This is a genomic window from Mycolicibacterium novocastrense (assembly GCF_001499835.1).
GTDB lineage: Bacteria > Actinomycetota > Actinomycetes > Mycobacteriales > Mycobacteriaceae > Mycobacterium > Mycobacterium novocastrense.
Genome location: NZ_LQIH01000007.1, coordinates 56,008 through 162,444, shown reverse-complemented (window position 1 = coordinate 162,444; position 106,437 = coordinate 56,008). Strand labels below are relative to the sequence as shown.

Genomic DNA, 106,437 nt, shown 5'->3' with positions numbered 1-106,437 from the left:
GTGGTCGTCGTGTCGGTCACCTTGCTGGTGTCACTGTCCATCTACGGTTCCAACGGCAACTTCAACCTGTCGGGATAGGTGGAACGTTGACCAGCAACCACGAGCCACCGACACAGCCGCGTGAATACGCAAGGCCGATAGCGGGTTTCGTTGCCATCGCCGCAATCGCAGCGGTCGTCGCCATCGCCGTCGCGCTCTTCCGGGGGGATTTCACCAGCACCGAGCCGGTCACCGTCATCACCGACCGCGCCGGTCTCGTGATGAATCCCGATGCCAGGGTCAAACTGCACGGCGCTCAAGTCGGCACCGTCTCCGCCATCGAACCGCTCCCTGGCGGGAAGGCCGCTATCCACCTCGCCATGGATCCCTCCGCGATGGAGTTGATTCCGGCCAACGTACGTGTCGACATCGCGTCCTCGACGGTGTTCGGCGCGAAATCCGTTGCCCTGGTGCCGCCGTCGGATCCGTCTGCGCAGTCGCTGCGGGCCGGCCAGGTTCTCGACGCCGATCACGTGTCGGTCGAGATCAACACCATATTCGAACAACTCGTCTCCGTGCTGAACAAGATCGAGCCGGCGAAACTCAACGAGACACTGGGGGCGTTGGCCTCCGGGCTCAGCGGCCGTGGCGAGAAGTTCGGGCAGGCGCTGTCCGACCTGGACACGATGCTCGCAAAGCTCGACCCCAGTCTGGACAATCTCAGCCACGACATCGCGGTCCTACCAGAAGTTCTCGACGCGTACGCCGACGCGAGCCCGGATCTCCTGGCAATCGTGGACAGTGCGTCGGCCATAAGCGACACGATCGTCGAGAAGCAGCACGATCTCGACGCCCTGCTGCTCAGCGCGATCGGGTTCGCCGAGGTCGGTAACGAAGTACTGTCCGGCAACCGGCAGGCGATCACTGAAGTCCTCGACCTGCTCGTACCCACGACCGACCTGACCAGCCAGTACCACCCAGCCCTGAATTGTGTGCTGGCAGGCATGGTTCCGTTGGCCACGGCGGCGCCCTCACCAGTTCCCGGGGTTCTACTGCTGGATTCCTTCGTGCTGGGCTCCGAACGGTACCGTTACCCCGGGAACCTGCCGAAGGTGGCGGCCAAGGGCGGCCCCCAGTGCGCGGGCCTGCCTGACGTGGGATACGAAACGCGGGCGCCCTACGTCGTCAGCGACATCGACGCCAGCCGTGCGCAGTACGGCAATCAGGGCATCCTGTTGAACTCCGATGCGCTCAAGCAGGCGCTGTTCGGCCCGATCGACGGTCCGCCGCGAAACACCTCACAGATCGGGATGCCGGGATGAGCGGGGTCGGCACAGCGATCAAGCTCGGCGTCTTCTGCGCGGTGATGCTGCTGTTGACCGGCGCGCTGTTCGCGATCTTCGGCCAGTACCGCACGGGGTCGTCGAACGACTACTCGGCGGTGTTCACCGATGTCTCGAGTCTGAAAACCGGTGATTCGGTGCGGGTTTCGGGAATCCGAGTCGGCACAGTCCACGATGTCTCACTGCGACCGGACAACACCGTCGTGGTCAGCTTCGACGCCAGTACCGACATCGTGCTCACCACCGGCACCAAGGCCGCGGTGCGGTACCTCAACCTCGTGGGGGATCGCTACCTCGAACTCCTCGACGGCCCCGGCTCCACCAGGGTCGCCGGACCGGGGTCTGAGATCCCCGCCGAGCGCACCGAGCCGGCATTGGACCTCGACCTTCTCCTCGGCGGATTGAAACCGGTTATCCGCGGCCTGAATCCCGACGATGTGAATGCCCTGACCAACTCGCTGATCCAGATCCTGCAGGGCCAGAGCGGCAACGTGGAGTCGTTGTTCGCCAAAACCGCCTCATTCACGACCGCGATCGCCGACAACGGCCAGATCGTCCGGGAGCTGATCGACAACCTGAACGCGGTGATGGCGACCGTGGCCAAGGACGGGGACAAGTTCTCCGGCGCCGTCGACCGCCTCGAGAAGCTCATCACCGGTCTGGCCACCGACCGCGACCCGATCGGGGAGGCCATCACCGCGCTCGACAGCGGGACCGCCTCGCTGGCCGAGCTGATGACTCAGGCACGTCCGCCGCTCGCCGGCAGTATCGACCAACTCAACCGGGTGGCTCCGTTGCTCGAGAAGGACAAACCGCTGCTGGACATCTCACTGCAGAAGCTGCCGCAGAACTACAAGAAACTGGTTCGTCTCGGCGCGTACGGAAGCTTCTTGAACCAGTACCTTTGCGGCATCTCGGTGCGGGTCACCGACCTGCAGGGCCGCACCGCCCACTTCCCCTGGATCCTCCAGCAGAACGGAAGGTGCGGGGAACCCTGATGCTGAAATACCGTGGTGCCTCGTTGATCCGGGCCGGATTCATCGGCGTGACGCTCGTCATCCTCGTCATCGCCATCGGGCTACAGCCGGAACGGTTGTGGTCGTGGGCCACCGCCATCAGGTATCAGGCCTTGTTCACCGAGGCTGCAGGCCTGGCTCCGGGAAACGACGTCAAGGTCTCGGGTATGACGATCGGATCGGTATCCGATGTCACGCTGAGCAAGGGCAAGGCGTTGGTGACGTTCACCGTCGACGGAAAGGTCGGCCTCGGATCGCAGACCACGGCGCACATCCGCACCGGCACACTGCTGGGGGAGCGGATGATGACGCTCGACCCTGCGGGCGACGAGCGCATGAAACCGTTGGATGTGATTCCGCTGTCGCGGACCTCCTCGCCATACTCGTTGACCGAGGCGGTCAGTGAGTTCACCGCGAACACGGCGGCGACCGACACCGCATCCGTGAACCGGGCCCTGGACACGCTCTCCGAGACGATCGACCGGATCGCGCCTCAGCTCGGTCCGACCTTCGACGGCCTGAGCCGGCTGTCTTCGTCACTGAACGGCCGCGATGAGTCACTTGGTGAGCTGCTCGCCAGCGCCGCCGACGTGACCGGCGTGCTGTCGGAGCGCAGCCAGCAGCTCAACACCCTGCTCCTCAACGCCAATGACCTGATGGGTGTTCTCGAACAGCGTCGACACGCGATCGTCAACCTGCTGGCCAACACCTCGGCCGTGGCTCAACAACTGAAGGGTCTCGTGCACGACAACGAACAGGAGATGGCCCCAACGCTGCAGAAGCTGAACTCGGTCTACGACATGCTCCAGCGCAATCGCGACAACATCGCCAAGGCGCTCACCGGTTTGTCGAAGTACCAAGTGACACAGGGTGAGGCGGTCAACAACGGCTTCTACTACAACGCCTTCGTCGGCAACCTCCTGCCCGCCCAGTCGCTGCAACCGTTCCTCGACTACGCGCTCGGCTACCGCCGCGGCGTGAACGCCGGTCAGCCGCCCGACAACGCGGGGCCACGGGCCGAATTCCCGTTCCCGTACAACGGTATTCCGGGAGGGTCGCGATGAGGCAGCGCAAACCTCTGACGGCCGCACTACTGATCGCACTGACGGGCCTGCTCGTCGCCGGGGTCGCCGTCGTCGTGCGACAAGGATTCTTCGGCCCCAGAACCATCACGGCGTACTTCAGCTCGGCAACCGCGATCTACCCCGGCGACGAGGTCCGCGTCGCGGGGGTGCGGGTCGGCACCATCGAATCGATCGAGCCCGACGGGGCGCACGCGCGCATGCGGCTGTCCGTCGACCGCGACGTGCCGATCCCCGCCGACGCCAAAGCCGTGATCGTCGCGCAGAACCTGGTCTCAGCGCGCTACGTCCAGCTCGCCCCCGCCTACGAGACGAGCGGACCCACCCTGCCGGACGACGCTGTCATCGGCGTCGACCGAACGGCGGTGCCCGTCGAATGGGATGAGGTGAAGACCCAATTGACCCGGCTGGCGACCGATCTCGGCCCGCAAGGCGATATTTCGACGACATCTGTGAGCCGCTTCATCGACAGCGCGGCGAACGCCATGGACGGCAACGGTGACAAGCTGCGCGAAACCATCACCCAGCTCTCTCAGGTCGGCCGGATCCTCGCCGACGGCAGCGGCAACATCGCCGACGTCATCAAAAACCTCCAGACCTTCGTCACCGCACTGCGCGACAGCAACGCCCAGATCGTGCAATTCCAGGACCGCCTGGCCACCGTCAGCAGTGTGGTCGACGCGAGTAGGTCGGATCTCGACGCGGCACTCACCCACCTGTCCGAAGCCGTCGGCGAGGTGCAGCGGTTCATCGCCGGCAGCAGGGATCAGACTGCCGAGCAGATTCAGCGACTCGCCGACGTCACACAGAACCTCTCCGACAACCGGCTTGCGTTGGAGAACGTGCTGCATGTCGCGCCCAACGCCATCGGCAACGGGTACAACATCTACAACCCCGACACCGGGACCATGATCGGCGGCTTCGCACTGGCCAACTTCGCCAACCCAGTGCAACTGGTGTGCTCAGCGATCGGAGCGGTGAAGAACGCGACGGCGCCGGAAGCGTCCAAAGCCTGTGCCGAATACCTCGGCCCCGCACTGCGCCTGCTCAACTTCAACTATCTGCCGATGCCGTTCAACGCCTATCTGCAGAAGTCGCCCAGCCCCGGCAACCTGATCTACTCGGATCCGGCGCTCGCTCCGGGCGGAGCGGGTGAAAGCCCGCTGCCGCCCGAAATCGCGCCGGCTGTATCGGCGTACACCGGCGCGGGTGACACGCCGCCGCCACCGGGTTGGAGCACCCCGGCCGGTCCGCCCGGCGCCTACGCGCCCACGGGTCTGCCCGCCGCTCCGCAACCAGCGCTGTTCCCGGGCGCACCGGTTCCGCCGGGCCCACCGGCGGCCGCGCCCCAACCGACCTCTCTCGAGGACATGCTGTTGCCAGCGGAGGCCGCGGCCACACCGTCGTCGGCGGTCCCTCCCACGGGAGGTGGTCCAACGCCATGACCCTCGCCAGATCGATCCGACGCCTCGTCACCACGGTGTGCTGCGCGGCCTTCGTGGTAACCGGGTGTGAGTTCGACGGAGTCAACTCGTTGCCGCTGCCCGGCACGGTCGGCCGTGGGGAACACGCCGACGTATACCGCGTCCAGATCCGCAACGTCGGTTCGCTGGAACCGAATTCACCCGTGCTCATCGGTGATGTCGTGGTGGGCAGCATCGGCAAGATGAAGGTGACGAACTGGACCGCCGACATCGAGGTCTCGGTGCGACCCGACGTCGTCGTCCCGGCGAACGCGGTGGCTACGGTGGGACAGACCAGCCTTCTCGGATCCATGCATCTCGCACTCGACCCGCCGCTTGGCCAAGCGCCCAGTGGAGAACTCGAACCCGGTTCGACCATCGGAGTGGACAGGTCGTCGACGTACCCGTCCACCGAACAGACGCTGTCGTCACTGTCGGTCGTGCTCAACGGCGGTGGCCTCGGCCAGATGGGGGACATCGTCCGCGAGTTCAACGCCGCGCTGAACGGACGGGAAGGCCAGATCAGGGACTTGCTGGTGCGGCTCAACGATTTCGTCGGAATGCTCGACACCCAACGTGACGACATCACCGCATCGATCGCGGCCATGAACCGGATGTCCGGAACTTTCGCATCGGAGCGCGACGTGATCAGCGGTGCACTGCAACGCATTCCGCCAGCGCTCGACGTCCTGGTCAAGGAACGGCCTCGGATCACCGAAGCGTTGGACCGGCTCGGTCGGTTCAGCGACACCGCCACCGGACTGATCAACGACACGCAGGACGACCTCGTCCGCAACCTCGCCAACCTCGAACCGACGCTGCGCGCGCTCGCCGACGTCGGACCGGACCTGGGTACCGTCCTGGCCTACGCGCCGACATTCCCCTACACGCAGAGCTTCATCGACCGTGCCATACGCGGGGACTACATGAACCAGTTCATCATCTTCGACTTCACCATCCCGCGGCTCAAGAGAGGGCTCTTCCTGGGCACCCGCTGGGGGCAGGAAGGAGCGCCGATGGTGCCCGCTCCTGGCGACCCCTGGTACCTCACCTACACTCTCGATCCGTTGAAGGCGCCGATCACCGCGACGCCCACCGAGGTGGCAGGTTTGCCGCCACTGGTGGAAGCTGGTCAGCAACAGGCGGATTCACAGCCTGCGGTGGACCACGCGTCAGGGACAGCACCCGGACCGGAGCCTGAAGCTCCAGCCGCGACCACCGGCGCGGTGGGCGCCGGGGGAGCGGAGGGCAACTGATGCTGACTCGATTCATCCGCAATCAGCTGATCGTCTTCACCATCGCTTCGGTGGTCGGCATCACGTTGATGTTCTTCACCTATATGCAAGTACCGACACTGCTGGGCATTGGTCGCATATCGGTGCAGTTGGAATTGCCGGGCACCGGAGGCCTTTATCGGTTCTCCAACGTGACGTACCGCGGGGTGCAGGTGGGCAAGGTCCTCGACGTGCGGCCCACTCGCGACGGTGCCGTCGCGACGCTGTCGCTGAACACGTCGCCGAAAATCCCGGCCGATGCCAAGGCGAACGTGCGCAGCGTGTCGGCGGTCGGGGAACAGTACGTGGATCTGATCCCCGAGAACGCGAACGGCCCTTTCCTGCAGAACGGTTCGGTGATCCCACGGCAGAACACATCGGTGCCGCAAGCCGTCGGCCCGATGCTCGATCAGGTGAGCGCACTGGTCGACAGCATCCCGAAGGACAAGATCAGCGGGCTGCTCGACGAATCGTTCAGGGGCCTTGACGGAACCGGTTACGACTTCGGTTCGCTGCTCGACTCCTCGGCGACGATTCTCGGCGATGGCAATGCGGTCGCCGACCGCACCCGCGCGCTGATCGACGACAGCGGTCCGCTGCTGGACGGCCAAGCGCAGTCGGCCGACGCCATCCGCACCTGGGCGCGCAGCGTCGCGGGGATCACCGGACAACTCGAGGCCGACGACGCCCAGATGCGTACGCTCCTCGATGTCGGTCCCCGCGCGGCCGACGAGGCGTCGCAGCTGTTCAACCAGGTCAAAGCGACCTTGCCGGTGTTGCTGGCCAACCTCGTCACCGTCGGCCAGGTAGGGGTGACGTATCACGCCGCGCTGGAACAACTTCTGGTGCTGTTCCCGCCGTACGTGGCGGCCACGCAGACAGTCGGCGTGGCGCGAAACAATCCCACCGGCATGGCGCTCGGCGATTTCACGTTGGTGATCAGCGATCCGCCCGCGTGCACGGTCGGATTCCTGCCGCCCAACATGTGGCGATCACCCGAGGACGAGACGATCGTCGACACACCCGACGGCCTCTATTGCAAACTACCGCAGGACTCACCCATCGGCGTGCGCGGTGCGCGGAACTACCCGTGTCTCGGACAGCCCGGCAAGCGCGCCCCGACCGTCGAAATGTGCCGCAGCGACAAGCCGTTCGAGCCGTTGGCGATGCGCCAGCACCCGCTGGGTCCCTACCCGATCGATCCCAGCCTGATCGCCCAGGGCGTCGCACCCGACGACCGCGTCGACTTCAGCGAGCGGATCCACGCCCCGCTGGAGGGCACGCCGATGCCACCAGCGGAAGCGCCTCGAGAAACACCGCCCGCGACGGCGCCTGCCGGCGGCGCTCCGGTCGTCGCACCGAGCTCGTCGCGGTCCGGTGGTGGACCGTCCATCGCCTTCGCGCCCTACGATCCCCAGACCGGCCAATACGCCACGCCCGACGGCAAGGTCTTCCGACAGGCCGACCTGACCTCGCCCGCCGGCACGCAGTCGTGGCAGGACCTACTCGTCCCGAACGGATGAATCGATCAGCCCGTCACCTTGACGAGCTTGAACGGCATGTTGATGAAGACCGGCTTGCTGACCCCGCATGCGCCACTCGGGCCGGTGGTCTGGTCTTCACCCGCCAAGGTCGTCGACGCGGGGTCGGTCATGCTGCCGTCCTCATTGACGGGGACGAACCGGAACACCTGCAGCCCCGGGGCTGCCGTGCCGTCCGGACACGGGATCCAGTTCTCGACCGTGTGCTTGACGTACCAGACGCCACCCGTCTTGTAAATCGGTGCGGTCCAACCGAAGTCGCTGACCACCGTGCCCGTGCACTCGGTCGGATAGCTGCATGTCGTCTCGATGGTCCAGGTGCTGCGCAGGCTGGCCTCATCGCGAAACACCTCGTTGGTCTTGGCGTATTCGCCGTTGGAGGTGGCGGTGTAGCGGCCGTTGAGGCCCCAGTCGTGCTCGGTGGCGTGGGCGACCCCGGCCAACCCGATACCCGCCGCGACGGCAGCGACGCCGCACCCCGCAAGTCCGGGCATCCGCATCGTCGCCTCCTTAGCGATCGTGATGAAGCATCAACCTAGGCGCTGGTCTCGGGTCGAGTGTGACCGTCGTCCGCTCAGCGGAACGGCCGAATCCCGCTGAGCGGCATCATCGCCGTGGGCAGGCGCGCACCTGCGGTATCAAGGATCTTTGCCGCGCCCGCCGTCCGGAGGTCAACATGAAAGCCGCGCTCGTGGGCTTGGCACTCGCTTTGGTATCCGCGTTTGTCCCTGCCATCGCCCACGCCGACACTCCGTATGGCAACTTTCATCTGGTGATCGACGGGCGATACGACTTCCACACCTGGCTGTGGGCGGTGTCGCGCTGCCCCGGCGAATGCGTGCACGTACAAGCCATCCCGCAGCCCAATGCGAAGGCGTTCCCCTACAGCGGCGACGCGCGGTTGGTCGACGGACGCTACACGTTGACGGTCGACGTTCCCGACGGTCTGCGGTGCGGCAACGTCTACTACGGGCCGGTGGTCCCGACCCGCGACGTCTACTCGTGGGATGCAGCGACGCGATCGGGCACGCTCGAGTCGTCGTTCGCGACCGGGTGTGACGGCGCGCCGGGAGGAACCTTCACCTACCCGTTCAGCCTCGCACGCCTGTAGACGTCGCCGCATCTCGGGAAATGGCGTGGACGTGAACGCCCGACGTCCCGTTGAATGCCAGCATGGTGAGCCAGGCCCGCAGCGGGGTGCTGATGGCGGTCGCGGCGATGCTGTCCGTGCAGACCGGCGCCGCGGTCGCGGTGACGCTGATCGACCGCATCGGCGCCGAAGGCGCGGCGTGGCTGCGCCTGGCGTGGGCGGGCGTCCTGATGCTCCTCATCGTCCGGCCGCGGCCAAGGGCCTTCACCTGGGCGAGCTTTCGCATGTGCGTGGTGCTCGGCGTGGTCACCGCGGGCATCACCCTGCTGTTCATGGCCGCGTTGGCCCGCATCCCGTTGGGCACCGCCAGCGCGATTGAATTCCTCGGCCCGCTGGGCGTTGCCGTTGCGCACGGCACCGGGCGCAATCGCCTGGTGTGGCCGGGTTTGGCCGCGGTCGGAGTCCTTCTGCTCACCCAACCGTGGGCGGGCCAGGTCGACCCGGTCGGCGTCCTGTACGCGCTGGCTTCAGCTGCCTGCTGGGCGGCCTACATCCTGTTGACCCAGCGGGTCGGTGACGAAGTGGTGGGGATGTCGGGACTGGCGGTGTCGATGCCCGTCGCAGGCATCGTGGCCACCCTGGCCGTCGGCCACCTGGTGCTACCGCGGCTTTCGGTGGACATCCTGTTGATCGGGATCGGCTTGGCGATCCTGCTGCCCGTCGTGCCGTTCGCGCTGGAACTGCTGGCATTGCGCCGACTGACCACCGCCGCGTTCGGAACGCTGATGGCGCTCGAACCGGGCTTCGCGATGGTCATCGGCCTGCTGATCCTGCACCAGGTGCCCGAACCGCTCGGCGTGCTCGGCATGTGCTTCGTGGTGGCCGCCGGTATGGGCGCCGCGCGCACCGGGGCCCGCACACCGCCAGTCCCCGTCGAAGTGGCGTGAAGCGCCCACGAGCGTGCGTAAACTGCCGAGGAATCGAGGCGTGTCGTGGGCAGACTCGCACGCTCGCGGTGAGGGGAGGCGAGGTAGCGTCGCTAGACGTCGATCCGCTTGCGTCGGTACAGGGTTCCCGCCGCCAGCAGGACGAGGCTGATCACCAGGATCGCCGTGGCGAGGACGTTGATCTGTGGCGGTACCGCGGCCTTCACCGCGGCATTGACGTACAGCGGATAGGTCACCGTCGAACCGCTGACGAAGTAGGTGATGATGAAGTCGTCGAGCGACAACGCGAACGACAGCATGGCGGCCGCGACGATGCCGGGAACGATCAACGGAAGCGTCACCCGGAAGAACGTGCGGGTGGGGCTGGCGCCGAGGTCCATCGACGCGTCTTCCAGAGTCCAGTCGAATCCGCGCACCCGCGCACGCACCGTCATCGCGATGAAGCTGACCTCGAATGCGATGTGGGCCAACACGATCGTCACATAGCCGGTCGCCCAGCCGAGGTCGAGAAACAGCACCAGCAGCGCGGCACCCATGACCACCTCGGGCGCCGTCAGCGGCAGGACGAGAAACGTGTCGACCGCGCGCTGTCCCCGCCACCGTTGGCGCACAAGGGCTATGGCCACCAATGTACCCAGTACCAACGCCACCGCGGTGGAGACTGCGGCGACGTTGATGCTCAGCTTCAGCGCCTCGGTCAGCGCGGGATACTTGAACGGATCGGCCCAGTTGTCCAGGGTGAAACCCTGCCAGCTGTAGTTGAACTTGCCCTTCGGATCGTTGAACGAGAACAGCACGATCACGAAAATGGGCAGGAACAAATACAGCAGCACGAGCCCCGCGACGATCCGCAGCAGCCAGTCGCCCCACCGCGGCGATCCCTTGACTCTTTTGGCCGGCGTGAGGCTGGTCGCCGCTTCCAGGGCCTGGACGGTCATACGAGTTCCTCCGTGCCCAATGCCCGGGTGTAGAGCAGGACACCCACCAGGATGATGCCCATCAGCACCATGCTCAGCGCCGCCGCGGCCGGATAGTCCTTGACGACCAGGAACTGCTGCTGAATCACGTTGCCGATCATCGTCGTTTGGGTGCTGCCCAGATACTCGGCATTGATGAAGTCACCCGCGGCCGGGATGAAGACCAGCAGGCTGCCGGCCAGCAGGCCGGGAAGCGACAGCGGCAGGATGACCTTGGTGAAGCTGCGGGTATTCGACGAGTACAGGTCCTTGGAGGCTTCGATCAGCCGCGGATCGATCTTCTCCAGGCTGACGTACAGCGGCAGGATCATGAAGATGATCCAGTTGTAGGTGAGGCCACCGATGACCGCCCAGCTGGTGGACAACAGCCGCCCGTCGGCCGGCAACAGCCCGATCGCGCCCAACGCCTCGACCACCCAACCGTTGTCGGCCAGAATGGTTTTCCACGCGATCGTGCGGATCAGGAACGTCACGAAGAACGGCAGGATCACCAGACCGAGGATGAGGTTCTTGAAACGCCCGGCCTTGAACGCGATCACATACGCCAGGGGAAACGACAGCAGCACGCACAGCACCGTCGCGGTGGCGGCGTAACCGAACGACCGCAGTATCTGCTCCTGATACTTGCTGAACGCCTCGGCGTAGTTTCCGAAGTCCCAGGAGAACGTCAGTGTCGGAAGGAAAATGGAGCCGCTGGTCGTCGACAGCGACATCCGCGCCAGGGAGATGAACGGGACGACGAAGAACACCGCGAGGTACACCATCGCGGGCAGGATCATCAGATACGGGGCGATCCTGCTGCGCTGTCGGCCGCTACTGGCGACTCCTGCCATGCATCAACCGCCGGTGACTTCGGCGTACATCGAGGCGTACTGCTGCTTCTGCTCGTCCTCGAGCGGAGCCCAGGCCGTGATCCGGTCGAGGGTGGATTGTGGAGGATTGATCAGCTCGTTCTTGCCCAGATTCGGGTCGATCTGGTCGAGTTCTGCCGTCATGTCCGAGAGGACCGGAACGAACTGTGTGAAGGCGATGAGCTTGGCATAGTTGGCCCGGTCGTAGACGAAGTCGATCCACGCCTCGGCGGCCTTCTGGTTCTGCGTGGTGTAGGGGATCACCATGACGTCGAGGAAGTCGGTGCCGCCGGATTCGGGAACCACGAACTGCAAGTCGGGGTTGTCGGCCTGTAACTGCACGACGTCACCCGAATACGCCTGCGCAATAACGACATTGCCCGCCGCCAGGTCGTCGGCGTAGTCGTTGCCGGTGAACCGGCGGATCTGACCGCGGTCGTTCTGTTCGCGGACGAGGTCCACCGCCTTGCGCACCGATTCGGTGCTTGGCGAGGCAGGGTCCCCGCCCTGGGACTGCATGACCATGCCCAGGCCGTCCTGGAAGTCCGAGAGCATACTGACGCGGCCCTTGAACGCCGGGTCCCACAGGTCGTCGATCTTGGTGATGTCGCGGCCGGTGGCGGCGCGGTTGTAGGCGAGGCCGACCATGCCGGTCATGTAGGGCGCGCTCCACTTGCGGCCCGGGTCCATCTGCGCGTCGAGCAGGTCGGGTCGCAGGTTCTTCTTGTTGGGAATGCCGTCCTCGCTGAAGTCGTTGACCCAGTTCAGCTTTCGGATCTGCGAGGCCATGAACGCGGTCGGCACCACGAGGTCGGTGCCGATGTCCTGTTTGCGCGACAACGGTTCCTTGACCTTGGCGAACCACTCCTCGTTGTCGTTGAAGTCCTCCTTGTAGTCGACGGTGATACCCGATGCCTGCTGGAAGGCGGCGATGAACCCCTCGGCCATGTAGAGCGGCCAGTTCGAGATCCGCAGTGTGCCGCTCGCCGGCCCGCCTTCCTGAGTCGTGGTACCGGAGGTGCCGCTGTCTGATCCGCATGCCGCCAGGAACGACGGGCCGAGGACCACTGCGGCGGCCGCAGCGGCGCCTCCGCCGATGAAGCGGCGGCGCGACGTGCGGTTGGCTGCGAAGCGGGCGAGGCGGGGATCCATCTCATGGGGCATGGCGGGCTGTGCCTTTCGTCGGAGGGAGGGGAGGGGCCGACAACTTCCGAGTCGCCACTCGGGGCGGTGCCGGATCGTCAGGGGTGACGATTCAGGAATCGTCGAGCATCTCCTCGAGATCCTCGGCGGTCGGAATGTCGGCCGCGGGCAACACCAGTGACGCGTCCGGGCTCCAGCAGACGTGCACCTGGTCGCCGGGGCGCAGCATCGGCAGATCCTCCTCGGGACCGATGTGGGCGATCATCGCCGAGTCGTCCGGTGCCGCCAGCGACAGCCGCACCACCGGACCCTGGAAGGTCAGATCCGTGACCGTCGCGCGCACACCGACGAGCTCACCGGTGGGCGCATCCATGCACACGCGGATCCGCTCGGGCCGCACCATCAACGTCGCGTGCCCTCCGGGTTCGATCGTGGTCTCGCCCGGCCGCGCTTTCAGCGTCGAGCCCAGCACCTCGATCTCGACGTAATCCCGGTTGGCCCTGCCGGTCTGGCGGCCGGCCCACAGGTTGGCCTGTCCGATGAAGCTGGCGACGAACACCGTGGCGGGCCGGTCGTAAATCTCGGTCGGCGTACCGATCTGGTCGACGTTGCCGGCGTTCATGACCGCGATGCGGTCGCTCATCGTCAGCGCTTCCTCCTGGTCGTGGGTCACGTAGATGAATGTGATCCCCACTTCGCGCTGGATGCGCTTGAGTTCGAACTGCATCACCTGACGCAGCTTGAGGTCCAGGGCGCCGAGCGGTTCGTCGAGCAGCAGTGCGCTCGGGTAGTTCACCAATGCGCGCGCCAGCGCGACGCGCTGTTGCTGGCCGCCCGAGAGCTGGCCGGGGCGGCGATCGGCGAAATCCGTCAACCGGACGATCTCGAGGAGTTCGTCGACCCGCTTGCGGATCTCATTTTTGGCCAGCTTCTTGCTCCGGGGACCGTAGGCGACGTTGTCCCAGACAGACATGTGCGGGAACAGCGCATAGTGCTGAAAGACCGTGTTGACGTTGCGTTTGTGGGGCGGGACCTTCGAGACGTCGACGCCTTCGAGGCGGATCGCGCCGACGGTGGGGCTCTCGAACCCGGCGATCATGCGCAGGGTGGTCGTCTTGCCGCAGCCGGATGGTCCGAGCAACGAGAAGAATTCGCCCGCGGCGATGGAGAAGTCCGCTTCGGCCACGGCGACGTAGTCGCCGAAGCGCTTGGCGACGTGGTCGATCTCGATGACCGGGGCGCCTGTCCGGCGGGGCGCCTCGTTGTGTCCCGATGATTGGTCGACGGCGGTGGTGTGTGTGCCGGTCAGTGCGGGTCCTCCTCCGGACAGCCCCCCGAGCTGTGGGTAAACAATCGCGGATCGAGCGGTCGTTCGCAAGCGATTCCGCAGGGAATTTACATATTCACAATGGAATCCTTCGTCTGGCGTGGCCACGGACACCAAATTCGCTGCCGCCGGGACAGTCGTCGACCTGGCGCGTGGACCGCAGCCGGCGCCGACACTGAACCGGTGTCTGGATCAGTTTCGCAGCCCGCCCCGCCATGATCGGGCGAAACGCCGTTTACCTGCCCCGCTTCGTGGGGTACGGCACTAGTCATGGCAGCAGTGGACGTTTCGGTGTCGTCGGACCTGAGCCCGCACAAGGCGTGGGAGCTGGCCTCGGACCTGAGCCGGTTCGACGAGTGGCTGACGATCTTCGGTGGGTGGCGCAGTGAGGTGCCCTCCGAGATCGAGGTCGGGACATGTGTGTCGTCGCTGATCAAGGTCAAGGGATTCCGCAACACCATCCACTGGCAGGTCACGCGCTACGACGAGCCCAAGGTCGTCGAGATGGTCGGCCGCGGCCGCCCGGGCATCCGAATCGGGTTGACGCTGTGCGTCCGCGCGGACAACCCCGGCTCGACGTTCCAGGTGGTCGCCGACCTCTCCGGCGGGCTGTTGAACACGCGCATCGGCAATCTGGTGGCCAAGGTGATCGAATCCGACGTGCGCAAGTCGGTCAGCAATCTGGCCGCGCTGCACTGACCAACGGCATCGCCGGCTGGCGGGGTCACCCCCACTCGTGGTTCATGGCACGCGTTTCGTAGCGCGCCTCCACGGAATCCATCGGCGGTGACGACGGACGCGACACGGCGATCAGCACCAGCGCGAGCGTCGACGTGATCGCCCCGCCCAGAAATATCGCGACGAAGCTGTTCTCCATCGGCACGCCCGTTCCGGGCACCGACCGGCTGAGCAGCATGGCGACCACCGCTGCCGCGATCGAACTGCCGATGGTGCGTGCTATCGCGTTCATGCCCGTTGCCACGCCGGTTTCGCCGGCGTCCACCTCGCTGACGACCAGCGCGGGCAGCGCGCCGTAGCCCAGGCTGATGTAGGCGTTGGCGAGGATGCTCGCGACGATGATCTGCCAGGTGTGCGAGTGCACCAACGCGACGAACAGGAATCCGGCGATGCCGGCGATCGCCGCCACGAGGAGCACCGGTCGAGCGCCGAAGCGCTCGATGAACCTGCCGCTGACCAACGCGACGACGAAGCCGGTGAACGCGCCGGGAAGCAGATAGACCACGCTGGCTTCCAGCACGGTCGCGCCGAAGCCGTAACCCGCTGCCTCGCGCGGTATTTGAACGAAGAGCGTCAACCCGAGGAACGCGAAGTACAGCCCCATGCCGACGAAGATCGTCGCGACGTTGGTGAGCAGGATCGGTCGCCGGGTGAGCATCGACGTCGATACCAGCGGTCGGCTGATGTGACGCTCCCACCACCACCAGCCGGCCAGCACCGCCACTGCACCCAGAACGCAGCCCAGGGTGGCAGGCGATGCCCAGCCCCACGTCTGGCCCTGGCTGATCGCCAACAGCAGCGCCGACAGTCCCACCGCCAAGCCCACCGCTCCCAGCCAGTCGATCGATCCGGCAACGTGGCGCGGCCGTCGTGGCACCACCAGAAGCACGATCGCGATCACGGCCACGGTGAACGCGGTCGTCAACCAGAACACCCGGTGATAGCCGGCGTCGCCGGTCATCAACAGTCCGACCACGACGAGTCCGGTTCCGCCGCCGAATCCCAGCGTGCCGGACAGCACCGCCATCGCCGACATCAGACGATCGGGGGGCAGCTCCTCGCGCAGAATCGCGATGCTGATCGGGTAGAGCGCGAACGAGGCGGCCTGAAGCACCCGGGCGACGATGAGCAGTTGCAAAGACGACGTGACGGCCGCCAGCAGTGATCCGGCCAGCACGACGACGAGCACGCCGAGCAGGACCCGGTGCTTGCTGTGGAGGTCGGCGAGCCGGCCCAGTAGCGGTGTGGCCGCGACGGCGGCCAGCAGGTTGGCGGTGACCGCCCAGCTCACGCCGACGATGGACGCGTCGAGTTGGTCGGCGATGATGCCGAGCACCGGGACGACGGCGGTCTGCAGCACCGCGACGGTGAGCACCACGATGGACAACCCGGCGACCAGTAGGCGAGGGGAGCGTGCGCGACCGATCGTGGGCGATTGCGCCGCGCCGGTCCCGACCACAACCGCTCCGATCCTTAGATGACCTTCCGTTTCGTCGATTATGTCTGCGCGTTCCTCGGGCACCCGTCGGGGGCGGCTACGGTTCGCTGTGGACGACGGGTTGGGCGGTGGTGCTGATGAAATCGTCGAGCAGATCCACCACGGCGTTCGGCCGCTCGACGTGGGCGAAATGCCCGACACCCTCGAGCACTTCCACCCGGCATTCGGGCCGCGCTTCGTGCGCCGCGTAGGCATGGGCGACGGGGATGATCCGGTCCTCGTCGCCCCAGATGGCCATGATGGGCAACTCGTTGGCCACGTGCAGACGGTTCAACGCGCTCACCGCTTGGCCGCGATAGTCGACGACCGAGCGCAGGGTGCGAAGGAAGGCATGGCGCGTCTGGGCGTCCGCCAGCGAGGAATAGGCACTCCACATCTCCGCACCGCGTGGCGACTGAATGCCGGCCGTGCGGAACCAGCCGCGCAGCTTGTTGCCGACCGTGAGAACCGGTGGGGGTGCGATGGCGGGCAGGATGAACTCGGCTCCCGGCGCGGACAGCAGGCGAAGCGTCCAGCCGACGTCGGGGCCCAGGCCGCCGCTGCTGATCAGGACGAGGCGCTGGCAGTAGTCGGGATGCTGGTAGACGAACTGCATGGCCACCCCGCCGCCGAGCGACTGGCCGACGATGGTGGCCTTCGAGACGCCGAGTTCGTCGAGCAGGTCGCGCAGCCACACCGCGAATGCGCCCAGCGAGTAGTCGCCGCGGGGTTTGTCCGATTGGCCGTGCCCCAACAGGTCGGGCGCGATCACGCGGTACCGCCGCGACAGCTGCGGGATCACCGCCCGCCACGTCTCCGAACTTCCGGCCATCCCGTGGATCAGCAGCAGTACTTCCGCGCCGCTGCCGACGTCTCGGTAGGCGACGCGATCGCCGTGCAACTCCAGATAGTCCATCTCGGTCATGAGCGTGGTCCCTCCCGGTAGGCATCTATACCCGGATCGGGACGCACATATCGCTCGGACGGTCAGGGATCGGCGTGTTCGGCGGCGAGTTGCTCGACCGATACGCCGTCCACCAGCCGGTCCAACGCACGGGTCATCGTCGGGCATTCGCGGGCGGGGTGCTCGGAGGGGCAGTGCAGGGCGTGCGTGAGGAACTGCTGGGCTCCGCGCGCCTGCGTGATCACGTCGTCGAGCTGGCTGATCTGCCGGCGCACGAGTTCGCGCCACTGCGGACTGGGCGCGTCAAGGACGGCCGCAGCGGTGTCGAGCGGCAATCCCAGCTTGTTGAAGATCTTCAACAGTGCCAGGCGGCGCAGTTCGTCGGCTCCGTACATGCGACGCCCGGCCTGCCGATTCGGGGGACGAACCAGGCCCCGTTCGTCGTAGTAGCGCAGCGTCGACGGCGCCATCTGCAACCGGGCGGCGGCCTCGCCGATGGGGATCGCGTCCATGCCGCCATTTGACTTCAAGCCGACTTGAAGCGGCAAGCTTGTGATCATGACCGCAGCCGAGAACCTGCCCGTCAACCATCACGCCGACCATCCCGGCTTCTCCGGCCCGATGGGTGCGCTGGTCGGGCTGGTGTTGATGCTCATGGGGCGGCCGAGCGCCCGACTTGCGGCGGACCTCACTGAGGTGTCGGCCGCCGACACCGTCGTCGACATCGGGTGCGGGCCCGGTTCTGCGGTCCGTGAGGCCGTCCGCCGCGGTGCGGTGGCGACGGGGGTCGATCCGGCGCCGGTGATGCTTCGGCTCGCCCGCGTGTTCACACCTGACGGTTCTGTCGTGTGGACGACGGGGACCGCCGAGCGCGTGCCTTTGTCGGACCGGTCGGCGACGGTGGTGTGGTCGCTGGCGACCGTGCACCACTGGCAAGACGTTGGCGACGGGCTCAGCGAGGCGGCTCGGCTGCTGGTTCCCGGTGGGCGCCTGCTCGCCATTGAACGACAGACGAAACCGGGTGCGACGGGCCTGGCCAGCCACGGGTGGACGCGCCGGCAGGCCGACGCGTTCGCGGAGCTGTGCCATGCGGCGGGTTTCGTGGACGTGACGGTCGGCGGCCACAAAGCGGGGCGGCGCGACGTGTGGGCCGTCCGTGCCGTTCGTCCCTGAGCGGCCGCGGCCGACCTCCGGCGCCGAGTGTGCGTCTGCTAAACCTGAAGAGTGCGCGTCAGCGCACGATGGGCCTGCTGACACCTCGCCGATCGCCCTAACACGTTCTCTGACAGGACATTACGGAAGGACTAGCGAATGAAGACAGCGGTCGTCACCGGCGGCGGCTCGGGGATCGGACGCGCGATCGTGGAAAGGTTGCGCGCCGACGGTCACCGCGTCGCCACGCTCGACCTGGCGCCGAGCGACGAGGAGCTCGCCTTCACCGCGGATGTCACCGATCGCGGTCAGGTCGACGTCGCGCTGTCGGCCGTCCGTAGCCAGCTGGGGCCGGTGGCGATTCTGGTCAATGCGGCGGGCCTGGACGGGTTCTCGCGGTTCGCCGACATCACGTTCGAGCAGTGGCGGCGCGTGGTCGACGTCAATCTCAACGGTGTCTTTCACTGCGTGCAGGCGGTATTGCCGGACATGGTGGACGCCGGTTGGGGTCGGATCGTCAACATCTCGTCGTCGAGCACGCATTCCGGTGCGCCGTACATGGCGCATTACGTGGCGGCGAAGTCCGCGGTGAACGGGCTGACGAAGACGCTGGCGCTCGAATACGGGGTGGCGGGTATCACGGTGAACGCGGTGCCGCCGGGCTTCATCGACACACCGATGCTGCGGGCAGCCGAGTCGCGGGGCCATCTCGGTGACATCCAGGCGACGATCGACGCGACCCCGGTGCGCCGCATGGGTAAGCCCGAGGACATCGCGGCCACGTGCGCGTTTCTCGTTTCGGAGGAGGCCGGCTACATCACCGGTCAGATCATCGGCGTCAACGGCGGCCGCAACACCTAGCTGAGGCGCGTCCGAAGCCTTGTGCGAGGATCCGCAGATGAGCACTGACCCCGCGTATTTCACGCCGACGGCTGACGGCGCATTGATGCCGTCGATCTTCGCCCAGAGCCACTGGGGCAACGATCACCTCAATGGCCCGGCCATCGTCGGGTTGGCCGCGCAGGCGCTCGAGAAGGATTGCGGTTCTCCGGAGTTCATGCCGACGCGAATTACCGTCGACCTGTTTCGGGCGGCGCGCAACCTACCGACGACCGTCGAGGTCCGGGTGATTCGTGACGGCCGCCGGGTGCGGAATGCGGAATGCGAAGTGGTGCAGGACGGTCGGCCGGTCGCACGTGCCACGCTGGTGCAATACCGACGATCGGTCGCGCCGCCCGGGGAGGAGTGGACCGCGCCGGTCGATGCGCCGCAGTTGCCGACTCCGGATGGGGAACTCGTACCGTTCATCGGTAGCGATGAGGGCGGTTGGACGCGATCGCCGGAGGCTCATCAGAACACTTCCCGAAAGCAGTTCTTCTATGCGAGCCCGAACATCGTTGCTGGAGAACCGGTCTCGCCGTTCGTCAGGGCGGTCAATGTAGCAGAGTCGACGAGCTTGGTGACCAACCTAGGCACCGAGGGAATCGGCTATATCAACGGTGACCTCACGGTGGCGTTGTCGCGCTTGCCGCTCGACGAGTGGATCATGGTGCAGGGTGATTCGCATTGGGTCGCCGACGGAATCTCTGTCGGCACGGCGACGCTGTTCGACCGGCGGGGCCCATTCGGATCCGGCATGGTGACCGCGGTGGCGAACCCGGCCGCGCAGATCGACTTTCGAGGGCGGCCGTTCCCGCGGGGTGAGATCAACTACGAGTGACCGGCTTTGTCAGGGCTTCTTGCGGGTGCGTCCGCCGGAGGGCTTCTTGTCTGACGGCTGGGTCGAGGTCCGAGACGCGAACCGGCCCACTGTCGCAACGCCGGGGATTCGACCTACGGCATTGTAGACGTCGTTGCCGGTGGCGATCAGTGCCTCGAGTTGCGGCACGATCGCGTCCATGGTCCGGATCATCGGATCGGCCAGTGCGAGATAGCGTTCCGCGCGGTCGATCGCCGCATTGAGACGCTCCGTGGCCGCGGCCATGTTCTCGATGAGATCCGGCACCTGGGCCATCATCTGGAGCGATGCGGGCGGGATGCGCATCGCCTCGGTGGCGACCGTTTGAGCGGTCTCAGCGGCCGCCTGTGCAGCCTCTCTGATTTCTTTCGGGGTGGGAACCTTGGGGCTCATGTGACAACGATCCCGCACAGTGACCGGGTTGTCCGGTATTTGCCATGAACGATTCGCCCGATGGACAGGGCGGCGCGCCGGGGAGCGCGCTATTTGTCACGTGACGAAAATATCGTCTGCCAGGAAGGATAGCGGGGGACCGGCGACGTGTCGGGTGGTGTGGTCGAAACTGTGCCGGGCGCCTTCCATGGTTTCGATCTGTTCGCACCCAAGGCTGGGGTTGCTCGTCACTTCTTCGAGGCCAATGCGCGGCGCTACGAGAGCACCTCGATCCGTCGTAGTGTCGAAACCGACTCGTAGTGAGCATCTTTCGGGGTGCAGCGACACCATAGTATTTCGTCACAGTGACGAAATACTATGGGCTAGCCGGGGAAGCCCGGGGGCCGTCGATGCCAGTCGGACCGGCGGTCGAGGCCGCGGTGTGACTTAGTTGATGGCTGGCTTGGTGGCGACGTCACTAACGGGTTGATCGCACGTACCTGATGCACCGAATCAACCCGTTAAGGGAGTCGGCGGGCGGAGCACGTGGCGTGAACGGGTCGAGTTCTGGTGCCCGCCGGTCGTGACGAGGAATGCATCCTGCATCTACATCCGACCTGGATATTCACATCCGACCTGGTTATTCAAACGCCGATAAGCCACATTATGTCAAGTTAACGTCGCCGTTTTCATCAGATGAATCATGCTGCACCCGAAGTGCCCCTCGCCTGCCGCCTCGGACAGATATGTCCAAAGCGCCTCGACACCAACGGCTTACGGCAGGTTGACGAAATTCTAGCGCCGCCGTTCCGGTGCCACTGTCGCGACACGTGTCGACGAAGCTTCGTTTCACGTTGGACCTACCAGCGCCGATGTGGTAATGATTCACTAGTTGATTCAATGATGCATCAGATGAGACGGCTTTGGAGGCTGAATTGCCCGTCGACAAGAGCGGTCGGGTGTTCCTGGTGGGCTCGGTCCCGCTGCTGCATCCCGAGGTCCAGACCGTCGAGGAAATGCTGGACGGCTGGCGCAACCAGCAACTGTGCCGCAACCTCGACCACGACACCATCGATGGCCGTATCGGGCTGGTTCGTCGGTTCATCGCACACACCAACGAATACCCGTGGTCCTGGACACCGGCCATCGTGGAGGAATTCTTCGCCGATCTGCGTGGCATCAAGGGCCGCCGCCAATCCACAGTCCGCGGGTATCAGAATGGCCTGCGGTTGTTCTGCTCCTATATCGCTGACCCGGACTACGGCTGGGACCGAGTCTGCGAACAACGCTTCGGTACGCACCCGGCTCAGGTGTTCTTCGCCTGGAACACTGCTACCCACGTTCAGGACAACGAGCAGGATCCGGAGAAGCGCCCGTTTACCAAGCAGGAGCTGCAGGACTTCTTCGACCACGCCGACGACCAGGTGACGCTGATCGCCAACACCAAGAAGAAGGGTTGGCTGCCGGCGTACCGGGATGCGGTGATGTTCAAGGTCGCCTACTCCTACGGCGTGCGGTTCAACGAGCTGCGTCACCTGCAGACCGTCGACTTCTCCCGCAACCCGCACGCCCCGGAATTCGGCCGCTATGGCGTGGTGAAGATCCGCTACGGCAAGGCCAAGAAAGGCTCCCCACCAAAACGCCGCACCGTACTGACGGTGTTCGACTGGACGCCGGACATCATCACCGACTGGCTCACCCACGGCCAGCCCCACCTCGACGACGGCATCGACCTCTTTCCCAGCGAGCGCGGCGCCTTGGTCGCCGAACGGACCCTGCTACGCCGATTCCGGCGATACTGCAACGACCTTGAGCTCTCCGCCGGCCTGGACCTCCACTCTTTCCGGCGCTCCTACATCACCCACCTCATCGAAGACGGCTGGGACGCCAAGTTTGTCCAAGACCAAGCCGGCCACGACTACGCCAGCACCACCTCGCTCTACACCGGCGTCTCAAGCGACTTCCGCACCCGCACGCTGCGCCGCGTCCTCGACCAGACCGTCAAAGACGCTCTCTCCCTCGGCGAGGAGACGTCGTGAAACGCGACGTCGACTACACCTGGCGCCTCGCCGAGCTGATGGCCGCCCACGGCATGCACAACAGCACCGACCTCATCCCCCGCCTGGCCGAACGCGGCATCCATCTATCGCGTCCCCAGGTCTACCGCATCGTGCACCAACGCCCCGAACGCGTCGCCCTGCAGCTGCTGGCCGCCCTATGCGACATCCTCGGCTGCGGCGTCGAAGACCTCGTGACTGTCACCGCCACCGATGCCCGGAAGAAGAAGACCGCCTCGGGCGCCACTGCACCGCCCAACGTCGTCGAACTCAACAAGTCCATCCGGCCTCGACGAGCGCGCGTCATCACCGATGGCAATGATTAACCCCACACCGCGATCCACAACCCGTGGGCGACCACGCGTCACCACGGGGGTCTTTGAATGCAGCCGATGCCACCGCATGGCCAACAAGCTGCGCGTCCACTGGCCCGGAGATCAGCTGTGCCACGGCTGCTTCTACACCGCGATGCGCACCCACGGCATCTGCCCCACGTGTGGACACAATGGCGTCCTCCCCGGACGCCGCAACGGCACCGACCCGCACCCGGTCTGTCTGAGGTGCGCCGGTATCCCTCGAGACTTCACTTGCAAAACCTGCCATGGCGAAGGCGAGATCTATCGCTCTGGCCAGTGCGCCCGCTGCGCCCTGCGCGAGGACCTCTGCAAGATACTGCTGCACCATCCCGCCGACCGCGCCGCCATGCAAACGCTGATCGAAGTGCTCTGTGGCGTCGACCGACCCGAAAGCATCTTGACCTGGAAACGCAACATCCAAGTACTGGAGCTGCTCGGCGGAATCACCTCCGGCGCCATCCCGCTAACCCACGACGGCCTCACCGCTGCAGGATCCGGCCGTCATATCGATCACCTGCGCAGCCTGCTGCAACACCACGGGCTGCTCCCTCAACGCGATGAGCACTTGGCACGCTTTGAAGTCTGGTTGGCCGACAAACTTGACGCGATCGACTCCCCAGCTGTGCGCGCCTCGGTTGAACAGTTCGCGATCTGGCACCATCTGCGACGGCTCCGCAGTGAATCGAGACCCGGTCAATCCTCCGATGGCCCAAAGCGTTCCGCCAAACAAGAAATCACTGAGACCATCAAGTTCCTGACCTGGCTCGAACAGACTCATCGGCGCACTGTCGCCGACTGCGCACAACAAGACGTCGACGAGTACCTCGCCTCAGGACCTACCACCCGTCATTCGATCCGCACTTTCTTCATCTGGGCCAAGAAGAGCAAGTTGAACGTGTCGGTGCAGATCGGCTTCAGACAGGCGAAAACAACCCCCACAATCACGCAAGACCAACGACTGGCGTGGCTCAAAGAACTGCTCACCGGCGACTCGGAAAGTCTTCCCTACCGCGTCGCCGGCGTGCTGCTGTTGCTCTATGCTCAGCCGCTGACCAAGATTGCCGCCCTGCAAACCACCGCGGTCTCCCAAATCGCTGGAGAGACCCGTATCGCCTTGGGCAAAGACCCTGTGCCCGTTCCAGAGCCATTCGCCGCGCAGCTGAACTACCACCTTCGCCACCGCCCCAACCTGCGCACCGCCGGCGGAGCCGTTGGCACACCCTGGCTCTTCACCAGCAACCGACCGGGCCGACACATCGACCCACAATCGATCATGCATCGCCTTCGAGCACTCGGTATCAACCTGCAGGGCTCACGAAACACAGCCTTGCGAGAACTGGTGTCCGCGATGCCCGCTCCCCTCGTCGCCGAAATGCTCGGCTACAGCGATCAAGTCACCCAGAAACACGCCGCCGAGGGCGGCAACACCTGGGCGAAGTACGTTCGACGCGATCCTCAAAACTCGGACGCTTCTGAACAACCGGGACTTTGGTGACGGAGCCCATCGTTCTCTTCTCCTCTCGACAGTCCTGGAAATCAATTCGATTGGCTATTTCAGTAGCGTGCACCGGGATTCGTAGGAAAGTCCTCGATCCCGCGCATGCTGCATCTGCTCCTGGGGGCAGCGCATTCGGCGGCACCGGCGGTACCGGGTCAGCCCGCAGGCGTCATCTCCTCGACCACTCGATCGTGGGTGTCGATGAGCGGCGACCACAGCGGATGCACTCGGTCGGGAACCACGAGGTGTGCGCGTCGACGTGCCCGGGTAAGGACCACGTACAGCAGCCGCGACAGCGTCGGGTAAGGGGGGCCCTCTTTGCCGTGGTATTCGTCGTCCTGCAGTAGCAGGATCGTCACGTCGGCCTCCCTCCCCTTTGTCTGATGCAGGTTCATAACCTGCACGGGGTGCGGTCGCAGTCCTGTGTTGCCCACCAGCGCGGCATGGCGCAATTGCTCCAACTCCGCTTCGACCGCGCTGAAGGGCTCGCCGTCGCGGAGGTGCCGCAGCGCCGCTCGCATTCGACGGGCGGCCAGGGTCCACGTCTCCTGACCGCGGTGTGTCCCTAGACGCGCGTAGGCGCCCGAGACGACGTCGCCGAGCCGGTCGACGTCCAATGGGGTCGACGCCGCGAGAAGATCGCCGGTCAGGTCCGACAGAACGCGTTCGAACGCGGGGTTCGTCCCCTGCAGGATCTGTTGGACCAACGGAGTGCGCGCCCGGTGGTTGGCGGCGACGTACACCGCGAGCGCCGATCGGCCGGGGACGCCGCAAAGTGCGTAACGGAGCATGGCTGCCTGCGCGTTCAGTGCCTCTCCGTACGCCTCGGACAGCCCTACCTGCTCGTGACGTACGCCATGCTCGGTCAATGCGTCCGATAGTTCCGTCGTCGCGGCGTTGGTGTGCGTGAACACACTCACGGTGTGCCGCGCCGAGCGTTCGGCGGCGATGATTTCCATCGCGGTCTCGTACCGGGCCGTGGCCCCGCTTCGGGTGACGACGAGACGCCTGCTGGTCACGGCACCAATCAAGGCGGCGTCGTGGAACCGCCGTTCGCGCGCCGCGTCGGCTGCCGCCGGCAGCACGCCCGTCGGGTCGCGATGGCTGGTGACCGGCAGGTCTATGCGGACCGCGTCGGGAAGTCGTAGGGCCTCTTCCACCCGTCGCTGTGGGTCGATTCGCTTCATCTCGGCGTAGATGCACTGGTTGACGTCGCCGAGCAGAATTCGGCGCGATGTCGGCGCGACGGCCTGCGTGAACCGCCACTCCTCGTCGCTGGTGTCTTGGAACTCGTCGCAGATCACCAGGGCGTAGCGGCGGCGGTAGTAGGCGGACACCGCGTCGTTGCTGAGGATGTCGAGTGCCAGCGGAATGAGCTGCGCGTAGCGCAGACTGTCGGTGACGGCGCCCTGTACCCGGTACTCCGCCTCCGACTGGATCCGCAGCGGCGGAGGATAGCCGTACGCCGCGCCCCAGTCGGTGACGACGCGCCACGCGAACCCGTGAAAAGTGACGACGTCCATGCGGTTGAGCAACGGCCCTACCACGGGCCCCGCCCGCTCGACGACCTGTGCGACCGCGGTCCGTGAGAAGGACAGGAGGAGCACTCTGGCCCGCGGCGGCAACGGCGACACCGCCTTGTTGATCAGCATCCTGCGACGCAGCGCATCGCGCGACGCGTCGTCGGCGCGGATGAGGGCCGCGGCCGCCGCAGCGGCCGTTGTCGTCTTACCCGTGCCGGCTCCCCCCAGCACGATAGTCACTGCCGCCGTCGACTCGATCACATCGTTCTGCGTTCCGACCGGGATGTAGGTCACGGCGCCGCTCCCGCGCCCGTCGCGCCGGGCGAAGGCAGATCGACACGACGCGGCCCGCCGTAGGTGGCGGACGCCACACGGCTCACGGCGGCGAGAGCCTCCTCGATGATCGGAGGCAGCGCGCCCGAACTCTCGACCAGGGCGTCGAGGAACTGCTCGTGCAGACCCTTCTTGTGAAGAACAGGCGAAACGGCCTTCGACAGATCGCCGTCGGACATGCCCGAGGACGGATCGGGAATTCCGTACGCCGGCAGCACCCCCGCGGCGGCGCGGAGGTGTACGGCGTCGACACCGGACTGCAGCGCCTGTTCGATCGCGGTCTTGGGAGGGAGTCGGACGACGACGTCGCACGCGGCCTCGATGTCGGCCAGCACTGTCTCCGAGGTCTTGTCCGGATCGCGGTCGATGAGCGCGACGACGCGAAAGCCCAGTGCTCGCGCGAGATCCGCCACTCTCGGGATCTGACCGGTTCCGCCGCCGGAACCGTTGTCCGCCGATACGAGACGGACACCCACCGCCGCCAGAGTCGAGCGCGCGGCTCCCAGGTGCCGGTCCGCCGCGGTGAAGGTCGTCAGGTCGTGCGGGCCCTCCACGATCGCGACTACCGGCGCCGTGAGCGCGGGCAGCAGTTGAGTGTGCACGAGGCGCCGCACCGCGATCTCCTTCCGGTCGATCGGCGCCGCGAGCTGGTGGTGGCTCCGAGCTCCCTTGAGGCGCGCGAGCCGCACCAGTTCGGCGGGAGTGAAGGCGCGTGCCACTTCCGGCCGCCGCGTTGACAGCCACACCTGCGCGGCGGCGGCGCGCAACGATGCGGCCAGATGTTCGGAGGTGGCCGCGTCGAGCCCATCGCCGAAATCGTCTCCGAGCACGACGGCGCGATCGGTGGTGGTGGCGAGAAGCAGCGCCTCGGCCGCGGCCAGGACCGCCGATGTCGTCGACCCGTGGTTGGACAGGCCTAGCAGTCCCGCGTCGTCGAGTTCCAGCGCCGGCTGCACTGTGCGCAGCAGAGCCGACAGCGAGCCGTCCTCCGGCTGAAACCGCACCGCCTTGGCCGTCATTGGCGTCCCGGTGAGGTGGTAGGAGAGATTCCCAACCTGCAGGACGTCGTCGACGGTCGCCGAGATTGTGGGATGCGCCGCGAGTGCGGCCGTCGCGGTGGCCACCGACTGCTCGAGCGCGCGGAACGCCTCGGACGCGCCCTCGGCGTCGCGCTCATCGACCAGCCGTCGCAGCGCACCCTCGGCTCTCAACTGCAGCGGGCGCTGCGCCGAGAGGACGATGACGGGCAGTGCCCGCCGGGTCGCACCGGGAACCCGCGCATACTGCGCTGCCGCAGGATCGCTACGAGCCGGGTAGTAAACAACGTGGTCGAGACCGTCGGCGATCGGGTCGTAGGTGACGCGATAGCAGAGCCGCACCCCGAGTTTCGCGTCGAACGCCGCGTTGCCGCTGTCGTCGATCTGGTCGTCGACGTCGAGCGGTTCGAGGAACCCGTCGCACAACTGTTCCAGCTCCGCGTCGAGGTCGACCAGGGTCACCTCGACTTCGGCGTAAGGCGCCAGGCCCGGTACATCTGCGGCGGTCCCGCCGACCGGCCCGGCTGCCGCCGCATCGGCGGCCTGATCCTCGGGAGGGGTCGGCGGCGCACCGGAGCCGTCCGGTTTGGACGCGTCATCGGCCGTCGTAGAGGCGCCGCTCCGATGCCGTCGGATGTCGGTGAGCGACGGCTGCACGCGGATGTACGCGGGATCCAACAGTCTCATGAGCGCGGCAATCATGTCGCTCCGACCCGATCTGGGAACGCCCGCGAGCACCACGTGTCCCTCGGGTCGAAGATCCAGCTCCGACCAACCGCGGAAGTCTTTCAGCCGCAGGCGCGAGACGCGCACATCACCCTCCTCGATTGTCCCAGGGGCCCCCGACGCGCCGGTACCTGGAATGACAAGTATGTAATACCGGCGTACCTTGGGCATCTTCGCCTGGTGCCGATCATCCGGTGGAGTACCGGAAAGACCAAGTAATGCAAGTTGAGCAGTTGTTCGTCGAGACCCTTATCGACATCAGGCAGAAACTCAGCAGCAACCCCTCCGAGTACCAGCTGCTGAAGGTCTCCAGCCTGCTACGGCAGATCCTCCTGGAGAACCTTCTAGAGGACGCGAGCATGGCAACCTCGATGGTGGCCAAGTTTCGCGTTGTCAAGCCGAATCCGTACCAACCCTCCGCCGAGCTCGACAAGTCCTGGGCCGCGATGCACGCCGTCCACCCTGACACGAAACGAGTGAACATCGGCGCAGGGTTCCAAGGTGGGCTCATGAGAGGCGAGCCCTCTGAGCCGGGCGAGCAGGTGCTGGAACTGACGCGCAAGGACTTTCTTGCCCACCCCATTGGCTTGACGTTGAGTGACGTTCAGTACTCCGTTGAGAGCGTGTTGCGGGTGGCTGCGAATAGCCTTGGCGGCACCCACAATGATGGGAAGCCCAACCGAAATCCGGAGGCAGAGGAGCTCCGCCAGTACATGGAATCCGGTGGGGCGCAGTGGTTTGGCAGGTCAATGCCTTCAGCCTTTGTGTTTGAGATCGCGGGCTGCACGTTGCGCGCATGCGAGCCACTGGCGAACGAACTAGCCCGACTCGGCCTATACGCGCCAGCGGTGAGTGAGTGGACGTTGGACAGCGAAGACAAGGGGTGTACCGCAGGTCTCGACGCAATCATCAACGGAATGTCCGCTGGCACAAAGTTCTTCGTGGAAGTCCATCCTGTGCCTTAGTCGGGCCACTCAGCGCCGCCGGTCCCGAAGACGCTGACCGGGGCCTCGGCTGCACGCTGCCCGAGTCGGCTCGCGTGCCGCCGCCAGGTTCCTCACGCGAGTGCCTAATGGGTACGGATCGGTAAGTCGCTGACGGATCTTGCTCGGTGAGCGGGATGCTGGTCACTGAGCCGCTGGTCGGTGAGCACTGTTGTCGCCTGGAGTGATGGTCGATTCCTAGGGCTAGATCGTGCCCCGGCTGGTTGGTGAGGTCGCCTGTAGCGCTGATGGGATGTCGTGCCGGTTAGAGCACTGATCCATTAGGTCGCCGCCGGGTGTCCTTGGGCTCTGACAAGTACAGCACCGACGAGCACCGGGAGGCGGGGAGGCGGATGGCACTGATTTTTCTAGGAGATGACTGGGCCGAAGAGCAGCACGACGTATATCTGATGGATGAGGCCGGTAAACGGCTTGCCGCCAAACGGTTCCCCGAAGGGCTGAGCGGAATCCGCGGGTTGCACGCGTTGATCGCCGAACATGCCGAAGAGCCCGGCCAGGTCGTCGTCGGGATCGAAACAGATCGTGGATTGTGGGTCGATGCCCTGGTTGCCGCTGGGTATCAGGTGTTCGCGATCAACCCGTTGGCCGCGGCCCGTTACCGCGACCGCCACCACGTCTCGGGTGCGAAGTCCGATCCCGCCGACGCCAAACTGCTGGCTGATCTAGTGCGCACCGACCGGCACAACCACCGCCCGGTCGCCGGCGACAGCGACGCCGCGGCAGCAGTGAAAGTACTGGCCAGGGCCCATCAGAGTTTGATCTGGGCACGGACCCGACACACCAATATGCTGCGCAGCGCTCTGCTCGTTTCAGCGGTGGGCGAAGTAGTTGCCGCGGTCTGGGTGTCGCCTGACGAGCGACTCCGTCATTACGTCATTCCGTGGCTGCCGTCCTGGAAGATTGTGCTGGAATGGCTGGCACAGCAAGCCATTCCAGAATTCGTCCCGTCAGCGGTACGCCGAGTCCACACCAATCTCGGTGAAGACCCTGCGCTGCAGACCGAAGCCGAAAAGTCGGCATTGGCTGCGCGGGTCGAACTCGACGAGCAATACCGGATACAGCGCGAGCAGCTCGATCAGACACTCCACGAAGCCCGCGCCGCAGCAGACGAGGTGCGCTTCGATCTGTTGTACAGCAGATCCAAACCTCTTGAGGATGCTGTCGCGGCAGTGCTGACGGACGCCGGGATGACAGTTGTCCCACTCGACAGCGACCTCAAGAACACGGCAAGCGCTGACCTGCTTGTCAGCTACCAAGCTCGACGGCGCCTGGTCGAGGTCAAAAGTGAGTCCGGAAACGCCTCCGAGAAACTCGTCGGAGATGCGCGAAAACACCTCGACACCTGGTCCGGTCTCCGACCAGACGTTGAGGTTGAAGGCGTCTCGCTCATAATCAACCATCAGATCAAAAGCTATCCTGCCGACCGCTCCGACCAGGCGTACACAAGACCGGAGTTCGTCGAGTCCTTGACGATCCCGGTCACTACGACCACGGTGCTTTTCGACGCATGGCGCCGCCGCGATCTCGACGCTATCCGGACGGCAGTGTTCGGGGCCGCTACCCCACACCCTGACCATCCTGCCGTCGAGCCCGAATCGCAGCCGGCAGTCGCCGTACCCCGGTCCCCTGCGCGCACGCGCCGCCGATGGCCGTGGACTCGAACCTGAAATCGTTGATGCCCTGCCGGTCTAAACCTGCGGTATAGGGGTGCGGCGGCCGCCGCCGGGACGTGACTAGCTGGCCTACCACTGGTGATCGGAGAAGGCCGCGAAAGCCTCAGCCGTATTTGGTGTCACGTCGATGTACCTGAGGAATTCGCGGCCTAGGGCACTGACGAAGCCGGACCACACGCCCAGTTCGACGGAGCCGGTGAATCGCCAGTCCTCAAGATCTCCAAGAAGTCTCAGACTCGCCTCGCGATCCTCGTCGAATGCAGAAACTAGTTCTTCCAGGAGCGCGTCGCGCATGTATCCGGTCCACCATGGCAGTGGCGGCTCCGCAGTCGCTCCGTGTTCTTTCCTGAATCGCGACTCCATACGGTCAGCTACAGCGCCTTTGCGGATCCCGCGGATTCGGAGACCTCGTGCAGGGTCATCGAGATACAACAGCAGGCGGAGGTGTTCAGGTACGCAGGAGTCGACTATGGATACGAAGCGTCGCTCGAGATCTTCCCCCGGGCTTCGGCCGCTTGCTGTGTTCATGACGGCATTACGAAGGGCCAAACGTTTCGCTTCGCGGCCGGTGCCCTGGATTGCCCGGCTTGCATGAATTAACACGTCCAAGAACTGCTCGTCGCTCACCAACGCTTCCCAGTCAGGAGCTTGATCCCGCGCTTGCAAGTCCGAGATCCCGCGTGCGACCTGTTCGAACCACGTGTCCATTCGCTTCTGATATGGGGCGCCAATCACGAGGTGGGTTATCTCGACAAGACTCGGTCCGGCAACCGGCACGATCCCGGTGGCGCCGGCGATCGCAGACTCAACTACCTGCGACGCACCTCGTGTCGGTGGGTCCGGAAAGCGTTCTTGCGGGTCGTCGGTCATTGGCTAAGAGCCTAGATATAACCCGTCTGGCGCGGACAAGAATCACACAGGTGACTCCCCACATGGAACGACGCCGACCAAAGGAACCCGCCACTCGCGTGGGCACCAGGACCATCATGCTTCCTACTTTGGCGGAGCCAAGTTGAGGTGCTGATCTCACTCCCATTCGCTTGTGCCAGCAAATGAATCGGACTCAGATATCGGCTGGCATATGCCAGACGACCGGACGCCAGCCAGGCCGGCAATCAGGGCTTCTCCCCTGCCGCACTGCAACCGACGTATCGCTGCGCATAATGCTGAATACGACGCAATCGAATATGGCGGGTTACCAGTAAAGTTCGTCGTATTACCCTGCGGTCCCACGGTTTTCGTTCGTTGACGACGATTATGAATACGCCGGTAAGCCCTTGGCGGCGTCAGGTAGGTCGCAGATCCCTTCCGGAGCCAGATTGTCTATAGAGGGCGGTTGAGGCTCTTGGCTGCCGCGACAACGGCTGGATGGTCGAGGTTCAGATGCTCGAGTTCGACGAGCTTGGGCCGTTCCCAGCTAGCGATGACGGTCCAAGTCGGCCGGTGGAAGGACCACCACTGCACCGCCTGCCATTTTCGGTCATCAATGGCAGGAGAACGCTGCGACCAGATCCGGTGCGCCCACTCCGAAGTGACTGCCAGGTTGCGAGTGACGATCTGTGTCGGTCGAAGCCCTAGCTCTACTAGGCGGTGCGGATCATCAAGGTCGCAAATGCGCAGATCGTCGGGCAGTTCATACAGTCCGAGCGTCTTCCGTGCACCGGGTACTGCCGGAAAATCGAACATTGAGTCGATCCAGCGCGACAGGTTGCCGAACGCCTCGCCGCACGCGGCTTCGGATTGGCGGGCCACGTACCACACGTAATAGTCGGGGTGGTCAGCCCGGCCACCGCGCTGCGGGCGGTGTTCATAGAGAGGATGCCCCGGCTCGCCGAGCGGAGCCGCTTCAAGGTAGGGAAAGACGCGATATACCAGCACTCACGCCGCCCCGCCCCACATCTCTGCGTCAAGCGCTTGAAGGACCCGAGAGGCTCCTTCGGTTATTAGAACATCAAGCGGTCGGGCTCCCCCGAGGAAGGCGTTAGCGCTTTCCATCCAGATACGCGCTGAGTCGCCACCCCACACCAAGCGCGCGCGCGAATACACATGTTCTAGATCAATTAGCGCCGGAGCTGCGGCGGGGCCAGGACGCTCTTCGCCTGATGCCCATCGGGAGGTCTGCGATGGGCTGACGCCAATCAACTTCGCCAGCTGTGCACGCGAGAACACGTTCGCGAGGTACAGGACCCGCTGTTCAGACAAGGGATCATCAGCCGCCACCCGGCCCTTCCGGGCCCCGACTACGGCCGCCCTTGCTGTGGGCGCCCTCTTCACCGGAGCTCTGACGGCCACCTTCTTCGACGCACTCTTAGCGCCGCCAGCCTTCTTTGTAGCCATATCATCACTCTACCCAATTTTTTTCGTGGGCTGCAACGTGAGAGCAACTGGGCCCCGGCATAGGCGGGAAGTCTCGCCACTCGATCCGAGCAAACCGAAGGATCACTGATGCACCAGCCGATCGCACACGCTTCAGCGAACTAAGTTGCCTCAAAACCTCTGCAGGGGCTCTCCGGTTGATCAGGCTGCAGCCACGCGGGCGATCAGTGCCGCTCCTCCACCACATCTCAAGTGATGCATCGCTGCGTATCGGGAGGAATACGGCGGAATCGAATATGGCGGGTTACCAGTAGGATGTCAGACCGTACTGCCAGACTCTCCCTTTGGATCAGCCGGGTGACGGCGCCGATCTCATAGATCGAGAACGACGCGTAGGGCCGCATCAACGCGGCGCATCTCTTCGAAACTGAGGAATCCGACGCTCTTGCCGAGTCGACTTGGGTCAACCGACGCGGTCTGCTCGGCAAGTACTCGGGTGTTCACGCCGGCGATTTCAACCTCGGGTCGGAAGCTGGCGGCACGAGCCGACGTGGACGTCGGTGCGACCAGCCAGGTCGACAACGGCACGTGCTCCGACTGGATTACTACGGCGTATCGGGAACCAGACTGCTCGTGGCCACGACTCCCCCACGGGGCGTGTAACCGAAAGACCTCACTACGCACGCAGCGTCTCCATGTCGCGCAACACCTGCTTGGCCTCAGTGCGGTCGGACTCGTCTTCGGCAAGCCTTTCCGCCTCGGCGCGAATCGTCGCTTTGGCCTTTCGGCGTGCGGCATCGATGAGAGCAGATCGAACGGCTGCGGACACAGCCGTGCCATCTCTCGTTAAAACTTCCAGCGCCTTAGCGGTCTCGTCGTCCGGCCGGAAGGTAATCGTGTCAGCCACAGCAACAGCGTACGACGTTTTGTAAGACAATCGCTGGTTCCGGGTGTACCACCGCCGTCGCGAAGGCTCATACCTGCATCGGCTCGAGCAATCCGCGCTTCCGCAGCTCATCCGCCCAACGTCCAGCGGCCGTGCTGATGCTGCGACGGAAGATCGACCAACGTTCTTGATGGCCGAAGCAATCGTGCAGCCGTGTCACGTATTCCGTCAGCGTGTCGATGTCATCAATTGCAGCCAGGTACCGGCAGGTCTTGTCATATTCGATGAGCAGGTTGTTGTCGACTGCGTATCGCACCAATTGTTCTGTGGTGCTTATCCGTTCCATCTCAACCAGTACCAAGTCAAAGCCGTCGCAGAGCGCGTCGGCGAACTGCCGCATGTCGGTGCGACGGTCGAACCGCACCTCGTATGGCAGATCGGGCACCAAGCGCTCCCAACGACGTTGCAGCAGCGAACCTTTGAGGGGATGTCGCACTCGCTCGTATCCAGGACATGCGGCGTCGACCTCGACTGATCTGATACCGACATTGACGAAGAACCCGTGCCACGACATCGTGCCGTTGTGCCAGTCGGGCTGAAGGTCGATCATGTCGTAGAGCGGTCCCCGCTCCCGCTTGAAACTGCAGTCCGATATGCCAAAGCCGCGTGCACGTAGGAACGGTCCGACATCGGCGGAGATTACCGCCTCGTAGGTCCGCTGCAATGAATCGTTGACTGCCCCCTCGCCCATGACTCAAGGCTAAGGCGGCGGCACCAGACTTCAGCGCACCAATTTTGGCGCTAGCAAGGCAGGCGCGACCATGCCCGACGCTGAGTGCGAAAACCACCTTGCGCGTTAATGTGGTAGCGGTGAGATCCAGGGGCCATCAAGGAGTTGGATTTGATGCCGAATTCGACTACATCGTCGTGGGAGCGGGCAGCGCAGGCTGCCTGCTCGCCAATCGGCTCAGCGCCAACCCCGATCATCGTGTGCTCCTGATCGAGGCCGGCGGCAAAGACAACTGGTTCTGGATCAAGGTGCCGGTCGGTTATCTGTACACCATTGCCAACCCCCGCACCGACTGGTGCTTCACCACCGAACCCGACCCAGGCCTGGCTGGCCGCAGCATCATCTACGCACGCGGTCGCGTGATCGGCGGCTGCTCGTCGATCAACGCGATGATCCACATGCGCGGGCAGGCAAGCGATTACGAGCTGTGGGCGCAAGCCACCGGAGACGAGCGCTGGCGTTGGGGCGGCCCAGACTCTCCCGGCGAGACACTGGCGATCTACAAAGAGTTGGAAAACTACTTCGGCGGAGCCGACGACTGGCACGGCGCTACAGGCGAGATTCGGGTCGAACGGCCGCGCGTGCGCTGGAAAATACTGGACGCCTGGCAGGCCGCCGCAGCCGAGGTGGGCATCGAGCCGATCGACGAGTTCAACCGCGGAGACAACTCCGGGAGCGCCTACTTTCATGTCAACCAACGACGCGGCCGGCGATGGTCGATGGCCGATGCCTTCCTCCACCCCGTCACCCACCGCCCCAATCTCACCGTTTACACGCAGACTCAGGCTCTCCACCTGCTGATGGACGATCAGGTCCGCGACGATCAGCGTCGCGGCGCCTGGACCACGGCCCGGAACCGTGTTACGGGCGTGCGGCTGCTCAAAGACGGCCAGATCGTCGACGTTCGGGCCCGCCGAGAGGTGATTCTGAGCGCCGGTGCGATCGGCTCCCCTCACCTGATGCAGGTCTCGGGGTTGGGTCCGGCCGGGTTGCTCACCCAGCATCACGTGCCGGTGGTTGTTGATCTGCCAGGAGTCGGCGGAAACCTCCAGGACCATCTGCAGCTTCGAACGGTCTACCGCGTTCGGGGCGCGCGAACCGTCAACACGCTGTACCGGAATTGGATCACCCGGGCGGGCATGGGAATTCAGTACCTGCTGCTGCGATCAGGGCCGTTGACGATGCCGCCGTCCACACTGGGGGCTTTCGCCAAGAGTGACCCCGCGTTGGCCAGCCCGGATATGGAGTGGCATGTGCAGCCGTTGTCGTTGCCGAAATTCGGGGAACCCCTGCACCCCTTCGGCGCCATCACTCCCTCGGTGTGCAACCTGCGACCCACCTCGCGGGGCTACGTGCGTCTGGTCGATGCAGATCCGCTGACCCATCCGAAGATCAGCTGCAACTACCTGTCCACTGATACTGACTGTGAAGTCGCCGTGCGCGGCCTTCGGATGACGAGGCAGATCATGGCCGCCCCTCCTCTAGCCCGCTACTGTCCGGAAGAAATGCTTCCGGGCTCGCAACTGGTCAGCGACGAAGACCTCCTGACGGCCGCACGTGAATTGGGCACCACCATCTTCCATCCGGTGGGCACCTGCGCGATGGGTGCCTTTGATGCACGCGGTATCCCACGGTCGGCCGCCACGGTGCTCGACACCGACTGTCGCGTGTTTGGCATCGCGGGCCTGCGGGTGGCCGATGCTTCGGCGATGCCCACCATCACTTCCGGGAACACCAACGCCCCGGTCATGCTGATCGCAGAGCGCGCAGCGCGGGCGATACTAAATTAGTTCGGTCGCACTGCTCATACCGCGGCAGAAACCACGGCGTTCACGCCGGTCTCGGACAGCCACTCCCCCGACGACTGCGAACAGAGCGTGTCACCAGAAAAGTTTCGCCGTATTCGACTGCGCCCCCCGGCACCAGACCTGTAGCGGCCGCAGGCCCACTTCTCGCATCCGCCCGCGACACTCGCTGACCCTCTCCCTCGCAGCCATGCCGGAACGTTACACCTAACGATGTGATTCCCGGCGGTTCGTGAGTTTGACAAGCCGGCAGGCCAAAGAGCATTCAGGCTGCGCCTCCCGGTCCTCGGGGCACAACGACATTGGTAAGCCCACCGATTTACTTGAGTCGTGACCGTCAGTCCTCTTCGTCGTCACGGTGCGCGGCTTCGATCACCTCCGGTGGTGCGGGCTTCTGCAACCAGGCGCGGATCCGCAGTAACCCGCCGGCGACAGCCCCGACCGCGAATACCGCAACCACAATCCAAACCGCAGTGGACATGGATCGATTCTCCGCCCGCGACCGAATATCGAGGCGACTTCCGCAAGGTTGCCGACAAGCCTGTTGAGTCAATGGCCGGAGGCACCTTATCGAGGCGCCGTGGTAGCCCAGAAACGGGTCACCACCCCCTGCGACATAGCGAACGGTGTACCGCTACTTCCCCAATTCTGACGCGTTGCTCATCGCCAGCGCGATGCGTGCCGTGGATGGTTTCATCGATCAGGTCGTCGATCATGTCAGCGGTGTCAACGACCCGGTCACGGCGATCGTCGAATGCGTGTCGTTCGCAGTCGAGACCCTCACCGGCGATCCTCAGCTGGAGGGCCTACTGGCCCGGCGACAGGACGGCGAAGCGGTCACCTCGTTGACCTCCGACACGGCGACGTCATTCTGCCTGTCATTTTTCCATCAGCTCGACGTCGATTGGCAGCTTCACGGTTTCGACAGCACAGCTCTCGAAGAACTCGCCGAAATAACCTTGCGCACATTGCAATCCATGCTGACCGATCCTGGGCAGCCGATCCGCAAGGGCGCCGCACTGCGTGGCTTCGTCGCTCGATGGCTTGGCCCAGCGATCCTCTATCCACGGATAGCCGCGCTGTCGATGGGCGATCGGTTGCCTCGAGGTGCGCGACAGGCGCGTCAATAATGCCCAGGAAACTCACAGGCGTCTGCTAACTTCGCGAGGTGCCACTTCGCCAGCGAAGCGAAAGAAGCCGGAAGGCCTTCGCCGCAACCGTAATCGCCAGTCTGACCATCGTTGCCGGGGCCGCCTGCGGTGGTGGCACAGAGCCCGACGAGTCACCGGCGGCAACAGCCGACGAATCAACGGCGGCTCAACAAGCCGAGGCGAAACCAGAAGATCAACAGGGTCAACTGATCGTCAAAGACGAGGACGGCGATGGCCAGCCCGAGATCACCGGCGGCGTCTATGGAGATCCTGCGGCCGCCCTCCACTACTGGGAGCAACAGACCGAAAGCGACTGCGGGTTGATGGCGACCCGCATGGTGGTCGGCGAGATCACCGGAGCACCGCCCACCGAACGGGAAATCATCGATCTCGCGGCCAAGACTCCGAGCGAGTGCGACCCGGGTGAACCGGTGTATGACGAGAGCATCGACCCCAGTGACGGCGGTGTCGGGCACGGCACCTGCACGACCGACCTTCTGCTCCTGCTCAAGCACTACGGAATCAAAGCCGACTACACCAACGACGACACCGCTGCCAAGGGTGGCCTCGCCACCGGAATGGACGCGTTGGCGGACTATTTGGGTGACGGACGGCAGGCGATTGTGTGCGTGAATTCCAACACCATCTGGGATGGTGACGGCGATCGGACGGGATGCGGTCACCTGGTCACCGTCGCCGCCATCGATTACGACAACGACGCCGTCTACCTCGGCGACAGCGGCGGCGACGACACCAAGGGCGAGCACGTGACCACCGACGTGTTCGAATCCGCCTGGGCTGCCGGAGATCACGAACTCCTGGTCACCGCGCCCCGCTGAGATCACCTGTAGCGCGACCGGTCACAAACGCTGAGGCAAACCGCCCCTAGCAACTGAGCGGCCATCACCATGACCGCGGTCGTCCAGGTCGCCCGCTATCCGAAGGTGCGCGCGACCGTGGCGATCCGCTGTGGACGTCACAACTCCTACATGTAACCGGCACACCGGCAGTCGAACCGTTTCAGGCGCGACAAAGGTTGCGCGCCACCGACTGGATAAATCGCGTCACCTGAAGGCGTTCTCCAGAGATGAGAAGTGATATCCGGTAAGGCCCTCAGGAGGACAGCCATGAGCGTGGACAGCATCTCGGATTTGGGTTCGACGACCCTCGACGAGTTGGTTCCGTCGCGGTACGCGGTGCAGGTCGGTGACATCGAGGTGCTGGTCATCAGCGATGGGGTGCTACCGATCACGGCCCGGACGATGGCGACCAATGCCGACCCGACCGAGTTCGGGAGTTGGCTCGACGACCGGTTCCTTCCCAGAGACGTGCTCGATTGGCCGCTCAACGTGGTCGTGGTCCGCACCGGTGAGCGGACCATCCTGGTCGACGCCGGGCTTGGCGTGGAGTTCCCGGACTTCCCGCGGGCCGGGCAGACGGTCCATCGTTTGGAGGCCGCCGGTATCGATCCCTCGGCGGTGACCGACGTGGTGCTCACCCACCTGCATATGGACCACGTCGGCGGACTGCTCACCAAGGGGCTGAAGGAACGGTTGCGCCCTGATCTACGGGTCCATGTTGCCGCCGCGGAGGCCGAGTTCTGGGAAGCACCCGACTTCTCCCACACCGATATGCCTGCCCCGGTTCCAGATGCGCTCCGGTCGATAGCCTCACGGTTCCTCGACGAGTACCGCGGCCACATGCGGACCTTCGAGACGGAGTACGAACTGGCCCCGGGGGTGCTCGTCGCTCGTACCGGAGGCCACACCCCGGGCCACGCCATCGTCCGCCTCGACTCCGGAGGCGACCGGTTGACGTTCGCCGGCGACGCCGTCTTCGCACCTGGATTCGATAACCCCGAGTGGCACAACGGGTTCGAGCACGATCCAGAAGAGTCGGCCCGGGTACGGATAGAGCTCCTGCGGGAGCTGGCGGCGACCGGCGAGTCCCTGGTCGCCACTCACCTGCCGTTCCCATCGGTGTGTCGAGTCGCGACCGCCGGCGATGTCTTCCGGTGCGTTCCGACCGCATGGGACTACTGACCGTCGCGCCTGCCGTTGGTGATGACCCGCGCCACGTGTCCGGGGCGCATCAGCGTCGTTCCCGGGTCGACCCCGTGCAGCACCCTCAGGAACGTTTCCGTGAGCGCCATGTCTGTCGACGCGGCGGCCATATAGGCGGTGGTGTAGCGGTTGAACACTCGCTGCGGGAACGACCTCCATCCGCTCGCGGGGGTGAAGCCGAAGTCGTTGAGCCGGTTGGCCCACCACAACGGCGCGACCCGCCGTGCGACATCGCCGAAATAGACCTGGCTCAAGGGTTCACCGTCGAAGGCAAGGAACTGTCGAAGGCTGCGGGCCTGCATCAGCGCCGAGGTCATCCCTTGGCCGTACATCGGGTTCAAGCTGCACACCGCGTCCCCAATCGCCAACAGCCCCTGCGGAAACGCGCACAGCTTGTCATAGCGACGCCACACGCTGGTCGGGAAGTGGCGGTGATGCGTCTCCCCCAGCGGCTCGGCGTCGGCGAGTGCTGCGCTGATTTCCGGCGGTACGCATTCGGCCACGGCGGCCAACACCGCCGGCAGTTCGGTGGGAAGCCGGTGTCCGGCGACGCCTATCAGCGTCACGATCATCGTGTCGTTTTCGTAGGCGAGCATGCCGACGCCGGTCGGGCGTTCCAGTGTCGGGCTGACGAAGACCACCTTGTCGTCCAGCGCCCCCGGCGCCATTCGAAAAAGCTGGCTGGCGTAACAGAGCTGCACTGGATACGACCGCTCGGCCGGGCGTGTGAATCCATGCGCCGCAAGGAAAGCCGGTGTACGGGCCGAGCGGCCTGTCGCGTCTACCACGAGATCGGCCGGCACGGTCCACTGTCGGGCACCGCTGCGGTCACCGATACGAACGCCGGTTACCGCGCGATCGCTCAGTACGGGCTCGACGGCATCGTGACCCTCCAGCACTTTGACATTGGGTAGCGCGCAAACCCGTTGGCGAACAACGAATTCCAGCAGCGGTCGACTGGCCGGCTGGACAGGCATCGCATCGGGGTCGGCCAATGCGCCCGTTCGACACAGCGCATGCCCACGGACCTCGACGTATACCGCCGACAGGTCGCGGGTGTCGATGAGCGGTGCGCCGGCCGCTCTCAACTCCTTGATTACCCCGGGCAACATCTCGTCGAGGATCTTCAACCCCGCACTCGTCATCATGTGCAGGTGATGGCCCTGGGGCACGCCCGCCCGCTGCGATGCGTCGGCGGGCAGTTCGTCGCGCTCGACGACGGTGACCGAGTCGTACGCGTCTGCCAGCACTCTCGCGGCGAGCAGTCCACCCATGCTCGCTCCGCACACCACCGCTTCGTGCCTCGCCATCGCGCCCCTCTTCGGCAGGCTGTCCCCCGCAACCGTCGCACAGAGCGCGGCCGATAGTGCGATTTCATCCGCGACCCGCCGGGCCAGCCGTATCGGAACTCACACTCGCGGCCTCTCAGCCCACCGGCACAGCGTTGGCGCCACTGTCTGTAGCGTGGCGACCGTGAATTCCTCGCGTGTGTCTCTTCCTGTCGGGCTGATCGCCTGCACCGCATCGATGGTTCTGGCTCTCTCCGCCTGCGGCTCTGACACGGAAGCTTCATCGACCGACACGACCTCACCGACGAGCACGTCCTCGCTGGCCGACGAGTTCATCCCCCCACCGGTGGAGACCGGCGATCCCGCCAGCGCCATGTGCCCGACGGCGCCGCCACAGATCGGCGGCGCACCGGAGTGGACGCTCAACGGCGACACCGGAAGCGTCGCCGTCACCGGATCGACCGATTCGACGGCGCCGCTGATCAACGTGCAACCGCCGTTCAGCGTGTCCGAGACCCAGGTACACACGCTGAAGCCCGGTGACGGTCCGGTCGTCTCCGAGACCGCCACGGTCTTCGTCTGCTACATGGGGGTCAACGGTCGCGACGGGTCCGTGTTCGACAACAGCTACGAGCGGGGTATGCCAGTCGATTTCCCGCTCGACGGAGTTGTGCCGGGCTTCCAGAAGGCCATCGCCGGGCAGAAGGTCGGTTCGACGGTCGCCGTGGCGATGACGTCCGCCGACGGGTATCCCGAGGGTCAGCCCGCCGCGGGAATCCAGCCCGGCGACTCGTTGATTTTCGCGATCAAGATCCTCGACGCCTCGAGCTGACCGCCACGGTCAGCCGCCGGCGGTGACCGGGTTCTTCGACAAGTGGATGAAGGCGCCGTTCTTCCACACGCCCCAGCGTCCGCCCCACCCCGAGTGCCACACGACGGGCTCGCCGAGCCAGAACTCAGCGGGCTTCCGCGGTGCCCATGCCGGCACCGGTTCCCCGGCCATCGGCCTGGCCGGCGGTGGAGCCATACCCGGCGGAGGCGGAGGCGGCGGTATTTCAGCGGCCAGGGCCGGCGGCGGAGGGGGCGGCGGTGGAGACGGCTGCGCGCTTGCCGGAGTGCTCAGCCCTAGAGTCGTCGCGGTCAAGCCGCCTGCGATGGCAGCCAGCGTGGTCTTGCGAAACCTCATGAGCATGCCTCCAGCGCTAGTCACGAATCCGATGCTTCGAATTTATAGCCTGCATTTGCTGCGGCCAAACCAGGGCGTGTCCGCGCCTACTGCTGCTCACGGCTCTCGTCGCGCTCCGTGTCGTCGTTCTCGGCATCGTCTCGGGTGTCACCGGACGGCTCAGGTTGCAGCGCGACGCTTCGCGTCCGCGGGACCATCTCGGCCGGCTGATCGTCGGCCGGCTGCAGATGCACAACGCGGCCCACCGCACGACGCAGCCCCGGTGGTCCTTCCTTGCGGAGGAAGTCGCCGATCCGGCCCGCGCGGAAGCGCAGCGGCGAGCCGATGAACTCACCGAGCACCACGCCACTGCCCAGGGCCAGCGCGATCGCGATCGCCGACATCATCTGGCGGATGCCGTTGTCGAAGTTGCCGTCCACGGCGAAGGAGAAGACCGCGCGAAACACCGCCAAACCCGGCAACATCGGCATGATGCCCGCAGTGGCCGTCACCAAGGCCGGCGCTTGCCGACGGATGGAGATCAGCGTGGCGACGAGACCGACGCCGACCGCGGCGGCACCGCTCGCGAACACCTGACCGAACCCGGCGTTGCCCAGGGCGATCAGGACCGCCTCGGCGAGCCCGGCCGCGAGTCCGGCGGTCAGGATGGCCCGCATCGGCGCATAGCTCGCCACGGTCAGGCAGGCGCCGGCAAGCGCCGCGCCAAACACCGCGAGCGAGATCCGTACCGCCCCGCTCGGCGCGATGAACGATTCTGTCGCATCGACGTGCAGCGAGATGGTGACGCCGGCGATCTGGGCGATCTGCAGGCCCGCGAGAATGCCCACGACGATGCCCGCCGTCAGCAACACCGCTTCCCCGAGCCTGGCCAGCGCGGTCAGCATGTAGCCCGTCACCGCATCCTGCATCGCGCCGACGAAGGTCAATCCCGACAACAGCACCACGATGCCGGTGGCCACCATGACCGTCGGTCCGATATCGGCATACAGGAAGGCCGCCACGGCGACCGAGGTCGCGATGGCCGCGCCCGCGACATGTTGGAAGAAGAACGGCGTACCCACGCGATTGAGTCGGCGCCCCACCTGGTCGATGACCCCCGACGTGAGCGCGGCCAGGATGCAGGTCAACCAGCCGCCGCCGAGCAGCATCGCGATGCCGAGCGCGAAACCCGCCCAGCCCGCGGTCGCCAGCCACCGTGGATAGGGATGCGGCCGCTCGGTCAACTCGTCCATCGCATCGTGTGCTTGATCGACCGTCACACCGCCGGAGGTGATCCGCTGAACCAGCTGGTCGAGTTCGCCCAACCGGGTGTAGTCCGTCGACCGGTTGTGTACGGCCCGAACGATGGTGACGGGTGGACTGTCCGCGGTCGGCAGCGCGGACACGATGACGGTGGTGACGAAGATGTCGACGACGCAGTCGGTCAGTCGGTAGGCCTGGGCGACGTCCTGAGCGGTGGCGACGACGTCGGCGGTGCCCGAGCCCGAAGACAGCATCACCTCGGCGAGGCGGATCGTCAGATCGAGCACCTTGCGGGTATGCAGATCACCCATCCCGTCGGAACGGCGACGCCGCTGACCCGCGACGGGCGCCGGATCGCGGGGGCCGCGCAGCGCATTGCGTAGGCCGCGGCGGACGCGGCCTCGCGGCGTTCGATCTAACGGCATCGACGTGAACGATACTGACGTGCGGGCACCATGGCCCAGGCGGCTAATCCCGCTGCGGCACCCGACAACACATGCCAGACGCCGTGGTACTGCCACAGGCTGTCGGGCCGGCACAGCGGCGAGCCCGTGCGCCCAGCGGCATAGGCGGCCAGGCCGAGAGCGAAGACCGCCGCGGCCGCGACCCACGCCGACCGCCGCGCTCGCGCGGTGCGGGCCGCACCGATCGCGCACACCACCGCCAAAAGGATGATGGGCCAGTCGTGGACCGGGCCGGCCCACGGCGGTTGGGGCCCGTGGAAGATGAAGCTGCCCAAGCCGACGGCGATGAGCGCCACCCCTGCGGTCACCGCCAGCACCGCTCTACCGCGCAGGGCCCAGCACAGGACGGCTACCCCCACAGCGACGTACGCCAGGCTGGTGAGGGCCAGGACGGGCTGGGCGAGCAGGGCGTCATCGAGGCGTTCGCAGTCCGAGCGTCCGAAGGCCGCGGTGGCGGTCCAGCCCTGCATGCCAACTCACGATAGCCACCCATGGTGGCGGAGAAGCGAATTGAGCTCATCCGCCTGTGCTGAGACATGGCTACACCGGCCGGCCCGACAGCCAGCGCGGTGCGTCTGACGCGCGAGGTCAGTCGTCTTCGGGCGAGGCTACGTCGGCCTGATATCGCTGGCGACGCTTTTCGTCGGTCTGCTCCCACCATGGCGGCGAACCCCGCTCCCCCAATGCGACCTTGGCTGCGTGCACACCGGCACGTGCGGCCATTTCGCGGTCAGTTCCCTTGGCGCGGCGCACTTCTCGGCGCCATGCCATGAGTATGCGGGTCAGCTCGGCCCGCCGATCCTCGGGTATGGCCGGATCAGTGGCGCGCCACCGGCGACCGTTGACGACGATGAAGTGGCCGTCATCGGTCAGCTGCGGCTCACCCATCGGCCGATATTAGCTCCGGCGAAATCAGCCCTGAGGGCACGGCCCGGGGAGGAACAGCGACCAGCACCAGCCCGGCGGGAGGGGTGGAGTGAAGCCGGGCGGCGGCGGTGGCGGCGGCGGTGGCGCCTCGCCTTCGAAGATGTTCTGCGCGACGTTGCCCTGCCCGTGGTAGACGTACCAATAGGTGTGGCATACGGAGTTGTCCCATACCACCGGATTCACCCGCAGGTTTCCGGTCTGCACCGGCGGATCACCAGGGCACCAGCGGCAGGGTCCCGAGGGATTGGCATCCGGGCATCCGGGCCAGGCTTGTTGCGGCGCCGGCCCACCGGGCAGTGCTTGGGCCGTGCCCGCTGCGGATCCGAACCCGACGGCGGCGATCGTGACCGACATCACTGCCGCGCCGAGGATTCGCTTCGAGGTGTGCGTTGTGTTCATCTTTCGTCCTCTTGCTCGTGCGGCGCTCGATGCGCGTCCTCGGGCAAGTACACGAGAACCGTTCGGCTACCGAACCCAACTATTCGGTTTTCTTCACCATGGGTACGGGTATCGCTCGGCGAGACGATCGTGGACTAGGAGAGAAATGATGAGCTCACCCGAACAGGCCTCGGACGACGCGGATCAGGGTGAGGGCGCAGAGCAAGGGGTCCCGCCGACAGCTCCCGCGTATTCGACGCCACCGCCCGAGGGAATCCCCTCGGCCGACGACGAGGACGACGCCGAGTAGCCGGCGCCTCTAGTGTGCATTCAGATCGCAAATCCACGCCGTATCACGACTTTTGACGATCTGAGCGCACACTAGCGGAGGCGGCGGCCCGGGTCACGACCCCTTACGCAGGTCGGCAAGCGAGTTCTGCAATCCGCCGTCGATGCGGATCTGAATACCGGCCACCGCCAGCATCACCGCGGCGGTCACCAGGTGCACCACCGCGTCGGTGATGTTGTTGGGGAACGTGAACACGTACGCCACCTGGTGTGAGAAGAACGCCCAGATGCCCGGCAACGCGCCCGCCACCGCCGCGACGAGCAGATACAACACCGCCCACGACTTGCGCAACGCGAACACCAGTCCCGGGCCGAACAGGGCCAGCCCGGCGACAGCGTGCCATCCGTTGTAGTCCATCCCGAGAACCTGTGCGGTCGGCGCGCCCGGGCCCGTTGCGAAACTCGGCTCGACGATGAAGCCGATGACCGCCTGGACGACGTGGAAAATCGCGAGGACCAACAGGCCTACCTGGGCGAAACTCCACTTCACGGTTACACCATTCCGTCGTCGACACCGGCCCCGCGAATACTACGCTCGGTAGTAGCGCCTTGGAAGGGTTTGAGTGCAACTGCAGGCGAGAGATCCTGCGAGGCGGGCGGCCCACTCCGTCGTTAACCTGTCCGGGTGGCAGAAGTGCTGTCGGTCAATATCGCGCGAGTGCGGGTCAATCCCGATGCGCCGTCGCGGTCAACAGGTATCGACAAGGCCGCTGTGTCGGACCGGGTCGCGGTGCGCGCGCCGGGTCCGATGCGCGGCGGTCTGGGTAGCGGACTCGTCGGCGACACCATCGGCCATACCAAGCTGCACGGCGGTGACGATCAAGCGGTCTACGTATATGCGCGAGAAGACCTGGACGACTGGGAAACTCGACTCGATCGCCAATTGACCAACGGGATGTTCGGCGAGAACCTCACCACCACGAACGTCGACGTGACACAGGCGCGCATCGGTGAACGCTGGCGCGTGGGCACCGACGGTCTGCTGCTCGAAGTCTCGGCTCCGCGCACGCCGTGCCGCACCTTCGCGGCGTTCCTGCAAATCGACCGCTGGATGAAGACCTTCACCGCGGCCGCCAAACCCGGTGCCTATCTTCGCGTCATCTCACCGGGAACGGTGGGCGCGGGCGACGAGATCTCCGTCGAGCACCGCCCGGACCATGACGTGACCGTCGAGTTGGCGTTCCGCGCCAGGATGTCTGACGCTTCCTTGCTTCCAGAGCTGCTCGCAGCCGACGCGTTGTCCGCCGAGCTCAAAACCTACGTGCGCAAACGCCTGCCGACCAACGGCAAATAGGCCCGTGCGGCCCTCCGGCGCAACGGTGACGCCGCCCACTCTCCGGTAACGGGACCGCCCTCGGTGTCGACATAACCGTCAGCAGCGGCTACGCGCGGCGGGCGCCCGAAGTATCGCGGCAGGTGTGAAGCAGCAGCGCCTGAACCGGCAGCCCGACCCGGCTCCGGTCCGTCCACCGCGACGACCGCTCGGCGGTATCCCTCGACCAGGAAAGTTCAAGAGCGATGACAATGCGACACAGTTGGGCGCGCCGCATGATGGCCGGCGCGCTGGCGGCCCTGCTCATACCGGGCCTGGTCGCGGTGGCGGGTGGAACGTCCACCGCCGCGGCGTACTCACGGCCGGGGCTTCCGGTCGAGACCCTCATGGTCCCGTCGGCCGCCATGGGCCGCGACATCCCGGTCAAGTTCCAGGGCGGTGGCCCGCACGCGGTCTATCTGCTCGACGGCCTGCGGGCGCGCGACGACAACAGTGGCTGGGACATCGAAACCGCCGCGTTCGAGAACTACTTCGAGTCCGGTCTGTCGGTCGTGATGCCGGTCGGCGGTATGTCCAGCTTCTACACCAACTGGCAGGGACCCGCGGTCGGCAACGGCGGCACCTACACCTACCAGTGGGAGACCTTCCTGACCTCCGAACTGCCCGCGTATCTGGCTGCCAACAAGGGCATCTCGCCCAGCGGCAACGCGGTGGTCGGTCTGTCCATGTCGGGTAGCGCTGCGCTGATCCTGGCCGCCTACCACCCGGGTCAGTTCCGCTACGCCGCCTCGCTGTCGGGCTTCCTCAACCTCTCCGACGGCATCTGGCCGCTGTTGGTCGGCGTCGCGATGCGCGACTCGGGCGGCTTCAGCGCCACGGCGATGTGGGGCCCACCCGGCAGCTCGGCCTGGAAGCGCAACGACCCGACGGTCAACGTCGGCAAGCTGGTGGCCAACGGCACCCGCATCTGGGTGTACTGCGGCAACGGCGTCCCGTCCGAACTCGGCGGCGGCGGCGACATCGCCGGCCAGTTCCTCGAGACCATCACGCTGGACAGCAACAAGAACTTCCAGCAGGCCTACGAAGCAGCCGGCGGAGGCAACGGCACGTTCAACTTCCCCGCCAATGGCACCCACGGATGGGGCTACTGGGGTTCGCAGCTGGCCGCGATGAAGGGCGACATCCAGGCCACGCTGGGCGCCTGAGTCCCGCTGACGCCACTGGGCGACCGCCTCGTGCGGTCGCCCAGTACGCGTCGGAGACAATCGCGGGGTGACGCAGCAGCCGCGACCGACCGTGCCCGCGCTCCTGGCCCGCGCGTGCCACGAGTTCGGCGACCACACCTATCTGGTCACCCCGACGGATCGCCTCACCTACCGCGAGGCTCATGAGCGCTCGGCGCGCATCGCGCGGTGGCTTCTGGGCGAAGGCGTCGGTAAGGGAACCCGCATCGGCCTGTTCTTCCCCAACGGGGTGGACTGGGTGCTGTGGTGGTTGGCCGCCTCCCGCATCGGCGCGCTGGTCGTGCCGCTGAGCACGCTCTACGCGCCGGCGGAGATCGCCAAAGTCGCGCGGCTGGCCGACATCGCGCTGATCATCGCCCCGAGCCGCGTGCTGAGCATCGATGTCGCCGACCGATTCGAAGCGGCCTGGCCGGAGCTGACGACACAGCAGGGCGGGCGGTTGGCGATGACGGGCGCACCGTACCTGCGTCGGATCGTGTTCGTCGACGGCCAGGTTCCCGCCTGGGCCACTCCGTGGGACGGTGACGCCGACGGCCAACCGGACGCGCTGCTGTCCGCCGCCGAGGCCGAGGTCTCCCCCGCCGATCTGGCCGTCGTCATCCACACCTCGGGGTCGACCGCGGACCCGAAAGGCGTCATGCACACACACGGCACCCTCGTGCGACAGACCTCGACATGGCCGAACGCGATCCGTGCTGTATCCAAAAGCGAAGGCGCGGTGCGGATTATGTGCGCGATGCCGTTCTTCTGGGTCGGTGGGTTGCTCGCGGTGACCGGTGCGCTGCACGAACCCGTCACCGTGCTCGTCATGCCGCGTCTGGACGCCGAGGGGGCACTCGATCTGATCGAGCGCGAACGGGCCGCCGGAGTCGTCGGATGGCCCGCGTTCACCCAGCGGCTCCGGGAGCATCCGAGCTTTTCCGACCGCGATCTGTCCTGCGCGCCGATGCTGCGCGACGGCCCGCTGGACATCGCGATGGTCGACGTACCCGACGGATATCCCGTCCACCGCACCATGTCCGAGACCGCCGGCGGGTTCGTCTACACCGACATGTGCATCGTCGACGACGACGGCGCACCGGTACCCGACGGGCAGGTCGGCGAACTGTTGATCCGCGGCATCGGCGTGATGGCCGGCTACAACAAGCGCGAACGGTGGGAGACGTTCGACGAAAACGGTTGGTACCACACCGGTGACCGCGTCTACCGCAGACCCGGTGACCCGCGGCTGTTCTACGTCGGCCGGACGACCGACATGATCAAGGCCGCCGGCGCGAACGTCTCACCGCTCGAAGTCCAGGCGGTCCTCGAGGAATCTCCCGCCGTGGCACAGTGTCTCGTGCTCGGCATCGACGACGCCCGCCGCGGGGAGCTGGTGTGCGCGGTGGTCGTGCCCACCGCCGCCGGCGTGGACGTCGACACGTTGGCCGCCCATGCCCGCACGCACCTGTCGGCGTACAAGGTGCCGACCCGCTGGGTGCTGGCCTCCAGTGAGCAGATCCCGATCCTGCCCAGCGGAAAGTTCGACCGCAAGACGCTGAGCACGATGATCGCCGAGGGTGTCCTCGAATCGATCGACCGGTGACCGAGCCGGGTGTCCTGCGAACGCCGGACAGGGCGACGAACTCGGCCGCATCATCGCCGAATTCGTCGCCCGCGCGGGGTGATCAGAGGCCGAACTGGTCGTCGATGATGCCCAGCCAGACCTGAGCCGCGTCGATCGCCACCTTCTCACTGATGAACGCGTGCTGGGTACCGGTGTACATGTCGCGGAACGCGCGTTCCAGACGGCTGCCCTCGCGGATCGAGCTGGTGCCCGCGACCAGATGTGCCCACTCCGCACACTGGCGCGCCACGTCGGTGGCGTACACGGCAGCGACTCTCATGTCCGCGCGCAGGGCCGGGGTGAGGTCCTCCCCCGCCGCCACACTGGCTTCAGCGGTCGCAAACGCGTCGAGCACCAGCAGCCGCGCCGCCCGCCAGGCCGCCACGTGATGGGCCAGCCCCTTCTGGAACGTCGGGCGACTGGCCAGCGACGCCATATCGCTCATCCGGAACTTCGTGGCGGCCAGCTCCTCGACGTCGTCGAGCATGCTCTTGGCGACGCCGAGCGCCCACGACGCATGCCCGGCTGCGGTGACGGGCATCATGCCCATCCGAGTCGCGGGCGACGATCCGCGCAGCGGCTCGCGGGTGAACAACGCGAATGTGCGCTCGGCGGGCACGAACACGTCTTCGACGCTGTAGTCGTAGGAGCCCGTCCCCTTGAGGCCCTGCACGTGCCAACCGTCGTTGAAGCTGACCTGTTCACGCGGCAGGATGGCGATCTGCATGTCCGGCACACCTTCGCTGACCCAACGCATCTCGGTCCCGTCCATCGGCAGGAAGCCCGCGGCGACATACTGCGAATGCCCGATCCCCGAACCAAAGCTCCACGACCCGGTCAGCCGGTACCCACCGGGGACGGCGGTGCCTTGACCGTTCGGGAAGAACTGCCCGCCCATCGTGACCCGGTTGTCATGCGCGGTGAACACCTCGGCGAATCCAGCGTCCGGCAAGTACGCGGCCGCGGCGAACGACGACGGCAGGTTGGCGATACCGACCCAGCCGAACGATCCGTCCTGCCAGGCCATCTCGATCCAGGTCTCGATCATCTCGGCGAACGACGGTTCGCTGCCGCCGGCGGACGCGGGGTTGAACGCCGTCATCAGGCCGGTGTCCCACATCGCTTCGACGACGGCCGGGCTCAGCGTGCGCAGCCGCTCCGACTCACCGGCCTCCGACTGCACGATCTGGCGCAAGGTGCGCACTCGTCCGGCGATTCCCTCGGCGGCATCCAATGTCGACGTCATCAGTCCTCTTTATCAGCGATCGTCGCGCCGCACATACACTTCGGCCGTGCACGTCACCGCGCTCAACATCGCACCGGGTAGCCGGTTGCCGATGTGCTCCGTCGGCGAGGTGGTCGCCGAGGCGGGAACCGGCCTGGTCGGCGTGCTGACCGCGTCAGGGCTTCAGTGACGTCACTTGATGATGCGAACCAGATACGGCGCCATGTTGTTGGTCCGCACCGGCGACGTCGCCACACCCGATTCGGTGGCCTCCAGCATCTGACCGTTGCCCAAAAACAGTGCCACGCTCTGATTCCCGTTGGGGCCGTAGAAGATCATGTCTCCGGGCAGCGCCTCGGACGGCAACACCTTCTGCCCGACGTTGTACTGCGCGCCCGAGGACCGCGGCAGCTTGACCCCGATACCGGCGAACGAATAGACCATGAGGCCGGACGCGTCGAAACCGACGGTGCTGAGCGCGGGATCAAGGCCCACGATGTGGCCTTCGCGGTCGAGCCCGGCGACGTTCTCGGCCGTGCCGCTGCCCTTCGTCGGCCCGTTCGCGTCTCCTCCGCCGTAGGAGAAGGGAACGCCGCGCTGCGACAGGCCGCGGGCGATGACCTGGTCGACCGCCTGCTGGTTGACAGCGGACCGCGTCGGCGCGGCGGCCGCCACCCCAGGAAGGGTCACCAACAGGGCGACGCCGATCACCAAGGCGTAGATGCGTCTCATGGTTCGTTGCTCTTTCTCGACTGCGCGCATACCGATGGCGCTGTATCACTTGTACCGGTTCGTTTGCTCGTAATGCCAATTCGCGCCTGGCCCAAGGCCAATGAGATGCAGTACCGTAACCGAACGGTGATTACATCCTTCTGTTGCGGGGTCGGCCGATGACCGAACGGGTCGCAGTGGTCGGCGGCGGCATCCTCGGTGTCGCGGTGGCCCGTGAGATCGTGCGGCGTCGCCCCGAATCCGATGTCACGCTCTTCGAGAAGGAAGACCGTCTCGCATCGCATCAGACCGGCCGCAACAGCGGGGTCGTGCATGCCGGTTTGTACTACCAACCCGGCTCACAGAAGGCCGTGCTCTGTCGTCGCGGGGTCGGTTTGCTCGAAGAGTTCTGCGCCGAGCGTGGGATCCGTCGGATCGTCTGCGGCAAGGTCCTCGTCGCGCTCACCGACGAGGAGAAGGCGAGGCTCGCCGACATCGAGCGGCGGGCGTTGGCGAACGGCGTCCCAGTTGTGCGGATCATCGGGCCCGAGGAACTGCACGAACTCGAGCCCCATGTGCGCGGCATCGCGGCACTGCACTCCCCGTCGACCTCGATCGTCGACTTCGCGGAGGTGACCAGGGAGCTTGCCGCCGACGCTGTGGCGGCCGGTGCGAAAGTCCTTCTCGGACACGAGGTGACGGGATTGCGGGCCGGTGAAATCGAAGTGGTGGTCAGCGCCCGCACCGCCGGAGACGGTGAGAAGGCGCGATTCGACCGGGCGGTCGTGTGCGGTGGTCTGCACAGCGACCGGCTCGCCGAGATGGCCGGGGACGGCCCCAATCCGGTGATCATGCCGTTCCGGGGCGAGTACTACGCGCTGAAACCGCACCGCCGCGATCTCGTCAACGGTCTGGTCTATCCCGTGCCCGACCCGCGCTATCCGTTCCTGGGTGTCCACCTCACCCCGCGCGTGGACGGTGAGGTGCTCATCGGGCCCAACGCGGTGCTGGCGCTGGCGCGCGAGGGCTATTCCTGGGGCACGGTCTCACCGCGCGATCTGGCCGGGATCGCCTCGACGCCGGCGTTCTGGCGGTTCGCCCGCCGACACTGGCGCACGGGTGTCCGCGAGGTGTTCGGATCACTGTCACGGCGGCGATTCATCACCGCCGCCAGGGCCTACGTGCCGTCCCTGCGCGACGAGGACGTGGTGCCCGGCACCGCCGGCGTGCGGGCCCAGGCCCTGGACCCCGACGGCGGTCTGGTCGACGACTTCCGGATCAGCGTCCGCGGTCGCGTCGTGGTGCTGCGCAATGCGCCATCACCGGCGGCGACCTCAGCGCTGGCGATCGCCGAGCACGTCGTCGACACCTTCGAGGCGTCGACGTAAGGGCTTCACCCTGCTGATAACGCCATCCCCGGCAAGCACCGGGTCGTACTGTGGGTACATGGCCATCATCGAAACGGACGCCGCGCCTTCGACCCCGTTCGACCAGGAGGTCGCTGCCACGCAGCGGTACTTCGACAGCCCGAGATTCGACGGGATCATCCGCCTCTACTCGGCCCGTCAGGTCGCCGAACAGCGCGGCACGATTCCCTCCGACTACATCGTGGCGCGCGAGGCCGCCACGGCGTTCTACGAGCGCCTGCGCGAACTGTTCGCGCAGAAGAAGAGCATCACCACCTTCGGCCCGTACTCGCCGGGCCAGGCCGTGACGATGAAGCGGATGGGCATCGAGGGCATCTACCTCGGCGGCTGGGCGACGTCCGCCAAGGGGTCAACCACCGAAGACCCCGGACCCGACCTGGCCAGCTACCCGCTTAGCCAGGTGCCCGAGGAGGCCGCCGGCCTGGTGCGGGCGTTGCTCACCGCCGACCGCAACCAGCAGTACCTGCGGCTGCAGATGTCCGAAGAACAACGCGCCGCGACACCCGCCGTCGACTTCCGCCCGTTCATCATCGCCGACGCCGACACCGGCCACGGCGGAGATCCCCACGTGCGCAACCTGATTCGCCGGTTCGTCGAGGCCGGAGTACCCGGCTACCACATCGAGGACCAGCGGCCGGGCACCAAGAAGTGCGGCCACCAGGGCGGCAAGGTGCTGGTGCCGTCCGACGAACAGATCAAACGGCTCAACACCGCGCGCTTCCAGCTCGACATCATGCGGGTCCCCGGCATCATCGTGGCCCGCACCGACGCCGAGGCGGCCAACCTGATCGACAGCCGCGCCGACGAGCGCGACCAACCGTTCCTGCTCGGCGTGACCAACCTCAAGGTGCCGTCGTACAAGTCGTGCTACCTGGCGATGATGCGGCGCTTCTACGAGGCGGGCGTCACCGAACTCAACGGACATCTGCTCTACGCGCTGCCCGAAGGCGAGTACGCCACCGCCAACGCCTGGCTCGACCACCACGGCATCGGCGACGCGGTCGCCGAGGCCGCCTCGGAGTACCAGGATCGCCCCGACGGCGAGATCGACGCGATCTTCGACCGGGTCGAATCGAAGGCTGTCGACGCCTGGCAGGTCGATGCCGGCCTGATGACCTACGGCGAGGCGGTCGCCGAGCTGCTCGAGTTCCGCGAGAGCGAGGGCGAACAACTCGACATGAGCGTCGCGGAGTGGCGTGCGTTCGCCGAGCGCGCGCCGCTGTACACCGCGCGTGAGAAGGCCAGGGAGATCGGGGCGGCCGTCGGCTGGGACTGCGAGCTGGCCAAGACCCCGGAGGGCTACTACCAGGTTCGCGGCGGGATCCCGTATGCGATCACGAAATCGCTTGCCGCCGCACCGTTCGCCGACATCCTCTGGATGGAGACCAAGACCGCCGATCTGGCCGATGCGCGCGAGTTCGCCGAGGCGATTCACGCCGAGTTCCCCGAGAAGATGCTGGCCTACAACCTGTCCCCCTCGTTCAACTGGGACACCACCGGCATGACCGACGACGAGATGCGGGCCTTCCCCGAGGAACTCGGAAAGATGGGGTTCGTCTTCAACTTCATCACCTACGGCGGTCATCAGGTCGACGGTGTCGCGTCCGAGGAGTTCGCCACCGCGTTGCGCCAGGACGGCATGCTCGCGCTGGCGCGACTGCAGCGCAAGATGCGCCTGGTCGAATCGCCTTATCGCACACCGCAAACACTTGTCGGCGGGCCGCGCAGCGATGCCGCGCTCGCCGCGTCGTCGGGCCGCCTGGCGACCACCAAAGCGATGGGCAAGGGCTCGACCCAGCACCAGCATCTCGTGCAGACCGAGGTGCCGAAGAAGCTGCTCGAGGAGTGGCTGGCGATGTGGGGCGAGCACTACAAACTCGACGAGAAGCTGCGGGTGCAACTGCGCCCGACGCGGCCGGGGTCAGACGTGCTCGAGTTGGGCATCTTCGGTGAGCGCGACGGTGAGGACGAGAAACTGGCCAACGTGATCGTCGACCCGATCAAGGACCGGCACGGGCGCAGCATCCTGACGGTGCGCGACCAGAACACGTTCGCCGAGAAGCTGCGCCAGAAGCGGTTGATGAGCGTGGTCCACCTGTGGCTGATCCACCGGTTCAAGCCCGAGATCATGTACTACGTCACGCCGACCGAGGACAACATCTATCAGACCGAGAAGATGAAGTCGCACGGCATCTTCACCGACGTGTACCAGGAGGTCGGCGAGATCATTGTCGCCGACATCAACCAGCAGCGGATCGAGGAACTGCTGAATCCCGACCGGGAGGCCTTGGGCCGGTTGATCCGCAAGGAGGACTAAGGCGCCTGCTGCGTACGCCGTGCGCGGCTGCCGGCGTATGCCGTGCGCGCCTGCTGCGTACGCCGTGCGCGCCTGCTACGGCTGCCTCCCGCGCGGGCGTGTGGACCGCTGACCTCTCGCGAGGGTGATCCGCGCAGTGCCCGCCTGTCAGCGAAAAATTCGCTGGGAGCGAAAGTTTCGCTGAGAGGTGGGCAGCCAGGGTGGGTCTCAGCTGCCCGGCGGCGCGATGTGTACGACCTTCATCTCGGTCATTTCGTCGAGCAGTTCCGGGCCGAACCCGAAGCCGTTGCCGCTCGCGCGACGCGGCTGTGACGCCCCACCGGGCGCTCCGCCGAAGACGTCGTTGATTTTCACCGTGCCGACCGGCAGGGCACGCCAGGCCTCCTGCGCGTGCGCCATGTCGGCGGTCAGCACGGTCGCAGCCAACCCGTACCGGTCGTCGGCCGCTTCCCGCACCGCGGAGTCGAAGTCCGGAACCACTCGCACCGGCGCCACCGGACCAAAGGTCTCCTCGCGAAACACCAACATCTCCGGAGTGCAGTCCGCCAATACGGTCGGCGGATAGAACGCACCGGGACCCGGCCGAGGCGCGCCGCCCGCCAGAACCCGTGCGCCGTGGGCCACCGCGTCCGCGACCTGCTCTTGCACCACGTCCCGCTGACGCCCGTCGACCAACGGCCCGATCCGGTCGTCCCACGCTCGCGCTTCCGATGCCAACTCGTCGAGGAACGCCTCAGCCAGCGACTCAACCACGAAGACCCGCTCCACCGAAACACAGATCTGCCCGGCGTTGGCGAAGGCACCCAGCGCGGCCTGCTCGGCCGCCCACCGCGGATCCACATCCGCGTCGACGATCAACGCGTCGTTGCCGCCGTTTTCCAGCACGGTCTTGGCCCCGCGCTCCGCGCAGGCTCGCGCGATCGCCCGGCCGGTCGCGCTGCTGCCGACGTGCGCCACCACGTCGACATCGGCCGCCGAGGCCAGGTGGGCGCCGACAGATCCGTCACCGTCGAGGATCTCGAGCACACCGTCGGGAAGCTGCCCGGCCAACAGTTCGGCGAACCGCCGACCGGTCGCTGGGCACCGCTCACTTGGCTTGTGTACCACCGTGTTTCCCGTCACCAACGCCGCGCCCAGCAGGCCGGCCGCGACGGCCACCGGATCGTTCCACGGGGTGAGAACCGCGACGACGCCGCGCGGTTCGGGAACCATCAGATCGGTCGCCGACCAGGAGCCGTGCAGGCTGCGGCCGCGATGCAGCGGTCCGAGCTCGGCGTACTGCACCAGCGTGCCCGCGCCCGCGTCGACTCCGCCCAATGCGTCGTCGCGGAGCTTGCCGGTCTCACGTTCGTTGAGCTCGGCCAGTTCCTCGGCCGCGGCGCGGACCGCTGCGGCCGCCTTGGTCAACGCAGCCGCGCGTTCGGCGGCGGGGGTACGCGCCCACCCCGGCGCGGCGGCACGCGCTCGAGCCGCGGCTTGGGCGCAGCTCGAGGGATCGGTGATCGGGATCTTGCTGACTTCGTCGCCGGTGCGGGGGTCCAGAACGGTGATTTCCATGGTCTGCGACACGCGAGGGGTGGTACCCGCTGCGATCACGATCAACCGCGTAAGGCGACGCGGCGTGGCGGGCCCGCGCGGTCAGGCGTAGAGCTCTTCGAATTTGCGGATGGAACGTTCGATGTCGCCCTTGACGGCGCGGGCCGCCGTCGCGCCGATGGGCCCGAACAGTGGCGCGCCCCCGAGATTCATCGTGAGGGTGAACGCCGAACCGGTTTCGGTCGGCGCGACCGTCATCGTGAGCCCGTACCTGGTGCCGCCGACGCCTTTTCCGGTGACCTCGATCAGCTTGGGCGGGTCGAACTTCTGGATGGTCCACGTGACGCGGTTGCGCAACCCCTTGGCCCCCGCGACGCCCACGATCGTGGTGCCGACCGTCAGCTCGTCTGGCAACTCGCCGCGCCAACCTTCGTGCATGACCATCCAGTCCCCCAGCGCGTTGAGGTCCGATACGTGCTCCCACGCCTCCTGCGGGCTCAATGCGAGCTGACGCGACATCTCGAGCTTGGCCATCTTCGGATCGTAGCCAGCTCAGCTCGGCGCGGGCAGGCGTAACACCAACCGGGCCCCGCCGAGCGGGCTGGCCTCCATCGCCGCAGTGCCCCCGTGCAGCTCGGCCTGCTGAGCCACCAGCGCCAGCCCCAGCCCCGAACCGGATCGCGCCGCCGTCGACCCGCGGGAGAACCGCTCGAACACCGCGGCGCGTTCGTCCTCGGGTATCCCGGAACCGTTGTCGTCGACGGTGATCTGAACGCCTTCGCCGGAAGCGACTGCGCCCAAACGGATTTCGGTGGCGTCGCCATGCTTGATCGCGTTGGTGATCGCGTTGTCGACGACGAGCCGCAGCCCGGCGGGCAAGCCGACCATGAGCACCGTCGTCGACGACGACAGCGACACCCTGAGGCCGGGATAGTTGCGCATCGCGTCGTGTGCGGCCCGGTCCAGCAGTTCGGTGATGTCGACGGGGACGAAGTCGTCGACGGTGGTCAGTTCGCCCTGTGCGAGCCGCTCCAACGCGGTCAGGGTCGCCTCGATCCGGCTCTGGGTGCGCATGACGTCGGCGATCACCTCCTGGCGTTGCTCGTCCCGCATCTGAAGCGTGGAGAGCACCTCGAGGTTGGTGCGCATCGCGGTCAGGGGTGTGCGGAGCTCGTGTGAGGCCACCGCGGCGAAGTCTCGCGCCGACTCCAGCGCCGCTCGCGTGCGCTGCTGTTCGTCGCCGATACGGGCGAGCATCCCCTCGACGGCTTCGGCGATCTCGACGGCCTCCTGTACGCCGCGCACCTGAACCTCTTCGGGTTTGGACTGGGCGTTGATCGCGCGCGCCTGCTGGGCCAGCAGGCGGAACGGGTTGATCATGATCGACCACATGACCCAGCCGACCAGCACGGTGCCGACGATGACGCCGCCGCAGATCAGAAGCACCCGCCGGTGCAGTTCGTCGATGCGGCGTTGGGTCTCGGCCAGCGGCGCCCCGATGGCGATCAAGGCCCCGCCGGCGGAGAACGTCCGGACCCGGTACTCGACACCGTCGATGGTGGTGTCGGCGTAACCGACCGGGAACTCCGGCAGCACGATGTTCTCCGGGATGGAGACCGTGATGCCGTCGACGCGGGCGGTGCGCACCAGGCCGCCGTCCGGGATGGGCGGGTTCACGTCGGCCTGTTGCGCGGTGCGCAGCAGCTCACTGATGTCACCGAGGCTGCTCACCGAGTCCAGACGACGGTCCAGCTGGCTGTACTGGTCGTTGGTGACGCCGAACCACACCCACGCGCCCAGCGTGATCACCAGCGCGACCACCGACAACGCCGCGACGATCACGATGATGCGCAGCGACATCACCCGGGTCAGCAGCTGGTACAGGCGTCCACCGAGTCGCACGATCAGCAACGATAGGACGGATCAGACCCGCCGCGGCAGTTGCGCGCCGATCAATGGCGCAATCTTTTCGGCCATGTAGGTGTGACCGGCGTCGGTGGGGTGCACGCCGTCGGGGCCGATCAGCTCGGGCCGGTCGACGAACCACCGGGCCGCGATCGGGTCGACGAACGTCGCGCCCGCAAGTTCCGCCTGGTATTTGAGGGTGTCGCGGATGCGTACCACGGTCGCGGGGACGTCAGCCGTCGGCCACGGCGGCCCGATCACGAGGAAGAGCGCGGACGGCGCGATGCGCCGCGCCAATTGGAACGTGCCGTAGACCAGGACCGACAACTGGGTGGGGTCGACGTTCTGATCGTTGCGCGAACCGTAGAACACCACCAGCGTGTCATCGGGTGTGACCGTCGCGGCGGTCAGATCCTCGAAGAGGCTGCCCCGGTTACCGCGGGTGCCGTAGCCGGCTCCGCCTTCGGCGCCGACGACGGCCGTGGTGGACAGTCCCTGCTGAGCCAGGATCTGCCAGGCCTGGGTGGTCCACGATTTCTCGCCGAGCCCGCCTTCGGGGCCGCCGGTCGTGTACGAGTCGCCGATCACCGCGATGCGGTTGAGCGCGAAGCTGAGCGCGTCGATCTCTTTGTGCTCTGTCGGTTTCAGGTGTTGACAGCCGGTGACCACGAGGATGGCGATTGCCACCGCGATGGTCAGGGCGCTTCTCAGCGCGCCGGTGTAAGGCCGTGTGGACACGCGCGGAAGAAGCATCGTCACCCGGCGCGGGCGGTCATCACCTCGGAGCGTTCGCGCGGACGGGACACGGTGTGCAGCTTGCCGGCCGCGTCCGGGGTCGAAGCGGCGGGGCCGTTCATCATGCTGCGCATCCATTTACGGGCGGGCTCCTCGACAAAGTGGTACAGCATGACCGCGCCGATCAGCGCGGTGCCAAGCAAGGCAACCATTATGAGCTTGCCCGTGAAGTCCGATGACAGCCGCAGCCCGAATTGCTGCACCATCCAATCCCAGGTGGTGTGCACCAGCTCATGAACCATGTAGAGGCTGAACGACACATGCCCGAGGTAGACGACGGGCCCCCGCGAGAGAAGCCAGGGCAGCGACCCGGCGCCGATGGCCAGGCTGAACAGCAGCGGCACGAAAAGCACATCGACCAGGCCGGCGCTGTCGACGATCTTGGGCAGCGGATGTGCGTCGAGTCGGTAGAGGATCGTGACGATCACGACGCCGAGGAGGAGCGCGGCGTACCCGGCGGCGCGCCGAGCCTGATCGCTCGGGTCGAGCTTGCGCACCGCCGCAGCGATCAGGGCGCCCGCGGTGAACTGCATGACGATCCGCGGTAGCCAACTCCACGGGGTGTAGAACTGCCCGGACGCCAGCAGAAGCAGGATCGGCGGCATCACGGCGACGAAGGCCAGTGCGATCAGGCCCCGCGCCCGCGTCGACCGAGCGATGCGGAAGATCACCACGATCAGACCGCCGAAAAGCAGATAGGCCAGCCACTCCGCGCTGATCGACCAGGCGGGCCCGTCCCAGCTGGAGCCGTCGAAATAGGGCACGAACCACAGTTGGACCATCAGCGCCTGGCGCAGATAGTTCGTCGCCGTCAACGTCTCGGCCGCCGGTGAGGGCACACGGCCGACCTGCAGGGTGAAGATGATCCACAGGGCCGCCAGATGCATCGTCACCAGGTAGACGGGCCAGACGCGGGCCAGCCGAAGCCACAGGAAGCGCAGCGTGGCTCGCCACTCGAACGAGGGCCCCATGCGGTCGAGATAGTTCCACGTCAACACGAACCCGCTGAGCATGAAGAACAGGTCGACGCCCTGGGCGCCGCAATTCAGCAGTGGGGCGAACGCCGAGCGGAACCCCGGCACCGACTGCTCCAGCAGTGGCCGAAAGTGAAAGAGCACCACCCATACGGCGGCGACGATGCGCAGGCCGGAAAGGGCCTTGATTTCTCCGGTGCGCACAACACTCTCTTCGCGGATGTCCGTAGCGTTTCGTTCGGGTCTCGCCTCATAGCCACCCACCGGGTTGGTCCACTCCCCTGACCACAGACCCCGGCAGCCACCGAAGGGTAACAGCGAGACCCGCCGTGGCTCATGCCCGAAAAGCGCAAGCAGCGCGGCGTGCGACGTTCGAAATCGTTGGTAACGAGGCACTTCGGCGACGACAGCAACGTCGGTGGAAAGTTCTACGACACGCCGATGAGCAAACCCCGAAGCAACTCTTGACTGATTCCAGAAAACAGAGCATATTGGCAGCGTGTCCCCCACACCCGACTACGCGGAGCGGCTACGCGCCGCCGATCTCCGCGTGACCCGCCCGCGGCTCGCGGTGCTGGAGGCGGTTTACGGCAACCCCCACGCCGATACCGAATCGATTTTCGGCGCGGTGCGTCGCGCCCTTCCCGACGTCTCACGACAAGCCGTGTACGACGTGCTCGCCGCGCTCACGAGCGCGGGTCTGGTGCGCAAGATCCAGCCTTCCGGTTCGGTCGCCCGCTACGAGTCGCGCGTCGGCGACAACCACCATCACGTCGTATGCCGGTCATGTGGCGTCATCGCCGACATCGACTGCGCCGTCGGTGCAGCGCCCTGCTTGACGCCGTCGGATCCGGAGGGCGCGCTGGACGGATTCGTGCTCGACGAGGCCGAGGTCATCTATTGGGGCTTGTGCCCAGAGTGCTTGGTATCGCAGGTTTCCCGATCACAACCGTGATCACAGCCCAATCAACCCACCGGAAGGAACGCTGTGTCATCTGATACGTCCGACGCTCGCCCGCCTCATGATGATTCCAAGACAGCCAGCCACAGCGAGAGCGAGAACCCGGCTATCGATTCGCCGAAGCCGAAGTCGCACGCTCCGCTGACGAACCGGGACTGGTGGCCCAACCAGGTCGACGTGTCGGTGCTGCACAAGCAGAACGAGAAGGGCAATCCACTCGGCCAGGACTTCAATTACGCCGAGGAGTTCAAGAAGCTCGACCTCGAGGCCTTCAAGGCCGATGTCCACAGGCTGATCACCACCTCGCAGGATTGGTGGCCGGCCGACTACGGCAGCTACGCCGGCCTGTTCGTCCGCATGAGCTGGCATGCCGCGGGCACCTACCGGATCTTCGACGGGCGCGGCGGTGCGGGTCAGGGCGCACAGCGCTTCGCGCCGCTCAACAGCTGGCCGGACAACGCTCAGCTGGACAAGGCCCGGCGTCTGCTGTGGCCGATCAAGCAGAAGTACGGCAACAAGATCTCCTGGGCGGACCTCATCGCGTACGCCGGAAACGCCTCGCTCGAAGTCTCGGGATTCAAAACGAAGGGCTTCGCGTTCGGTCGCGAAGACATCTGGGAGCCCGAGGAGATGCTCTGGGGCCAGGAGGACACCTGGCTGGGCACGGACCAGCGCTACGGCGGGACCAACGAGTCGGACCGCAAGCTGGCCGAGCCGTTCGGCGCGACCACCATGGGTCTGATCTACGTCAATCCCGAAGGCCCCGAGGGCAAGCCGGACCCGTTGGCGGCCGCGCACGACATCCGCGAGACCTTCGGTCGGATGGCGATGAACGACGAGGAGACCGCGGCGCTGATCGTCGGCGGCCACACTCTCGGCAAGACGCACGGCGCCGGCGACGGTGACCTGGTCGGCCCGGAACCGGAGGCCGCCCCCATCGAGCAGCAGGGCCTCGGGTGGAAGTGCGCGTTCGCCTCGGGTAAGGGCCCTGACACCATCACCAGTGGGCTCGAGGTGGTCTGGACGCCGACCCCGACGGAGTGGGGCAACGGCTACCTGCAGAACCTGTACGGCTACGAGTACGAATTGACCAAGAGCCCCGGGGGCGCTTGGCAATTCGAGGCCAAGGACGCCGAGGCGATCATCCCCGATCCGTTCGGCGGACCTCCGCGCAAGCCGACGATGCTCGTCACCGACATCTCGATGCGCGAAGATCCGATTTACGGCGCGATCACCCGCCGTTGGCTCGACCATCCCGAGGAAATGGACGAGGCCTTCGCCAAAGCGTGGTTCAAGTTGATGCACCGCGACATGGGCCCGGTGAGCCGCTACCTGGGGCCGTGGATCCCCGAGCAGGAGATCTGGCAGGACCCGGTGCCTGCGGTGGACCACGAGCTGGTCGACGAGCAGGACATCGCCCAGCTCAAGAGCAAGCTGCTCGACTCGGGCCTGACCGTGCAACAGCTGATCAAGGCCGCATGGTCGTCGGCGTCGAGCTTCCGCGGCACCGACAAGCGCGGTGGCGCCAACGGCGCGCGGATTCGGCTTGAGCCGCAGAAGAACTGGGAGGCGAACGAACCCGCCGAGTTGGCGCAGGTGCTTCCGGTGCTCGAGCGCATCCAGCAGGAATTCAACAGCTCGGCGAGCGGCGGCAAGAAGATCTCGCTGGCCGACATCATCGTGCTGGGCGGCTCGGCGGCGGTCGAGAAGGCCGCGCGCGACGGCGGTTACGAGATCAACGTGCACTTCGCGCCGGGCCGTACCGACGCCTCGCAGGAGCAGACCGACGTTGAGTCCTTCGCGGTGCTCGAACCGCGGGCGGACGGCTTCCGTAACTTCGCGCGGGCGGGCGAGAAGGCTCCGCTGGAGCAGCTCCTGGTCGAGCGGGCCTACATGCTCGACCTGACCGCTCCGGAATTCGCGGTGCTGATCGGCGGTCTGCGGGTGCTGAACGTCAACCACGGCGGCAGCAAGCACGGCGTGTTCACCGACAAGCCGGGCGTGCTGAGCAACGACTTCTTCACGAACCTGCTCGACATGGGCACGGAGTGGAAGTCGGGTGCGGCGGAGAACGTCTACGAGGGTGTCGACCGCGCGACCGGTCAGCTCAAGTGGACTGCCACCGTCAACGACCTGGTGTTCGGCTCGAACTCGGTGCTGCGCGGCATCGCCGAGGTCTACGCGCAGGACGACAGCAAGGACAAGTTCGTCGAGGACTTCGTCGCTGCCTGGGTCAAGGTGATGAACAACGATCGGTTCGACCTCGATTAATCGTCGGTAACGACATGCGGCACCCCGCGGGCTCACCGGGCTCGCGGGGTGTTGCGCGTTCGGCGCCCTTTCTGCTGCTGTCGATTCGCGGGGAGGATGAAGCCGCCGACGACGAATACCGGGCGATGATGCGATTCGCCGGCCTCGACACCACCGGCATGCGGCGCATCCGGTTGACCCATGAACCGTTGGGAGACATCGACCTCGACGATTGGTCGGGCATCATCCTCGGCGGTGGGCCCTACAACGTCAGCGATGCCGTGGAGATGAAGTCGGCGACGCAGCGGCGGGTCGAGTCGGAGCTACTCGAACTCATCGGACGCATCGTCGACCGCGATTTTCCGTTCCTCGGCTGCTGTTACGGCGTCGGCACGCTCGGGACCGTCATCGGCGCCACGGTTGACCGCACACATCCAGAACCGGTCGGTGGGCTCACCGTCACCGTCACCTCCGCGGGCCGCAACGACGAACTGTTCGCCGAGGTGCCCGACGTGTTCGACGCCTACGGAGGACATCGCGAAGGCGCGACCTCCCTACCGCCCGGCGTCGAACGCCTCGCGTCCTCACCGGACTGCCCGGTGCAGGCGTTCCGGGTGGGGCGACACGTGTACGCCACGCAGTTTCACCCTGAACTCGATCTCGACGGCCTGATCACCCGGATCGACGTCTACAAGGATTACGGCTACTTCCCACCGGAATCCGCAGAAGTGTTGAAAGAGGCTGTCCGACAATGGGATGTCCGTTATCCGCAGAGCATCCTGCGCCGATTCGTCGACAAGTACGCACGTTGACGGTTGGTTCCGCGGTCGCCGGGGAACTCCAGAGCCGTGCACACCGTCGAGTACTCCCCCGGCCGGTCCGCAGACGTCTACGGCGACCCCTCGCAACCCACCGTTCTGATGTGGCACGGCGCGCAGACCGATTCACGCACCGCGATGCGGCCGTTGGCCGAACGGGTGCACGGGCACGGGCTGTCGGTGGTGCTGGCCGATTGGGATTCGCACGCCGACGACCGTGGGCGTAGTGACCTGCTGGCGTCGGCCGAGTTTTCGCGAAAGCATGCCGGCGACGGGCCCCTGGTTGTCGTCGGCTGGTCGATGGGTGGCCTGGCGGCGGCCGGACTGACAATTCACGCGCGACAGTTCGAGATGGCCCACACCGTATGCCTGGCAGGGGCATTCATGGTTCCCGACCCGATCAGCGGCTCGCCGCTACCCACGTCGCTGGACGGCGATCCGGTGCCGTTCACACTGTTGCACGGCGCGCGCGACGACGTGATACCTCCGTCGGCCAGCCAGGAGTTCGCCTCGACACTCGAGCGCAACGGCTGGCCCGTCTCGTGCGTCGTGCTGGAGGCCGACCACGGGTCGATCGCGGGTGCGACGTACGACCCTGCCGCCGACCGCTATTCGGCCGCGACCGATGAGGCGTCGTTGTCGGTTGCTGCGGATGTGGCGGCGCGGATCGCTGCGGTGCTTTGATCACTCGGCGGTGTCGATGCGATGGGCCCATCGCAGGTGGCCGCCGCCCATGTCGGTACACACGAACGCCACGCCGTCGGAGCCTTGGGCCGACGCGTTCTGTTGCATGCAGTCCATCGCGACGTTGTAGATACCGATGAGCGGCCCGGCGGGTGTCCACACGCCCACCCTGTTGCAGACGAAGGTAGCGCCGTCGGGACCAAGCCCGTAGTTGAAATACTTGCCGGGCTTACAGGGCGTTCCCTCGACGACGTTGCGGGCGACATTGGGCACGCAGTCGGCCGAGTAGCAGACCGCCTCTGCGTCTGGAGCGACGGCGATCGACGCTGCGGTTGTCAGGGTCACCGCCAGTGCGGCGATGTGTGGGCGCGCCATCGTTCGATGGTGGCACTCGGATGCGAAGTTCGGTGAAGAATCGCTTGACCTCAACAATGGTTCAGGTCGCAGAGTCGAGTCATGACTACTTCCACGACGCAGTTGACCCGGATTCGGGACGATCTCTGGCAGACCCGGACGGACACGCCATTCCCCGGCCTCACCACGCACGCGTATCTGTGGCGAGGCCCGCGTGGCAACGTTCTGTTCTACAGCCCCGCCACGGAGGCGGACTTCGACGCGATCGACGCGCTCGGCGGTGTCAGCGCGCAGTATCTGTCGCATCTCGACGAGGCCGGGCCGAACCTGAAGCGGATCGAAGAGCGGTTCGGTCGCGGGCTGCACGCACCGGAGGCCGAGGTCGGCGCCATTGCAGAGCATGCGCGTGTCGACGTGGCGATCGGTAGTGTGCGGCATGTCGACGCCAACGGTGTCGAGGCGCTACCAACGCCGGGTCATTCATCAGGCAGCACAAGCTATCTCGTAATGGGCGTGACCGGTGAGCGATACCTGTTCACGGGCGACACCATGTTCCCCACGGCCTCAGGAACGTGGGCGACCTTCTTGGTGCCGGGCCGCGGTGATGCAGCGCAGCTGCGCGAAAGTGTGGAACTACTGGGCACCGTTGCCCCAGATCTGGTGATCTCGAGTGCATTCGGTGGCGAGACGGCGTGGATGACCGTGGACTCGCGTTCGTGGGCCGAGTGCGTCGCGCAAGCGCTGGCGACCGTGCCGTCGTAGTCGGCTTCTGCTTTGGCCGGCCGCTCGGCGGGTCTCGTTTGTGAATCTACCGACGCTTTTCAAAGGATTTCGTCGGTAGTTTCACAAACGGTGTCGCGCTATGGCGTTTGGTCGTAGGTGTCGTGCCAACTCCACCACTCGTAGGGCGGACCCTGCGGATAGCCCTCGGGTGAATCTTCCCAGGTCTCCTGCCGGCCGAGGGGCGTCACGTCGAGCAGATTCCAGGTGTTGACAAACACTTCGTCACCGCGGCCGTTGATGAAATAGGTGCGGTAGACGCGGTTTTCGTCGTCGCGGATGAAGACGTTGGTGCCATGCCAGTCCTTGACCCCGAAATCTTGGTCGAAGTCGTCGGTGATGGTGTACCAGGGGATATGGCCCCAGCCCATCTTTGTCTTCATCCGCTGCAGGTCGGGTTGTGTTGCCCGCGAGACGTATACGAGTGTGGTGTCGCGGGCGTTGAGATGGGCAAGGTTCGGCACGTGGTCAGCCATCAAGGAGCAGCCGACACAGCCGTGGTCGGGCCATCCCGGATGCCCGGGGACGTCGCCGTCGCCGGTTCCGGGTTCGATGAATGCGCGGTAGACGAGCAGCTGTCGACGGCCGTCGAACAGGTCGAGCAAGCTGACCTCGCCCTGGGGACCGTCGAAGGTGTAGGCATTGTCGACGGCCATCCACGGCATCCGTCGGCGCTGTGCGGCAAGGGCGTCGCGGGCCCGCATGAGGTCCTTCTCCGTGGCCAGCATCTCTTGCCAAGCAGCGTCCCACTCTGCTGCGGAAACTGTCGGTGGCGTGTTCGTCGTCGTCATGAGGTTGCCTCCAATGCGCTCTTCAGGTTGGCCAGCTTCCACGGCCACCCACCGGAGATCAGATCGCGCACAGTACTTTCCGGCGGGAAGTCGTCATGTATGACGGTCAGCTTCACCTGGCCGTCCTCGACCGGTTCGATGTCGAAGGTGACTTTGGACCGCCGTTCGGACGCGGCCTTCTCGACGACGTCCTCATCCAGTCCTAGCGTCGTCAGTTCGGGCACGAAGGTGTGGAAGGTGAACGCGAGCCGCCGATACGGCTCCGACTCGAGGATCACCTGCTCGGGATCCGTGATCTCCAGACCGCTGCAGTCGGACCACACGTACTCCGAGCCTTTCTTGAAGTCCGACACCAGTGCATGGCCCATGTACCGGTTGGAGAACGCCGGGTCGGTGATGGCCTGCCACAGCCGTTCGGGGGTGGTGCGGATATACGTGACGTAAACGAATTCACTGCTGCTCATCGGGTGGGCCTCCAATGCAGTCTTGAGGTCCGCGAGCGTCTGCACCCGCGCGCGGTCGTATTGGTGGATCCAGCGGTCGGCGATCGCGTTGATCGGTTCTGCGTTGAGGTAGTGCAGCTTCTCGCGCCCCCGCCACACGGTGGTGATGAGATTGGCGGCTTCCAGCACGGCGAGGTGCTTGCTCACCGACTGGCGAGCCATCGACAGCCGCGAGCACAGATCGCGCAGGGTCTGCCCGTTGCGATCGTTGAGGCTGTCGAGGAGCAGACGCCGATTCGGATCGGCCAGTGCCTTGAATACGTCGTCCATCCTGCCGCCTGGGTTATGCAGCCGTCTGGCTGCATGTTCGACAATAGGCAGCCGCACGGCTGCGTGTCAACGGTCAGCGCGGCTTCTCTTCGCCAAGCCGCGCTCAGGCCGAAGATCGGCGCCGAACTTCGCGCTTACCGCATGTTCGGCGTGTACCGAGGGCTAACCGGACTTGTTGAGTTCCTTGAAACGTTCCAGGGCGTGGTCGCGGTCCTCGAGGTCGAAGGCCTCGATGTGTGTGACGTGATCTCCGTGCCAGAGATTGATCAGTAGGAACGGAACCTCGATCGCAAGGCCGGCGGTGGACGTCCCCCTCACCACGACATGAGTCGCGACGCCGAGCTCCGAGTAGGCGAGTATTTCTGCCGACTCGATTGAGAGATCTGGTGCAAGCGACGCCAGGGTCCGGATTGACGCGATGTAGTCGGCGGTGTTGCTTCCGAGCTGCCGATGATTGATATAGCTAGCACCCGCGCACACAGCGGTAAGCGCATCCCAGTCGTGGCGGTTGGTCATCTCGAGATTTCTTCGATGTGCTTCGATGATGTCCGAATGCGCCACCTCCCCCGAAGCAGTCCAGCGGGCGTCCAGTTCTCGCATCGCGGCGTCGAGGTCGTCGCTATCGAAAATCACTGAGTGGCAGACCAACCCTTCCTCGGTGATTTCGGTAAGCGATAGATCGTCGACGGTGACGGGATGGCCGGGCGCGTTGGTGTCGCGGAACCAGTCACGGCACAGCGCCAAGCGCTGTCCGCGGATGGCGATCGGTTCGTCGGTCCACTGCCAACTCGCAGGTGCTTCGGACAGCATGGTCGGAACGAACTCCTCTTTGAGCGAGCCAGTGTCGCGCAGTCCTTTACGGCGGTCGTCATACCGTCCATCTGGGGTCAACAAGCAAGAAAAGGTGTCGAGATCGCGGTGAGCGAACGCGTCAACCAAGCGCGCACGCGTTCGCGTCGCCGCATTGTCAAGTCGATGGGTCGCCCGATTGAGCTCGTCGAACCGCGCGAGAGCGGCGTCCAAGTCGGCTTCGTCGAACACTTCGCAGCGGCTGATGGCGTCACCCGTGACCGTCAGGAGCGTGATCTCACGCCATTCACCGTCGAAACCCTCTTGGGATGTCGCTTGCACAATCTGTGTGAAAACTGCTCCGAGCGTGTCCAATCTGTGGATCACCTCGGGGTACACATGAATCTTCCGGACCACATCCCATGTGGCAAGGATCAATGCGCTCTGTTCGCCGGGTGCGAATGCGGTGCCTCCACGCCTGTGGTCGATGTTCACCCAGTCCGGGGTGGTCCGGAACAACTCTCGCCGGTTGAAGACGGCGTAGCCGTCGGCGATCGCTGACCATGTGCCAGCGTGTGCCGCTGCTTCGCTAGCAAGATAACGGGTTTCGAGTTCTTCGAAGGCGGCGTCGAGGTCGTCGCTATCGAAGTTGACGAAGTCGTGCATCAAGCCATCGTCGTTGATCTCGACGACTGCCAGATGTTCTATGGTGACTGGTTGGCTGTCATCGCGGGTGTCGCGATAGATCTGATGGGCTAGGGACAGTCGCGACCCTCTGATCGCGATATGGTCGACGTTCAGCCGCCACGTCCGCGGTGCCTCGAAGAGCGCCTGTGCAGCCCGTCTGCGGTCTGATGGATCATGCATGGCTTGCAAGCCTTTTCGACGGTCATCGATTCGTCCGTCGGGCGAAGTGAGCGTGAGAAATTCGTCGATGTCGCGGTGATTGAAGGCGTCGGCGAGACGCTCCCACATCCGGGTCGCGGCGTTTTCGATGCGCGGTGCACGCTGGCTCAGTTCGTCGAATCGCGCGAGTGCAGCGTCCAGGTCATCCTCGCTGAAGATCTCACAGCGCGTGATCGCATCACCGTCAAACGTCAGGAGTGTCACCTCACGCCACTCCGCGACGAAGCCCTCGCGCGAAGTGCCGCTTTCGGCATGAGTGAAGACGGCTCCGATGCCGCTCAGTCGGTGTACGGCTTCGATCCGGGTGCTGATATCGGACGCGACCTCCCACGACTCGCGGACATATGCGTGCACGTCGCCTGGCGCAGAGGCAATGACCGGTCGGTGGTCGATGTTCACCCAGCCCTCGGTGGTCGGAGACAGTTTGTGTCGGTTGAACGCGTCATAGGTTCGGACGACGAGCGACCACGTTTTGGTAAAGGGTGCGGCTTCGCCGGCGACATAACGTGATTCGAGTTCTCGCATGGCACTCGATATGTCATCAGCATCGAAGTCGACCGTGTCGTGTACCACCGTGTTGTCGCGCATTTCCGTGACGGACAGCAGTTCGACCACAACTTGGTGGTCAGTGCTGGCTGAGTCACGGTAACGCTGCCGCATGAGAGCGAGAAGCGATCCTCGAACAGCGATCGGCTCGACTTCAATGCGCCAGCTGGCAGGCGCGGTAGTGAACATTGCTTCTACGGCTCGTCGTCGCTCAGCGCCCCTGAACTTGGCACGCAATCCGATTCGGCGGTCTTCCTGGCATCCGTCATCGCTGAGCAGGTTCAGCACTGTCTCGACATCGCGCCGGTTGAAGGCGTCCACCACCACAGTCCAGAACCGCGTCGCCGCATTCTCAATCCGCGGCTCTCGACTGAGTTCGTCTAAGCGCGCGAAGGCGGCGTCGAGGTTGTCCGCGTCGAACATCTCAAAGCGGTCGGGAGTGTTTTCACGGACCGTCACGACCGCTATCTCGTGGTATTCGGCATCGAAACCTTCTCGGGAGCTCCCCCTGACCAGTATGTCGATGACGGCCCCCAGTTCGCTGAGCCGATGCACAGTCGCTATGTGAGCCTTGATGTCCGGCACGAGGTCCCAAGCGGCACCCACGTTTGCGATCAGGTCGCCCGACTGGATTGTGGCAAGCAACCGGTGATCGACCCAGGCGGGTTCCGCCGAAGGGATTTTCCTGCGATTGAAGGCGGCGTACGACTCCGCAATCGCCGACCATGTGTGCGAATACGGCGCGGCTTCGCCGGCGACAAATCTACGGTCAAGCTCCTTGAAGGCGGCATCGGCATCATCGGAGTCGAAGAATACTGTGTGTAGGTCTGCTTCCTCGTCGGCGACTTCGGTCAGCACGATCAACTCGACTGTTATCGGCAGTGCCGAATCGTTGGTGTCGCGGAATGCTTCCCGGGTCAGCGCTAGGCGATCACCCCTGACAGCGACCGGTTCAATACTCAGCTTCCAGCTGGCCGGTGTTTCGGAAAGAACCGCGAGCGCGTATTTCGCATCGGTTATTCCCTCGTCATGCAAGCCTCGACGACGGTCCTCATAGCGTCCGACGGCACCTGCGGCGAAGGTTTCCGTATCTCGACGGTTGTATGCATCGGCGACTCTGGCCCGCACCCGAACCGCGGCGTTATCGAGATGAGTGGGAGACGCACAAAGTTCATTGAACCTCGCGATGGCGGTATCGATATCGGTCTCGTCGAACAACTCACACCGCTTGATCCGGTCTCTTGCCACCGTCAGAAGCTGGACGAATCGCCACTCGGCCTCGAAGCCGTCTTGCGATGAACCGCCCACGACCGACGTTACGAGCACCGCTGCCTCAGTGAGTCGATGCACGACTTCGATATGAGCGTTCAGGTCGGGTGTCACGTCCCATACGTCGGGATGCGCGGAGGTGGCAGAGGACGTGGATGCGAACGGTGTGCCGCGCCGATGGTCGGTGTAGATCCAATCCCGTTCGAACTGCTCTTGCCGATTGAGCGCGGCGTAGGCGCGTGTTACGACCGACCAGGTTTGTGCGTGTGGCATCGCCTCTCCCGCAGCGTATTTCGCGTCAAGCTCCGCGAACGCTTCGTTGAGGGCATCGAGGTCGAAGACGGTATTCGAGACCAGCCGATTCGCGGCGTCGGTCTCGATGATCATGAGTGCCTCGGCGACGATCTCGCCGCGCGGTCCCTGACCTGCAGTGAAACGACTCCGGCATAACGCGAGGCGCTCGCCCCTGGTCGCGATGGCGGGCGACCCCGCGTTCTTGAAGCCAACCTCGCCAACCGACCGCATGTTTTCGATATGGATTGCCCGGCCACGCCTCACGCCGGCGTTGACGACCTGGCGGCGATCGTAGGACGCGAAGTCCTCAGCCATCGCTGCTTGTACGGCGTCCCAATCTTGCGCGTCGAAGCACACCCACAGATTCGCTAATGCGCGGGTGGCTCCATTCTCCAATCTTGTTAGGGAGCGCTGATCTACTTTCGTCGCAACGTTTGTCGATACTGGGGTCGGCGGACGGAGCTCCTCGAATCGAGCGAGGGCTGCGTCCAGGTCTGTTTCGTCGAACAGCTCGACCCGACTAAGCAGATCACCGTCGAAAGTCGCGAGGGTGATGACGCGCCACTCGGCGTTGAAGCCTTCCTGCGAGGTGCCCGTCGCCACTCGCGTGACGATGGCACCAAAGTCGTTCAACCTATGCACGGCTTCGATGTAATTGGTGATGTCTGGAGCCAACTCCCATGAGGTGCGTACATAAGGGAACAGTTGGCCCGGCGCGATCGAGGTACCGCTCCGGTGGTCGATGTTGACCCAATCGGGTGTCGTCGTCGGCAGTTCGTGCCTATTGAACGCGGCGATGGCGTTCGCGAGCATCGTCCACGTGCGACCATGGGCCGCCGCCTCGCCGGCTCCGTACCGTGCGTCGAGCTCGGTGAACGCGGCGTCCAGGTCCTCCATATCGAACACCACGGTGGATGTAATGAACGTTTGCGCCGCGTCCAGCTCGAGGAGGTTCAGGACGTCGCTGTGGAAGCGTTCGGCGCGGACGCGGGCGAGGACGAGACGCTCACCGCGTGTCGCTACCACCGCGGAGGTGACATCGTCGATTCCCACTTCGGCGACTGCCCGCATGTTGGCGACGAAAGCCTCACGGCCTTGGCGCAGCCCGTCATTGACGATGCGCCTTCTGTCCTCGGCACGCACGTCAGGTGCCAATAACTCCCCTGTCGCCGACCAGTCCCGCTTGGCGAAGCAGCTCCACAGGCGCTCGACCATCTGGTATGCGACGTTGACGGGTCGAGCTGGAGGGGTCAGTTCATCGAAGCGGGCAAGCGCGATGTCGAGGTCGCTGTCGTCGAATATCTCGCACCGGCAGATGAGGTCGCCTTCAATCATCACGAGATCGACCATCCGCCATTCGGCTTCAAATCCCTCTTGAGAGGTGCCGCTTACGACCTGCGTAAAAACTGCTCCGACATCATTGAGCCGGTGCACCCTCTCGAAGTAGATCTTGGCATCGGGCGTGACATCCCAAGTCGCTTGCGAATGCTCGAGCAATTCACCTGCCGGCATTGTAGTTACGCGCCGGTGGTCGATATTCGCCCAATCCGGCGTCGTGGGCGGAAGCTCATGCCGGTCATATTTCTCGTAGCTCGTGAGGATAACCGACCACGTGCGCGCGTACGAGGCGGCTTCGCCAGCGAGATAACGCGATTCGAGTTCTTGGAATGCAGCGTCCATGTCGGTGTCATCGAACATGAGACACGTCGCGATCCGATCGAAAGCGTCGATCTCAACTATGCCGAGCACATCATTGTGGTACGTGTTGTCGCCGGTCGAGATATGGAAGCGCCCCATGGTCAGACGCTCGCCTCGTGTGGCGATCATGGTCGATGTGACGGTGGTGAAACCTACCTCGGCTACCGACTGCCAGTCGCCGATATTGAGGGCCCGCCCGAATCGCAGACCTGCACCCATTACAGGGCGGTGATCTACTGCCGCGACGTCATCGGCCAGTACTTCTGCCATAGCCTCCCAGTCACGATTGGCAAAGCACGTCTGGAAGCGTTCGACGGCTCGGCTCGCCGTGTTCTCGAGGTAGGTCGCAGCAGGACAGTTGAGCTCGTCGAACTGTGCGAGCGCCACCTCGAGATCCGGTTCGTCGAACAGCTCGACCCGGTTGACGAGTCTCCCATCAACTATCGACAGGCTGACACCTCGCCACTCAGCCTGAAAGCCCTGAGCGGACGTACCTTTGGCGACGTACGACACGACAGCTCCACGGACGTCCAGGCGATGTACCGCCTCGATGTAGGTATTGAAATCGGGAGTGTTGGCCTGAGCAGCGACGGTGTACGAACCGATTTCACCCGGCGCAAAAGCGACCGCGCGCCGGTGATCGAGGTTGATGCAGCCTGGCGCGACTTCAGGGACAACGCCGCGGTTAACGGCAGCGAATGATTCGACGACGGCCGACCAGGTCTGCGCATTATCGGAGGCTTCCCCGGCCAGGTAGCGAGCATCGAGTTCTTGGAAGGCGCCGTCGAAGTCGTCGTCGTCGAAGGCCACCACTGCCGTGGCTCGGTTGTCCGGGTTGATCTCGGTGACACTGAGCATCTGGGCGCTGACGTCATCACGCGACTCGTTTCGATTGATCACACGAACGCGATTAAGGACGAGCCGTTCGCCGCGGATTGCAAGGACCGTCGACGATACTCTTGCGCCACTGACCTCGGCGGTGGCTCGCATGTCCGCGATGTGCACGTCTTGGCCTCGGCGGACACCGGCATTCACGACTCGTCGTCGATCGTCTGTGATGACGTCTTCCGCCAGGGTCTCCGCCATCGTGGCCCAATCCCGCGCGTCGAACGATGCGCAATAGCGGTTTATAACGTCGCTCGCCGCGTTCTTCAAAGCCGATGGTCGTTCAAGCTCATCGAATCGCGCGAGGGCGACGTCGAGATCGGCCTCGTCGAAGATTTCCGACCGGTTGATCCGGTCACGGTCGACGGTCGACAACCCGATCTCGCGCCACTCGGCGGTGAATCCTTCACGCGACGTTCCCTTGATGACCCGGGTGACGACAGCGCCGAGGTCAGTCAGCCGATGCACGCCCTGGACGTAGATTTTGATGTCATTCTCGAGGACGTCCCACGTCGCCTTCAAGAACGGCTCCAACTCATTCGGCGCGAACGGAGTCATCCGGCGGTGGTCAACATTGACCCAATCGGGCGTCGTCGGCGGCAGTTCATGGCGCAGCACAGCGGCGTAAGCACCCGCGATGACCGACCATGCTTGTGCGTGAGCGGCCGCTTCGCCTGAGAGGTAACGGCGTTCGAGCTCATCGAAGGCAGTGTCGATGTCATCGATATCGAACACAACCACCGCTGAAAACCGTCCGTCGTTGTCAACCTCTACGACCTGGAGGAGGTCGGATTGACTCGCCCCCGGATCGGGGCCTGCGGCGTGGAGATGCAACAGCACGAGCCGCCCGCCTCGCGTCGCCATCGTGCTCGTCGACAGCTTGGCCCACAATCCCACGTCGACGACCGCGCGGAGGTCTTCGATCGCGTGGTCACGACCGTGGCGTATCCCCGAACTGATAATTCGACGGCGGTCGTCCAATAAGTAGGTTTCGGCGAACAACTCCGATATGGCTTTCCAGTCGTCCGCCTGGAAATGCGCTAGGAATTGCTCAGCCGCTCTGCTAGCGGCGTTCTCGAGTTGCCTTTCCGGTCGACGAAGCACTTCAAAACGTGCGATCGCGACGTCCAAGTCGGTCTCATCGAAGAGCTCACATCCGCTCACCAGCGAACCGTCGACCGTCATCAAGTTGAGCATGCGCCACTCAGCCGGGAAGCCCTCGGGCGTTGTCCCTCGTGAGACCTGCGTGCAGAGCGCTCCATGATCGCCCAACCGGTGCACCTTCTCGACGTGGTTCTGCAGATCTGGCGTGATATCCCATAGTGTCGCCACCACGGTCCTGAGGTCCGCGTCGTTGAGCGGTGTCCCCCGCCGGTGATCAACGCTTCGCCAGTCTGGCGTTGCCGGTGGGACTTCGTGGCGAGCGAGGCAGGCGAAGATGCCGGCAACGACCGACCACGTCTGCGCGTGACTCGCTGCTTCCCCCGCGATGTAACGAGCCTCGAGCTCCTCGAAGGCACTGTCGATGGCGTCGCGATCGAACGTGACGATCGACGCAATTCGTTCGTCCGTGTCGATCTCGATCAGCTGCAACAGTTCGACGCGGAACGCATCGGCCATCCCCTCGCCGACGTCGTACCGTACAGCCGTCAAGGCCAGCCGCTCGCCCCGAGTCGCAAGGACTGTTGAGGTCGCATCCGGATTGCCGAACTCGCTGACCGCCCGGAAACTCCCGACCACGGCGTCGCGACCATGCAAGTCGACACCGATCACCTGGCGTCGGTCATAGCCGTGAAAATCATCGGCCATCACCTCGGCCATCGCGGCCCAGTCTCGTGCCTTGAAGAACGCATACAAGCGGTCACTTACTCCTGTTGCCGCATTCTCGAGGCGATGCGCGGGGCGGCTGAGGCCCGCGAAGTGGGCGAGCGCGGTGTCGAGATCCGCTTCGTCGAAGAGCTCGCAACGGTCGATCAGTTCGCCGTCGACGGTCGAGAGAGTAATCTCTCGCCACTCCGCTTCAAAGCCTTCGCGCGATGCGGCTTTCGATGCATGAGTGACAACAGCTCCGAGCGAATTCAGGCGATGCACCATCTCTACGTATGGACCTTCGCGTAGCTCCAGTTCCCGACCGCCGCGGATATACGCCATCAGCTCATCGGGTTCGAACGCTGCGCCTCGGCGCCAGTCGATGGTCACCGCATTGGGTGTCATTGCCGGGCGTTCGCGTTGACACACCGATGCGTACGCGCCTGCGATCACCGCCCATGTCGGCGCAAAGCGGGCGGCCTCCCCCCCGACGTACCGGGCCTCCAATTCGGCGATCGCGGAGTCGAACTCGTCCAGGTCGAAGGTCACCACTGCACAGATGCGCTCATCGGCATCGATCTCGACAATGCTGAAGTCTTCCATCTGAAAACCATCAGACCGCGCCTCGCTACCCGAGTATCGAGTACGAAGCAACGCCAGGCGGTCGCCGCGCAACGCGATCACAACAGAGCCGATGTCTCTCGCCCCCAGCTTTGCGCCGGCCTGCATGCTCGCGATGGTCGCCTCTCGTCCCTGACGGATCTCGGTGTTCACCACCCGGCGGCGATCATCGACGGTTATGTCCTCGGCCATCAGGTCGCCAGCGGCGTCCCAGTCGTGGTTGGCGAAACACGCTTGGATCCGGTGATGTGCGCGACTCGCCGAATTTTCCAAACGCGGTGTCGAAGGGGCGAGCTCGTCAAACCGCGAGAGGGCCGCATCAGCGTCTGTTTCGTCGAAAAGTTCGTAGCGCTTGAGCCGGTCGCCTTCGATCAGCAAGATGTTGATCACCCGCCACTCGGCTTCGAACCCCCCTTGAGCGATCCCGTAAGAGCGACTGGTGATTACCACTCCGCGGTCGCTGATGCGATGCACTATCTCGATGTAAGTGCGCAGATCCAGCGGGAAGTCCTCATGAGTATGGTCTGCCACCGTCAGGTCTTCGGGTGCGTATCGCGTCAGTCGGCGGTGGTCGATGCTCGGACAATCCGACGCGTCATATTCGTGCCGATTGAAAGCAGCGGTGAAGTGTGTGACGACAGACCACGTCTGCGCAAATGCCGCCGCTTCGCCCGCGAGGTACCGCACGTCGAGTTCGGCGATGGCGCCGTCGAAGTCGTCGAGGTCGAAGTCGACCTTGGCCACCATCGATCCCTCGGTGTCAACCTCAGTGATCTCAAGCAGCTCAACGCAGAACGCGTCGGACCTCGTCGACTGCTGATCGAACCGGGTGCTGCTGAGGCATAGACGATCGCCCCTCAGAGCGAGAGTCTCCTTGGAGACGACGACGCCCAGGGCGGCGATTGCACTGATATTGCGGACGGCCATCCCACGATCGTTGCTCTCGCGACGAAGACCATGCCGCCGGTCGTCGAGCCGCGTGTCCTGCGAGAACAGGTCGCCGATCTCGGGCAAGCGATTCTCGTTGAACAGGGCGATCAATCGGTCGTCGGCTCGTGTCGCGGCATTCTCCAGCGACGGGCGCGCTTGCGATAAAACCTGCTGACCGTGCAAGTCGTTCAACTCCGCGAGCGCGGTGTCCATATCCTCGGCGTCGAACCACACCCGGCGAGCGATTCGCCCTTCATCGTCGAGAGCGTAGAGCTCGAAAATGTCTTCTTTCGCCGCGCCGGGACCAAAGTCCGGGCCGCCTATCGTCAATCGACAAAGCGCCAGCTGCTCGCCCCGAACCGCGATGACACTTTGCCCGTGCCGCACCGTGTCGGAAGTGGCGAGACGTCGCACCGCGCCCGTCCAGTCACCGGGTTCCAGGTCCTCCTTCGTAAACCCGACCATTTTCCGTTTGCTCTCGACTACAGCGTCGGGCGCGTACAAATGCTGATACTCGTCCCAAGCCGCACGATCGGCTGTCGCGGCGAGCCGTCTGATGACTCGGACACATGCGTTCTCCGGCTCGGCCTCGCCGGGCAGCCGCGGAGCAACCGGCGCAGTCGCCTCGCTGCGTGCGCCTAATACTCGACGCGCCTTATCGGTAAGGGCTGCAGCACCTTTCCGCTCGTACAGCGCAATCGCCTGCTCTGCCGCGGCTCGCATGCCTGCCCTGTCACCTGCGAGACGCAACACCGTTGCCAGCGCCAGGCAGGCATCGCCGTGATCCACCAAAGCATCCGTCGCCGCAGCCAGGCTCACCGCCTCGTCCGCAACCTGCTTGGCTCGATCATGCACGCCGGCGCGCGCCAGCAGCTGCGCCCTGACCGACCGCCATGCAATTGACGCCTTCGACCCGTGACCCGCGAGACGCTCGCTCACCGCGCACAATTCGTCCGCCTCCGCGTCCCGGTCCAACGCCAGACAGGCCCGCGCCAGCAACGCCGCGGTGTCCGCGGTGTCGGTGTCGAGACCCATGCGCCGGAAACCCTCGTAGGCCCGTCGCAGATACGGTTCGGCGGCCGCCGCATCATCGGCGACCAACTCGATGATGCCCGCGAACTGATCCACCTCCAAAAGTGCATGACGCAGACCGAGTTCGGTCAGCGCGCGCCTCGCCGACTCGATCAGCCGCCGACCCTCGGTGGCCCGCCCCCGGAACGCATCCAGCACGGCCTGACACCGCGTCGATGTCGCCTCCACAAGCGGTGAACCGGTCGTAATGCGGAGCAACCGCACCACATCCAGACACCGTCCACCGGCGCGAGGAACGGGATTCGGTCCCCACAACGCCGCCAGCGGCGCCCCGGCGAGCACAGCGTTCACTCGGCCGTGCTCACGTGCCCGCCGTGCCGCGGTGAGTGCCTGGTCCAAAGCCGTTTCACAATCGCCGATTCGGCCCAGACGCGCCAAACAACCGGCCCGGACGGTGTGCGCCTTGGCCTCCCCTGCCGCGTCGTCGAGAGCGCCCAACTGTTGGGCGGCCACACCTACCGCGGATTCGATCTCGTCCAGCCGTTCAGGATCGGTGAGCATGGAGAGCTCGCCGTCAAAGCAGGTCCCCCAGGCGCCGAGACGGCCGGAATCCCCTGCGACATCGCGCAATTGCATCACCGCAACCTTCGCCGACGTCACATCGCCGGCGGCCAGCAGCGCCTCACAGTGGGTGATCAGCAATTCGGCCTGCAGATCATCGCGGTCGGGAAGCTCGTCGTCCAATTCCTCGAGCGCATGGAGCGCCCGGTCATAGAGATCGGCCGCGCCTTCATAGGCCACCCGAGACATCGCCTGGTCGGCCGCACGCCGGCAGTATTCGACCGCCTTGGCGGCGTTTCCCGCCCAGGCGCATTCGAAGTAGTGGTAGGCCAGCTCCGCGACCAGCTCATCGTCGGTGCCCGATTCGGCTTCGAGCGTCCCGGCGATGCGCTGGTGTAGCCGCATGCGCCGCACAGAGGGAAGCTCGGCAAGCAGCGACTGCCGCACCAGGGCGTGATTGAACCGGTAACGCCCACCGGGCTCCTCGATGACGATGCCGGCCTTACCGGCCTCATCGAAGGCGTCCACGAGGTCTTCACCAACCACCTGCTCGACGAGTGTCAATGCGAAGCGGCTGCCGACCACCGCTGCCGCCGCCAGCGCCTTGTTCGTCTCGGCCGTGAGCCGGGACAGTCTGCGGCTCACCGCTTCTCGAACACCCTGCGGCAGAGTGCTCGGATCCCAGCGGCCTCCGCTTTCCTCCACGTGGCGCAACGCCTCGATCAGGAAGAACGGATTGCCACCCGTCACCGTCGCCAGCGCCCGACCGAGTTCTTCGTCGTCGTAACCGACTTCGGCGACATAGGCGGTGACGTCACCCTCGTCGAGACCCGACAGCTGCAGCCGGGTGGCGGTGCCGTCGCGGTGAAGGTCGGCGAGCATCGCGGCCAGCGGGTGAGAGCGGTCGAGATCGGTGCTGCGGTACGTCCCGACGATCTGCACTCGGGCCTCTTCACCGAAACGCAGCAGGTGCCGCAGCAGCAACAACGTCGGTTTGGCCGCCCAGTGGAGGTCATCAAGGATCAGCACGACGGGAGCGGTCGCGGAGGCAGCGCCCAAAAGTGCGACCACCGCGTCGAACATCGCGTACCGCTCGGTGTCCGGATCGGCCCGCGGCGGCGCGGTCACGTCGGGCAACGCATCGGCCAGGCCGGGCACCAGCGGCAGCAGCGCTTCGACACCGCGCACATTGCGCAGTCGGTTGGAATCGACGCAGGACACCAACGAGCGCAACGCTTCCGCAAACGGCTGATACGGTGCGCCGAGATCCTCGTCGCACCGTCCGTACAAGACGGCGGCGCCTTGCTCGTAGGCTTGGCGCGACCATTCCCCGGCCAACCGCGTCTTGCCCACGCCCGGTTCACCGGCGATCAGGACGGCGCGCGTGCCGGCCGCCAAGGTGGACTGCCAGGCCGACACGAGTCGCTCCAGTTCGCGGCCGCGGCCGACGAACGGTCCCGGGCCGACGAGCACCGCAGGCAGCGCCGGCCGCACCATCGGCGCCTCCGCGGTGGGCGGGCTGGGATCGTCAGCGGTCTCCATGCGCAGTTCGAACACATGCTCCGGTCGAGGAAGGTTGCGCAGTCGGCGCGTCCCCAGGTCGGCGAGCACGACGTCGTCCGGGAGCGAGTCGATGACCAGTTCGGCGGTCGCTCCGGAACACAGGATCTGACCGCCTACCGCGAGGGAACGCAGTCGGGCGGCGCGGTTGACCGCTCTGCCGAAGTAATCCCCGTCGCGGAACTCCACTTCTCCGGTGTGCAGTGCCACCCGGATCCGCATCGGCTCCGCGAGCCGCCAATCCTCGTGAGCGACCGCCCCCTGCAGTTCGATCGCCGCGGCGGCAGCCGCCGACGGCCGGTCGAACACGGAGAACGTCGCATCCCCTTCCCCGCGAGTCTTGACGAGCCGTCCGCCGCGCGACGTGACGACCTGTTCGACGATCTCGTCATGGCGGGCGAGCGCCACCGCCATGGCGTCGGCGTCGGCCTCCCACGCCGCCGTCGACCCCTCGATATCGGTCAGCAGGAACGTGACCGCTCGTGTGACCGTCGTAAGCTGCTGTGACTGAGGCACTTCCAGCGCGGCGTCCTGCGCGACGATCGCCGCCTCCAGCCGCCGCAACTCCGGTCCCGGTTCGACACCCAACTCGTCAACCAGCAGTGAGCGCGCCCGCTTGTAAGCGCCCAACGCCTCACCCTGGCGTCCGGCCCGGTAGAGCGCGAGCATCAGGTGGCCCCAACGACGTTCGCGCAGAGGCGCTTCGGCGATCGCTGACTCGAGTTCTCCCACGATCTCCGCGGCGCGACCCGTCGCGAGCAGGGCGTCGGCCCGGTCCTCCACCAGGGCGGCGTGACCTTCGAGCCAACGCGTCTTCTCCGATGACCCGCGCGAGCTGTCCGGAAGCTCGGGAATACCCCGCCACAGGGCGAGCGCCTGGTCGAACAGAGTCACCGCTCGGGTCGGGTCGCCTGCGGCGAGGGCCTTGCGCCCGAGTTTGGCGGCGCTCTTGTAGTGGATGGCGTCGATCTCGGTGGTGCTCAGGGTCCAGCCCGAGCCCTCCGTCAACACGAAGCCGTCTCCCAACGCGCGACGCAGCGACGAGATGTGGGTCTGTAACGCCTTGGTCGCGGTCCGCGGCGGGTCGTCTCCCCAGAGCAGCGCCACGAGGGCGGCGGCCGACACGACCGAACCACCGTGCAGCCCGAGCATCGTGAGGACGGCCCGCGGCTTGGCACCGGGGATGGCGACCGGCAGCCCGTACTGCCGGACCTGGAGAGGTCCCAGAACCCCCAGTTCCACCTGTTGAAGCGTAATCACATTGCGATCGTCTGAGAGCCGATTCAACATGCGGTCAAGAACCGGTAAAGGACCGCTGAGCTGGTTGTTTGCGCTCGCAATGAAACACGGGCGACCCGTGTGGCAGGCTCGGCTCGTGGACCTGCCCGCCCCGGATCCCGCCCTGCCCCATCTGGCCGATGTGGTGCCCTCAGTCCTGTCCGCGATGGGCGCCGGTGGCTTCGAGAACTCCCTCGGGCTCGCCGATGACCTCGCCGGGGCCTGTGTCCTGCTGATCGACGGTTTAGGCGCCGAACTTCTCGACCGGTACGCCGCCGACGCACCGGCGATGGCATCGCTTCGGGGCAGGACGTTGACCGTCGGCTTCCCGTCGACCACCGCAGCGGGGTTGGCGGCGGTCGGCACCGGGCGCCGTTCCGGTGAGCACGGGTTCGTCGGCTACTCGTTCAAAGTGCCGGACGCCGGCGTCATCAACGCCTTGCGATGGCGCCCGCACCCGTGGGGCCAGGATCTTCGCGGCACCGTCATTCCCGAACAGGTGCAACCACTGCCGACCACCTTCGAGCAGGCAACTTCGGCGGGTGTCGCCGTCAGCGTCATTTCCGGCGCCGAGTTCACCGGCTCCGGTCTCACCCGCGCCGTGCTTCGCGGCGGGCGCTACGTGGGCGTTCATGCGCTCGGCGACCTGGCGGCGGCGGTGCGGACGACCTTGTCCGAGGGCGGATTCTGCTACGGGTACCACGCCGAACTCGACATGCTGGGCCACCTGTACGGCCCGGGGTCAACGCAATGGCGCATGCAGCTGCGCCAGATCGACACGCTCATCGAATCGGTGGTCGAGGCACTGCCGCCCGGCGGCCTGCTGGCCGTGGTGGCCGATCACGGGATGGTCGAGGTCTCCCCGAACGAGACGATCGACGTCGACGCCACCCCCGCACTGCTCGACGGTGTCGAGGCGGTCGCCGGAGAGGCCCGGGCCCGCCACGTCTATATAGAGGACGGTTCAAAGGCCGACGTGCTCGACGCATGGCGGTCCGTGCTGGGTGAGCGGGCGTGGGTGCTCTCGCGAGACGAGGCGATCGAGGCCGGCTGGTTCGGACCGCAGGTCAGCGACGAGGTCCGCCCCCGGATCGGCGGTGTCGTGGCCGCCGCCCGCGGCACGGCGGCGATCGTCCGACGCACCACCGAACCCCTGGAATCGTCGCTGATCGGACACCATGGCTCGCTCACCTTCGCTGAACAGACGGTTCCGTTGCTGCTGGCGCTCGGCTGAGCCTTCTGGTGCAACCCCCGCCATGTGCAACAGATCGACTGAACGCCAACGTGATTCAGATCTTGATGCGGCAGCGCCGCGGCAATTCGATTGCTGCACCGCCAAATTCGACCGGTGGTAATCGACGTTGCTGAGGCGATGTCAAAAGCTTGAATCCACAATGCTATTCGTGAAGTAGGCAATAGAAACCGCAGGCTGTGAAGGCCATCACAGAATTTGGTGGCCTTGTCCGCAAACTTGTAGCGTCCGACCGCGTGTTTGCTATTGCCACGCTTTTGACGCTTGTAAACCAGGTGTCCGGCACGCCGTACGTCTCCGGCGGGGACTCCCCTGCCGGTACGGACTGCTCCGGCCTGGTGTCTTGGGTGACGAATGCAGCGACCGGTCGGCCCGTCTACGGCGACCGGTTCAACACCGGAAACATCGAGAGCGCCCTGCTCGAGCGCGGGTTCCAGTACGGCACCCAGCCCGGTGCGCTGGTGGTCGGCTGGAACAGCGGCCATACCGCGGCCACCCTGCCCGACGGCACGCCGGTCTCCTCCGGTGAGGGCGGCGGCGTGAAGGTCGGTGGCGGCGGCGCCTACCAGGACCAGTTCACCAACCACATGTTCCTGCCCGTTCCCCCTGAGCAGCCGATGGTCCCGGGTGCCCCGTCCGCGCCGGTGGTGATGATGGCCGGGCACGAGCCCGCTCCGCCGGCCGCTCCGTTCGCGCCTCCGCCGCCTCCGCCGCCGGGTGACCCGTTCGCACCCCCGCCGCCTGCACCGCCGGCCGATCCGTTCGCACCCCCACCGCCGGCTCCGGTGCCTCCGGCCTGAGCGCGACCCGCGCCCGGATAGCCTCTGCGGCGTGATCGTGCTTCTTCCGCCCTCGGAGACCAAGCGGCTGGGCGGCGACGGGCCCCCGCTGCGCCTGCAGTCGCTCAGCTCGGCCGAGCTCGGGCCGCTGCGCGCCGAACTGCTCGACGAGCTGGTGGAACTGGCCGCCGACCGGCCGGCGTGCCGACGCGCGCTAGGGCTCTCCGCGTCGCAGGATGCCGAGATCGATCGCAACGGCCAGTTGCGCGTCGCGCCGACGTTGCCGGCGATCAGCCGCTACACCGGTGTCCTCTACGACGCCCTGGACGTCGGATCGCTGAGCGGAGCCGCCGCATCGCGCGCACGGGCGCGGCTGGCCGTCGGCTCTGCGCTGTTCGGATTGCTGCGCGCCGACGATCTGGTCCCCGCGTATCGACTCTCGGCGACGTCGAAGCTTCCCGGGCGCCCGTCCCTGGCGACGCGGTGGCGCCCGCTGCTGGAACCAGTGCTGGCCCGCTGGGCGGCCGACGATCTGGTTGTCGACCTGCGCTCGGGTTCGTACGCGGCACTCGGCCGGCTGCCCAACGCGGTCCGCGTGGACGTCGTCGCCGAGCATCCCGACGGGCGTCGCAGCGTGGTGACCCACTTCAACAAGGCGCACAAAGGTCGACTCGCCCGCGCTTTGGCGAGTTCGCGAGCGGAACCGGCCGATGCGTCCGCGGTTGCCGCCGTGGCGAGACGCGCGGGTATGCGGGTGGAACGCCGCGGGGATGAATTGACCGTCGTCGTCGCCGCCTGAGCGGATCGCCTCAGATCTTGACGATCATGTCGCTGGTGTAGAACTCCGCGGGATCCTGGGAGAACCGGTCGGGCCGCGTAATCCACACCCACGCCCCCGTCGCACCCGGCTCGATGCTGTCGTTGAGGGAGACGGTGCCGTGGCCGACACCGTTGGTGTGCAGCACTCCCGCCGCGACACCGGGATCGCCGCCGAGGCAGGGCGCGGAGGACGGTCGCGGCACCTGGATGAGTCTGACGTCGTAGCGCATGTTCGGGATCGCCACGTCCAGCGTGACATCCGCGGACAGATTCGACCCGCTCGACCTGATGACGCTCGTGCCCCGCCCGTTGCCGGTCGGGCCGTTGTAGTCGGTCTCGCTGTAATCGCAACGGCGCGACACCTGGTTCATCGGGACGAAGGTGTCATTGGCCGACGCGATGCCGGCGGTCAGTAACCCGAGTGGCGTCGCGGTTGTGAGCGCGGCGGCCGAGGCCAGCAGTCGGATCGATCGGCGCATGTCTTCGTCCCCGTTTCCTCATCCGCGGTGTGTAGCCACGGGATTGACCGTCGTCGCTACCGTAAACCACCTGTCACCCGCTCCGGAACGGTTCGCCGGGTGTTCGGCGGCCCGGCGATCAGTCCCGGCACTCGACGATGTCGTAGGCGCCGTCTGCGTACCGCGCCCGGATCAACTTCTTGTCGAACTTACCGACGCTGGTCTTGGGCACCTCCTCGACGAACGCCCATCGTTCCGGCAACCAGAACCGGGGTACGTTGTCGCTCAGATGTTTCCGTAACTCGTCCGCGGCGACGGATGCGCCCTCGTCGAGGACCACCGCCGCCAACGGCCGCTCCTGCCAACGGTCATCGGGCACCGCGACGACCGCCGCCTCGTAAACCGCGGGATGGTCCATGATGCGCAGTTCCAACTCCACAGACGAGATCCACTCCCCGCCGGACTTGATCACGTCCTTTGCGCGGTCGGTCAACGTGATGAAACCCTGCGGGTCGATCCTTCCGACGTCACCGGTGCGCAGCCATCCCTCGTCGAACTTGCTGGGGTCGGCGTTGCGGTAATACGACCCGGTGATCCACGGACCGCGAATCTCGATCTCACCCACGGCTTTCCCGTCGCTGGGCAGAACCGCGCCCCGGTCGTCGACGATGCGGATTTCCACGCCGCACAACGCGCGCCCCGCCGCGGCCCGCAACGTCCAGTGGTCGTCACCGGTCACTTCCGGTGGCGGGATCGCGATCGCCGCCAGCGGAGAGGTTTCGGTCATTCCCCAGCCCTGGCGGATGACAACACCGAGGCGTTCCTGGTACTCCTTCATCATCGCCAGCGGCACCGCCGACCCGCCGCAGCAGACCGTCCGCAGCGACGAGATGTCCCTGTCCGGGTTGGCGTGCAAGAAGTTGAGCACGTCGTTCCAAATCGTCGGTACCGCCGCCGAGATGGTCGGGCGATGACGCTCGATCATGTCGACTAGCGGGGCGGCCTGCAGAAACCGGTCGGGCAGCAGCAGATCCGCGCCCGCCATCACCGACGCATACGGCTGACCCCACGCATTGGCGTGAAACATCGGAACGACCGTCAACACGCGGTCACCGTCGGCCAGGCCGATGCCGTTGGCGGAGCACACGGCCATCGAGTGCAGATACGTCGACCGGTGGCTGTAGACGACGCCCTTCGGGTTGCCGGTCGTGCCGCTGGTGTAACACATTGCCGCAGCGCTCTTTTCGTCGAGGACGGGCCAGTCGTACTCGAGCGGCTGCTCGGCGAGGAGGTCGTCGTAGCGAATCACCGTGCAGCTCGCGTCGGCGAGCCCGGAGAGGTCACCGTCCCCCACCACGATCACGGTGTGCACCGTCGTCAGCTGCGGAAGGATCGGCGCGAACAACGCCAGAAGCGACATGTCCACCAGCACAACGGAATCCTCGGCCTCGTTGGCGATGAATGCGACCTGATCCCCGCCCAGGCGGATGTTGAGCGTGTGCAGCACCGCGCCCATGCACGGCGCGGCGAAGTAGGCCTCGAGATGTTCCTGGTTGTTCCACATGAATGTGGCGACCCGTTGGCCCTCGGTGACTCCGAGCGCACGCAGCCCGTTGGCCAGCTGGGCCACCCGGGTTCCGAGTTCGCCGTAGCTGATCTCGCGCGAACCGTCGGGCGTCGCGGTGATCACCTTGCGGCCGGAGTGCCACCCCGTACCGTGCCGCAGGATCGTGGTCAGGGTCAGCGGAAAGTCCTGCATCGTGCTGTCCATCGGCATCTCCCGTGCGGCTTGCTCGATAGCGCCATGATGGTCGATGTCCTGGCATTTCGACGGGAAACGGCACATCGCATCGCTAGCATCTGCGGTCATGGTCCAACCAAGCTATCCGGGATATGCCCCACCGCAGCCGTACAAGCGGCCGGTGTCCGGTGCCGACATCGCGGCGTCGGTCGTCGCTCTGGTCATCACCGCCGGGATGATTGCGGTCGGAGCGTTCTTCGGGCTGTTCTCACTGGCATTCCTGGACCATTGCCCTCCCGAGTCCTGCAGCGCGGACGGCGCCGTGAACGCGGTCTTCACCGCCGTGCTGCTGGCCATCGCGATCGGGGTGGCGGGCCTGATCGCGACCATCGTGCAGCTGGTGCGCCGCGCGCCCGGCTGGCCGTTCGCGTTGGGAACATTCGGATTGTGTCTGACCACCTTCGTGATCGGTGGCTTCGCCTACACCGCGGCGGTCAGCTGAAACCCGCCAGCATGCGGGCAATTTGGCCTACCGTTGGTCGCGTGGAAGCACACCCGGCAAAAGCCCCCGGCCTGGTAGCGGTTGAGGCACTGCGCTCAGGGGACCCCGTCGTCGATGTCAACGGTGGCGGTCAGCATTACACGGTGTTGGAGGCCAAAGACCTCGGCGAGGGCTGCGTCGTCCTCGAGCTGGAGTCCAAGGCCCACGACGAACTGCGGGTGATCGAGATGACGTTCCCCGCGGGTTATCAGATGGAAGTGTCGCCTCGCCGACTGCTGTAGACCGCAGCCGGCGTCACCTCAGATAGGAGTGTTGCGTGCTGCGCGATATCCGCGAGTTGTCCGATTCACCCGAGGAGTATGCAGAGGAACTGCGCAGGCGCTGGGGCGGACTGTTGAGCTATCGCTACATCGGCCGCAGTTACGCCCAGATGGACCTCGTCGAAGAGGACAACACCGTCACGGTGCGCCGCGACATGCGCGACGCGGCGGGCGGGCTGCTGTTCGCCGTGCTGGGCATCTCGGCGCCCGAGAGCGGACACATGTCCGACCTCGAGGCGGTGCCGAACCCGGTCATCCACTCCTGCCAGATCCTCGATCCGGGTCGCGACGTCACGTGCTTCGAGGTGGTGTCGGAGGAACTTCGGGTCGGCCGCCAGATGGGATACAGCCGCGCCAAGATCGTCGACGCCGACAACCCGGCCCGCGTGCTCGCACTGATCGAGGGCCAGGGCGTCAGCATCGGCGTCCCGCCCGAGGGACTGGAACGGATGGAGGCCAATCCGCTCGAGATCGTCGACTCCCCCGACCTGCCGCCGCTGTGGCAGGTGTTCGGCGGCCATCGCCGACCCGACGGCCGCTGGGGGCTGCCCGAGCTGTCGGTCGAGGTCGCATCGCCCGATGCGGCCCTGCACGTCGGACCGCAGTTCGTCATCCTCGAGACCGCCGCCATCGACGCCGCGGCCGCCGCCGTGGGAACCGACCGCCTCCACGGGGTGTCCTGCCATGTGATGTTCATGGCGCGCGGAAAGGTCGGCCCTTTCCGGGTGGACACCGAACCGGTGCGCGGGGCCGACGGCACGATCGCGGTCCGGGTGCTGATGCATGACGAGGGCGTCGACGACCGCGTCACCACCGCGGCGTCGTACGTGTTTCGGGTGGCCTAATTGGAATGAGCGTGCGGCCGTCGTGAGACACTTCCGCCATGGTTGTCGCAATCGCCCGCCCCAAGCTCGAGGGCAACGTCGCCGTCGGTGAGGACCGACGCATAGGGTTCGCCGAGTTCGGCGCCCCGCAGGGCCGCGCCATCTTCTGGCTGCACGGCACGCCCGGTGCCCGTCGACAGATCCCGATGGAAGCGCGTATCTACGCCGAGAAGGCGAACATCCGCCTGATCGGTCTGGACCGGCCCGGCATCGGGTCCTCCACCCCGCATCGATACGAGCGGGTCGTCGATTTCGCCGACGATCTCCGCACCATCGCCGACACCCTGGGCATCGACAAATTGGCCGTCGTCGGCCTGTCCGGTGGCGGCCCCTACACGCTCGGGTGCGCGGCCGCGATGCCCGACCGTGTGGTGGTGGCGGGCGTGATCGGCGGTGTCGCCCCCACCGTCGGTCCCGATGCGATCCCCGGTGGGCTGATGGGCAACCTCGGCACGCGCGTCGCGCCGCTGCTGCAGTACGCGGGAGTTCCGATCGGGCTGCTGGCCTCGGCCCTGATCCGGTTCATCAAGCCGGTCGCATCTCCGGTCACAGACCTCTACGGGCGCGTGTCGCCCGAGGCGGACCGCCGGCTGCTGGCCCGGCCGGAGATCAAGGCGATGTTCCTCGACGATCTGCTCAACGGCAGCCGCAAACAGCTGGCCGCACCGTTCTCCGACATCGTCGTGTTCGCCCGCGACTGGGGTTTCCGGCTCGACGAGATAGCGGTGCCCATCCGGTGGTGGCACGGCGACGCCGACCATATCGTCCCATTCCGGCACGGTGAGCACGTCGTGTCGATACTCCGCGACGCCGAGCTGTACCCGATGCCCGGCGAGAGCCATCTCGCCGGCCTTGGCCGGGCCGAGGAGATCCTGCAGACGATGCTGAAGGTGTGGGACGAACAGCAGACCCAGCGTCGTTGACCGCGGGGCCTCTCGGCGTCAGTTCAGCGCTTCAGCCAGCCGGACACCGTGGACAGGTCCCGGCTGTAGGCCATCAGGATGTCGTCGTGGTACAGCGCGCCGCCGCTGATGGCGTCATCGCCCTGCCAGATCACGTGGATACGCACCGGGCTGCGCGTGTAGTAGTCGGTACGGTCGGCGTCCCTGCGGTGCCATCCGGCCTCTACGGCGCGTTCAGACATCTGCTCGCGCGCGTTCTCCGCCATCGGTACTCCTCCTGTGTCGGACCCGTACGTTAGCCGATCCGCATGGCACCGCTGCAGGAGGCCGCGGACGCGCATCAGTCAGCTCAGCGCGCGGCGCAGCAGGTGCATGGCCACGGTGGTGGACCGCTCGCGGATGTCGGCGCGGTCACCAGGCATCCGCATCGATCTGGTCACCGTGGTGCCGTCGGCCAGCTTCAGACTGAAACACACCGTGCCGACGGGCTTTTCGGCTGTGCCGCCGCCCGGCCCGGCGATGCCGGTGATCGCGACCGCGGTGTCCGCGCCGAACCGGTTCAGCGCCCCGTCGGCCATTGCTTCGGCGACGGGCTCGGAGACCGCGCCGTGCTGGTCGATCAGGGCGGGGTCGACGCCGAGCAGTTCGGATTTGGCGTCGTTCGCGTAGGCCACGACCGCGCCCGCGACGTACGCCGACGACCCCGCGAGATCGGTCAACCGCGCGGCCAACAGGCCGCCGGTGCACGACTCCGCGGTCGTGATACGACGCCCCCTCAGCAGCCGGGCGACCTGGTCGTCGACGCGGGAGCCGTCCTCGGAGAAGATCGCATCGCCATGACGATCGCGCAGCAGCCCCATCAGCTCGGTGTAGGTCTGTGCGGCGTCCGGCTCGTAGCGGGTGACGATCTCGAGTTCGCCGCGCCGCAGGCAGGTGGTGATCTCGAGCCGTCCGAAGTCGTCGACCTCGCGTTCGGCATCGCGCAGCGTGTCGGCGAGACCGGATTCGGGAACACCGAACATCCGCACCATCTCCTGGCGATACACCGTACGGTCGGCGATGGCCTTCTGTACCGCAACGGTCTGCAACGCCAGCGGCCACATCGGCTGCAACTCACGTGGCGGGCCGGGCAGCACGACGACCGCCGGCGTGCCGGGAACCACCACACCCGGCGCGGTGCCCACCGGATCGATCACATCGGCCCCTTCGGGGATCAGGGCCTGCTTGCGGTTGGCTGCCCGGATAGCCTCGGCGTCGACGTCGGGGAAGCGCGCCATCAACCGCGACACGATGTCGGCGATCTTCTCCTCGAGTCTGTTGTCCAACACCACCTTTCGGCCGCTGAACCGAGCCACCGTCTCGACGGTCATATCGTCGGCGGTGGGGCCGAGGCCGCCGGTCGTGATGATGAGGTCCACACCCTCGTCGGCGAGGAAGCGCAGCTGCGCCTCGATGTCGCCGCGCCGGTCGCCGCACATCGTGATGTGGGCCAGCTCGACACCCAACTCCAGCAGTCGGTCGGCCAGCCAGGGCCCGTTGAGGTCTTGGACCCGGCCGGTGAGGACTTCCGTACCGGTGACGACGATGCCCGCGCGTGCGCTCACGAGCTACGACATTACGCACCCGACACAGCGCCGGCGCACGGCGGTAATGTCATTACCCATGACCGCACCCAAGTCGCTTCGCGAGTTGTTCGACCAACTCGGCCTGACGGAGGTGCCGTCGCCCGAGGGCACCGTGACGATGGAGATGCCCGTCGACGAGCGGACCACCAACACCGCGGGCGGTTTGCAGGGCGGCTTGATCGCGACGATGGCCGACGTGACCGCGGGTCAGCTCGCCTCCCGAGCCACCCCGTTCGGCCATGCCATCGCCACCACGGACCTGTTCATCCGCTATCTGAGGCCCATCAAGATCGGGCCGGCGCGGGCGGTCGCGCGCATCCTGCGCACGGGTAAGCGTTCGGTGGTCGTCCAGGTCGACATCTACCGCGGCAACGACGACGAGATCGGAGCGACTGCGACGGTGAACTTCGCCGCCGTCGACTGAGGTCGACCCACCCCTCTGGCCGAGACCCACCCTCGCTAGATCCACCGCTGGCGTACCCACCCCGCTGGCCGAGTGTGAGGTTATGTCACGCTCGCGCCGCGAAAGACGTGCGGGTAACCCACGTTCGGCGCACTACTTGTGGGGGACGTCGTTCGTCAGGCCGCCGTCCATGACGTACTCGGCACCGGTCGAGTACCGCGACTCGTCGCTGGCCAGGAATACGACAAAGGTCGCGACCTCGTCGGGCTGACCGGGCCGACCCAACGGGATCCGCAGCATGTTGTCGGGGAAGTGTTTGGTCATCGGGGTGCGGATGAAGCCCGGGTGCACCGAGTTGACCCGGATGTTGTGCGGTCCCAGTTCCAGTGCCGCCGACTTCGTGAGCCCGCGCACCGCCCACTTCGAGGCCACGTACGGGTGCACCATCACCGCGCCGCGCAGCCCCTCGATCGAGGAGATGTTGATGATCGATCCGCCGCCGGCGGCCTTCATCGCCTCGACCGAATGCTGCATGCCCAGGAAGGTGCCGGTGAGGTTGACGTCGATGACCTTCTGCCACTTGGCCATGTCGAACTGGCCGATCATGCCCAGGGCCACGGTCCCGGCGTTGTTGACCAACACGTTGAGCTTGCCGAACTCATTGACGGCGGTGGCGACGGCGGCCTCCCACTGGTCGGCCTGGGTGACGTCGAGGTGGACGTAGCGGGCGGCGTCACCGATCTCCTCGGCCAGCGCCTTGCCCTCTTCGTCGAGGATGTCGCCGATCACCACCTTGGCGCCCTCGGCGACCAGTGCGCGGGCGTCGGCGGCCCCCATTCCGCGAGCACCGCCACTGATGAGTGCCACTTTGTCGTCCACACGTCCCATGGGGCGTCAGGCTACCGCACCTCGCAGAGAACTAGAACCTGTTCCAATTTCGCTGGCCAGCACGCATACTGCTGGCCATGGCTATTCGTGTGGCGCTCATCGGAACCGGCAACTGCGGCAGCCTCGCACTGAAGCAACTGATCGACGATGCGCGGTTCGATCTCACCGGCGTATGGGTCTCGTCGGAGGCCAAGGTGGGCAAAGACGCCGGGGAGTTGGCCGGTCTCGACGTCACCACCGGGGTGAGCGCGGTAGGAGATCTCGACGCGATCATCGCGGACGCGCCGGAATGCGTCGTGTACTGCGCGATGGGCGACACCCGACTGCCCGATGCGATGGCTGACGTGCGCAAGATCCTCGCGGCGGGCATCGACGTCGTCGGCTCGGGTCTCGGCGTGTTGCAGTACCCGTGGCAGGTGATCCCCGACAAGTACATCCAGCGTGTCGAAGACGCTGCGCGAGAGGGTAATTCGACGGTCTTCATGACGGGTGTGGACCCGGGCTTCGTGACCGACCTGCTCCCGTTCGCCCTTGCCGGAACATGTCAAAGCATCGAACAGGTCCGCACGATGGAGATCGCCGACTACGCGAGCTACGACGGCGCCACCGTCATGTTCGACGTGATGGGCTTCGGTAATGAGATCGGTGACCTTCCGATGCTGTACCAGCCCGGAGTGCTGAGCATCGCCTGGGGCACCGCGATCCGCCAGCTCGCCGCGGGCCTCGGCATCGAGGTCGACGAGATCCGCGACTCCGTCGAACAGGAACCGGCGCCCGAGGACTTCGACGTCGCGGTCGGCACGATCAAGAAGGGCACCGTGGCCGCCGTGCGATTCCAGATCGAGGGCATGGTCAAGGGCAGACCGGTGATCGTCGTCGAGCACGTCACGCGCCTGCGCGGCGACCTGCGACCGGACTGGGCTCAACCCGCACAGCCGGGCGGTTCGTACCGCGTCGAGATCACCGGCGAACCGTCATATGTCATGGACATCTGCCCGACCAGTCGCAACGGCGATCACAACTACGCCGCGATCCTGGCCGCGTCCGGCCGCATCGTCAACGCGATCCCGGACGTGGTGGCGGCCGCACCGGGGATCCGGACCACTTTGGACATGCCGCTCGTGACGGGCAAGGGGTTGTACGCGGCTCAGTAAGCTGACGAGGTTATGAGCCTGCAGCCGACGGAGCCCGTGGACGCTGTAGCCGAAGTCGCCGCCAGCCCGCAGGATCCCCGTGTCGGGGCGTTCTTCGATCTCGACGGCACGCTGGTCGACGGCTTCACCGCCACCGCACACGCCGCCGACCGCATTCGCCGCAGACAGGCGCGCATCGGTGAGGTGCTCGGCGTGGTCGAAGCGTCGCTGCGATACCGGTTGGGCCGCATGCAATTCGAGCGGCTTCTCACCCGTGCTGCCGGTTACCTGCGCGGTGAGTCCCTCACCGAACTCGACGAACTCGGTCAGCGGCTCTTCGTGGAGCGGGTGGCGGCGCGCGTGTTCCCCTACATGCACGAGATCGTCCAAGCGCACCAGCAACGCGGCCACACCGTTGTGCTCAGCAGCTCAGCGCTGACCATCCACGCCGAACCCGTCGCCCGGTTCACCGGGATCAACCACGTGTTGTGCAATCACTTCGAGACCGACGACGCCGGTCTGCTCACCGGCCGGATCGCCAAGCCCGTCATCTGGGGAGCCAACAAATCGACCGCGGTGCAACGCTTCTGCGAGGCCAATGACGTTGAGCTGCACCGCAGTTACTTCTACGCCGACGGTGACGAGGACTCGGTGCTGATGGCTCTTGTCGGCAATCCACGGCCGGTGAACCCACGGCCCGGGCTCGCCGCGATGGCGGCCGAACACGGTTGGCCGGTGTTGCAGGTCGAGGGGTCGAGCAACCGCAGGCGGGTGTCGTTTCGGCGGTTCATCGGATACGACTGAGCGTCGCGCCGAGACTACGGTTTCTGACGCATTTCGCCCGAATCCCGTCATAAAGCGAAGTCTCGGCGAAGGATTGGACCGTGGCCGGACAGTTCAACGACGTCGCCGCGGTGGTCGCCACCGCCGATATCGTCGCGGCCCGGACCTGGTACTGCCAGGTGATGGGGCGTGGCCCCGATCTCGAGCCGATCGACGGCGTCGCCGAGTGGCAGATCACCGCGACCGCCTGGCTGCAGCTCATGGAGGACCACACGCGCGCGGGCCGATCGGCGGTCCGGATCGGTGTCGACGATCTCGACGCGCAGATCACCGACTTGGCGCGGCTGGGCATCGACACCGGAGAGGTCCTCGTGATCGCCGACCTGGTGAAGGTCGTCGACGTCGTCGATCCCGACGGTAACGAGGTCTCCTTCGTGCAGGACCTCGGTACGTACTAAACTAGAACACGTTTCAATTTGAGCGGCCCACCACCAAGGAGCAGGCATGCGCACCCCGATCTGTGACGACCTCGGCATCGAGTATCCGATCTTCGCGTTCACCCACTGCCGGGACGTGGTGGTCGCCGTGAGCAAGGCCGGCGGCTTCGGCGTGCTCGGCGCCGTCGGCTACACGCCTGAACAGCTCGAGATCGAGCTCAAGTGGATCGACGAGAACATCGGAGACCACCCATACGGCGTGGACATCGTGATCCCGAACAAGTACGAGGGCATGGACTCCGCGGATATGGATCCGGAGGTGCTCAAGAAGACGCTCAACGACCTCGTCCCGCAGGAGCACATCGACTTCGCCAAGAAGATCCTCGCTGAGCACGGCGTGCCGGTCGATCACAGCGACGACGACGCGTTGCAACTGCTCGGGTGGACCGAGGCCACCGCCACCCCACAGGTGGAGGTCGCGCTGCGGCATCCCAAGTGCACGCTGATCGCCAACGCGCTCGGCACTCCCCCCGCCGACATGATCAAGCACATCCACGACGAAGGCCGCAAGGTCGCCGCGCTGTGCGGTTCGCCGTCGCAGGCGCGCAAACACGCCGACGCCGGCGTGGACATCATCATCGCCCAGGGCGGCGAGGCCGGCGGGCACTGCGGTGAGATCGGCTCGATCGTGCTGTGGCCGCAGGTCGTCAAGGAGGTCGCCCCGGTGCCGGTGCTGGCCGCCGGCGGCATCGGCAGCGGCCAGCAGATCGCGGCCGCGCTGGCCCTCGGGGCCCAAGGCGCCTGGACCGGTTCGCAGTGGGTGATGGTCGAAGAGTCGGAGAACACCCCGGTTCAGCACGCGGCGTACGTCAAGGCCTCCAGCAAGGACACCGTGCGCAGCCGGTCGTTCACCGGTAAGCCCGCGCGCATGCTGCGCAATGAGTGGACCGAGGCGTGGGAGGATCCCAACAACCCCAAACCGCTCGGAATGCCGTTGCAGTACATGGTTTCCGGGATGGCGGTGGCCGCGACCCACAAGTATCCGAACGAGTCCGTCGACGTGGCGTTCAACCCGATCGGTCAGGTCGTCGGGCAGTTCACCAAGGTCGAGAAGACCGCGACGGTGATCGAGCGCTGGGTGCAGGAGTACCTCGAGGCGACCGGCAGGCTCGACGAGATCAACGAGGCCGCCTCGGTCTGATCCGCGGTTCGTCGCATCGCACCCTGGGGGTGGCCCGCTGATCTTGGGGTACACCCCTACCCATGACGCACATAAGGCGATGGGGCGCGGTGTACATACTGCTCCTGCTGTTCGTCGGCTCATGGCTCGGACAGTTCTTCACCCAACTGGCCGAGTTCACCAGTACCCAGCAGCAGCATGGCCAGCCCTTCATGTGGAACGAGTACTTGCACCAGTTCTTCGCGAGCACGTTCGAGAACTGGCAAAGCGAGTGGCTGCAATTGATCTTCCAGGCGATCCTGCTGCTCGGCGCCAAGCATTGGTTGTTCAAGGTCGACGCCGAGGACCTCGAGCGCATCGAAGCCAAGGTCGACGAGATCAAGGACAGGTTGGGTCTGCCGACTCCTCCCCCGTGACTTCACGTTTCGGCATCGCCGGCGCGACCGGCACCGCCGGAATCAGTTGCTGAGAAGTCGCTGCGTGGCCCGTTCCACGACTTCGCGTCGGGTCAGTCCGGCGTGGTCGGCCGCGATGAAGTGACCTCCGATCGCCAGCGAGAACGCGAGCATGGCCCGGGCCTCGACATCGGTGGCGTCCCCGACGAAAGTGCCGATGAGAGCGCGCAGATACTCCATCCGACGGTTGTCGACGCGGCGAAGGCGCCGCGCCACCGCGCGATCGCGGCGGGCCCAGTCACGCACCGCCAGGTCGATGGGGAGGAGTTCCTTGGAGAACGTCAGCAGGCCCGCCTTGCGGACTTTCGCCCTGGCGTCCCCGCCCTCGGCCTCAACGCGTTCCAGCACGTCGTCGGTACTTCGCTGCTCCCACGACTCGAGCAGGGCGTCGAGGAAATCCTGCCGATTGGCGAAGTGCCAATAAAAGCCGCCGCGCGTGACACCCAGCGCCTTGGCGAGCAGATCCACCCGGACGGCGTCCGGCCCACCCGCCGCCAACGCCTCGAGCCCGGCGTCGATCCACACGTTCCGTGGTGTGCGGATCTGAGCGACCATCGGCAACCTCCTGCGTTAAGGCATTGACGGCGTCACAGATTCAAGCATACAGTAATGTATGTTTGGCGGAGAGCGACTCGACATCGGCGAGCATGTGGTCCGGCCCTGGCGGATCCATGACATCGCCCCCGACTTCGAGGTTCTCGATGTCTGGGCGCTGCCGACGCCGGGTCGGCGCGACGAGTTCGATGAACTCGTCAAGCTGTGGTGCACATTCGATGCCGCCCGGACCTCACCCGTCGTGCGCGCCCTGTTCGCCGCCCGGTGGGCGCTGGGAAGGTTGTTCGCGCTCGACACGGCGGAGGCGGGTCTGGGTGCGCGCGTCCACGCCTTGCGAGACCGGCTCAGTCCTGAATTACGCTCCAGTGCAACACGACTCGCAGTCGACGATGCCCATTTCCAGCCCCTGTACCGCACCGACGACGAGTTCGCTATGGAGATCGCCAATCGGACCGTGCACGGGGTGTTGCACGTCGGCTGGGTCGCCGACGCCACGGGTGCGCATCGCGGACAGATGGCGGTGCTGGTCCGGCCCAACGATGTGATCGGCCGGATGTATCTGCGCGCGATCGCTCCCTTCCGCCACCTCGTCGTCTACCCGCTGATGCTGCGCGACATCGGTCGACTGTGGCGCAGCAGGCCGGGGGCGACACGACACGAAAGCAGGCAGCCATGACCAGAACCCACGCCTTGAATCGTCACGTTCAGCAGGTCCCTCCCCCGGAAGCGCTGCTCAGCGCGAGCACACTCGGGCGCATCGACTACGCGGACAGCTTCGAGGTCACCATCGATCATCCGCTCGAGCGCAGTGCCGAGGCGTGGATGCGACTGATATTGGAGGGGGCGCCGTTGCACACCCGGATCCGGCTGCTGTCGGCTTGGTCGGCGATCGGGCTCAAGCTGCGAACGCCGGGTTCGGCCGGCGCGATCCTCGGGTGGACGATTCGCGACCGGGACGCCGGCTTCGTGATGGTCGGGGCGAACTCACGGATCGGGATGCCGGCAGAACTGGTCCTGCGTCGAGAGAACGGCGGATTGCTGTTCGCGACCTTGGCCCGTCAGGACAATGCGTTCGTCCGCGCCCTATGGGCGACGATCGAGACATCGCACGTGCAAACGGTCCGGTCGCTTCTGGAGCGAGCCCGCCGCTAGGGCGCCGGCGGAACAGGTGCAAGCGGCGGGGGCGGTGCCGCGGGCGCGGGCGGCACCGGTGCGATCGGAACGTTGGGGCCGGGGTTCTGGTCGGGTATCGGGGTGTTCATGCCGCGCTGGGCCAAGCCCATGATCAACGCTTCCTTCCCGCTGATCTCATGCCTCTGGACGGCGTACCACAGATCCTTCAGATAGCTGACGTTCGGACTCTCGTTTCCGCGCCCGGTCGGATCCAGTTTGGTCCCCGGCGCCAGCGTCTCCGGGCTCGCGAGGTGCGGCACGGGTTCGGGCGGGGTGGCCGGCGCTTCGGCGGCAGCGGGTGGCTCGGGTGCGGGCGGTGGCGCAGCGGGTGCCGGGCGCAGGAAGGCCAACGGATCGGCTGCCGGCGGCGCAGCGGGCGCCGGTGCGGCGGCTTCGAGAACCGCTGCGCTGTCGGCCGGCGCGGGGGGCGGTGGCGGAGGAACCGGTGCGGCAGGTTCAGCGAGGGTCTGCGGCGCAGCGGCCATGATTGCCGCTGCCAATCCCGCGCCCAGCAGCGAAAGCTTCTTCGGGTTGATGACGATCCTCACCGCTGCCCCCCTTTCCGGGTTACCGCTCGAAGACCGGAGGACCGGCCCTTCCGCAGCTCACTTTTGGTTCGAACAGTGTCGCAGAATTGTTACAGGAGTGCTCGTCGTGACGAAGAGGTCAATTACCGCGCCGCAGAGAACACGTTCCACTTCCCTTTTCGTTGGACTTTCCCGATCCCGCCTCACCCGCGCCCAACTGTGGTGTAGCAATGCGGTGAGGGCACTAGACGACGTCATCGAGGGATGCAGCCATGCCGACTCCGAACCTTCCGCCCGGATTCGATTTCACCGATCCAGACATCTACGCCGAACGCCTGCCGGTGGACGAACTCGCCGAGCTTCGCAAGGTGGCGCCCATCTGGTGGAACGAACAGACCAAAGGGAACCTTGCGTTCGGTGACAACGGTTTCTGGGTGGTCACCAAGCACAAGGACGTCAAGGAGATTTCGCGACGCAGCGACATCTTCTCCAGTAACCAGAAGACCGCGCTGCCGCGCTATCGCGACGAGGCCGATCCCGAATCGCTCGAGGGCGGCAAGGTGGTCCTACTCAATCAGGACGCCCCGCACCATACGCATCTCCGCAAGATCGTGTCGCGTGCGTTCACCCCGCGCGCGATCGAATCACTGCGCGCCGAACTGCGCGAGCGGGCGGCCAAGATCGTCAAGGCGGCCGCTGCCGAGGGTTCCGGGGATTTCGTCGAGCAGGTCTCGTGCGAGCTTCCACTGCAAGCGATCGCGGGCCTGATGGGTGTGCCGCAGGAAGACCGGATGAAGCTGTTCCACTGGTCGAATCAGATGGTCGGCGATCAGGATCCCGAGTACACCCGCAACGACCCGACCGCCGCGTCGGTCGAGCTGATCATGTACGGCATGCAGATGGCCGCCGAGCGCAGCAAGAACCCGGGCGAGGATCTGGTCACCAAGCTCGTCCAGGCCGACGTCGAGGGACACAAACTCACCGACGACGAGTTCGGCTTCTTCGTCATCCTGCTGGCGGTGGCGGGCAACGAGACCACGCGCAACTCGATCACCCAGGGCATGATGGCGTTCACCGAATTCCCCGACCAGTGGGAACTTTTCAAGCGGGAACGGCCCGTCACCGCCGCCGACGAGATCGTCCGCTGGGCCACCCCCGTGACGTCGTTCCAGCGCACCGCGCTCGAGGACACAGAGCTATCGGGCGTGAAGATCAAGAAGGGCGACCGGGTCGTCATGTTCTACCGGTCGGCGAATTTCGACGAAGAGGTCTTCGACGACCCCCATACCTTCGACATCCTGCGAGATCCCAACCCGCACGTCGGATTCGGCGGCACGGGTGCGCACTACTGCATCGGTGCGAACCTGGCCCGGATGACAATCGACCTCATCTTCAACGCGATCGCCGACGAGATGCCGAATCTGCGGCCGCTGGGCCCACCCGAACGCCTCCGGTCCGGCTGGCTCAACGGCATCAAGCACTGGCAGGTCGACTATGTCGGCGCCGACCCGGCCGTCAGTGGGCGGGCTCCGGTCGGTGCCCGCAGCGAGCCCGCGCCCTGACGTGTTCCCCCGATCGGTGGACCCGCCTTTCCACCGCGGAAGTGTCCGATCGGCGGACGCGCCGGCCGGCCGGGCACCGATACCTTCACGTCGGCACCTGAAAGAGACGGGTGCCATGGTTCCGCCCGGACGGGATCGACTACCAAGCCGGGTCTTGTTCGCAAGACCGGACCGTGAGTTGTCCATCGGGGGCAAGCCATACCTACGGTCTGTCCCGTCCGGGTCTCCCGCTGCGTCTCAGTAGTCGACGATCGAGCGCCAGTACTCCTCCGGTATCTCAGCATTCGACTTCAGCACCATGGCCAGACCGGTCGCCATCGCGATGCCGAGCAGGCCAAGCCACAATCCGAAAAGGCCGATGAGGGTCCACAGCACGGTGGTGACGACCGGCCACGGCGACAGCACCGCCAGCACGGGCGCGAAGAAGAAGCCGGCACCGATGTACCACGCAGACCCTGCGCGGTCGGAGATCAGCACGAAGCGTAGCCACCGCGGGATCGGCGTCGTCGCGGGCAGCGCACCCATAGGGCCTCCTTCGTCCGATGACACCGATAACGCTGCCCTCATGAGGTAGCCGGCGCAATTACCTGCCAGGTAGTGGTCGAGACGCGGGCAGCCGGTCACACTGGCAACCATGACCATCGCGGCTGTACACACGCAGACGTTCGGCGCCTTGTTGAAACAATGGCGCGGGCGCCGGCGGCTCAGCCAACTCGATCTCGCCCTCGCCGCCGACGTGTCCTCCCGGCACGTCAGCTTCATCGAGACCGGACGATCCACGCCGAGCCGGGCGATGGTGCTGCGACTGGCGGAGGTCCTCGACGTTCCGCGTCGTGAGCAGAACCAGCTGCTGATGGCGGCGGGTTTGGCCCCGATGTATTCCGAGCGGTCTCTTGATGATCCGGACATGGCGGCGGTTCGGGACGGTATCGATCGAGTCCTGCTGGCCTACAACCCGTTTCCGTGTGTCGTGGTGGACCGCCGATGGCAGATCGTGCGGGCCAACGCCGGTGCCGGCGTGTTGATGGACGGTGTCGCGCCGGAACTGCTCCAATCACCGAACGCGCTGCGCATCGCCCTGCATCCCGATGGCTTGGCGCCGAGGATCAGAAACCTCGCGCAGTGGCGTCATCACCTCATCGAACGACTTCGGCGCGAGGTCGCGGTCAGCGGTTCTGATGAACTATCGTCGCTGTTGGCCGAAATCGATTCCTACCCCGGCGGTTCCGACGGCACATCGGATCTGGGCAGCGTCGCGGTACCGCTCGAGCTCTCCACACCGGACGGGCGCCTGCTGACCTTTCTGTCCACGGTGACGACGTTCGGCACAGCGCTCGACCTCACCGCCGCCGAGCTCTCGATCGAGGCGTTCCTTCCAGCCGACGAGGCCACCGCCGCCGCCTTGCGGTGAGAGCGGAGCCATCCGCAAGAGTTCTGTTCTGCGGTCACATAATCCTGGTTCGCAGACGGTGATCGCCGCATTGTCGGTGTATGACCACGACCGCCGACGCGCCCACCATCGCCTCCTCCGCACCCAGCCGCATCTCGCGGCTGCGGGTGCCAGAACTCGACGAGCTGCAGACCACCGCGGTGCGCGGCTTCTTCGCCAAACAGCAGCGCGACGAGGGCCTGACGTCGAACTGGTTCCGGGCGCTCTCCCTCAATGAGCAAGACCTGGAACGGCTCAACGGCTACCTGCTGCCGCTGTTGGGCGCCGATGGGCGCGGCGGTCTGAGCGCGCGTGAGCGAGAGGTCATCGCCACCGTCGTATCCGGCGAGAACCGCTGCGCCTACTGCCATACCAACCACGCCAACAAGCTCGGCAAGGTCGCCGGCGATTGGTCGTTCGGCCAGCGCGTGGCCATCGACCACCACCAGGTGGCCGAGTTGACCGACCGTGAACGGGCCCTGGCCGACATCGCCGTGCTGGTCAACAATCACCCGCAGTCGATCCGAGACGGCGACATCGACCGGCTGCGTGCGTTGGGGTTGGACGATCATCAGATCCTCGAGGGCATCTCGATCGCCGCATTCATCGGCGCGACCAATCGGATCGGCATCGCGCTGTCGGTGCCACCCAATGTGGAGTACACGGGTGTCCCGGCCGCCGATCGCCGGAACACGCCGGATCGGTAGTCGCTCGAACCGCGCATATGCGGCCGCGAACACCAATAGAGTCTGGCGTCATGGACATCCGACTCGTTGCGGCGGCCGCGGTCATCCTCGGTGCCGGGGTCGCGGGCTGCTCCACGCCGCCTGCGGCACTCGGTGGGACGACCGCGAAGGTAACCATCAACGGCGAGAGCACCGGCGGACCGCACGCGGTGTCGTGCACGCAGTCCGGGTGGCTGTGGACGATCGAGACCCCCGACGAGAACAAGGGCTTCACGGCCAGCCTCGGCACCGGCGACAAGGTCACCGTGGAATCGGTCAGTTTCCACGACTTCGGCGGCTTCACCGGCAACTTCTGGCAGGGGAACATCGGCGAAGCCGAGGTCGAAGGTGAGGGCGGCAGGTTCACCATCACCGGCTCGGCGGACGGTTCGTTCACCGACAACCCGAGTAATGCGGTGACGGCCACCTTCCGCATCGAAGCAAACTGCTGAGGGCCCGCTCGTGCATGAGTTTCGTCAAGCGGTCGAGGCCGGGGACCTCGATGCGGTCATCGCGCTGTGCCGCGACGACATCGTGTTCCGCAGCCCCGTCGTCTTCACGCCGTACGAAGGACGCGATGCGCTGCGAACGATCCTCGCGGCGGTGATGGAGGTCTTCGAAGACTTCCGATACGTCCGTGAGATCGGGGCGGCCGACGCTCGCGACCATGCGCTGGTGTTCCAGGCGAAGGTCGGCGACAAGGACGTCGAAGGCTGCGACTTCATCCGCACCGATGAGAACGGTGCCATCAGCGAGCTCACCGTCATGGTGCGCCCGTTGTCGGCGACGCTGAGCCTGGCCGAGACGATGAAGGAGCGGTTGGCCGGAGCCTGATCCACTGGTCTGACCACTTGACCTCTGTCCTGTTTGGTGGCAGGGTGGCCGCATGGCCCTGCAACCGGTTAATCGGCGTTCCGTGCCCGAGGACGTGTTCGAACAGATCGTGTCCGAGGTGCTCAGCGGGCAGATGCAACCCGGCGAGTCCCTGCCCAGCGAGCGCAGGCTGGCCGAGGTCCTCGGCGTCTCCCGACCGGCGGTACGGGAGGCGCTCAAGCGACTCACCGCAGCGGGTCTGGTCGAGGTCCGCCAGGGCGATGCGACCACCGTGCGCGACTTTCGGCGCCACGCGGGTCTGGATCTCCTGCCGCGGCTGCTCATGCGGGCCGGCGAACTCGACTTGTACGTCGTCAGGAGCATCCTGGAGACGCGGCTGCACAACGGCCCCAAGGTTGCAGAACTGGCCGCCGAACGCAGCGGTCCGGAACTGAGTGAAGCGCTCGATCAGACGTTGCGGGATCTGGCCGCCGTGGACGATCCCGTCGCTCAGCAACGCCACGCCCTGACTTTCTGGGACCAAATTGTCGACGGCGCCGACTCGATTGCCTTCCGGTTGATGTACAACACGCTGCGGGCCACATACGAGCCGGCGCTGCCCGCGCTGGCGGCCGTGATGGCCGCCGAGGTCGGGAGACCACACGCCTACCGCGACTTGGCCGACGCGATCACCGCACGCGATCCGGCGCGGGCCCGGCGAGCCGCGCAGGATCTGCTCGAACCGGCCACCGCCGCGCTACTGCACGCCCTCGACGATCTGAAGGACCCACGATGACGACGACCGCAGGCCGCGCACGCAAAGGTTTCACCCTCACCGATGCGCTGCGCCAATTCTGGAAACACCCCTCCCCCTGGATGATCGGCGCCACCCTCGCCGCCGCGGTGACCGCACGCATCGCTGTCGGCGACTGGCAGCTCACCGATGCGCTGGTGCCGGTGGTGATGCTTGCGCTGTTTCCGTTCTTCGAGTGGATCATCCACGTCTTCGTTCTGCACTGGAGGCCGAAACGGCTCGGGCCGTTGACGATAGACCCCCTGCTGGCGCGAGAACACCGCGCGCACCACAGCGATCCCCGCGACGTCCCGTTGATCTTCATCCCATGGAAGTCGTTGGCCACGTGGGTGTTGCCGTTGACGGTTGCGGTCGGCCTCGTGGCTTTCCCGCGGCTGGGTATGGGACTGACCTACCTCGTGTGTATCGGGACCCTCGGGCTGGTCTACGAGTGGACGCACTACCTGATTCACAGTGACTACAAGCCGAAAACCGCTCTGTATCGGGCGATCTGGCGTAACCACCGGCATCATCACTTCAAGAACGAGCATTACTGGTTCACCGTGACCAGTTCGGGAACGGCCGACAGAGTGCTCGGCACCTACCCCGACCCGGCCGCGGTGGAGAACTCACCGACCGTGAAGAAGCTGCATGCCGACGCCCAACCGGTCGGCGGCTCGGGCGATTAGGCCTGGACGATGACCGGGTCGCCGATGCTCACCATGTCGTAGTACCACGCCGCGTTGTCCGGGCTGAGATTGATGCAGCCGTGGCTCACGTTCTCGTACCCCTGCGAACCCGTCGACCAGGGCGCCGAGTGCACGTACACGCCACCCCAATTGATGCGGACGGCGTAGTAGACGGTGAGCTTGTAGCCCTCCGGATCATCCAGCGGAATACCGATGGTGCGGGAATCCATGATCACCGGGCTCTGCTTCTCGAGCACCGTGAACGATCCCTTGGGTGTCGCGAAGCCCGGCTTGCCCATGGATGCGGGCATCTCGCGCATGGTTTCGCCGTCGATGCTGACGGTGAAGGTATGGGCGTCGATGTCGGCGACCGCGAGCACCTCAGAGCCGGTCTGAAAGCTGGCCTTGGCATCGCCCGCCATCACCGTGATGGTGGAATGCGCCGGGAAGAACTCTTCTGGAGTCCACTGCAGCACATGGTCATCGAGCCAGGCGAAGGTTCCCTTCTGGGTTCCCAGCGGCATCGTCGGCGCAGATACACCGAACGTGCGCTCGGCACCCGCCCGGTCACCGATGGGCTGCTTGAACGTCACCGTGATCGGATGCGCCACACCGACTGTCTGGCCGGCAGGCTGAATGCTGGCTACGGCGTTCGGCGTTGCGATACCCGCGGAACTTGTCGGGGCGGAGACCACGGTGAGCACCGCGAGGCTCGCCACCGCGAGCAGGTTTCGTAGCTTCAGCACACTTTCATCCTAATTCGTCTCGTGGAGTTCCCCCGGCAATCGCAATGCGGGCCCACGTGTGCATGTCGCAGCACACGCGGATACCGCACTCACAACCGTTATCGAACACGCTGCTCAGAACGTTTCACACCGGTTTGGTCCGAGCGGGCGCGGCGAGCCGGTGAACGGCCGGCAAACTCAGCCCACGACAGGGTTCACATGCCCCCAGCACACCATCGGTCGGCGAGTCACGCAGGCGGCAGTGGCGCGGGTTCCGGTGCCGGGGGTGCACCGCCCTCGGGCGGTGGTGCAACGCCCTCGGGCGGCGGAGCGACGACCGCTTCGGGCGGTGGCGGCGGGAGCGGGGCCCCCGGCGGTGGTGCCAGCGCGGGGTCGACGGGCGGAGGGGCCTGCTGGACCGGTGGGGCGTTGTCGCCGGCGTCCGAGAACCGGTCCCTGATCCGTTGCAACCAACCGCGGCGTTCGGGTACCGGGGTGGGCTGAGCAGGTACGAGACCGGGAGCCATCGATTCCGGTGGCAACGCCGGCGCCCCCGGCACCGTGACCGGCGCGTCGGGTGGCGGGGCGGCAGGCAGCGGATCCTGCGCGACCGCGGGAATGTCGACGACGGCGACAGGCGGCGCTTCGGGTGGCACCGGTATCTCGGCCGGTGGCGGCGGCGGGGGCGCCGCGGGCGGCGGTGAAGCGGCCGGCAGGGGCGCGGGTGCGGCCGCGATGTCGGGCGACGATTTGGCGGCGGGCGTCGGCTCGGAGGGCGTGGTGTCCTTGCCCGGCGTCAGCTGCATGCTGATCGCTG

Annotated in this window: 102 protein-coding genes and 2 pseudogenes (1 of these 104 only partly in view); 57 read left to right on the top strand and 47 right to left on the bottom strand. The window is 65.8% G+C overall.

The window, feature by feature from the left end; translation table 11 throughout:
- Window positions 1-86: 86 nt before the first annotated feature.
- Genes AU072_RS07870 through AU072_RS07845 form a run of 6 tightly spaced genes read left to right on the top strand, consistent with a single transcriptional unit; the run spans window position 87 to window position 7,680 of the window.
- On the top strand, window positions 87-1,301 hold the full coding sequence (locus tag AU072_RS07870) for an MCE family protein (RefSeq protein ID WP_064413245.1): 1,215 nt from the start codon (window positions 87-89) through the stop codon (window positions 1,299-1,301).
- Complete coding sequence (locus tag AU072_RS07865; protein WP_064413244.1) at window positions 1,298-2,320, top strand: MCE family protein; 1,023 nt, start codon at window positions 1,298-1,300, stop codon at window positions 2,318-2,320. Before AU072_RS07870 ends, AU072_RS07865 begins: the two co-directional genes overlap by 4 nt.
- Window positions 2,320-3,402 (top strand): MCE family protein, encoded by a 1,083-nt coding sequence (locus AU072_RS07860; RefSeq protein WP_064413270.1) that lies wholly within the window; start codon window positions 2,320-2,322, stop codon window positions 3,400-3,402. Before AU072_RS07865 ends, AU072_RS07860 begins: the two co-directional genes overlap by 1 nt.
- A complete protein-coding gene (locus AU072_RS07855; RefSeq protein WP_064413243.1) occupies window positions 3,399-4,865 on the top strand; it encodes an MCE family protein in 1,467 nt (488 codons plus the stop codon). Before AU072_RS07860 ends, AU072_RS07855 begins: the two co-directional genes overlap by 4 nt.
- Window positions 4,862-6,139 carry an MCE family protein gene (locus tag AU072_RS07850; protein WP_064413242.1) on the top strand — a complete coding sequence of 426 codons (1,278 nt, stop codon included), beginning with the start codon at window positions 4,862-4,864 and terminating at the stop codon, window positions 6,137-6,139. The genes AU072_RS07855 and AU072_RS07850 overlap by 4 nt, the downstream gene beginning before the upstream one ends.
- Window positions 6,139-7,680 carry an MCE family protein gene (locus tag AU072_RS07845; RefSeq protein WP_064413241.1) on the top strand — a complete coding sequence of 514 codons (1,542 nt, stop codon included), beginning with the start codon at window positions 6,139-6,141 and terminating at the stop codon, window positions 7,678-7,680. The genes AU072_RS07850 and AU072_RS07845 overlap by 1 nt, the downstream gene beginning before the upstream one ends.
- Window positions 7,681-7,685: 5 nt before the next feature.
- On the opposite strand, the gene AU072_RS07840 is transcribed toward AU072_RS07845, so the two are convergent.
- Complete coding sequence (locus tag AU072_RS07840; protein WP_120270975.1) at window positions 7,686-8,192, bottom strand: Rv2253/PknI dimerization domain-containing protein; 507 nt, start codon at window positions 8,190-8,192, stop codon at window positions 7,686-7,688.
- Between the two features lie 182 nt (window positions 8,193-8,374).
- Here AU072_RS07840 and AU072_RS07835 point away from each other — a divergent pair, with 182 nt between their 5' ends.
- Entirely contained in the window at window positions 8,375-8,809 is a 435-nt protein-coding gene (locus AU072_RS07835; RefSeq protein ID WP_064413239.1) for a hypothetical protein, read from the top strand.
- A 62-nt stretch (window positions 8,810-8,871) separates the two neighbouring features.
- Window positions 8,872-9,735: an EamA family transporter gene (locus tag AU072_RS07830; protein WP_064413238.1), complete on the top strand. Its 864-nt coding sequence runs from the start codon at window positions 8,872-8,874 to the stop codon at window positions 9,733-9,735.
- Window positions 9,736-9,827: 92 nt separating this feature from the next.
- On the opposite strand, the gene AU072_RS07825 is transcribed toward AU072_RS07830, so the two are convergent.
- From AU072_RS07825 to AU072_RS07810, 4 genes are all read right to left on the bottom strand, one after another.
- Window positions 9,828-10,673 carry an ABC transporter permease gene (locus tag AU072_RS07825; RefSeq protein ID WP_064413237.1) on the bottom strand — a complete coding sequence of 282 codons (846 nt, stop codon included), beginning with the start codon at window positions 10,671-10,673 and terminating at the stop codon, window positions 9,828-9,830.
- Window positions 10,670-11,545 (bottom strand): ABC transporter permease, encoded by an 876-nt coding sequence (locus tag AU072_RS07820; protein ID WP_064413236.1) that lies wholly within the window; start codon window positions 11,543-11,545, stop codon window positions 10,670-10,672. Before AU072_RS07820 ends, AU072_RS07825 begins: the two co-directional genes overlap by 4 nt.
- A 3-nt stretch (window positions 11,546-11,548) precedes the next feature.
- Window positions 11,549-12,727 (bottom strand): polyamine ABC transporter substrate-binding protein, encoded by a 1,179-nt coding sequence (locus AU072_RS07815; protein WP_064350136.1) that lies wholly within the window; start codon window positions 12,725-12,727, stop codon window positions 11,549-11,551.
- A gap of 91 nt (window positions 12,728-12,818) precedes the next feature.
- Complete coding sequence (locus tag AU072_RS07810; protein WP_064413269.1) at window positions 12,819-13,937, bottom strand: ABC transporter ATP-binding protein; 1,119 nt, start codon at window positions 13,935-13,937, stop codon at window positions 12,819-12,821.
- 366 nt (window positions 13,938-14,303) lie between these two features.
- On the opposite strand from AU072_RS07810, the gene AU072_RS07805 reads away from it, so the two are divergent.
- Window positions 14,304-14,732 carry a type II toxin-antitoxin system Rv0910 family toxin gene (locus AU072_RS07805; RefSeq protein ID WP_064350137.1) on the top strand — a complete coding sequence of 143 codons (429 nt, stop codon included), beginning with the start codon at window positions 14,304-14,306 and terminating at the stop codon, window positions 14,730-14,732.
- Window positions 14,733-14,757: 25 nt separating this feature from the next.
- On the opposite strand, the gene AU072_RS07800 is transcribed toward AU072_RS07805, so the two are convergent.
- From AU072_RS07800 to AU072_RS07790, 3 genes are all read right to left on the bottom strand, one after another.
- Window positions 14,758-16,230, bottom strand: a complete 1,473-nt coding sequence (locus tag AU072_RS07800; RefSeq protein ID WP_064413235.1) for an MFS transporter — start codon at window positions 16,228-16,230, stop codon at window positions 14,758-14,760.
- A gap of 76 nt (window positions 16,231-16,306) precedes the next feature.
- Complete coding sequence (locus AU072_RS07795) at window positions 16,307-17,173, bottom strand: alpha/beta fold hydrolase (protein WP_064413234.1); 867 nt, start codon at window positions 17,171-17,173, stop codon at window positions 16,307-16,309.
- A 62-nt stretch (window positions 17,174-17,235) separates the two neighbouring features.
- Window positions 17,236-17,664: a MerR family transcriptional regulator gene (locus AU072_RS07790; protein WP_064413233.1), complete on the bottom strand. Its 429-nt coding sequence runs from the start codon at window positions 17,662-17,664 to the stop codon at window positions 17,236-17,238.
- Between the two features lie 46 nt (window positions 17,665-17,710).
- Here AU072_RS07790 and AU072_RS07785 point away from each other — a divergent pair, with 46 nt between their 5' ends.
- From AU072_RS07785 to AU072_RS07775, 3 genes are all read left to right on the top strand, one after another.
- Complete coding sequence (locus AU072_RS07785) at window positions 17,711-18,325, top strand: class I SAM-dependent methyltransferase (RefSeq protein WP_064413268.1); 615 nt, start codon at window positions 17,711-17,713, stop codon at window positions 18,323-18,325.
- Window positions 18,326-18,463: 138 nt separating this feature from the next.
- Window positions 18,464-19,165, top strand: a complete 702-nt coding sequence (locus tag AU072_RS07780; RefSeq protein ID WP_064413232.1) for an SDR family NAD(P)-dependent oxidoreductase — start codon at window positions 18,464-18,466, stop codon at window positions 19,163-19,165.
- A gap of 37 nt (window positions 19,166-19,202) precedes the next feature.
- Entirely contained in the window at window positions 19,203-20,024 is an 822-nt protein-coding gene (locus AU072_RS07775; protein ID WP_064413231.1) for a thioesterase family protein, read from the top strand.
- A gap of 9 nt (window positions 20,025-20,033) precedes the next feature.
- On the opposite strand, the gene AU072_RS07770 is transcribed toward AU072_RS07775, so the two are convergent.
- Window positions 20,034-20,435: a hypothetical protein gene (locus AU072_RS07770; protein ID WP_064413230.1), complete on the bottom strand. Its 402-nt coding sequence runs from the start codon at window positions 20,433-20,435 to the stop codon at window positions 20,034-20,036.
- Window positions 20,436-20,582: 147 nt separating this feature from the next.
- Here AU072_RS07770 and AU072_RS28275 point away from each other — a divergent pair, with 147 nt between their 5' ends.
- The 4 genes from AU072_RS28275 (at window position 20,583) to AU072_RS07755 (ending at window position 24,322) form a co-directional block, all read left to right on the top strand.
- A complete protein-coding gene (locus AU072_RS28275; protein WP_165595592.1) occupies window positions 20,583-20,735 on the top strand; it encodes a hypothetical protein in 153 nt (50 codons plus the stop codon).
- Window positions 20,736-21,349: 614 nt separating this feature from the next.
- Window positions 21,350-22,453 (top strand): tyrosine-type recombinase/integrase, encoded by a 1,104-nt coding sequence (locus AU072_RS07765; protein WP_235629993.1) that lies wholly within the window; start codon window positions 21,350-21,352, stop codon window positions 22,451-22,453.
- Window positions 22,450-22,797 carry a helix-turn-helix domain-containing protein gene (locus AU072_RS07760; protein ID WP_064413229.1) on the top strand — a complete coding sequence of 116 codons (348 nt, stop codon included), beginning with the start codon at window positions 22,450-22,452 and terminating at the stop codon, window positions 22,795-22,797. Before AU072_RS07765 ends, AU072_RS07760 begins: the two co-directional genes overlap by 4 nt.
- A 76-nt stretch (window positions 22,798-22,873) precedes the next feature.
- On the top strand, window positions 22,874-24,322 hold the full coding sequence (locus AU072_RS07755; protein WP_064413228.1) for a hypothetical protein: 1,449 nt from the start codon (window positions 22,874-22,876) through the stop codon (window positions 24,320-24,322).
- Between the two features lie 158 nt (window positions 24,323-24,480).
- Here the strand turns inward: AU072_RS07755 and AU072_RS07750 are convergent, their stop codons facing one another.
- Both AU072_RS07750 and AU072_RS07745 read right to left on the bottom strand, forming a co-directional pair.
- Window positions 24,481-26,142: a UvrD-helicase domain-containing protein gene (locus tag AU072_RS07750; protein ID WP_064413227.1), complete on the bottom strand. Its 1,662-nt coding sequence runs from the start codon at window positions 26,140-26,142 to the stop codon at window positions 24,481-24,483.
- A complete protein-coding gene (locus tag AU072_RS07745) occupies window positions 26,139-28,031 on the bottom strand; it encodes a DNA replication/repair protein RecF (protein WP_217266011.1) in 1,893 nt (630 codons plus the stop codon). Before AU072_RS07745 ends, AU072_RS07750 begins: the two co-directional genes overlap by 4 nt.
- A 146-nt stretch (window positions 28,032-28,177) precedes the next feature.
- Here AU072_RS07745 and AU072_RS07740 point away from each other — a divergent pair, with 146 nt between their 5' ends.
- The gene (locus tag AU072_RS07740; protein ID WP_235630304.1) at window positions 28,178-28,909 is read left to right on the top strand and encodes a hypothetical protein; all 732 of its coding nucleotides are present in this window, start codon (window positions 28,178-28,180) and stop codon (window positions 28,907-28,909) included.
- A 377-nt stretch (window positions 28,910-29,286) separates the two neighbouring features.
- A pseudogene (locus tag AU072_RS07735) lies at window positions 29,287-29,751 on the top strand (IS110 family transposase); the annotation flags it as partial.
- 939 nt (window positions 29,752-30,690) lie between these two features.
- Here AU072_RS07735 and AU072_RS28135 read toward each other — a convergent pair.
- The 6 genes from AU072_RS28135 to AU072_RS07705 all read right to left on the bottom strand — a co-directional run bounded on the left by AU072_RS28135 (window position 30,691) and on the right by AU072_RS07705 (window position 34,574).
- The gene (locus AU072_RS28135; RefSeq protein WP_133147264.1) at window positions 30,691-31,491 is read right to left on the bottom strand and encodes a hypothetical protein; all 801 of its coding nucleotides are present in this window, start codon (window positions 31,489-31,491) and stop codon (window positions 30,691-30,693) included.
- Window positions 31,492-31,944: 453 nt separating this feature from the next.
- Window positions 31,945-32,499, bottom strand: a complete 555-nt coding sequence (locus AU072_RS07720; protein WP_064413224.1) for an RES family NAD+ phosphorylase — start codon at window positions 32,497-32,499, stop codon at window positions 31,945-31,947.
- The gene (locus AU072_RS28775) at window positions 32,500-32,958 is read right to left on the bottom strand and encodes an antitoxin Xre/MbcA/ParS toxin-binding domain-containing protein (RefSeq protein ID WP_268874532.1); all 459 of its coding nucleotides are present in this window, start codon (window positions 32,956-32,958) and stop codon (window positions 32,500-32,502) included.
- A 351-nt stretch (window positions 32,959-33,309) separates the two neighbouring features.
- Window positions 33,310-33,621 carry a type II toxin-antitoxin system PemK/MazF family toxin gene (locus AU072_RS07715; RefSeq protein ID WP_064413223.1) on the bottom strand — a complete coding sequence of 104 codons (312 nt, stop codon included), beginning with the start codon at window positions 33,619-33,621 and terminating at the stop codon, window positions 33,310-33,312.
- The gene (locus AU072_RS07710; protein ID WP_064413222.1) at window positions 33,614-33,844 is read right to left on the bottom strand and encodes a hypothetical protein; all 231 of its coding nucleotides are present in this window, start codon (window positions 33,842-33,844) and stop codon (window positions 33,614-33,616) included. The genes AU072_RS07715 and AU072_RS07710 overlap by 8 nt, the downstream gene beginning before the upstream one ends.
- A 67-nt stretch (window positions 33,845-33,911) precedes the next feature.
- Window positions 33,912-34,574 (bottom strand): DUF4304 domain-containing protein, encoded by a 663-nt coding sequence (locus AU072_RS07705; protein WP_064413221.1) that lies wholly within the window; start codon window positions 34,572-34,574, stop codon window positions 33,912-33,914.
- Between the two features lie 119 nt (window positions 34,575-34,693).
- Here AU072_RS07705 and AU072_RS07700 point away from each other — a divergent pair, with 119 nt between their 5' ends.
- Window positions 34,694-36,403, top strand: a complete 1,710-nt coding sequence (locus AU072_RS07700; RefSeq protein WP_064413220.1) for a GMC family oxidoreductase — start codon at window positions 34,694-34,696, stop codon at window positions 36,401-36,403.
- 90 nt (window positions 36,404-36,493) lie between these two features.
- Here the strand turns inward: AU072_RS07700 and AU072_RS27515 are convergent, their stop codons facing one another.
- Both AU072_RS27515 and AU072_RS28270 read right to left on the bottom strand, forming a co-directional pair.
- Window positions 36,494-36,610, bottom strand: a complete 117-nt coding sequence (locus tag AU072_RS27515) for an antitoxin MazE-like protein (RefSeq protein WP_082680681.1) — start codon at window positions 36,608-36,610, stop codon at window positions 36,494-36,496.
- 145 nt (window positions 36,611-36,755) lie between these two features.
- On the bottom strand, window positions 36,756-36,899 hold the full coding sequence (locus tag AU072_RS28270; protein WP_165595594.1) for a hypothetical protein: 144 nt from the start codon (window positions 36,897-36,899) through the stop codon (window positions 36,756-36,758).
- Between the two features lie 139 nt (window positions 36,900-37,038).
- Between AU072_RS28270 and AU072_RS07695 the strand changes: the two are divergent.
- From AU072_RS07695 to AU072_RS07685, 3 genes and pseudogenes are all read left to right on the top strand, one after another.
- A pseudogene (locus AU072_RS07695) lies at window positions 37,039-37,548 on the top strand (TetR family transcriptional regulator); the annotation flags it as partial.
- A gap of 38 nt (window positions 37,549-37,586) precedes the next feature.
- The gene (locus AU072_RS28130; protein ID WP_133147263.1) at window positions 37,587-38,408 is read left to right on the top strand and encodes a C39 family peptidase; all 822 of its coding nucleotides are present in this window, start codon (window positions 37,587-37,589) and stop codon (window positions 38,406-38,408) included.
- A gap of 288 nt (window positions 38,409-38,696) precedes the next feature.
- Window positions 38,697-39,611, top strand: coding sequence for an MBL fold metallo-hydrolase (locus AU072_RS07685; protein ID WP_064413218.1), 915 nt, complete (start codon window positions 38,697-38,699; stop codon window positions 39,609-39,611).
- Here AU072_RS07685 and AU072_RS07680 read toward each other — a convergent pair.
- Entirely contained in the window at window positions 39,605-40,942 is a 1,338-nt protein-coding gene (locus AU072_RS07680; protein ID WP_064413217.1) for an FAD-dependent oxidoreductase, read from the bottom strand. The genes AU072_RS07685 and AU072_RS07680 overlap by 7 nt on opposite strands.
- Before the next feature lie 178 nt (window positions 40,943-41,120).
- Between AU072_RS07680 and AU072_RS07675 the strand changes: the two genes are divergently transcribed.
- Entirely contained in the window at window positions 41,121-41,753 is a 633-nt protein-coding gene (locus AU072_RS07675; RefSeq protein ID WP_120270974.1) for an FKBP-type peptidyl-prolyl cis-trans isomerase, read from the top strand.
- A 9-nt stretch (window positions 41,754-41,762) separates the two neighbouring features.
- Here AU072_RS07675 and AU072_RS07670 read toward each other — a convergent pair whose 3' ends face one another.
- The 5 genes from AU072_RS07670 to AU072_RS27510 form a co-directional block, all read right to left on the bottom strand.
- Window positions 41,763-42,107 carry a hypothetical protein gene (locus AU072_RS07670; protein WP_064350226.1) on the bottom strand — a complete coding sequence of 115 codons (345 nt, stop codon included), beginning with the start codon at window positions 42,105-42,107 and terminating at the stop codon, window positions 41,763-41,765.
- A gap of 86 nt (window positions 42,108-42,193) precedes the next feature.
- A complete protein-coding gene (locus tag AU072_RS07665; protein WP_064413216.1) occupies window positions 42,194-43,774 on the bottom strand; it encodes a threonine/serine exporter family protein in 1,581 nt (526 codons plus the stop codon).
- Window positions 43,765-44,283 (bottom strand): hypothetical protein, encoded by a 519-nt coding sequence (locus AU072_RS07660; protein WP_064413215.1) that lies wholly within the window; start codon window positions 44,281-44,283, stop codon window positions 43,765-43,767. Before AU072_RS07660 ends, AU072_RS07665 begins: the two co-directional genes overlap by 10 nt.
- A gap of 118 nt (window positions 44,284-44,401) precedes the next feature.
- On the bottom strand, window positions 44,402-44,701 hold the full coding sequence (locus tag AU072_RS07655; protein ID WP_064413214.1) for a hypothetical protein: 300 nt from the start codon (window positions 44,699-44,701) through the stop codon (window positions 44,402-44,404).
- A 24-nt stretch (window positions 44,702-44,725) separates the two neighbouring features.
- On the bottom strand, window positions 44,726-45,139 hold the full coding sequence (locus tag AU072_RS27510; protein WP_064416693.1) for a hypothetical protein: 414 nt from the start codon (window positions 45,137-45,139) through the stop codon (window positions 44,726-44,728).
- A gap of 148 nt (window positions 45,140-45,287) precedes the next feature.
- Between AU072_RS27510 and AU072_RS28265 the strand changes: the two genes are divergently transcribed.
- Entirely contained in the window at window positions 45,288-45,428 is a 141-nt protein-coding gene (locus AU072_RS28265; RefSeq protein ID WP_165595591.1) for a hypothetical protein, read from the top strand.
- Window positions 45,429-45,521: 93 nt separating this feature from the next.
- Here the strand turns inward: AU072_RS28265 and AU072_RS07650 are convergent, their stop codons facing one another.
- Entirely contained in the window at window positions 45,522-45,956 is a 435-nt protein-coding gene (locus AU072_RS07650; protein ID WP_064413213.1) for a DUF4383 domain-containing protein, read from the bottom strand.
- Between the two features lie 135 nt (window positions 45,957-46,091).
- Between AU072_RS07650 and AU072_RS07645 the strand changes: the two genes are divergently transcribed.
- The 3 genes from AU072_RS07645 to AU072_RS07635 all read left to right on the top strand — a co-directional run bounded on the left by AU072_RS07645 (window position 46,092) and on the right by AU072_RS07635 (window position 49,568).
- Window positions 46,092-46,760, top strand: a complete 669-nt coding sequence (locus tag AU072_RS07645; RefSeq protein WP_064413212.1) for an MOSC domain-containing protein — start codon at window positions 46,092-46,094, stop codon at window positions 46,758-46,760.
- 224 nt (window positions 46,761-46,984) lie between these two features.
- Window positions 46,985-47,944 (top strand): esterase family protein, encoded by a 960-nt coding sequence (locus AU072_RS07640; RefSeq protein WP_064350171.1) that lies wholly within the window; start codon window positions 46,985-46,987, stop codon window positions 47,942-47,944.
- A gap of 67 nt (window positions 47,945-48,011) precedes the next feature.
- Window positions 48,012-49,568: a class I adenylate-forming enzyme family protein gene (locus AU072_RS07635; protein WP_064413211.1), complete on the top strand. Its 1,557-nt coding sequence runs from the start codon at window positions 48,012-48,014 to the stop codon at window positions 49,566-49,568.
- Between the two features lie 82 nt (window positions 49,569-49,650).
- Here AU072_RS07635 and AU072_RS07630 read toward each other — a convergent pair whose 3' ends face one another.
- Window positions 49,651-50,835, bottom strand: a complete 1,185-nt coding sequence (locus AU072_RS07630) for an acyl-CoA dehydrogenase family protein (RefSeq protein WP_064413210.1) — start codon at window positions 50,833-50,835, stop codon at window positions 49,651-49,653.
- A 46-nt stretch (window positions 50,836-50,881) separates the two neighbouring features.
- On the opposite strand from AU072_RS07630, the gene AU072_RS28770 reads away from it, so the two are divergent.
- Window positions 50,882-51,004, top strand: coding sequence for a hypothetical protein (locus tag AU072_RS28770; protein ID WP_263987718.1), 123 nt, complete (start codon window positions 50,882-50,884; stop codon window positions 51,002-51,004).
- A 2-nt stretch (window positions 51,005-51,006) separates the two neighbouring features.
- On the opposite strand, the gene ripD is transcribed toward AU072_RS28770, so the two are convergent.
- Window positions 51,007-51,546 carry an NlpC/P60 family peptidoglycan-binding protein RipD gene (gene ripD, locus AU072_RS07625; RefSeq protein WP_064413264.1) on the bottom strand — a complete coding sequence of 180 codons (540 nt, stop codon included), beginning with the start codon at window positions 51,544-51,546 and terminating at the stop codon, window positions 51,007-51,009.
- Between the two features lie 158 nt (window positions 51,547-51,704).
- Between ripD and lhgO the strand changes: the two genes are divergently transcribed.
- The gene (gene lhgO / locus AU072_RS07620) at window positions 51,705-52,913 is read left to right on the top strand and encodes an L-2-hydroxyglutarate dehydrogenase (protein ID WP_064413209.1); all 1,209 of its coding nucleotides are present in this window, start codon (window positions 51,705-51,707) and stop codon (window positions 52,911-52,913) included.
- Window positions 52,914-52,971: 58 nt separating this feature from the next.
- A complete protein-coding gene (gene aceA, locus AU072_RS07615) occupies window positions 52,972-55,269 on the top strand; it encodes an isocitrate lyase ICL2 (RefSeq protein ID WP_064350176.1) in 2,298 nt (765 codons plus the stop codon).
- A 207-nt stretch (window positions 55,270-55,476) separates the two neighbouring features.
- Here aceA and AU072_RS07610 read toward each other — a convergent pair whose 3' ends face one another.
- The 5 genes from AU072_RS07610 to AU072_RS07590 all read right to left on the bottom strand — a co-directional run bounded on the left by AU072_RS07610 (window position 55,477) and on the right by AU072_RS07590 (window position 60,683).
- Complete coding sequence (locus AU072_RS07610; RefSeq protein ID WP_174523704.1) at window positions 55,477-56,826, bottom strand: aldehyde dehydrogenase family protein; 1,350 nt, start codon at window positions 56,824-56,826, stop codon at window positions 55,477-55,479.
- A gap of 81 nt (window positions 56,827-56,907) precedes the next feature.
- Window positions 56,908-57,339, bottom strand: coding sequence for a type II toxin-antitoxin system Rv0910 family toxin (locus AU072_RS07605; protein ID WP_064413208.1), 432 nt, complete (start codon window positions 57,337-57,339; stop codon window positions 56,908-56,910).
- An 18-nt stretch (window positions 57,340-57,357) separates the two neighbouring features.
- Entirely contained in the window at window positions 57,358-58,665 is a 1,308-nt protein-coding gene (locus tag AU072_RS07600) for a sensor histidine kinase (protein WP_082680685.1), read from the bottom strand.
- Between the two features lie 63 nt (window positions 58,666-58,728).
- Entirely contained in the window at window positions 58,729-59,448 is a 720-nt protein-coding gene (locus tag AU072_RS07595) for an Rv0518 family GDSL lipase (protein ID WP_407937591.1), read from the bottom strand.
- 17 nt (window positions 59,449-59,465) lie between these two features.
- On the bottom strand, window positions 59,466-60,683 hold the full coding sequence (locus tag AU072_RS07590; RefSeq protein WP_064413206.1) for an acyltransferase family protein: 1,218 nt from the start codon (window positions 60,681-60,683) through the stop codon (window positions 59,466-59,468).
- 295 nt (window positions 60,684-60,978) lie between these two features.
- Here AU072_RS07590 and AU072_RS07585 point away from each other — a divergent pair, with 295 nt between their 5' ends.
- Genes AU072_RS07585 through AU072_RS07570 form a run of 4 tightly spaced genes read left to right on the top strand, consistent with a single transcriptional unit; the run spans window position 60,979 to window position 65,192 of the window.
- Window positions 60,979-61,434, top strand: coding sequence for a Fur family transcriptional regulator (locus AU072_RS07585; RefSeq protein ID WP_064350180.1), 456 nt, complete (start codon window positions 60,979-60,981; stop codon window positions 61,432-61,434).
- A 33-nt stretch (window positions 61,435-61,467) separates the two neighbouring features.
- Complete coding sequence (gene katG / locus AU072_RS07580) at window positions 61,468-63,711, top strand: catalase/peroxidase HPI (protein ID WP_064413205.1); 2,244 nt, start codon at window positions 61,468-61,470, stop codon at window positions 63,709-63,711.
- Window positions 63,712-63,725: 14 nt separating this feature from the next.
- Window positions 63,726-64,502: a glutamine amidotransferase gene (locus tag AU072_RS07575; protein ID WP_064413204.1), complete on the top strand. Its 777-nt coding sequence runs from the start codon at window positions 63,726-63,728 to the stop codon at window positions 64,500-64,502.
- Window positions 64,503-64,538: 36 nt separating this feature from the next.
- Complete coding sequence (locus AU072_RS07570; RefSeq protein ID WP_082680679.1) at window positions 64,539-65,192, top strand: alpha/beta hydrolase family protein; 654 nt, start codon at window positions 64,539-64,541, stop codon at window positions 65,190-65,192.
- Here the strand turns inward: AU072_RS07570 and AU072_RS07565 are convergent, their stop codons facing one another.
- Window positions 65,193-65,567: a hypothetical protein gene (locus tag AU072_RS07565; RefSeq protein ID WP_064413202.1), complete on the bottom strand. Its 375-nt coding sequence runs from the start codon at window positions 65,565-65,567 to the stop codon at window positions 65,193-65,195. It lies immediately after the preceding gene.
- 81 nt (window positions 65,568-65,648) lie between these two features.
- Here AU072_RS07565 and AU072_RS07560 point away from each other — a divergent pair, with 81 nt between their 5' ends.
- Window positions 65,649-66,308 carry an MBL fold metallo-hydrolase gene (locus AU072_RS07560; protein WP_064413201.1) on the top strand — a complete coding sequence of 220 codons (660 nt, stop codon included), beginning with the start codon at window positions 65,649-65,651 and terminating at the stop codon, window positions 66,306-66,308.
- A gap of 98 nt (window positions 66,309-66,406) precedes the next feature.
- On the opposite strand, the gene AU072_RS07555 is transcribed toward AU072_RS07560, so the two are convergent.
- From AU072_RS07555 to AU072_RS07545, 3 genes are all read right to left on the bottom strand, one after another.
- Entirely contained in the window at window positions 66,407-67,117 is a 711-nt protein-coding gene (locus tag AU072_RS07555; RefSeq protein WP_064413200.1) for a DUF899 domain-containing protein, read from the bottom strand.
- On the bottom strand, window positions 67,114-67,890 hold the full coding sequence (locus AU072_RS07550) for an ArsR/SmtB family transcription factor (RefSeq protein WP_064413199.1): 777 nt from the start codon (window positions 67,888-67,890) through the stop codon (window positions 67,114-67,116). Before AU072_RS07550 ends, AU072_RS07555 begins: the two co-directional genes overlap by 4 nt.
- 162 nt (window positions 67,891-68,052) lie before the next feature.
- Window positions 68,053-82,032, bottom strand: coding sequence for a BTAD domain-containing putative transcriptional regulator (locus AU072_RS07545; protein ID WP_217266010.1), 13,980 nt, complete (start codon window positions 82,030-82,032; stop codon window positions 68,053-68,055).
- Between the two features lie 133 nt (window positions 82,033-82,165).
- Here AU072_RS07545 and AU072_RS07540 point away from each other — a divergent pair, with 133 nt between their 5' ends.
- The 3 genes from AU072_RS07540 to yaaA all read left to right on the top strand — a co-directional run bounded on the left by AU072_RS07540 (window position 82,166) and on the right by yaaA (window position 84,898).
- Entirely contained in the window at window positions 82,166-83,302 is a 1,137-nt protein-coding gene (locus AU072_RS07540; protein WP_064413261.1) for an alkaline phosphatase family protein, read from the top strand.
- A 254-nt stretch (window positions 83,303-83,556) separates the two neighbouring features.
- The gene (locus AU072_RS07535; protein WP_064413197.1) at window positions 83,557-84,120 is read left to right on the top strand and encodes an NlpC/P60 family protein; all 564 of its coding nucleotides are present in this window, start codon (window positions 83,557-83,559) and stop codon (window positions 84,118-84,120) included.
- Window positions 84,121-84,151: 31 nt separating this feature from the next.
- Window positions 84,152-84,898 (top strand): peroxide stress protein YaaA, encoded by a 747-nt coding sequence (gene yaaA / locus AU072_RS07530; RefSeq protein ID WP_064413196.1) that lies wholly within the window; start codon window positions 84,152-84,154, stop codon window positions 84,896-84,898.
- Window positions 84,899-84,908: 10 nt separating this feature from the next.
- Here the strand turns inward: yaaA and AU072_RS07525 are convergent, their stop codons facing one another.
- Window positions 84,909-85,397: a hypothetical protein gene (locus AU072_RS07525; RefSeq protein ID WP_064413195.1), complete on the bottom strand. Its 489-nt coding sequence runs from the start codon at window positions 85,395-85,397 to the stop codon at window positions 84,909-84,911.
- Between the two features lie 118 nt (window positions 85,398-85,515).
- Window positions 85,516-87,147 (bottom strand): fatty acid--CoA ligase, encoded by a 1,632-nt coding sequence (locus AU072_RS07520; protein WP_064413260.1) that lies wholly within the window; start codon window positions 87,145-87,147, stop codon window positions 85,516-85,518.
- Between the two features lie 97 nt (window positions 87,148-87,244).
- On the opposite strand from AU072_RS07520, the gene AU072_RS07515 reads away from it, so the two are divergent.
- From AU072_RS07515 to AU072_RS07500, 4 genes are read left to right on the top strand one after another with little or no spacing between them, the layout of a single operon-like run.
- On the top strand, window positions 87,245-87,619 hold the full coding sequence (locus AU072_RS07515; RefSeq protein WP_064413194.1) for a hypothetical protein: 375 nt from the start codon (window positions 87,245-87,247) through the stop codon (window positions 87,617-87,619).
- Window positions 87,620-87,660: 41 nt separating this feature from the next.
- Window positions 87,661-87,900, top strand: a complete 240-nt coding sequence (locus tag AU072_RS07510; RefSeq protein WP_064413193.1) for a hypothetical protein — start codon at window positions 87,661-87,663, stop codon at window positions 87,898-87,900.
- A gap of 35 nt (window positions 87,901-87,935) precedes the next feature.
- Window positions 87,936-88,784 carry a hypothetical protein gene (locus tag AU072_RS07505; RefSeq protein WP_064413192.1) on the top strand — a complete coding sequence of 283 codons (849 nt, stop codon included), beginning with the start codon at window positions 87,936-87,938 and terminating at the stop codon, window positions 88,782-88,784.
- A 38-nt stretch (window positions 88,785-88,822) separates the two neighbouring features.
- On the top strand, window positions 88,823-89,746 hold the full coding sequence (locus AU072_RS07500; protein ID WP_064413191.1) for an alpha/beta fold hydrolase: 924 nt from the start codon (window positions 88,823-88,825) through the stop codon (window positions 89,744-89,746).
- A 23-nt stretch (window positions 89,747-89,769) separates the two neighbouring features.
- Here the strand turns inward: AU072_RS07500 and AU072_RS07495 are convergent, their stop codons facing one another.
- Window positions 89,770-89,991: a hypothetical protein gene (locus AU072_RS07495; protein ID WP_064413190.1), complete on the bottom strand. Its 222-nt coding sequence runs from the start codon at window positions 89,989-89,991 to the stop codon at window positions 89,770-89,772.
- A 78-nt stretch (window positions 89,992-90,069) separates the two neighbouring features.
- Window positions 90,070-91,329 carry a competence/damage-inducible protein A gene (locus AU072_RS07490; RefSeq protein ID WP_064413189.1) on the bottom strand — a complete coding sequence of 420 codons (1,260 nt, stop codon included), beginning with the start codon at window positions 91,327-91,329 and terminating at the stop codon, window positions 90,070-90,072.
- 58 nt (window positions 91,330-91,387) lie between these two features.
- Here AU072_RS07490 and AU072_RS07485 point away from each other — a divergent pair, with 58 nt between their 5' ends.
- Window positions 91,388-91,774, top strand: coding sequence for a PaaI family thioesterase (locus tag AU072_RS07485; RefSeq protein ID WP_064413188.1), 387 nt, complete (start codon window positions 91,388-91,390; stop codon window positions 91,772-91,774).
- Between the two features lie 132 nt (window positions 91,775-91,906).
- Here AU072_RS07485 and AU072_RS07480 read toward each other — a convergent pair whose 3' ends face one another.
- Window positions 91,907-92,641, bottom strand: a complete 735-nt coding sequence (locus AU072_RS07480) for a glucose 1-dehydrogenase (RefSeq protein ID WP_064346314.1) — start codon at window positions 92,639-92,641, stop codon at window positions 91,907-91,909.
- Window positions 92,642-92,718: 77 nt separating this feature from the next.
- On the opposite strand from AU072_RS07480, the gene AU072_RS07475 reads away from it, so the two are divergent.
- The 5 genes from AU072_RS07475 to AU072_RS07455 all read left to right on the top strand — a co-directional run bounded on the left by AU072_RS07475 (window position 92,719) and on the right by AU072_RS07455 (window position 96,590).
- Window positions 92,719-93,795: an NAD(P)H-dependent amine dehydrogenase family protein gene (locus AU072_RS07475; protein ID WP_064413187.1), complete on the top strand. Its 1,077-nt coding sequence runs from the start codon at window positions 92,719-92,721 to the stop codon at window positions 93,793-93,795.
- A 12-nt stretch (window positions 93,796-93,807) separates the two neighbouring features.
- Window positions 93,808-94,578, top strand: coding sequence for an HAD family hydrolase (locus AU072_RS07470; protein WP_064413186.1), 771 nt, complete (start codon window positions 93,808-93,810; stop codon window positions 94,576-94,578).
- Window positions 94,579-94,658: 80 nt separating this feature from the next.
- Complete coding sequence (locus AU072_RS07465; protein WP_064413185.1) at window positions 94,659-95,015, top strand: hypothetical protein; 357 nt, start codon at window positions 94,659-94,661, stop codon at window positions 95,013-95,015.
- A gap of 46 nt (window positions 95,016-95,061) precedes the next feature.
- Window positions 95,062-96,195: a nitronate monooxygenase gene (locus AU072_RS07460; protein WP_064413184.1), complete on the top strand. Its 1,134-nt coding sequence runs from the start codon at window positions 95,062-95,064 to the stop codon at window positions 96,193-96,195.
- Between the two features lie 62 nt (window positions 96,196-96,257).
- Window positions 96,258-96,590: a DUF6766 family protein gene (locus tag AU072_RS07455; protein ID WP_064413183.1), complete on the top strand. Its 333-nt coding sequence runs from the start codon at window positions 96,258-96,260 to the stop codon at window positions 96,588-96,590.
- A 42-nt stretch (window positions 96,591-96,632) separates the two neighbouring features.
- Here AU072_RS07455 and AU072_RS07450 read toward each other — a convergent pair whose 3' ends face one another.
- The gene (locus AU072_RS07450; RefSeq protein WP_064413182.1) at window positions 96,633-97,184 is read right to left on the bottom strand and encodes a TetR/AcrR family transcriptional regulator; all 552 of its coding nucleotides are present in this window, start codon (window positions 97,182-97,184) and stop codon (window positions 96,633-96,635) included.
- Window positions 97,185-97,242: 58 nt separating this feature from the next.
- On the opposite strand from AU072_RS07450, the gene AU072_RS07445 reads away from it, so the two are divergent.
- Together AU072_RS07445 and AU072_RS07440 are read left to right on the top strand one after the other, a co-directional pair.
- Window positions 97,243-97,860, top strand: coding sequence for a DUF2867 domain-containing protein (locus AU072_RS07445; RefSeq protein ID WP_064413181.1), 618 nt, complete (start codon window positions 97,243-97,245; stop codon window positions 97,858-97,860).
- A complete protein-coding gene (locus tag AU072_RS07440) occupies window positions 97,857-98,336 on the top strand; it encodes a hypothetical protein (protein WP_064413259.1) in 480 nt (159 codons plus the stop codon). Before AU072_RS07445 ends, AU072_RS07440 begins: the two co-directional genes overlap by 4 nt.
- Here AU072_RS07440 and AU072_RS07435 read toward each other — a convergent pair.
- Window positions 98,333-98,905: a hypothetical protein gene (locus AU072_RS07435; protein WP_064413180.1), complete on the bottom strand. Its 573-nt coding sequence runs from the start codon at window positions 98,903-98,905 to the stop codon at window positions 98,333-98,335. The two genes, AU072_RS07440 and AU072_RS07435, sit on opposite strands and share 4 nt — an antisense overlap.
- 251 nt (window positions 98,906-99,156) lie before the next feature.
- Between AU072_RS07435 and AU072_RS07430 the strand changes: the two genes are divergently transcribed.
- On the top strand, window positions 99,157-100,446 hold the full coding sequence (locus AU072_RS07430) for a cytochrome P450 (protein WP_064413179.1): 1,290 nt from the start codon (window positions 99,157-99,159) through the stop codon (window positions 100,444-100,446).
- 237 nt (window positions 100,447-100,683) lie between these two features.
- Here AU072_RS07430 and AU072_RS07425 read toward each other — a convergent pair whose 3' ends face one another.
- The gene (locus tag AU072_RS07425; protein ID WP_064413178.1) at window positions 100,684-100,971 is read right to left on the bottom strand and encodes a hypothetical protein; all 288 of its coding nucleotides are present in this window, start codon (window positions 100,969-100,971) and stop codon (window positions 100,684-100,686) included.
- Window positions 100,972-101,080: 109 nt separating this feature from the next.
- Between AU072_RS07425 and AU072_RS07420 the strand changes: the two genes are divergently transcribed.
- The 6 genes from AU072_RS07420 (at window position 101,081) to AU072_RS07395 (ending at window position 104,895) form a co-directional block, all read left to right on the top strand.
- Window positions 101,081-101,857, top strand: a complete 777-nt coding sequence (locus AU072_RS07420; protein WP_064413177.1) for a helix-turn-helix transcriptional regulator — start codon at window positions 101,081-101,083, stop codon at window positions 101,855-101,857.
- 80 nt (window positions 101,858-101,937) lie between these two features.
- A complete protein-coding gene (locus AU072_RS07415) occupies window positions 101,938-102,582 on the top strand; it encodes a peroxidase-related enzyme (RefSeq protein WP_064413176.1) in 645 nt (214 codons plus the stop codon).
- A gap of 50 nt (window positions 102,583-102,632) precedes the next feature.
- Window positions 102,633-103,052 carry a lipoprotein LpqH gene (locus tag AU072_RS07410; RefSeq protein ID WP_064413175.1) on the top strand — a complete coding sequence of 140 codons (420 nt, stop codon included), beginning with the start codon at window positions 102,633-102,635 and terminating at the stop codon, window positions 103,050-103,052.
- Between the two features lie 10 nt (window positions 103,053-103,062).
- The gene (locus AU072_RS07405; protein ID WP_064413174.1) at window positions 103,063-103,434 is read left to right on the top strand and encodes a nuclear transport factor 2 family protein; all 372 of its coding nucleotides are present in this window, start codon (window positions 103,063-103,065) and stop codon (window positions 103,432-103,434) included.
- 52 nt (window positions 103,435-103,486) lie between these two features.
- Window positions 103,487-104,209, top strand: coding sequence for a FadR/GntR family transcriptional regulator (locus AU072_RS07400; protein ID WP_064413173.1), 723 nt, complete (start codon window positions 103,487-103,489; stop codon window positions 104,207-104,209).
- Window positions 104,206-104,895 (top strand): sterol desaturase family protein, encoded by a 690-nt coding sequence (locus AU072_RS07395; protein ID WP_064413172.1) that lies wholly within the window; start codon window positions 104,206-104,208, stop codon window positions 104,893-104,895. Before AU072_RS07400 ends, AU072_RS07395 begins: the two co-directional genes overlap by 4 nt.
- Here the strand turns inward: AU072_RS07395 and AU072_RS07390 are convergent.
- Window positions 104,892-105,641 (bottom strand): L,D-transpeptidase, encoded by a 750-nt coding sequence (locus tag AU072_RS07390; protein WP_235629800.1) that lies wholly within the window; start codon window positions 105,639-105,641, stop codon window positions 104,892-104,894. The genes AU072_RS07395 and AU072_RS07390 overlap by 4 nt on opposite strands.
- A gap of 227 nt (window positions 105,642-105,868) precedes the next feature.
- Window positions 105,869-106,437, bottom strand: partial view of a DUF7159 family protein gene (locus AU072_RS07385; RefSeq protein ID WP_064413171.1) — the 3' end only. Its footprint extends 799 nt past the window's final position; the window shows 569 of its 1,368 coding nt (coding positions 800-1,368); its start codon lies beyond the right edge, outside the window; its stop codon occupies window positions 105,869-105,871.

Excerpts from the sequence above, each read along its gene's own strand:
- AU072_RS07865 (WP_064413244.1), top strand. The coding sequence starts at position 1,298 with ATGAGCGGGGTCGGCACAGCGATCAAGCTCGGCGTCTTCTGCGCGGTG.
- AU072_RS07860 (WP_064413270.1), top strand. The coding sequence starts at position 2,320 with ATGCTGAAATACCGTGGTGCCTCGTTGATCCGGGCCGGATTCATCGGC.
- AU072_RS07855 (WP_064413243.1), top strand. The coding sequence starts at position 3,399 with ATGAGGCAGCGCAAACCTCTGACGGCCGCACTACTGATCGCACTGACG.
- AU072_RS07850 (WP_064413242.1), top strand. The coding sequence starts at position 4,862 with ATGACCCTCGCCAGATCGATCCGACGCCTCGTCACCACGGTGTGCTGC.
- AU072_RS07845 (WP_064413241.1), top strand. The coding sequence starts at position 6,139 with ATGCTGACTCGATTCATCCGCAATCAGCTGATCGTCTTCACCATCGCT.
- AU072_RS07840 (WP_120270975.1), bottom strand. The coding sequence starts at position 8,192 with ATGCCCGGACTTGCGGGGTGCGGCGTCGCTGCCGTCGCGGCGGGTATC.
- AU072_RS07835 (WP_064413239.1), top strand. The coding sequence starts at position 8,375 with ATGAAAGCCGCGCTCGTGGGCTTGGCACTCGCTTTGGTATCCGCGTTT.
- AU072_RS07830 (WP_064413238.1), top strand. The coding sequence starts at position 8,872 with ATGGTGAGCCAGGCCCGCAGCGGGGTGCTGATGGCGGTCGCGGCGATG.
- AU072_RS07825 (WP_064413237.1), bottom strand. The coding sequence starts at position 10,673 with ATGACCGTCCAGGCCCTGGAAGCGGCGACCAGCCTCACGCCGGCCAAA.
- AU072_RS07820 (WP_064413236.1), bottom strand. The coding sequence starts at position 11,545 with ATGGCAGGAGTCGCCAGTAGCGGCCGACAGCGCAGCAGGATCGCCCCG.
- AU072_RS07815 (WP_064350136.1), bottom strand. The coding sequence starts at position 12,727 with ATGCCCCATGAGATGGATCCCCGCCTCGCCCGCTTCGCAGCCAACCGC.
- AU072_RS07805 (WP_064350137.1), top strand. The coding sequence starts at position 14,304 with ATGGCAGCAGTGGACGTTTCGGTGTCGTCGGACCTGAGCCCGCACAAG.
- AU072_RS07795 (WP_064413234.1), bottom strand. The coding sequence starts at position 17,173 with ATGACCGAGATGGACTATCTGGAGTTGCACGGCGATCGCGTCGCCTAC.
- AU072_RS07790 (WP_064413233.1), bottom strand. The coding sequence starts at position 17,664 with ATGGACGCGATCCCCATCGGCGAGGCCGCCGCCCGGTTGCAGATGGCG.
- AU072_RS07785 (WP_064413268.1), top strand. The coding sequence starts at position 17,711 with ATGACCGCAGCCGAGAACCTGCCCGTCAACCATCACGCCGACCATCCC.
- AU072_RS07780 (WP_064413232.1), top strand. The coding sequence starts at position 18,464 with ATGAAGACAGCGGTCGTCACCGGCGGCGGCTCGGGGATCGGACGCGCG.
- AU072_RS07775 (WP_064413231.1), top strand. The coding sequence starts at position 19,203 with ATGAGCACTGACCCCGCGTATTTCACGCCGACGGCTGACGGCGCATTG.
- AU072_RS07770 (WP_064413230.1), bottom strand. The coding sequence starts at position 20,435 with ATGAGCCCCAAGGTTCCCACCCCGAAAGAAATCAGAGAGGCTGCACAG.
- AU072_RS07755 (WP_064413228.1), top strand. The coding sequence starts at position 22,874 with ATGGCCAACAAGCTGCGCGTCCACTGGCCCGGAGATCAGCTGTGCCAC.
- AU072_RS28135 (WP_133147264.1), bottom strand. The coding sequence starts at position 31,491 with ATGACCGACGACCCGCAAGAACGCTTTCCGGACCCACCGACACGAGGT.
- AU072_RS28775 (WP_268874532.1), bottom strand. The coding sequence starts at position 32,958 with ATGGCTACAAAGAAGGCTGGCGGCGCTAAGAGTGCGTCGAAGAAGGTG.
- AU072_RS07705 (WP_064413221.1), bottom strand. The coding sequence starts at position 34,574 with ATGGGCGAGGGGGCAGTCAACGATTCATTGCAGCGGACCTACGAGGCG.
- AU072_RS27515 (WP_082680681.1), bottom strand. The coding sequence starts at position 36,610 with ATGGCTGCGAGGGAGAGGGTCAGCGAGTGTCGCGGGCGGATGCGAGAA.
- AU072_RS28270 (WP_165595594.1), bottom strand. The coding sequence starts at position 36,899 with ATGTCCACTGCGGTTTGGATTGTGGTTGCGGTATTCGCGGTCGGGGCT.
- AU072_RS07685 (WP_064413218.1), top strand. The coding sequence starts at position 38,697 with ATGAGCGTGGACAGCATCTCGGATTTGGGTTCGACGACCCTCGACGAG.
- AU072_RS07680 (WP_064413217.1), bottom strand. The coding sequence starts at position 40,942 with ATGGCGAGGCACGAAGCGGTGGTGTGCGGAGCGAGCATGGGTGGACTG.
- AU072_RS07670 (WP_064350226.1), bottom strand. The coding sequence starts at position 42,107 with ATGAGGTTTCGCAAGACCACGCTGGCTGCCATCGCAGGCGGCTTGACC.
- AU072_RS07665 (WP_064413216.1), bottom strand. The coding sequence starts at position 43,774 with ATGCCGTTAGATCGAACGCCGCGAGGCCGCGTCCGCCGCGGCCTACGC.
- AU072_RS07660 (WP_064413215.1), bottom strand. The coding sequence starts at position 44,283 with ATGCAGGGCTGGACCGCCACCGCGGCCTTCGGACGCTCGGACTGCGAA.
- AU072_RS07655 (WP_064413214.1), bottom strand. The coding sequence starts at position 44,701 with ATGGGTGAGCCGCAGCTGACCGATGACGGCCACTTCATCGTCGTCAAC.
- AU072_RS27510 (WP_064416693.1), bottom strand. The coding sequence starts at position 45,139 with ATGAACACAACGCACACCTCGAAGCGAATCCTCGGCGCGGCAGTGATG.
- AU072_RS28265 (WP_165595591.1), top strand. The coding sequence starts at position 45,288 with ATGAGCTCACCCGAACAGGCCTCGGACGACGCGGATCAGGGTGAGGGC.
- AU072_RS07640 (WP_064350171.1), top strand. The coding sequence starts at position 46,985 with ATGACAATGCGACACAGTTGGGCGCGCCGCATGATGGCCGGCGCGCTG.
- AU072_RS07630 (WP_064413210.1), bottom strand. The coding sequence starts at position 50,835 with ATGACGTCGACATTGGATGCCGCCGAGGGAATCGCCGGACGAGTGCGC.
- ripD (WP_064413264.1), bottom strand. The coding sequence starts at position 51,546 with ATGAGACGCATCTACGCCTTGGTGATCGGCGTCGCCCTGTTGGTGACC.
- lhgO (WP_064413209.1), top strand. The coding sequence starts at position 51,705 with ATGACCGAACGGGTCGCAGTGGTCGGCGGCGGCATCCTCGGTGTCGCG.
- aceA (WP_064350176.1), top strand. The coding sequence starts at position 52,972 with ATGGCCATCATCGAAACGGACGCCGCGCCTTCGACCCCGTTCGACCAG.
- AU072_RS07610 (WP_174523704.1), bottom strand. The coding sequence starts at position 56,826 with ATGGAAATCACCGTTCTGGACCCCCGCACCGGCGACGAAGTCAGCAAG.
- AU072_RS07605 (WP_064413208.1), bottom strand. The coding sequence starts at position 57,339 with ATGGCCAAGCTCGAGATGTCGCGTCAGCTCGCATTGAGCCCGCAGGAG.
- AU072_RS07600 (WP_082680685.1), bottom strand. The coding sequence starts at position 58,665 with ATGTCGCTGCGCATCATCGTGATCGTCGCGGCGTTGTCGGTGGTCGCG.
- AU072_RS07575 (WP_064413204.1), top strand. The coding sequence starts at position 63,726 with ATGCGGCACCCCGCGGGCTCACCGGGCTCGCGGGGTGTTGCGCGTTCG.
- AU072_RS07565 (WP_064413202.1), bottom strand. The coding sequence starts at position 65,567 with ATGGCGCGCCCACACATCGCCGCACTGGCGGTGACCCTGACAACCGCA.
- AU072_RS07560 (WP_064413201.1), top strand. The coding sequence starts at position 65,649 with ATGACTACTTCCACGACGCAGTTGACCCGGATTCGGGACGATCTCTGG.
- AU072_RS07555 (WP_064413200.1), bottom strand. The coding sequence starts at position 67,117 with ATGACGACGACGAACACGCCACCGACAGTTTCCGCAGCAGAGTGGGAC.
- AU072_RS07550 (WP_064413199.1), bottom strand. The coding sequence starts at position 67,890 with ATGGACGACGTATTCAAGGCACTGGCCGATCCGAATCGGCGTCTGCTC.
- AU072_RS07525 (WP_064413195.1), bottom strand. The coding sequence starts at position 85,397 with ATGCGCCGATCGATCCGACTGCTGGCCTCGGCCGCCGCGCTCACAACC.
- AU072_RS07520 (WP_064413260.1), bottom strand. The coding sequence starts at position 87,147 with ATGGACAGCACGATGCAGGACTTTCCGCTGACCCTGACCACGATCCTG.
- AU072_RS07515 (WP_064413194.1), top strand. The coding sequence starts at position 87,245 with ATGGTCCAACCAAGCTATCCGGGATATGCCCCACCGCAGCCGTACAAG.
- AU072_RS07500 (WP_064413191.1), top strand. The coding sequence starts at position 88,823 with ATGGTTGTCGCAATCGCCCGCCCCAAGCTCGAGGGCAACGTCGCCGTC.
- AU072_RS07495 (WP_064413190.1), bottom strand. The coding sequence starts at position 89,991 with ATGGCGGAGAACGCGCGCGAGCAGATGTCTGAACGCGCCGTAGAGGCC.
- AU072_RS07485 (WP_064413188.1), top strand. The coding sequence starts at position 91,388 with ATGACCGCACCCAAGTCGCTTCGCGAGTTGTTCGACCAACTCGGCCTG.
- AU072_RS07480 (WP_064346314.1), bottom strand. The coding sequence starts at position 92,641 with ATGGGACGTGTGGACGACAAAGTGGCACTCATCAGTGGCGGTGCTCGC.
- AU072_RS07475 (WP_064413187.1), top strand. The coding sequence starts at position 92,719 with ATGGCTATTCGTGTGGCGCTCATCGGAACCGGCAACTGCGGCAGCCTC.
- AU072_RS07470 (WP_064413186.1), top strand. The coding sequence starts at position 93,808 with ATGAGCCTGCAGCCGACGGAGCCCGTGGACGCTGTAGCCGAAGTCGCC.
- AU072_RS07460 (WP_064413184.1), top strand. The coding sequence starts at position 95,062 with ATGCGCACCCCGATCTGTGACGACCTCGGCATCGAGTATCCGATCTTC.
- AU072_RS07455 (WP_064413183.1), top strand. The coding sequence starts at position 96,258 with ATGACGCACATAAGGCGATGGGGCGCGGTGTACATACTGCTCCTGCTG.
- AU072_RS07450 (WP_064413182.1), bottom strand. The coding sequence starts at position 97,184 with ATGGTCGCTCAGATCCGCACACCACGGAACGTGTGGATCGACGCCGGG.
- AU072_RS07445 (WP_064413181.1), top strand. The coding sequence starts at position 97,243 with ATGTTTGGCGGAGAGCGACTCGACATCGGCGAGCATGTGGTCCGGCCC.
- AU072_RS07440 (WP_064413259.1), top strand. The coding sequence starts at position 97,857 with ATGACCAGAACCCACGCCTTGAATCGTCACGTTCAGCAGGTCCCTCCC.
- AU072_RS07430 (WP_064413179.1), top strand. The coding sequence starts at position 99,157 with ATGCCGACTCCGAACCTTCCGCCCGGATTCGATTTCACCGATCCAGAC.
- AU072_RS07425 (WP_064413178.1), bottom strand. The coding sequence starts at position 100,971 with ATGGGTGCGCTGCCCGCGACGACGCCGATCCCGCGGTGGCTACGCTTC.
- AU072_RS07420 (WP_064413177.1), top strand. The coding sequence starts at position 101,081 with ATGACCATCGCGGCTGTACACACGCAGACGTTCGGCGCCTTGTTGAAA.
- AU072_RS07415 (WP_064413176.1), top strand. The coding sequence starts at position 101,938 with ATGACCACGACCGCCGACGCGCCCACCATCGCCTCCTCCGCACCCAGC.
- AU072_RS07410 (WP_064413175.1), top strand. The coding sequence starts at position 102,633 with ATGGACATCCGACTCGTTGCGGCGGCCGCGGTCATCCTCGGTGCCGGG.
- AU072_RS07400 (WP_064413173.1), top strand. The coding sequence starts at position 103,487 with ATGGCCCTGCAACCGGTTAATCGGCGTTCCGTGCCCGAGGACGTGTTC.
- AU072_RS07395 (WP_064413172.1), top strand. The coding sequence starts at position 104,206 with ATGACGACGACCGCAGGCCGCGCACGCAAAGGTTTCACCCTCACCGAT.